This window comes from Deefgea rivuli DSM 18356 (assembly GCF_000620145.1).
Lineage (GTDB): Bacteria > Pseudomonadota > Gammaproteobacteria > Burkholderiales > Chitinibacteraceae > Deefgea > Deefgea rivuli.
In genome coordinates this window covers 1-99,404 of sequence record NZ_KK211084.1, presented here as the reverse complement: position 1 = coordinate 99,404, position 99,404 = coordinate 1, and the positions used below count along the sequence as shown (strand labels likewise).

The 99,404-nt window shown below is 49.2% G+C and carries 93 protein-coding genes and 2 tRNA genes; 60 read left to right on the top strand and 35 right to left on the bottom strand.

Annotated features, from left to right (window positions below; translation table 11 throughout):
• Nucleotides 1-367: 367 nt before the first annotated feature.
• A complete protein-coding gene (locus tag Q320_RS0117395) occupies nt 368-2,143 on the bottom strand; it encodes a GmrSD restriction endonuclease domain-containing protein (RefSeq protein WP_027470059.1) in 1,776 nt (591 codons plus the stop codon).
• Nucleotides 2,144-2,761: 618 nt separating this feature from the next.
• Entirely contained in the window at nt 2,762-3,577 is an 816-nt protein-coding gene (locus Q320_RS0117390; protein WP_051534864.1) for a lysophospholipid acyltransferase family protein, read from the bottom strand.
• Nucleotides 3,578-3,766: 189 nt separating this feature from the next.
• Between Q320_RS0117390 and speG the strand changes: the two genes are divergently transcribed.
• Together speG and Q320_RS21680 are read left to right on the top strand one after the other, a co-directional pair.
• A complete protein-coding gene (speG, locus tag Q320_RS0117385) occupies nt 3,767-4,360 on the top strand; it encodes a spermidine N1-acetyltransferase (RefSeq protein WP_211251256.1) in 594 nt (197 codons plus the stop codon).
• 109 nt (nt 4,361-4,469) lie between these two features.
• The gene (locus tag Q320_RS21680) at nt 4,470-4,736 is read left to right on the top strand and encodes a hypothetical protein (RefSeq protein ID WP_156939105.1); all 267 of its coding nucleotides are present in this window, start codon (nt 4,470-4,472) and stop codon (nt 4,734-4,736) included.
• A gap of 33 nt (nt 4,737-4,769) precedes the next feature.
• Here the strand turns inward: Q320_RS21680 and Q320_RS0117380 are convergent, their stop codons facing one another.
• Entirely contained in the window at nt 4,770-5,948 is a 1,179-nt protein-coding gene (locus Q320_RS0117380) for a class I SAM-dependent methyltransferase (RefSeq protein ID WP_027470056.1), read from the bottom strand.
• 29 nt (nt 5,949-5,977) lie between these two features.
• Between Q320_RS0117380 and Q320_RS0117375 the strand changes: the two genes are divergently transcribed.
• Entirely contained in the window at nt 5,978-6,949 is a 972-nt protein-coding gene (locus Q320_RS0117375; protein WP_027470055.1) for an FAD-dependent oxidoreductase, read from the top strand.
• 244 nt (nt 6,950-7,193) lie between these two features.
• Here the strand turns inward: Q320_RS0117375 and Q320_RS0117370 are convergent, their stop codons facing one another.
• Nucleotides 7,194-9,005: an Ig-like domain-containing protein gene (locus Q320_RS0117370; RefSeq protein ID WP_027470054.1), complete on the bottom strand. Its 1,812-nt coding sequence runs from the start codon at nt 9,003-9,005 to the stop codon at nt 7,194-7,196.
• A gap of 325 nt (nt 9,006-9,330) precedes the next feature.
• Between Q320_RS0117370 and ttcA the strand changes: the two genes are divergently transcribed.
• The 6 genes from ttcA to phnD all read left to right on the top strand — a co-directional run bounded on the left by ttcA (nt 9,331) and on the right by phnD (nt 16,006).
• The gene (gene ttcA / locus Q320_RS0117365) at nt 9,331-10,284 is read left to right on the top strand and encodes a tRNA 2-thiocytidine(32) synthetase TtcA (RefSeq protein ID WP_051534863.1); all 954 of its coding nucleotides are present in this window, start codon (nt 9,331-9,333) and stop codon (nt 10,282-10,284) included.
• The gene (locus Q320_RS0117360; protein WP_051534862.1) at nt 10,284-11,072 is read left to right on the top strand and encodes a fused MFS/spermidine synthase; all 789 of its coding nucleotides are present in this window, start codon (nt 10,284-10,286) and stop codon (nt 11,070-11,072) included. The genes ttcA and Q320_RS0117360 overlap by 1 nt, the downstream gene beginning before the upstream one ends.
• Nucleotides 11,073-11,203: 131 nt before the next feature.
• Nucleotides 11,204-11,698, top strand: coding sequence for an RNA pyrophosphohydrolase (locus Q320_RS0117355; RefSeq protein ID WP_027470051.1), 495 nt, complete (start codon nt 11,204-11,206; stop codon nt 11,696-11,698).
• A 137-nt stretch (nt 11,699-11,835) separates the two neighbouring features.
• Nucleotides 11,836-13,422, top strand: a complete 1,587-nt coding sequence (locus tag Q320_RS20440) for a sensor histidine kinase (protein ID WP_051534861.1) — start codon at nt 11,836-11,838, stop codon at nt 13,420-13,422.
• Nucleotides 13,406-14,785 (top strand): sigma-54-dependent transcriptional regulator, encoded by a 1,380-nt coding sequence (locus Q320_RS0117340; protein ID WP_027470050.1) that lies wholly within the window; start codon nt 13,406-13,408, stop codon nt 14,783-14,785. The genes Q320_RS20440 and Q320_RS0117340 overlap by 17 nt, the downstream gene beginning before the upstream one ends.
• Nucleotides 14,786-15,031: 246 nt before the next feature.
• Nucleotides 15,032-16,006: a phosphate/phosphite/phosphonate ABC transporter substrate-binding protein gene (gene phnD, locus Q320_RS20435; protein ID WP_051534860.1), complete on the top strand. Its 975-nt coding sequence runs from the start codon at nt 15,032-15,034 to the stop codon at nt 16,004-16,006.
• A gap of 27 nt (nt 16,007-16,033) precedes the next feature.
• Here the strand turns inward: phnD and Q320_RS0117330 are convergent, their stop codons facing one another.
• Genes Q320_RS0117330 through Q320_RS0117315 form a run of 4 tightly spaced genes read right to left on the bottom strand, consistent with a single transcriptional unit; the run spans nt 16,034 to nt 20,450 of the window.
• Complete coding sequence (locus Q320_RS0117330; RefSeq protein ID WP_027470049.1) at nt 16,034-16,906, bottom strand: DUF6999 family protein; 873 nt, start codon at nt 16,904-16,906, stop codon at nt 16,034-16,036.
• Nucleotides 16,903-18,810 carry a StlD/DarB family beta-ketosynthase gene (locus Q320_RS0117325; RefSeq protein WP_027470048.1) on the bottom strand — a complete coding sequence of 636 codons (1,908 nt, stop codon included), beginning with the start codon at nt 18,808-18,810 and terminating at the stop codon, nt 16,903-16,905. The genes Q320_RS0117330 and Q320_RS0117325 overlap by 4 nt, the downstream gene beginning before the upstream one ends.
• Nucleotides 18,794-19,684: a fatty acid desaturase gene (locus tag Q320_RS0117320; RefSeq protein ID WP_051534859.1), complete on the bottom strand. Its 891-nt coding sequence runs from the start codon at nt 19,682-19,684 to the stop codon at nt 18,794-18,796. The genes Q320_RS0117325 and Q320_RS0117320 overlap by 17 nt, the downstream gene beginning before the upstream one ends.
• The gene (locus Q320_RS0117315) at nt 19,674-20,450 is read right to left on the bottom strand and encodes a sterol desaturase family protein (RefSeq protein WP_035854207.1); all 777 of its coding nucleotides are present in this window, start codon (nt 20,448-20,450) and stop codon (nt 19,674-19,676) included. The genes Q320_RS0117320 and Q320_RS0117315 overlap by 11 nt, the downstream gene beginning before the upstream one ends.
• A gap of 135 nt (nt 20,451-20,585) precedes the next feature.
• On the opposite strand from Q320_RS0117315, the gene ampD reads away from it, so the two are divergent.
• Both ampD and Q320_RS0117305 read left to right on the top strand, forming a co-directional pair.
• Nucleotides 20,586-21,188: a 1,6-anhydro-N-acetylmuramyl-L-alanine amidase AmpD gene (gene ampD / locus Q320_RS0117310; RefSeq protein ID WP_084282765.1), complete on the top strand. Its 603-nt coding sequence runs from the start codon at nt 20,586-20,588 to the stop codon at nt 21,186-21,188.
• 100 nt (nt 21,189-21,288) lie between these two features.
• Nucleotides 21,289-23,181, top strand: coding sequence for a potassium transporter Kup (locus Q320_RS0117305; RefSeq protein ID WP_051534858.1), 1,893 nt, complete (start codon nt 21,289-21,291; stop codon nt 23,179-23,181).
• Between the two features lie 132 nt (nt 23,182-23,313).
• Here Q320_RS0117305 and Q320_RS0117300 read toward each other — a convergent pair whose 3' ends face one another.
• The 3 genes from Q320_RS0117300 to argB form a co-directional block, all read right to left on the bottom strand.
• Nucleotides 23,314-24,000 (bottom strand): pyrimidine 5'-nucleotidase, encoded by a 687-nt coding sequence (locus Q320_RS0117300; protein WP_245591040.1) that lies wholly within the window; start codon nt 23,998-24,000, stop codon nt 23,314-23,316.
• Nucleotides 24,001-24,005: 5 nt separating this feature from the next.
• On the bottom strand, nt 24,006-24,458 hold the full coding sequence (locus Q320_RS0117295; protein WP_027470042.1) for a CBS domain-containing protein: 453 nt from the start codon (nt 24,456-24,458) through the stop codon (nt 24,006-24,008).
• Nucleotides 24,459-24,569: 111 nt separating this feature from the next.
• Nucleotides 24,570-25,448, bottom strand: a complete 879-nt coding sequence (gene argB, locus Q320_RS0117290) for an acetylglutamate kinase (RefSeq protein ID WP_027470041.1) — start codon at nt 25,446-25,448, stop codon at nt 24,570-24,572.
• Between the two features lie 175 nt (nt 25,449-25,623).
• Between argB and Q320_RS20430 the strand changes: the two genes are divergently transcribed.
• From Q320_RS20430 to Q320_RS0117220, 12 genes are all read left to right on the top strand, one after another.
• Nucleotides 25,624-26,271: a TetR/AcrR family transcriptional regulator gene (locus Q320_RS20430; protein ID WP_035854205.1), complete on the top strand. Its 648-nt coding sequence runs from the start codon at nt 25,624-25,626 to the stop codon at nt 26,269-26,271.
• Entirely contained in the window at nt 26,261-27,352 is a 1,092-nt protein-coding gene (locus tag Q320_RS20425; protein WP_051534856.1) for an efflux RND transporter periplasmic adaptor subunit, read from the top strand. The genes Q320_RS20430 and Q320_RS20425 overlap by 11 nt, the downstream gene beginning before the upstream one ends.
• Nucleotide 27,353: 1 nt before the next feature.
• Nucleotides 27,354-30,434 carry an efflux RND transporter permease subunit gene (locus Q320_RS0117270; protein ID WP_027470040.1) on the top strand — a complete coding sequence of 1,027 codons (3,081 nt, stop codon included), beginning with the start codon at nt 27,354-27,356 and terminating at the stop codon, nt 30,432-30,434.
• Nucleotides 30,431-31,756: a TolC family outer membrane protein gene (locus tag Q320_RS0117265; protein ID WP_027470039.1), complete on the top strand. Its 1,326-nt coding sequence runs from the start codon at nt 30,431-30,433 to the stop codon at nt 31,754-31,756. The genes Q320_RS0117270 and Q320_RS0117265 overlap by 4 nt, the downstream gene beginning before the upstream one ends.
• A 92-nt stretch (nt 31,757-31,848) precedes the next feature.
• Complete coding sequence (locus Q320_RS0117260; protein WP_027470038.1) at nt 31,849-32,166, top strand: H-NS histone family protein; 318 nt, start codon at nt 31,849-31,851, stop codon at nt 32,164-32,166.
• 85 nt (nt 32,167-32,251) lie between these two features.
• Complete coding sequence (locus Q320_RS0117255) at nt 32,252-34,387, top strand: UvrD-helicase domain-containing protein (RefSeq protein ID WP_027470037.1); 2,136 nt, start codon at nt 32,252-32,254, stop codon at nt 34,385-34,387.
• Between the two features lie 74 nt (nt 34,388-34,461).
• Nucleotides 34,462-36,147, top strand: coding sequence for a tetratricopeptide repeat protein (locus Q320_RS0117250; protein ID WP_027470036.1), 1,686 nt, complete (start codon nt 34,462-34,464; stop codon nt 36,145-36,147).
• A 315-nt stretch (nt 36,148-36,462) separates the two neighbouring features.
• Nucleotides 36,463-37,803, top strand: coding sequence for a hypothetical protein (locus tag Q320_RS0117245; protein ID WP_027470035.1), 1,341 nt, complete (start codon nt 36,463-36,465; stop codon nt 37,801-37,803).
• A 358-nt stretch (nt 37,804-38,161) separates the two neighbouring features.
• Nucleotides 38,162-38,878, top strand: coding sequence for a metal ABC transporter ATP-binding protein (locus tag Q320_RS0117235; RefSeq protein WP_027470034.1), 717 nt, complete (start codon nt 38,162-38,164; stop codon nt 38,876-38,878).
• A complete protein-coding gene (locus Q320_RS0117230; RefSeq protein ID WP_035854201.1) occupies nt 38,872-39,747 on the top strand; it encodes a metal ABC transporter permease in 876 nt (291 codons plus the stop codon). The genes Q320_RS0117235 and Q320_RS0117230 overlap by 7 nt, the downstream gene beginning before the upstream one ends.
• Nucleotides 39,748-39,791: 44 nt before the next feature.
• The gene (locus tag Q320_RS0117225) at nt 39,792-40,295 is read left to right on the top strand and encodes a DUF2938 domain-containing protein (protein ID WP_027470032.1); all 504 of its coding nucleotides are present in this window, start codon (nt 39,792-39,794) and stop codon (nt 40,293-40,295) included.
• 44 nt (nt 40,296-40,339) lie between these two features.
• The gene (locus Q320_RS0117220; protein ID WP_027470031.1) at nt 40,340-41,239 is read left to right on the top strand and encodes a metal ABC transporter solute-binding protein, Zn/Mn family; all 900 of its coding nucleotides are present in this window, start codon (nt 40,340-40,342) and stop codon (nt 41,237-41,239) included.
• Between the two features lie 98 nt (nt 41,240-41,337).
• Here the strand turns inward: Q320_RS0117220 and Q320_RS0117215 are convergent, their stop codons facing one another.
• Nucleotides 41,338-41,640, bottom strand: coding sequence for a hypothetical protein (locus Q320_RS0117215; RefSeq protein WP_027470030.1), 303 nt, complete (start codon nt 41,638-41,640; stop codon nt 41,338-41,340).
• Nucleotides 41,641-41,871: 231 nt separating this feature from the next.
• On the opposite strand from Q320_RS0117215, the gene Q320_RS20420 reads away from it, so the two are divergent.
• The 3 genes from Q320_RS20420 to Q320_RS0117200 all read left to right on the top strand — a co-directional run bounded on the left by Q320_RS20420 (nt 41,872) and on the right by Q320_RS0117200 (nt 44,699).
• Nucleotides 41,872-43,077: an MFS transporter gene (locus Q320_RS20420; protein WP_156939104.1), complete on the top strand. Its 1,206-nt coding sequence runs from the start codon at nt 41,872-41,874 to the stop codon at nt 43,075-43,077.
• 102 nt (nt 43,078-43,179) lie between these two features.
• A complete protein-coding gene (locus Q320_RS0117205; protein ID WP_027470029.1) occupies nt 43,180-44,256 on the top strand; it encodes an acyltransferase family protein in 1,077 nt (358 codons plus the stop codon).
• A gap of 242 nt (nt 44,257-44,498) precedes the next feature.
• Nucleotides 44,499-44,699, top strand: coding sequence for a hypothetical protein (locus Q320_RS0117200; RefSeq protein ID WP_156939103.1), 201 nt, complete (start codon nt 44,499-44,501; stop codon nt 44,697-44,699).
• A 78-nt stretch (nt 44,700-44,777) separates the two neighbouring features.
• On the opposite strand, the gene yaaA is transcribed toward Q320_RS0117200, so the two are convergent.
• The 6 genes from yaaA to Q320_RS20415 form a co-directional block, all read right to left on the bottom strand.
• Nucleotides 44,778-45,545, bottom strand: a complete 768-nt coding sequence (gene yaaA, locus Q320_RS0117195; RefSeq protein WP_027470027.1) for a peroxide stress protein YaaA — start codon at nt 45,543-45,545, stop codon at nt 44,778-44,780.
• Nucleotides 45,546-45,607: 62 nt separating this feature from the next.
• On the bottom strand, nt 45,608-46,237 hold the full coding sequence (locus tag Q320_RS0117190; protein WP_027470026.1) for a response regulator transcription factor: 630 nt from the start codon (nt 46,235-46,237) through the stop codon (nt 45,608-45,610).
• 170 nt (nt 46,238-46,407) lie between these two features.
• Nucleotides 46,408-48,711: a PAS domain-containing sensor histidine kinase gene (locus Q320_RS0117185; protein WP_027470025.1), complete on the bottom strand. Its 2,304-nt coding sequence runs from the start codon at nt 48,709-48,711 to the stop codon at nt 46,408-46,410.
• Nucleotides 48,704-49,699: a 2-hydroxyacid dehydrogenase gene (locus Q320_RS0117180; RefSeq protein WP_027470024.1), complete on the bottom strand. Its 996-nt coding sequence runs from the start codon at nt 49,697-49,699 to the stop codon at nt 48,704-48,706. Before Q320_RS0117180 ends, Q320_RS0117185 begins: the two co-directional genes overlap by 8 nt.
• Nucleotides 49,700-49,705: 6 nt before the next feature.
• The gene (locus Q320_RS0117175) at nt 49,706-49,963 is read right to left on the bottom strand and encodes an RNA-binding protein (RefSeq protein WP_027470023.1); all 258 of its coding nucleotides are present in this window, start codon (nt 49,961-49,963) and stop codon (nt 49,706-49,708) included.
• Nucleotides 49,964-50,025: 62 nt separating this feature from the next.
• Entirely contained in the window at nt 50,026-51,918 is a 1,893-nt protein-coding gene (locus Q320_RS20415; protein WP_051534855.1) for a lytic transglycosylase domain-containing protein, read from the bottom strand.
• Nucleotides 51,919-52,294: 376 nt separating this feature from the next.
• On the opposite strand from Q320_RS20415, the gene glyQ reads away from it, so the two are divergent.
• The 6 genes from glyQ (at nt 52,295) to Q320_RS20410 (ending at nt 58,202) form a co-directional block, all read left to right on the top strand.
• Nucleotides 52,295-53,188: a glycine--tRNA ligase subunit alpha gene (glyQ, locus tag Q320_RS0117165; protein ID WP_027470022.1), complete on the top strand. Its 894-nt coding sequence runs from the start codon at nt 52,295-52,297 to the stop codon at nt 53,186-53,188.
• Nucleotides 53,189-53,202: 14 nt separating this feature from the next.
• The gene (locus Q320_RS0117160; RefSeq protein WP_027470021.1) at nt 53,203-53,694 is read left to right on the top strand and encodes a hypothetical protein; all 492 of its coding nucleotides are present in this window, start codon (nt 53,203-53,205) and stop codon (nt 53,692-53,694) included.
• A 217-nt stretch (nt 53,695-53,911) separates the two neighbouring features.
• The gene (gene glyS / locus Q320_RS0117155) at nt 53,912-55,981 is read left to right on the top strand and encodes a glycine--tRNA ligase subunit beta (protein ID WP_027470020.1); all 2,070 of its coding nucleotides are present in this window, start codon (nt 53,912-53,914) and stop codon (nt 55,979-55,981) included.
• 96 nt (nt 55,982-56,077) lie between these two features.
• Complete coding sequence (gene gmhB / locus Q320_RS0117150; RefSeq protein WP_027470019.1) at nt 56,078-56,626, top strand: D-glycero-beta-D-manno-heptose 1,7-bisphosphate 7-phosphatase; 549 nt, start codon at nt 56,078-56,080, stop codon at nt 56,624-56,626.
• A 61-nt stretch (nt 56,627-56,687) separates the two neighbouring features.
• Nucleotides 56,688-57,419: a lysophospholipid acyltransferase family protein gene (locus tag Q320_RS0117145; RefSeq protein ID WP_035854200.1), complete on the top strand. Its 732-nt coding sequence runs from the start codon at nt 56,688-56,690 to the stop codon at nt 57,417-57,419.
• Nucleotides 57,420-57,509: 90 nt separating this feature from the next.
• Nucleotides 57,510-58,202 (top strand): M48 family metallopeptidase, encoded by a 693-nt coding sequence (locus Q320_RS20410; protein WP_035854197.1) that lies wholly within the window; start codon nt 57,510-57,512, stop codon nt 58,200-58,202.
• 107 nt (nt 58,203-58,309) lie between these two features.
• On the opposite strand, the gene Q320_RS0117135 is transcribed toward Q320_RS20410, so the two are convergent.
• Nucleotides 58,310-58,600, bottom strand: coding sequence for a hypothetical protein (locus Q320_RS0117135; RefSeq protein WP_027470017.1), 291 nt, complete (start codon nt 58,598-58,600; stop codon nt 58,310-58,312).
• A 90-nt stretch (nt 58,601-58,690) separates the two neighbouring features.
• On the opposite strand from Q320_RS0117135, the gene waaC reads away from it, so the two are divergent.
• Entirely contained in the window at nt 58,691-59,635 is a 945-nt protein-coding gene (waaC, locus tag Q320_RS0117130; protein WP_027470016.1) for a lipopolysaccharide heptosyltransferase I, read from the top strand.
• A gap of 81 nt (nt 59,636-59,716) precedes the next feature.
• Here waaC and Q320_RS0117125 read toward each other — a convergent pair whose 3' ends face one another.
• The 3 genes from Q320_RS0117125 to Q320_RS0117115 all read right to left on the bottom strand — a co-directional run bounded on the left by Q320_RS0117125 (nt 59,717) and on the right by Q320_RS0117115 (nt 64,043).
• Nucleotides 59,717-61,036 carry a deoxyguanosinetriphosphate triphosphohydrolase gene (locus Q320_RS0117125; RefSeq protein WP_035854195.1) on the bottom strand — a complete coding sequence of 440 codons (1,320 nt, stop codon included), beginning with the start codon at nt 61,034-61,036 and terminating at the stop codon, nt 59,717-59,719.
• Nucleotides 61,036-62,289 (bottom strand): putative bifunctional diguanylate cyclase/phosphodiesterase, encoded by a 1,254-nt coding sequence (locus tag Q320_RS20405; RefSeq protein WP_027470014.1) that lies wholly within the window; start codon nt 62,287-62,289, stop codon nt 61,036-61,038. The genes Q320_RS0117125 and Q320_RS20405 overlap by 1 nt, the downstream gene beginning before the upstream one ends.
• A 386-nt stretch (nt 62,290-62,675) precedes the next feature.
• The gene (locus Q320_RS0117115; RefSeq protein WP_084282749.1) at nt 62,676-64,043 is read right to left on the bottom strand and encodes a cyclic di-GMP phosphodiesterase; all 1,368 of its coding nucleotides are present in this window, start codon (nt 64,041-64,043) and stop codon (nt 62,676-62,678) included.
• Between the two features lie 235 nt (nt 64,044-64,278).
• Between Q320_RS0117115 and Q320_RS0117110 the strand changes: the two genes are divergently transcribed.
• From Q320_RS0117110 to Q320_RS0117075, 8 genes are all read left to right on the top strand, one after another.
• Nucleotides 64,279-65,367, top strand: a complete 1,089-nt coding sequence (locus Q320_RS0117110; protein ID WP_035854193.1) for an ABC transporter ATP-binding protein — start codon at nt 64,279-64,281, stop codon at nt 65,365-65,367.
• A gap of 3 nt (nt 65,368-65,370) precedes the next feature.
• Nucleotides 65,371-66,300 (top strand): ABC transporter permease, encoded by a 930-nt coding sequence (locus Q320_RS0117105; RefSeq protein WP_027470011.1) that lies wholly within the window; start codon nt 65,371-65,373, stop codon nt 66,298-66,300.
• Nucleotides 66,290-67,066, top strand: a complete 777-nt coding sequence (locus Q320_RS0117100) for an ABC transporter permease (protein WP_027470010.1) — start codon at nt 66,290-66,292, stop codon at nt 67,064-67,066. Before Q320_RS0117105 ends, Q320_RS0117100 begins: the two co-directional genes overlap by 11 nt.
• Before the next feature lie 107 nt (nt 67,067-67,173).
• A complete protein-coding gene (locus Q320_RS0117095; RefSeq protein WP_027470009.1) occupies nt 67,174-68,232 on the top strand; it encodes an ABC transporter substrate-binding protein in 1,059 nt (352 codons plus the stop codon).
• A 94-nt stretch (nt 68,233-68,326) separates the two neighbouring features.
• The gene (locus Q320_RS0117090; protein WP_035854191.1) at nt 68,327-69,382 is read left to right on the top strand and encodes a VanZ family protein; all 1,056 of its coding nucleotides are present in this window, start codon (nt 68,327-68,329) and stop codon (nt 69,380-69,382) included.
• A gap of 70 nt (nt 69,383-69,452) precedes the next feature.
• Nucleotides 69,453-69,938 carry a 2-C-methyl-D-erythritol 2,4-cyclodiphosphate synthase gene (gene ispF, locus Q320_RS0117085; protein ID WP_027470007.1) on the top strand — a complete coding sequence of 162 codons (486 nt, stop codon included), beginning with the start codon at nt 69,453-69,455 and terminating at the stop codon, nt 69,936-69,938.
• 145 nt (nt 69,939-70,083) lie between these two features.
• Nucleotides 70,084-70,641, top strand: coding sequence for a hypothetical protein (locus Q320_RS21100; protein ID WP_027470006.1), 558 nt, complete (start codon nt 70,084-70,086; stop codon nt 70,639-70,641).
• 153 nt (nt 70,642-70,794) lie between these two features.
• Nucleotides 70,795-71,601 carry a hypothetical protein gene (locus tag Q320_RS0117075; RefSeq protein WP_027470005.1) on the top strand — a complete coding sequence of 269 codons (807 nt, stop codon included), beginning with the start codon at nt 70,795-70,797 and terminating at the stop codon, nt 71,599-71,601.
• On the opposite strand, the gene Q320_RS20395 is transcribed toward Q320_RS0117075, so the two are convergent.
• The 5 genes from Q320_RS20395 to Q320_RS0117050 all read right to left on the bottom strand — a co-directional run bounded on the left by Q320_RS20395 (nt 71,598) and on the right by Q320_RS0117050 (nt 74,923).
• Complete coding sequence (locus Q320_RS20395; protein ID WP_211251255.1) at nt 71,598-72,611, bottom strand: extracellular solute-binding protein; 1,014 nt, start codon at nt 72,609-72,611, stop codon at nt 71,598-71,600. The two genes, Q320_RS0117075 and Q320_RS20395, sit on opposite strands and share 4 nt — an antisense overlap.
• A gap of 125 nt (nt 72,612-72,736) precedes the next feature.
• A complete protein-coding gene (locus tag Q320_RS20390) occupies nt 72,737-73,468 on the bottom strand; it encodes a UDP-2,3-diacylglucosamine diphosphatase (protein ID WP_035854188.1) in 732 nt (243 codons plus the stop codon).
• A gap of 20 nt (nt 73,469-73,488) precedes the next feature.
• Entirely contained in the window at nt 73,489-73,728 is a 240-nt protein-coding gene (locus Q320_RS0117060; RefSeq protein ID WP_027470004.1) for a Pathogenicity locus, read from the bottom strand.
• A gap of 68 nt (nt 73,729-73,796) precedes the next feature.
• Nucleotides 73,797-74,300: a peptidylprolyl isomerase gene (locus Q320_RS0117055; protein ID WP_027470003.1), complete on the bottom strand. Its 504-nt coding sequence runs from the start codon at nt 74,298-74,300 to the stop codon at nt 73,797-73,799.
• Nucleotides 74,301-74,320: 20 nt separating this feature from the next.
• A complete protein-coding gene (locus Q320_RS0117050) occupies nt 74,321-74,923 on the bottom strand; it encodes a peptidylprolyl isomerase (RefSeq protein WP_027470002.1) in 603 nt (200 codons plus the stop codon).
• A gap of 90 nt (nt 74,924-75,013) precedes the next feature.
• On the opposite strand from Q320_RS0117050, the gene coq7 reads away from it, so the two are divergent.
• Nucleotides 75,014-75,649 carry a 2-polyprenyl-3-methyl-6-methoxy-1,4-benzoquinone monooxygenase gene (gene coq7 / locus Q320_RS0117045; RefSeq protein WP_027470001.1) on the top strand — a complete coding sequence of 212 codons (636 nt, stop codon included), beginning with the start codon at nt 75,014-75,016 and terminating at the stop codon, nt 75,647-75,649.
• A 272-nt stretch (nt 75,650-75,921) separates the two neighbouring features.
• A complete protein-coding gene (locus tag Q320_RS0117040; RefSeq protein WP_211251254.1) occupies nt 75,922-76,734 on the top strand; it encodes a formate/nitrite transporter family protein in 813 nt (270 codons plus the stop codon).
• A 77-nt stretch (nt 76,735-76,811) separates the two neighbouring features.
• Here Q320_RS0117040 and Q320_RS0117035 read toward each other — a convergent pair whose 3' ends face one another.
• The gene (locus Q320_RS0117035; RefSeq protein ID WP_027469999.1) at nt 76,812-77,231 is read right to left on the bottom strand and encodes an OsmC family protein; all 420 of its coding nucleotides are present in this window, start codon (nt 77,229-77,231) and stop codon (nt 76,812-76,814) included.
• A gap of 367 nt (nt 77,232-77,598) precedes the next feature.
• On the opposite strand from Q320_RS0117035, the gene rplM reads away from it, so the two are divergent.
• The 9 genes from rplM to Q320_RS0116990 all read left to right on the top strand — a co-directional run bounded on the left by rplM (nt 77,599) and on the right by Q320_RS0116990 (nt 84,758).
• Nucleotides 77,599-78,027 (top strand): 50S ribosomal protein L13, encoded by a 429-nt coding sequence (rplM, locus tag Q320_RS0117030; RefSeq protein WP_027469998.1) that lies wholly within the window; start codon nt 77,599-77,601, stop codon nt 78,025-78,027.
• Nucleotides 78,028-78,056: 29 nt separating this feature from the next.
• Nucleotides 78,057-78,449: a 30S ribosomal protein S9 gene (rpsI, locus tag Q320_RS0117025; protein ID WP_027469997.1), complete on the top strand. Its 393-nt coding sequence runs from the start codon at nt 78,057-78,059 to the stop codon at nt 78,447-78,449.
• A 221-nt stretch (nt 78,450-78,670) separates the two neighbouring features.
• The gene (argC, locus tag Q320_RS0117020) at nt 78,671-79,723 is read left to right on the top strand and encodes an N-acetyl-gamma-glutamyl-phosphate reductase (protein ID WP_245591043.1); all 1,053 of its coding nucleotides are present in this window, start codon (nt 78,671-78,673) and stop codon (nt 79,721-79,723) included.
• A gap of 3 nt (nt 79,724-79,726) precedes the next feature.
• A complete protein-coding gene (locus tag Q320_RS0117015) occupies nt 79,727-80,446 on the top strand; it encodes a DUF6776 family protein (protein ID WP_027469995.1) in 720 nt (239 codons plus the stop codon).
• Between the two features lie 15 nt (nt 80,447-80,461).
• Nucleotides 80,462-80,878, top strand: coding sequence for a bactofilin family protein (locus Q320_RS0117010; RefSeq protein WP_027469994.1), 417 nt, complete (start codon nt 80,462-80,464; stop codon nt 80,876-80,878).
• 88 nt (nt 80,879-80,966) lie between these two features.
• Nucleotides 80,967-81,299, top strand: a complete 333-nt coding sequence (gene erpA / locus Q320_RS0117005) for an iron-sulfur cluster insertion protein ErpA (protein WP_373277237.1) — start codon at nt 80,967-80,969, stop codon at nt 81,297-81,299.
• A 225-nt stretch (nt 81,300-81,524) separates the two neighbouring features.
• Nucleotides 81,525-83,027, top strand: a complete 1,503-nt coding sequence (gene pap / locus Q320_RS0117000) for a polyphosphate:AMP phosphotransferase (RefSeq protein ID WP_027469992.1) — start codon at nt 81,525-81,527, stop codon at nt 83,025-83,027.
• Nucleotides 83,027-83,620 (top strand): malonic semialdehyde reductase, encoded by a 594-nt coding sequence (locus Q320_RS0116995; RefSeq protein WP_035854186.1) that lies wholly within the window; start codon nt 83,027-83,029, stop codon nt 83,618-83,620. The genes pap and Q320_RS0116995 overlap by 1 nt, the downstream gene beginning before the upstream one ends.
• 58 nt (nt 83,621-83,678) lie before the next feature.
• Nucleotides 83,679-84,758, top strand: a complete 1,080-nt coding sequence (locus Q320_RS0116990) for a hypothetical protein (protein WP_027469990.1) — start codon at nt 83,679-83,681, stop codon at nt 84,756-84,758.
• Between the two features lie 36 nt (nt 84,759-84,794).
• Here Q320_RS0116990 and Q320_RS0116985 read toward each other — a convergent pair whose 3' ends face one another.
• On the bottom strand, nt 84,795-85,571 hold the full coding sequence (locus Q320_RS0116985) for a class II glutamine amidotransferase (RefSeq protein ID WP_027469989.1): 777 nt from the start codon (nt 85,569-85,571) through the stop codon (nt 84,795-84,797).
• Between the two features lie 107 nt (nt 85,572-85,678).
• Between Q320_RS0116985 and Q320_RS0116980 the strand changes: the two genes are divergently transcribed.
• Nucleotides 85,679-87,076: a flagellar filament capping protein FliD gene (locus Q320_RS0116980; protein ID WP_027469988.1), complete on the top strand. Its 1,398-nt coding sequence runs from the start codon at nt 85,679-85,681 to the stop codon at nt 87,074-87,076.
• Nucleotides 87,077-87,142: 66 nt separating this feature from the next.
• Here the strand turns inward: Q320_RS0116980 and Q320_RS0116975 are convergent, their stop codons facing one another.
• The 3 genes from Q320_RS0116975 to Q320_RS0116965 form a co-directional block, all read right to left on the bottom strand.
• The gene (locus tag Q320_RS0116975; protein WP_027469987.1) at nt 87,143-87,928 is read right to left on the bottom strand and encodes an enoyl-ACP reductase FabI; all 786 of its coding nucleotides are present in this window, start codon (nt 87,926-87,928) and stop codon (nt 87,143-87,145) included.
• 202 nt (nt 87,929-88,130) lie between these two features.
• Complete coding sequence (gene ygfZ, locus Q320_RS0116970; RefSeq protein WP_035854184.1) at nt 88,131-89,150, bottom strand: CAF17-like 4Fe-4S cluster assembly/insertion protein YgfZ; 1,020 nt, start codon at nt 89,148-89,150, stop codon at nt 88,131-88,133.
• Nucleotides 89,151-89,304: 154 nt separating this feature from the next.
• Nucleotides 89,305-90,582, bottom strand: coding sequence for an AsmA family protein (locus Q320_RS0116965; RefSeq protein ID WP_027469985.1), 1,278 nt, complete (start codon nt 90,580-90,582; stop codon nt 89,305-89,307).
• 73 nt (nt 90,583-90,655) lie between these two features.
• Here Q320_RS0116965 and Q320_RS0116960 point away from each other — a divergent pair.
• The 3 genes from Q320_RS0116960 (at nt 90,656) to Q320_RS0116950 (ending at nt 91,557) form a co-directional block, all read left to right on the top strand.
• Nucleotides 90,656-90,731: transfer RNA gene (locus tag Q320_RS0116960), tRNA-Asn, on the top strand.
• A gap of 63 nt (nt 90,732-90,794) precedes the next feature.
• Nucleotides 90,795-90,870: transfer RNA gene (locus Q320_RS0116955), tRNA-Asn, on the top strand.
• A gap of 120 nt (nt 90,871-90,990) precedes the next feature.
• Nucleotides 90,991-91,557 (top strand): hypothetical protein, encoded by a 567-nt coding sequence (locus Q320_RS0116950; RefSeq protein ID WP_027469984.1) that lies wholly within the window; start codon nt 90,991-90,993, stop codon nt 91,555-91,557.
• Nucleotides 91,558-91,776: 219 nt separating this feature from the next.
• Here Q320_RS0116950 and Q320_RS0116945 read toward each other — a convergent pair whose 3' ends face one another.
• Nucleotides 91,777-92,931 (bottom strand): ABC transporter substrate-binding protein, encoded by a 1,155-nt coding sequence (locus Q320_RS0116945; RefSeq protein WP_027469983.1) that lies wholly within the window; start codon nt 92,929-92,931, stop codon nt 91,777-91,779.
• A gap of 250 nt (nt 92,932-93,181) precedes the next feature.
• Here Q320_RS0116945 and coaD point away from each other — a divergent pair, with 250 nt between their 5' ends.
• From coaD to Q320_RS0116925, 4 genes are all read left to right on the top strand, one after another.
• Nucleotides 93,182-93,667: a pantetheine-phosphate adenylyltransferase gene (gene coaD, locus Q320_RS0116940; RefSeq protein ID WP_027469982.1), complete on the top strand. Its 486-nt coding sequence runs from the start codon at nt 93,182-93,184 to the stop codon at nt 93,665-93,667.
• Between the two features lie 217 nt (nt 93,668-93,884).
• Entirely contained in the window at nt 93,885-94,823 is a 939-nt protein-coding gene (locus Q320_RS0116935) for a class I SAM-dependent methyltransferase (protein WP_027469981.1), read from the top strand.
• Nucleotides 94,824-95,036: 213 nt separating this feature from the next.
• Nucleotides 95,037-96,476 carry an exonuclease domain-containing protein gene (locus Q320_RS0116930; RefSeq protein ID WP_035854182.1) on the top strand — a complete coding sequence of 480 codons (1,440 nt, stop codon included), beginning with the start codon at nt 95,037-95,039 and terminating at the stop codon, nt 96,474-96,476.
• A 29-nt stretch (nt 96,477-96,505) separates the two neighbouring features.
• A complete protein-coding gene (locus Q320_RS0116925; protein WP_027469979.1) occupies nt 96,506-97,579 on the top strand; it encodes a hypothetical protein in 1,074 nt (357 codons plus the stop codon).
• A gap of 101 nt (nt 97,580-97,680) precedes the next feature.
• Here the strand turns inward: Q320_RS0116925 and Q320_RS0116920 are convergent, their stop codons facing one another.
• Nucleotides 97,681-98,556 carry an ATP-binding protein gene (locus Q320_RS0116920; protein ID WP_027469978.1) on the bottom strand — a complete coding sequence of 292 codons (876 nt, stop codon included), beginning with the start codon at nt 98,554-98,556 and terminating at the stop codon, nt 97,681-97,683.
• A 67-nt stretch (nt 98,557-98,623) separates the two neighbouring features.
• Nucleotides 98,624-98,977 (bottom strand): DUF1622 domain-containing protein, encoded by a 354-nt coding sequence (locus Q320_RS20385; protein WP_035854179.1) that lies wholly within the window; start codon nt 98,975-98,977, stop codon nt 98,624-98,626.
• Between the last annotated feature and the right edge of the window lie 427 nt (nt 98,978-99,404).

Here is a 99,404-nt window from a genome sequence, read left to right as displayed (position 1 = left end):
CTGACTTTTCTTGAACGGCCAAGAAAAGTAAGCAAAAGAAGGCCGCCCTAGTATCTGCGTCCGACTTCGTCGGATTCCCTCGCTGCGGACAATCGGCAAGGCGGCGGGTTTTAACAAAACAGAACCCGCCGACCCCTCCTTGCCGCTTGTTCCTCGCTCGGCGCGACACAAGGGGTCTCGCGCATATCAACGAGGTTTGTTCTTAAGTCGATGTATTGCCAGCTAGGCCTTGTAGGTAAAGGGCTATAATCAAATACATTGATGCCTTAGGGCGGGTTAGCCGAAGGCGTAACCCGCCAATCTGATTTCGATCTCACACACTCAGATCAGCGCGGGTTGATAAACCTAACCCGCCCTACATGGCTGTTTATACAAAAAGTTTGAAAATTTCTTTTTGTTTTGAGCCTTTAACTTCAACACAATTTGCCCCGTCTCGTTGATATAGTTTGTCATCGAAATAAACAGGTTCTACTCCGCATACCACTTTAATCATTAATACGGTGTTCCCATGGTATGTTATTGGGGTCAAATCTTTGGTCACTCTAGTTTTTAAGCCCGCATCTAATTCAGAAACGCTAAGTCTTCGTGTTATTTCCGCAATATAGCTATCCAATGTTACTTTTTTTATTTTTGCTTCTCTCTCTAATCCAACAATACCAAACTCATGATAACTAGGTATGTCATTAATAGAATCTAATTGAGCTACACGTTTAGTATCTGCAAGTTTATCGGTTACGCCAATAAATAAAAATCCAGTTTTACCCTTACCAAGGTTTGCCATGGCAGAAATATTACAGAGTATTTTATAAAAGCTATCTTCATCAAATGATCTGTTTTCTTGATCAAGCTTATAAAATCCCTGCTTGAAATCATAAATCGCAGCCTCAGTCTTTGATTTCATTAAGTATGCTTGAAAGTCCATAATATAAGATGTGGCACTTCTAAAGGTAGAGTCAGAGTTTTTGAAATAATCCTGTATCAATCCTTTGCAAATATTTATATTATTTACGCGGTCAGCGGTTGTGGTGTAGTTGCTCGACTTTACTAGTTTTGAGCTAATGTCAGTAATTGATTTTTTAATTTGTTCGTGGTTGAACGGTTTTTTATTATTGTTAATAATTAAGTCGTAGAATGCCATAAATAAAGTATAGAATGGTTCTTTTACTGGGTTGCTTCCCGAAGACGGATTTAGAACATTCTTTAGACGGACTCCTTTTAAATGATGATCTACAAAGTTAGATATTTCAGAGAATACAGTAAGTAAGTTTGTTCTAATGTTTTCTTGACCAATGGCATTGATTTTTACTTCGATTTCTTTCGATTTATCATTTGTTCCGCTACCATAGTAATTGTCGAAGGCAACTTTACTTGCAGGAAATGGAGTCCCTAATGAGCAAGATAAAATTAAATCAGAAATTAATTGCTCATCGGCACTTTCTTTTAGGTCAGAAACATTCATAATGCCATGCTTGCACCAGAATGTTTCTTCAGCCAATATCCCATATTGGTGCTTAGAAATATTTGAGTCGATACTGATTTCTGGCATGTCTTGTAAAGGAAGAATGTCTCTTGAGGCATCACCACGGATTTCAGATGCAATAGTTCTAACTAATGTTGAAAACTTTGATACATTCCCTGCTTGTCTAACTTCTTGGGGTGATAGTTTAATTCCTGTTGAATTTATTCTTCTAAATGTTTCATTGATTTCATCAGTACTTCCTGTTTTAAATATGGTAACAGGAAAGGGGTACTGAATAAATGCGGATACTTGTTCTTGAAGAAGAAAGTCAACATCAATTTTTTTTGATATGATTTCTTTGTTAACTTGTGTCTGTGCAAATGGATAGTCTGAAATATTAAACCATACTTCAATACCATTAATTTCAATTGGGAAGTGGTTTTCTATGAATCCAAAAATTGCATTTAGTCTTTGCATTCCATCAATGATTTCATAGTTATCTTGGGATGCGGCAAGTAATACTAATGGTATCGGGTACTGCTGCATAATTGAATCAATTAAATCTTTTTTCTCTTTTTTACTCCATACAAGTTTTCTTTGATACCTGCGGTTTATGAATAGTTTATTGTTTCTATACAATTCATAAGCCTCCATTACTGTCATACCTCGTGGAGATTCAATCATTTTTAGCTCTTTTTGAAAAGTGGGATAAAAGGCGCATATGCAGAATTATTTCTGTGCAGTGGGTTATTGTGGATAAACTTTATCACACATGCTTTCTTGGCGCTCAGGCAATAATCCAGTAAGCTGGTTTGAGCTTATTGATTCCTGTTTATGCGGCAGAATATTCAAATGAATTGGCGTTATGCCTTCGGCGTAGATGTATTTTCTACACGCCTTTATCTGTAATGTTCAGCCATCAATACATCGACTTAATAGTAAACCTCGTCGAGCTGCACAAGATTCCTTGTATCGCGCCGAGCGAGGAACAAGCGGCAAGGAGGGGTCGGCGGGTTCTGTTTTGTTAAAACCCGCCGCCTTGCCGATTGTCCGCAGCGAGGGCATCCGACGAAGTCGGACGCAGATACTAGGGCGGCCTTCTTTTGCTTACTTTTCTTGGCCGTTCAAGAAAAGTCAGTGCCGCGCGGCATTAGCGCGACTCAGCGTGAAAAGAACGCCAACGTATGAGTTGAAGATGCTCTGCAGAGTGAATTGTTGGGTTAAAGCCCAATCTACGATGATATGTATTTGATTGCAGCCTTTTATATAAAAAGCCTAGCAAGCAATACCCAATACAAACTCTCAACCTGCCGAGGCGACCGCCTCATCCACACCCAGCGCTCCCGCCTGCCGCTGCAACTCCGCAATCCCCATTAAACTCTCATGCTTCGCCCGAATCATCGCTTCCACTTCTTTATTCAAGGTGCGTCTATCGTGCCCCTCGGGCGTTAATTGCTCTAAAAAGTGGATTTCGATACACAGCTGCCGCGAGCCGGTGATGAGCCAGAGCGAATCGGTGATGCTCATATCGTCGATATACGCCGCATCAAGCGAATAGTCGCCTGCGCCATTGGTGTAACGCAGATAAATCGGCTGGATCGTGGCATTGGTTTCAAACGCGCTTTGGATTAGCGAGGCTTTAAACGGGCGCAATTCTTGCCCATTGGTCGTCGTGCCCTCAGGAAAAAACGCGATGCATTCCTGATTATTGAGCGCGGTGCTGATGCTGGCATTCACGCGCTGCGCGTCGCGCACTTTTTCGCGGTCGATAAACACCGTGCCTGCGCCTTTGCACAGCATGCCAACGACCGGCCAATGCTGCACATCGGCACGCGCGACAAAGCGGGCGACGGTGACGCTATTGATCGCAAAAATATCAAACCATGAAATGTGATTTGAAATCAGCATGCAATTGGCCGGATGCAGTGGCGTCGCTCGGCCGAAGACTTTGACGCGAATGCCGAGTTTTTTAGCCAATTGCTGCGACCAGCGCTGGGTTTTCAGCAGCCGCGCTTGTTCACTCATATGGGAAAAGCGAAAGCGCACCACCGCCATGCCGTAAATCACATGCAGCACAAATAGCAGCAGCCGATTGATTCTCACCCAAGTCGTACCCACAGTTGATCCTTGTTCAATGTTCTGGCGTGTGCGCCGCGAAGCGTAATTTTACGTAATTAATGTGACGCCTAACAGCTCGCGCACCAAAATACAGTAATTGGATGACACTACTGAGTGTGGGGTGAGATTTGTGTTGGGCGGGGCTCTGGGTAGTATTTACATCTGGCCGTTTGCTTGGAACTTGGCGGCTTGGCGCGTAGTCCATCTTTAATTCAATACCCGAGTTTGATGATGTCGCAATTGCAATTACGCCCTTTAGAGCGCGAAGATTTACGTTTTGTTCACGTGCTGGATAACAATGAATCGGTGATGCATTACTGGTTTACCGAGCCGTACGAGGCCTTTGTTGAGCTGGTCGATCTGTACGATAAGCACATTCACGATCAGACCGAGCGGCGCTTTATTTTAGAAATGGCAGGGCAGTGCGTGGGTTTGGTCGAGCTGGTGGGCATTAACCACATTCATCGCCGCGCCGATTTTCAAATCATTATCGCGCCCGAATTTCAAGGTCTAGGTTACGCATCCATCGCGACGGCGCTGGCGCAAAATTATGCGTTTACGACGCTGAATTTATACAAACTGGCGCTGATCGTCGATACCGAAAATGCGGCGGCGATTCATATTTATAAGAAGCAAGGTTTTCACGAAGAAGGGATTTTGCGCAGTGAATTTTTCGTCAACGGCGAATACCGCGACGTGATCCGCATGTGCATTTTTCAGCCGGAGTTTTTGGCGAAACGAAAATTGTTGATGGCAGTGAAGGCGGAGTGTGTTGCGGCTTAAGGCTTCGCGCTGGCTCGTTAACGATTCTGTATCAAAAAATCAAAGTCCACGAAATACATGCCCCGCAGGAAATACCCTTGGGGTGCGAAAGGCACGAAAGAAAGGCAAAATGTCAGAAGTGCTTTTGGTTTTAGATTTTTTCGTGGTTTTTCTGGTGATGCTCAGATTTGGTGTTAATGCTGTGCCGCGCTCGTTGAGCTGGGGCTTAAAATCCCGTCCAAGCGCACCGAGTGAGGAGAGAGACAAACAGTTTTATCGTTTGGCTCACGATCGATCGAGGGCACAGCGGAGCTGGGCGCGCCCGGGTCGCCTTTCTTTGCTTACTTTCTTTGGCGAAGCAAAGAAAGTAAGTCCCCGTCGCGGATTGCGACTGTAAAACACCGTGCCGAAGGCACTTTAATTAGTTCCTTCACAATTCCCCAGATCGATCCCGCCCGCGTAAACCTGGTGCTGTGTCGCCGGTCAGGCCTTTAGAAAACGCGATGACTTTGAAAATCTCGCCCATTTCGGCATGTGTGGTGAGTTTTTGGATCGCCGCAGCGGTTTTCATGTAATCGATACTTTCGGTTGGCAGTTGCTCGGCCAAATTCAAGATACCTGCATCCAGCAAAAAGCTAGCCTGTGAGGTATAGCCTTCTAGGCTAAGTTGGTTTTGCTCTGCAGCCGTATACATCGCAGTAAAATCCACATGGCACGTTAGGTCAGTGAGGCCGGGGTAAAAGAACGGGTCGTGAATCGTATGATGGCGATAGTGGCCGATCAGTGTGCCCATACTGCGTTCGGGGTGGTAATACTCGCGCAGCGGGAAGCCGTAATCGATGAGCAAAATCAGGCCGCGTTGCAGGCTGGCGGCGAGCGCGGCGATAAAGCCTTGCGCTTCCAGGTGGATTTCGCTGGTGTAGAGCGGGATTTGCGGTAGCGGCGTGCAGGCGGCAAGCAGTTTGGCATCTGAAATTGGGCGATTTTGCATCGCAAAACCATCTTGGCTGACTGTTACGCCGCGTTGCTGCCATTCGCTATTTCCACTCTCCTCATCAGCAAATTGCACCAGCTCGCATGGCATCGCGTCGAGCACTTCATTGCCGAGTATGACGCCGACAAAATCAGTCGGCAGCGCATCCAACCACTGCACTTTCGCGACCAAATGCGGCACTAAAGTGTGCAAAGTCTGGCGTTGGCGCTCGCGCAGTTGGCCGGAAAGCTCCAAAATGGCATAGTGTTCCGGCAGCGCGTTGCGCCGCTCGAGTTCAGCTAAAATCTGTGCCGCGAGTTGCCCCGTTCCTGCGCCAATTTCCAGCACGCCACCGCCAGTTTCAGCGAGAATATGCGCTACGGTGGCGGCGACGCTGCCGCCAAATAGCGGCGAGATTTCAGGGGCGGTAATAAAATCGCCCGCACCGCCAAACTTGGTCGCGCCGCCGCTGTAATAACCCAGCCCCGGCGTGTACATCGCGTGGCGCATAAAATCGGCAAAGCTAATCCAGCCGTCCGCAGCATCAATCTGCTCGGCAATGTGTTGGCATAGCGTTTGGCTGGCGATGAGTGCTTCGGCGGAAGGGGCGGGCAGTTGTGCCTGTTGTGGATTCATAGGGCTGGCTTTATGGCGGGGATAGTCGTGTGGGCGATTTTAGCATTGTTGCGCGCGCTGGCAGCGCAGTTGCCGCAGATCAATTCGGGCAAAATTTAATGAATGGCATCAATGATGGTGAAGTCACTATGTTAGAACGCAATGTGGATGTACTGATTATCGGCGGCGGCGTGGGCGGGCTGACGCTGGCGCAATGGCTGACTGGGCTGGGTCGCACATGGCGCATCGTCGAGCGCGAAGCAGCGCTGGGCGGGCCTTTGGCGAGTAGCCAATATATTTTGAAATGGATACCGGGGCAGGCCGCGATGTCGGGGCGCGATTATTTGGCGGCGATGGCCGCGCAGATTGATACGGAACATTGCTCACTGGCGACGCAATTGGATATGGTGCAAGTGGGGACTGATTTGAGTCAGGGTAATTTTGTTTGCAGCTTGAGCAACGGCGAATTGATTCACGCCAAAAAGCTGGTGTTTGCTTGCGGAGCTACACCATTTTCACCATTTCCAGAATCTGAGCGAGTGATTGTCGGCGCTGGCCTGCAAAAAATCGCCCATATTGCAGCCGGGCAACGCGTTGCGGTGCTGGGTGGTGGCGATAATGCCGCCGATCATGCGCTGATTTTGGCTGAAATGGGCGTGGCGGTGACGATGCTGGTGCGTGGCAAACTGCGCGCATCGGCGGCGCTGCTGCAACAATTGCAACAGCAGCCGACGATTGTGCTCAAAACCGATTACCAAGAATTTGCACTCGCAGCGACCGCAGAAGGTGTGGTCGTGCAAGGCGAGCATTACGATTACGCCGCCGTGTATTTTGGCTATCAAGTCTCACCGCAACTCAAAGCCTTTCCCACGCTAAAAACCGCCGCAGGCGCGCTATTGGATGGTGTGTTTGCGATTGGCGATATGACGCAACCTGCGTTCCCGAATATTTTGCTCACCCAAGGTCAAGCGGCAGTGATCGCTAAGCAAATCGATTTTGAGTTGTCGCACAGTGCGGCTTAGGGTTTGAGCACTTGTTTAGTGCTGATGCATAAGATATATGATTTGTAGTTTCCCCTCCTTGAGGACATAAGTAGGTCGTTACGAATAACTGATTTAAATTTATGGGAGCAAACTTATTTGCTTCCATGAAAATCAAAGTAAGTTTTCTTTCATACTTATGGATCAATGTTACTTACTAGGTAATCGTTGAATTAAAACGTAAAAAACCGCCACATTGAGTGGCGATTTTTGGTTTTGAATCTGATTAGTTAATTGTATAAGAACGAGATGGGAAAATAAATGGTGTTGATGATGTAGGGAATGTCACACTAATCTCAAATGTGCCTGTGGTTGCTGTTGGACAAGGCACTGCTGAGGCGCCGAATTTTAATGTGAATTGGAATGAGTTTTTCTGATCGACAATAGCGCCTGATGCAGGAATTGAACCTGAACTCACTGTTTGAGTGCCACCTGATGCAATTGTGCCTGCACCGCTAGTGGTCGCGAATGTAATTTTTGTACCTGCTGGAAGTGGGTTACCAAATTCATCTTTAATCACTGCTGTAATCTGGCTTGTGGAGCCGCACACGCCGGCAGTTGATCCAGTTACGCTTCCAAGTTGTGGGTTTTGGTCACTTGAGAAGGTAAATACAGCATTTCTAAATATGTTTACGCGTTTTTTGACTTGCTTGCCTAGGCTGTTGAGTTGTGATGAGTCGTCTTTGGCGCATTTGGCAAATGTTGAGCTATTGCATAGCGTGCCATTAAAGTACCCATCAGGACCATCGTATGCTTTGTTATCGTTGAAGTCGATGAGCATATCTTGGCCATTGAAAGTATTGTTTTCATCTGTGTCGAGGTAAGCTTCACCAATATCCGTAGACACAATGGTGCTTCTATAATTCAGCTCTGAATCTTGGTCTGCGACATTATTCGCATTCTTATCTGTATAAGTTTCTTCGCCAAGCGCGTGTGCGAGGACGTGTACACGGCCATTGCTTGGTTTACGGCCTTGTGATGTGAGCTGCACTGTGCATGCATTTGCTTTGGTAGTGCAACTGCCTGTTTGTTGGATTCCATTGCCAATTACACCGTAATCAGTAATGAAGGTGACCGGAGTACCGTCTGGAATTGGATTACCAAAGTGATCGGCTAGACGAACAGTAACATTCGCAACTTCACCGTCATGATGTGCTCCGTTGAGGTTGAATTTGTCGGCAGAAATTGACATCGACGCATCATCGGGAACGCCGGAACTAATAGATAATTTGTTTGATGCACTAACTAGACTGCCTGAGGTTGCAGTTACAACGACGGTCGTCGGTTGAGAGCCTGCAATAACCGTCGCTGTGGCCATGCCGTTAGCGTCCGTGGTTACTGGATTGCTACCTGATAATGTAATTCCACCAGCCTGCGAGTCTAGGGCAAAAGAGACTTGACGCCCTGCAATTGGATTGTTTGCAGCATCTACAATCTTGAAAGTAACTTGCGCGCTATCTGGTCTTGCATTTGAGCCATAGCCTTTAAGAGTAATTAGGCCGTCCGCTGGTGTTGTTGCTCCAAATTGTAAAGAGGTTGCTACTGGTGCGGCAATCGCGATATCAATATTTTTGAATTGACCGTTTGATGTGGTGGCGGTCACTGTGTCGGTAGTCGCGCAACCTTTGTCTGTGTAAGACGCGACAGCTTTACCAGTTGAGTCGGCTGCAACTTTAGCATCAATGGTTGCTTTGCCTGCAGTTGCGCATTTTGATGTGAACGAAACGGCTTCACCTGCCGCAGCCTTGCCGTTGTTACTAAGCATTACTGAGATGGTCGTATTCGCATTGGCACTAATGCTTGCTAAGCTTGCCGAAATACTGTCGATTTTTACTGTCGCTGAAGCGCCGCCCGGAATAGCAGATGGTGCAGGTGTTGCTGTTCCACCACCGCCAGTGCCGCTACTACCCCCCGCAATCAGATCCGCACCGCCTGGCCCGCCGCCGCCGCAAGCGACTAGTGTTGTGCTAAGTGCGCCAACGATTAGCGCGCGAATTAGGGTTTGGCGCGATGGGAAATTATTTGTAGCTGCGTGCATTTGTCACCTCAGGTGTTTAGATGCCATTATTTAAGTAGGACGAGTATCGACTTTGCATAAATAATGGCGTGATTCCGATATATTTTAGGCAATATTTGTATTGCAAGATAATACATTTAATGAAGGTGATGTCAAAGTGATACGTTCTTGTAATTTATTGCTTTGGTGTTTGCAGTTTTTTGCATTTTCTTTGTAAGAATTTATGGTACGGGTGCCCTTGTTTGCATAGCAATAGTTTGTGAAACGTTAGGTTGTTTTTAAGGTAAAATTCAGCCAATTCAATTACCTATAGCGGGGCGCCTTGAGGCGTCCCGTACTCATTCTTATGAACGCAATATCTGATTTACCTCAAGAAAAGCCGCAATTGTCTGAGGCGGAACAAAAACAAAAATACAATTTTAATAAGCTCGTGAAACGCCTGCGCCATAACGTGGGCGATGCGATTAATGACTTTAATATGATTGAGGAAGGCGACCGCGTGATGGTTTGCTTGTCGGGTGGCAAAGACAGCTACACGATGCTGGATATTTTGCTGAGCTTGCAAAAATCCGCGCCGATTGATTTTTCGATTGTGGCGGTCAATCTCGATCAAAAACAACCGGGCTTTCCCGAGCATATTTTGCCAACGTATTTGGCGGAATTAGGCGTTGAATACAAGATTATCGAAGAAGATACCTATTCGATCGTCACGCGCGTGATCGAAGAAGGCAAAACCACCTGTGGTTTGTGTTCACGCCTGCGCCGTGGGATTTTGTACCGTGTAGCGGATGAATTGGGCGCGACTAAAATTGCGCTGGGTCATCATCGTGACGACATTCTTGAAACGCTGTTTTTGAATATGTTTTACGGCGGCAAGCTCAAAGGCATGCCACCCAAATTGGTGTCGGATGACGGCAAGCATATGGTGATTCGCCCGCTGGCCTATTGTCGCGAGAAAGACATTGAGAAATACACAGCCGCGCGTGGCTTTCCGATTATTCCGTGTAATTTATGTGGTTCGCAGCCTAATTTACAGCGCCAAGTGATTGGCGATATGTTACGCGATTGGGATAAGCGCTTCCCTGGCCGTTTGGAAACGATGTTTACCGCGATGTGTAATGTTGTGCCTTCGCATTTGGCTGATCCGAAGCGCTACGATTTTGTGAATGCGAAAGCCGATGGCACGGCGCGTGCTGATGGCGACAAAGCGTTTGATCGCGAAACGTTTAACGATCCGAGCCGGATTTCGATTCTCGCTAGCAAACCCGCCGGTGTGAGTGCTTGCGGGGGCGATGAATAATGCTGTTTCGCTCGAAACGTTTTTCGAAAAGTAATGACGACGATATTGTGATTGACGTGTCGGAAGAGGGCGGTGTTCGCAAGCTGCATTTTGGTAATGACGACACGCAAAGTGCGATGAAAATCAATTCGCCGAATGAGCTGCTACTGGCTTATTCGCGTTGTGTGTTTGGTAGCTTGCTGTTTTTAGAGCCGCCGCAAAAAATGTTGCTGATTGGCTTAGGAGGCGGATCGATTGCGAAATGGGTGCATGAATATCTGCCGAATACGCATCTGACTTGCGTCGAGTTATTTCAGCAGGTGGTGAATGTTGCGCGTTCGATGTTTTTCTTGCCGCAGGATGATGAACGGCTTGAGGTGATGACCGGGGACGGTGCGGCGCATGTTTACAATATGGCGGACGAATCGGTCGATATGATTATGATGGACGCGTACTCGGCTACCGGTATTGCTGCGCCATTGGCGAGTACTGATTTTTTTACCGCATGTAAAAATAAACTGACCGATAACGGTGTTTTAGCGGTGAATTTGTGGAGTATTGATCGTCGCTTTGAGCAATATTGCACGCAATTATCCGAAGTCTTCGAAGGTCGCTTAATTTGCTTACCGGCACGGCAAAAAGGCAATGTGATTGCATTTGCGTTTATGCGCGGCCAGAACAGCCCGCAATGGGATCGTTTGGCTGACAAAGCTAAGAAATTAGAAGCTGAGTACGGTCTGGAATTCTCTGAGTTTGTCAGTGATTTGGCACGAATGAATCCTCATAATGACCGCCGTTTGTTTATTTAGTTGTACCGAGAAGCGAAGAGGGACGCAGGCTTTTGCTTCTACTCTCTTGTCGCCCGCAGATAAAGGTTTTCAAGAACCCGCGAATGTGAAAAAATCAGGGTAATCAACGAAATTTAACATAGGTCGTATATATGCTCGATCGTGATGGCTATCGGCCAAACGTCGGCATCATTATCATTAATCAGCAGAATCAGGTTTTCTGGGGAAAGCGCGTGCGTGAGCACTCGTGGCAGTTTCCGCAGGGCGGCATCAAGCAGGGTGAAACTCCCGAGCAGGCCATGTTTCGGGAGTTGGCTGAAGAAGTCGGCTTATTACCGCAACATGTAGAAATTGTGGGCCGCACGCGAGACTGGATGAAATATGATGTGCCGACCAATTGGGTGCGCCGTGAATGGCGCGGTACTTACAAAGGGCAAAAACAAATTTGGTTTATGCTCAGGCTAACGGGGAAAGATTCCGATGTTTGCCTGCGTAAAACCACGCATCCCGAGTTTGATGCATGGCGCTGGAATGAATATTGGTCGCCACTGGAAGCGGTGATTGATTTCAAACGTGGTGTGTATGAAGCGGCTTTGGGTGAATTGGCGCGATTGATTGGGCAACAACCACCTTCAATCGTTAACTAAGTTCTTAAGTAAAAATGTTCTTGCTGTCTTGCCCCGCCGTACTTTATGTACTGCGTGTCGCGCGCCTTGCCATAACATTTTTGCACAATATGATTTAAACGGGTGGCTTGGGCCGCCCGTTTTTTTATCTGGAATTTATGTCTGATCATTATCGTTTGTCGAACGAGCATCTTTGGCAATCCTTATCCTTATTTAATATTTTCCGTCTGCTGATTGTGATTGGCTTGATGGCGGGTGCGTTTTTGCTCACCAGTAGTAGCTGGTTCGAAAACGGCAATTTCTGGGCCGCGATTTGGATTTTGGGTAGCTATACGCTGTGCGGGATTGTGTTTGCTTTTAGTATCGCGCAGCGCTGGCCGCGCTTTGATATTCAGCTATCGATGCATGTGAGTGTCGATGTGATGTTTATTGTCGCGCTGATGCATTTGGGCGGAGGGATTAAAAGCGGTTTTGGGATTTTATTACTGCCGTATTTGGCCGCAGCCGGTTTAATTGCGCGCGGCCGGATGACAATGTTTCACGCCGCAGTGGCAAGTTTGGCGTTACTGGCCGAGTTGGTGTGGACAGTACTGAATGGCGATGTGAATGACACCATTCCAATATCGACAGTATTTCTCTGTATCGCTTCATTTGCGGTGGCTTGGCTCGCATACCGCCTCTCTTTGTATGCCGAAGAGAATCGAGAGCTGGCCGAGCAGCGCGGTGTGGATATTGCTAATTTGGGGCAATTAAATGCGCGGATTTTGCAGGATGTATCCGATGGCGTGCTGGTGGTCGATGCAAAAGATTTAATTCAGCAGTTTAATGAACAAGCGGTGCGTTTTACTGGTGTGCGGCCTGATCTGGCCAGCCCCTTGGCGGCGGATTTACCCGAGTTGGCTTCTCCTTTAGCGCGTTGGCGCGAGTTTCCAGAAATGGGTAGTAGCGAGTTGATTCAAACTGCGGACGGGCGCAATACATTGCGCGCTCGCTTTGTGTCGCTGTCTAGTGATTCTAATGGCAATGTGCTGATTTATCTGGAAGATATGGCGCGTTTACGCCGCGAATCGCAGCAGCTCAAATTAGCCGCACTGGGGCGATTAACCGCTAATTTGGCGCATGAAATCCGCAATCCGCTCGGCGCAATTAGCCATGCAGCCGAATTAATGCGTGAAGAAGCGGCTGATGATCCTTTGCTGCAAAAGCTCACGCGAATTATCAATGACAATAGTCAGCGCTTAGAGCGGATGGTGAAAGATGTGCTGGAGCTCAATCGCCGTGATCGGGTTGAGCGCATCGATATTCGCTTGGCGGAATGGTTGCATAACTTTGCTGAAGAGTTTGTGCTGCAAGAGAAAATTCCGATGAAATTGGCAATTTCATGCGCTCCTGAAGTCATCGTGCGCTTTGATGCGGGGCATTTGCATCAAGTGCTATGGAATTTAGCGCGTAATGGTTGGCGCTATTGCACGCAGCGTGATGGTAGTTTGCAAATCACGGTGCAGGCGTATCGCGATGGCTGGATGCTCAGCGTGATTAATGATGGCCCTCCCGTACCCAATGATGCACAAAGCCAGTTGTTTGAACCTTTTTTTACGACCGAAAGTAAAGGCACCGGCTTAGGCTTGTATATTGCGCGTGAAATCTGCGCGGCCAATGCCGCTCTACTTGAATACCAATCGCCCCCTCACGGCGGTGCCTGCTTCCGCATTCTATTTGGATATACCGATGGCGAAAAAATCTAAAACCCTGCCCCGCGTTTTGGTCGTTGATGATGAAGTCGATTTGGCTGAGTTGTTGGAACTGACTTTATTGAAAATGGGTTTAGACGTTGAAAAAGCCAATGGTGTCGTTGCCGCTAAAGCGCTCATCGATAGCCAGTATTTTGATTTGTGCTTGTCGGATATGCGGATGCCTGATGGTGAAGGCCTCGATTTGGTACGCCATATTCAGGCCAAAGGATTGGATTTACCGATTGCGGTGATCACTGCCTACGGTAGCACCGAAAATGCCGTTGCTGCATTGAAGGCGGGCGCGTTTGATTACTTGGCTAAACCCGTCGCGCTGGAGCAATTGCGCGCGCTGGTGAAATCGGCGCTCAAAATTGAGGCAACACCTGCAGTGAAAGCGGCGCGCAGTGATCGTCCTTTATTGGGTGAGTCACCGGCTTTGCAGCAAGTGCTGGTGCTGATCGAAAAACTGGCACGCAATCAAGCGCCCGTCTATGTGACGGGTGAGTCGGGCTCGGGCAAAGAGCGTGCTGCGCGCGCGATCCATGCTAGCTCAAACCGTGCCGAAAAACCGTTTGTTGCCGTGAATTGCGGTGCGATCCCAGAAAACCTAATGGAAAGCGAATTTTTTGGTTATCGCAAAGGTGCGTTTACTGGCGCGATGGAAGATAGGGACGGCTTTTTCCAAGCGGCGCATGGCGGAACTTTATTTTTGGATGAAGTGGCCGATTTGCCATTGCCGATGCAGGTGAAATTACTGCGTGCGATTCAAGAACGCAAAGTGCGCAAAGTCGGCGGTGTGCATGAAGAAGACGTTGATGTGCGGATTATTTCAGCCACGCATCAAAACCTTGCGCGCTGCGTCGAAGGTGGGCGTTTCCGGCAGGATTTGTATTATCGCTTAAACGTGATTGAGCTAAAAATGCCTGCGCTGCGTGAAATGGGTAAAGACGTGCTCACGATTGCGCAGTTCTTAGTCGAGGATATCGCGGCACGTCATGGCATGCCGACTATGATTTTTACGGTTGCTGCCAAGCAAGCGCTGTGCCGTTATGATTTCCCCGGTAATGTACGCGAGTTGGAAAACTTACTGGAACGCGCTGTGGCCTTGGCCGATGGTGATCAGATCGATGCCGAAGCCTTGCAACTGCACCATTGCCATAGCCCCAGCGATAAAGCCGAAGCCGTCGCCGCGAATTTGGGCGATACCTATCCGCTGCAAGATTATCTGGATCGAGTAGAAAAAGCCGCCATTTTAGCTGCGCTGGATAAAACAGGATTTAATCGCACGCAAGCCGCCAAACTGCTCGGCGTGACGTTCCGCAGTTTGCGTTATCGTTTAGAGCGGCTGTCGATCACACCAGAAAGCGAGGCGTAGTTTCTTTTTATCTGCATCTACTGAGTGACGCCTGCATGGGTGTCGCTCAATGTCGGTTTTTCTTCGCCGATCTACGCATTATTCATGCTTGATTTCTATGGTTTATTCATTACTTTCAGCCTGTACGAAACTTAAATTTGACGTGCGACCATCGTTAATTTGTAAGCTTAGTTACATTTAAGTTTAATATTTGCTGCTACTCTCCCGTCTTTGTAAGAAAATACTTCTTAAAAGGCGGATAAATAGATGTGGCGTAAGCTAGTGCTGGTCGGTGTGATGGCCGTGATTGCAAAAATGAGCATGGCGAAAGAAACGATCACAGTGGGTTTAGTCGCTCACGGCGAGGCACAAGAGGCGATCGCAGCTTGGCAGCCGATTTTGGATGATTTGGCCAAAGCCACTGGCGCGAATGTGAAAGCGGTGGCGGCAAAAAGCTATGCCGAGATTTTGAATGGCTTGAAATCAGGAGAGATTCAAGTCGCGCGCTTAGGCAATAAAGTGGCGCTTGAGGCGGTTGAAACTGCGCAGTGCGATGTGTTTGGCCAATTGGTGCTCAAAGGCGGCGTTGATACGTATTCATCGGTGCTGATTAGCCGCAAAGATTCGGGCTTAAATAATCTAGAGCAGGTGTTGCAGCAAAAAGGCCGTTATCGTTATGGCAGTGGCGATCTGAAATCGACCTCTGGTTTTTTGATTCCGCAGTATTACGCGTTTTTAAAAAACAATATCATTATGGAACAGCACTTTAAGAGCGTTCGTTTTGGGAATCATCAGGATAATTTCCTTGCGCTTGCTAAAGGCGAAGTGGATATCGCTGCAAATAATACCGATGACTTGGCCAAATTTGCGAAGAAATTCCCCACTGAATTTAAAAATGTCAAAGTCATTTGGCAGTCGGATGCATTTAATTTTGATCCCTTGGTGATGCGTAAAAACATGCCTGCGGATTTAAAAAAATCAGTCGCGCAATTCTTTTTAACGTATGCCAGCAATAAGCAATTTCCTGACTCAGCCGCCAAATTACTCGCTGCCGATAATTTGGCGGGATTTAAGACCATGAGCAATCGGGAATTAAAACGGATTGCCGAGGTTGAGTTATTTTATGCGCAATTTCGCACCATGCTCGATAGCTCTTTAAGCTTGGCCGAAAAGCAAAAACAAGAAAAAGCCTATTATCGTCGGCATGAATTGTTGATTGGCTTGCTTGGTGGCCCGCGCTAAAACAGAGAATCTAATGCGGGCGTGGCTTTAAGCGTCTTCGCTTGCTGCGCTGGCTTTCATTTGGCTGAGTAGGCTGTGCAGCATTTCGGTTGATAAGCCATGCAAGACCAGACGGTGCCCCGCGCGCAATGTGGAAAGTGGCACCAGCGGATGCTTATTATTGAGCAGCAATAAATGTTGCGGCGTATTGAGCAGCGTCGCGACATAAACGCCCATCGTTTCATCCAGTTGCAGCGAATTAGCGGCGCGCCAAAAATCGTTGTCGGTCAGAAACAGCTGATAGACCGGTGTAAAAATCTCAATCGCGGTTTGCAAATCAATAAAGTTCAGCCTACCTTGCGGTATCGTCGCCAGCGCCAATGGCGGCTCGACTATCATGCTGAAATCGATGTTCTCGACGTGGCTGAGCTTTTTCCCTTCGTTCTGTAGCGCTTGGTTGAGCCGAATCACGAAGTTAAATAAATTCAAATCGTGTTTTAAAAACAATTCGTCTTTCAGCGCATCCAGATCGGCCGGTTTGAGTGACGACAGTGGCACGCTCACCGGCGCGTTGCGTTCAATAAATTCGATGATTTGCGCGCCCAAATGAAAGTGCCGCAAGATCAGCCAATTGGCTTGTGGTGACACAAAGCCTTTTAGTCCCCAAACTAAAATATGGTGCAATAGCTTGGATGCTGACCAGCGTTTGGGTAGCACGATCTTGAAAACCTGAATGACAATAATCATCAATCTGGCGAGAGGGCGCACCAAGGGCAGCAAATATTGCCGCGAACTGGACGCCGAATCAGTTAACCACGCGTGTTTGACGTGATCGCACAGCGGCGTACTTTGGTCGAGATAGAGCGCCAGCCAAGGATTCGGGTCACGCGGATCGTGCGGGTCTTTGAGAAAGTCGCTCATGATGCGGTGTCACTTTCTTGAATATGTTCAAACTGCATTAAGTACAGCTGCGCAGTGCGTTTGGCAGTGCGATAAATTGCATCAGCCGCTGTTGGGTCGATGGCGAGCGTGATTTCAACGGCGGTGAGCCAGCGCGCCAAATGATGCTCGTCATTCGCGCCGTGATATTCCAAAAAGCGAAACGCCGCAGCAGGTAAGTTCACTTGCTGGCGCAGCAGCGGCAGCAAGGCTGGAACGATGCGCTGTCCCGTGCCTTCAATAATATAAATCGCACCCAAAAGACCGATTGGATTGGGCGTTGCGGCCAAGGCGTGCAAATAGCTATTAAGCGCTTCGCCGCCGGGATTGCGCTTTAAATCGGCCAACGCCGCTGTGCCCCCTGTGGCTTGATAATCTTGATACAAAATCTGGAAATCATTTTGCTCGTCCCCGGCGTGCATTTCGATCAAAGCACCGAGCGCGGCAAAATCGCCAGTGAGCGACGCCACGGCATTCCTCATCCACTTACTGCCTTCATGCACTTGCGGCACCCATTGCGCGGTCCAGTTGCGATAAGCCGCCACATCAAATTGCCCGCTTACCAAATGATGAATCACCGGCGTGCGCCACACATTTGAGCGGTAATCTTGCCACAGGCTGGCAAGTCGCGTGAGTAGCGGCTGCAAAGGCTCAGGTGCGTCTTTCGCTTGATGTGGTGCTGTGATGCTATTTTCTAGGGTATTAGCTTGTAGCGCTTGTTGATTAATTTCTGGCGGCGTATACCCACGATGTGTTCCATCCTGCTCCGCTTCCACTTCAAATAGCATAAACGCCGCCGTCATCCGGCCTGATTCGGGAATAAAGCAGAAAATCTTCTCACCTGCTGTCAGGGTTTTTTGCTGCAGAAATTCGGCCAGCATAATAAAAATCGACGCCGATCCGGTATTGCCGCATGTCGCCAGATTGCTATACCACTTCTCGGGCGGAATCGTTAAGCCGGCTTTTGCGAGCAAATCTTCAACAACGGGCATAAATTTAGCCGACGAGTAATGGCAGAGAAAATGATCAATCTCGCTCGATTTAATCCAGCCCGCATCGACCAACTTCACGTATTCGTGAATGCAAATATCAAATAAATGCGGCAATAAACGAATGTCTTGGCGTAAAGACAGCGCACCTGCGGCTTCGGCTTCCGATGACGAGGCAAAATCAAGAAATGACTGGCTGCGATCCGCTGTGAGGCCAAGCTGCATGCAAACCGGATAATCGCCGGAAAAACTCTTTTGGTGTATCCATTTGAGTTTGATTTGCAGTCCGTTTTTGACCAGAGGCTGGCGGCTTAACTGCATCGCACCAGCGCCGTCGGACAGCATCCAGCGCAGAAAATGCGCGTCAAAATCACTTTCATAACCACGCGGCGCAAAGCGGGAACGCTTAAACATCCGCGACGGCATTTCTGCGGTGACGACCAGCGCGTGCTGATGCGCGCCTAATTCAATTGCTTGCGCAGCAAACTCAATCGCGCTGACGCCTGCCGCGCAAACACCTTGGCTGGACAAGGTTTGCATCGGCGGCGCACCCAGCTCGCCCTGAATCATATTGGCAAAACCGGGCATCAGCGCATCGCCGCCTGACGAGCCGACGCTCAGCAGCGAAATTTGCTCTAACGGCGTTTGCGTTTGGTCTAAGCAGGCATGAATCGCTTTCACCGCCAATTGAGCGTGGCTTTCCACCGTTTGGCCTTCCTCATCAATCGCGTAATGCCGCGTTTGAATGCCGTTTTCATCCAAAATTCGTTTTTTAATCCGCGCTGAAATGCGATTGATGGGCGCGATATAGTCGTCCATTGCGTCGTTGTTAATGGGCTTGCCCGGCAAGTACAGGCTGGCTGCGGCGAGGTAAACATTCTTAAACTGAATCGGCATGATGAGTTCCTGAACTTTGAGGCGGCATCAAGCTTTGGCTACGATAAGGCAGTAGCAGCAGGCTGAGGATAAAGGTACGAAACATATAAGGAATCAAAGGCCCAGCATTGAGTGTCGGGTCAATCTGCTGGCGATAGTGCAAATCTAATTGTGATAATTCCGACCAATGCGCGCGCGGATGGTGATGGTGGGCGGTATGCAGGCCGATATTAAATAGCAGCGGATTGACCCAACCAGAAAAATTGCGCGCGTAATTGATCGGCGAATTGCCGTCGGCATGCGCGTGCTGCAAATAATTTGTCGCCAATAACCAATGCAGGCCGTGCAATTGGGGAATGAGCACAAACAGCAAAAACTTTTGCCAGTCGAGCCACGCTAAAACACTCCACAGCAATAGCACGGCCAGATATTGGCGCAAGCAATAATAAAACACGCCGGAATGTTGTTCGCGTAAACGCCGTAGCCAATCGATAAACAGCGGATAAAGCACAAATCCCGCTTGAAACGGATGCAAGAGATAGCCGAGCAGATGATTGTGATCGCCGCCAAAACGATAGGTGCGCGCTGCATCGTGCTCGCCGTGATGGTAGCGATGATGATTGGCGATATGCGAGGGATAAAACACAAAAGTTGGATGGCCTTGCAGCAGCGTGATCCAAAAATCAGTCAACCGATTCAGGCGTTTGTTGCGCCATATGCGTAGATGCGTGTGATTGTGATGAATGACGCCAATCCCTAGGCTCAGGAAAAACACCAAGCCATAAATCAGCCAACTCGCCACTGATGACAAACCTACTTGCCATAAATAGATCATCAGCAAGGGCTGCAAGATTAAATACAGCAGGCTTTGCAGATCGCGCCGATTACGCAGCATCGCGTGCCGATCCAGCTAAATCACGCTTAATTCTGGCTTGTGCTGCGTCGGGCGGCAGCGCAGTGCCAAAGAGTCTATCCATAAACGGGAACATAAAGCCGAAATTGCCGGTGTAACAGGCATGATGCAAATGATGGCGGCGTGCGCCGTTGAGCCACCAACGGTCATGATGCGCGTCGGGTAAAAAATCGTAATTGGAATGACCGATATTATTAAAAATAATGCTAAACACCGGCACGGCAGCCAGCGCATCGAGGCTGAAATCGTGTACCAACATCGGCAGCAAAATCACATTGCCGAGCATAATCGCTTCAAGCGGATGAAAGCTATACGAAGCCCAAGGCGTCGTGACAATCGAGCGATGATGCGGCAGGTGAAAGCGCTTCAACCAGCGCGTATGTAGTAGCCAGTGAGTGCAATAAAAATGGATTTCATTCCAAATCACCAAGAGGAAAATTTCAACTGCAATTTGCCAGTTTGAGGGTGCAATCGCCAGCCGTGCCCAGCCTAGTTGCAGCAAGCCCCAAGGGAAAATCATTCCGGTACCAAAAATAAAAATCGAGGATGCAGAAAGCAGCCATTCGCGGCGCAATTGCCCCCGTGCGAGTGGGCGAGGATCGAGAATGTGGCCGTAGCCAATGGCGGGTAGCAAGAAGCGGCTTAAAACCCAATTCAGCGCGCCAACGCCGACATAGAGGCTGGCAAAAAAGACCAGTCCCAGCAGCATGATTTCGTACCACTGACTATTGAGAATAAGTTCGCGCACTGGCTGACAGCTCCAAGAAAGTGTGACGATTGTATGTCATTTCACTGTAGGCGTCATAGAGCGTGCGGATGCGGGATGAAAACGCTAGCATAGCGAATTTGGCGGACGAACTAAGGAGCAATGATGGTAGCGGCGATGTCGGACAAAAACGCTTTAGTGATTGATGCACAAGGTGTGTGCAGCGCTGTGCGGCAAGTGCCTAGCCCCAATTGTGATGTGCGCCCCAATGAGAACGTGCCGGATATGGTGGTCATACATAATATCCACCTGCCACCGGGCGAGCCGGGAACGATGGCATTTTCTGGCGATGCGATTGAGCGCCTGTTTACCAATTGCCTCGATATCGACGCGCATGAATGCTTTGCAGAATTATCCAATTTACGCGTATCGGCGCATTTTCTAATTCGTCGTGATGGCGAGATCGTGCAATTTGTACCGTGCAATCTACGCGCTTGGCATGCGGGTGTGTCGAGCTGGCAAGGTCGGGAGCGTTGCAATGATTTTTCGATAGGTATTGAGTTGGAAGGCTCAGATTTCGTGCCGTTCGAGGCAATACAGTATGTGCAGTTAAATTTACTACTGAATGCACTGCAAGCACGCTATCCAATTGCGCATGTGGTGGGGCATAGCGAGATTGCGCCGGGGCGAAAAACCGACCCAGGGCCGTTTTTTGTATGGGAAAACCTCATGTCTTCTGTTTTGGAATTACGCCAAACTGGCTACATCAGCCGCAGCTGATTTGTCTGCTGCGTTGTCGCAACGTTTCGCTTTAAAACGTGCCCTAAGCCATTGACGCAGGACTATAATCCGCTTCCCGTACTCGGTTTGAAGAATCTTAATGTCGACCTCTCAAGTGAAAGACCCCAAAAAACTCGCTGGCCTCGTCGTTGGCGCGATTGGCGTGGTTTATGGCGATATCGGTACTAGCCCTTTATATACATTAAAAGAATGCTTTAACGGCCATGTGGCGCTGGATTTGAATGCGTTCAATGTGCTGGGTATTTTGTCGCTGATTTTCTGGGGCTTGATGCTGGTGGTGACGGTGAAATACGTCTCTATCGTGCTGCGTGCTGATAATCGGGGTGAGGGCGGTATTTTGGCGCTGATGGCGCTGGCGATGCGGGTGGTTAGCAGCAGTCCACGCAAAGCGTTTTGGGTCGCCGCAATGGGGATTTTTGGCGCGGCTTTGTTTGCAGGTGAAAGTATTATTACGCCAGCGATTTCGGTGCTGTCGGCGTTAGAAGGGATCAGTATTATTTCGCATACGCTGGATCCGTATATTTTACCGATTGCAATTGTTGTGATGGTGGCTTTGTTTGCGATGCAATCGCGCGGCACGGCGCTGGTGGGCAAGTTGTTTGGCCCCGTCATGGTGACGTGGTTTATTGTGATTGGCCTACTGGGCGTGATCAATATTATTAAAGCGCCGCAGGTCTTAGCGGCGGTCAATCCAATGTTTGCGGTGAATTTCTTTTTTGCCCATCCTTGGGTGGCCTTTGTGCTGCTCGGCGCGGTCGTGCTGTGTTTGACTGGGGTTGAGGCGCTGTATGCCGATATGGGGCATTTTGGTCGCCCTGCGATTCGCTATGCGTGGTTTTTGCTGGTGCTGCCTGCGCTGTTGTTGAATTATTACGGTCAAGGCGCGCTGCTGTTAACGACGCCAGAAGCGATTAAAAACCCATTTTATTTCCTCGCGCCGACTTGGGCGCATCCGCCTTTGGTGATTTTGGCGACGATGGCGACGGTGATTGCGTCGCAAGCGGTGATTTCTGGCGCGTTTTCAGTCGCCAATCAAGCGATTCAATTGGGCTTTTGCCCCCGCATGGACATTCAGCACACCTCAGAGCAAGAGCGTGGGCAGATTTATATTCCCGGCATTAACTGGTTCTTATTGCTCTCGGTGATTCTGCTGATTTTAGCCTTCCGTACCTCAAGCAATTTGGCCGCCGCCTATGGTTTTGCGGTAACGTGTACGATGGTGATGACGACTTTGCTCGCGTTTGTTGTCGCAAGCCGGCATTTTAAAGGCGGCAAAAAAATCGGTATGTTTGCTTTGCTGGGCGTGCTGTTGATTGTTGATTTGGCATTCTTCTCGTCGAATATTCTGAAATTACATCAAGGCGGTTGGTTCCCGCTGTTGATCGGCATGATTGCGTTTACGATGATGATGACGTGGAAGCGCGGGCGTAAATTGCTGGCCGCCAAATTGCGCGAAGGTGAAATGCCACTGGCGGGTTTTGTCGAAAGTCTAGAAGCGCACCCGCCGCAACGCGTCGAAGGCTTGTCGATTTTTATGACCGCCAGCACTGATTCGGTGCCGCATGCGCTATTGCATAATTTGAAACACAATAAAGTGCTGCATGAGCAAGTGGTGTTTTTGACGCTGCAAACCAGCGATATTCCATTTGTACCGCTGAAAGAGCGCGTTACCGTGCGCCGCATGGGTGAAACTTTCTATCAGGTGATTGCCACTTATGGCTTTAAAGAAGAGCCTGGCGTGCCCGCAGTGCTAGAGCAAGTAACGCATTTGCAGCCTGAATTGGTGTTTGACGATATGAATACGTCGTTCTTCTTATCGCGTGAAACCATCGTCGAGGCGAAATATCCATCGATGAGCTGGTGGCGTCGTCGTTTGTTTAGTTTAATGAGCCGCAACGCAACGCGCGTGACGAACTTCTTCAAAATCCCACCGAACCGCGTCGTAGAAATGGGGATGCAGGTCGAGTTGTAATTATTTATGGGTATATTGCTGTGGCTTTCTATTTATAAGGCTTGCATTAATATACCCATTATCCATGCTGGATGCCTCACAGCTCACAGCTCACAGCTCACAGCTCACAGCTCACAGCTCACAGCTCACAGCTCACACCTGACTCAATTGCGAAATGCAGCGATCCGCCGCAGGATGGCCACGCATGCCAGCGCGTAGCCACACGGTTTGCATGCCGAGTTTCTTGGCGGTGATCAGATTGCCAATACTGTCCTCGACCATAATGCACTGGCGAGCCTGTAATTTGAATTGTCGTAATATCTGATAGTAAGCAGTGGGTATCGGCTTGGGCGTTAGATTCACTGTGTCGATAGCGGCAATACCTATGAAGTAACGCTCAATATCCAGCGCAGCCAGCATCGCGCGAGCGTAACTAATCGGCCCGTTGGTAAAGAGAATTTTATTGCCAGTTAGTCGTTGTAACGTTGATTTGAGCTGCGGCATCGGGTGGACTTCGCGGAGCAATTGTTCAAGTGGATGACATGCGGCGAGAAAATGATGTGGGTTCAAGTGTCCGTGGTGGCGAATCAGGCCGAGCATCGTTGCGCCATAGCGACGCCAATAATCTTGGCGTAAATGATTTGCTTCGTTGTAATTCAATTGAAGATGCACTTGCAGCCATGCCGTCATTGCCGAGTCAATAATGGGAAACGCATGGCGACTGGCTTGGTGCAAGGTATTGTCGAGGTCGAAAATCCACGTGGGCTGAAGCATAGGCGTTAAAAATGGCCGGAAAGAATATCCGACCATTTTACCGTAGGTCGAGCTTTCGCCCGACATCAGATTTAATGCGCAGAAGGTAGGCGTTGGTCGTAAATATAATGCGCCATTTGATCGATAGTGAATTCTTGATCGGCCATTTTTTCATGCACTAAATCACCAATCGATAAAATCCCTAGTACTTTGTCTCCATCCAACACCGGCAAATGGCGAATGCGTTTTTCTGTCATTAAGCCCATACATTCATCGGTCGTTGCATTGGGCGGCACACAGAGTAATTTATGAGTCATGATGTCGGAAACTGGCGTTCCGGCAGAGGTTTTACCCATCAAAACCACTTTGCGGGCGTAATCTCGTTCAGAGAAAATACCGACCAGTTTTTCGCCTTCCATGACTAAAATCGCGCCAATATTGGCATCGGCCATCATTTGCAATGCTTGGTAAACGGAGGCAGTCGGCGTTACTGAAATCGTCTCGTGTTTGGCCTTGGCGGCAAGAAGTTGGCGGGCGGTTTTCATTGTGGGGTTCTCAAGGCAACAAGGTATCTTTACTGTAGTTGTCCCCACCCAAGTTGCAAGCAAAAAGGGCAACCGAAGTCGCCCTTTTTTGTGATTTTATGTTGCTTTGGTTTATTTAGCGCGAATCATCGTACCTACACCTTGCTCGGTCAATACTTCAAGCAAAAGCGCGTGTTTTACGCGGCCATCAATGATGTGAACTGCATTCACACCGCTCTTTGCTGCATCGAGTGCCGATGCAATTTTTGGCAGCATGCCGCCCGAAATCGTGCCATCGGCAAACAATTCATCAATGCGGCGCGCCGTGAGTTTGGTCAGCAATACGCCTTCCTTATCCAAAACACCGGGTGTATTGGTCATCATAATGAGCTTTTCGGCTTTTAAAACTTCAGCTAATTTGCCGGCGACCAAATCGGCATTGATATTCAAACTTTCACCTGTAGCATCGACGCCAATTGGTGCAATGACGGGGATAAAGTCGGCTGCATCCAAATGCAGCACGATGGATGGGTCGATACTTTCGATTTCGCCGACTTGGCCGATATCGATATTGTTTTCGCCCATATTGTCTTTGAGCATCATTTTGCGTGCGCGGATAAAGTGGCCGTCTTGACCCGTTAAACCAACGGCTTTGCCGCCGTGTTTATTAATCAAAGACACGATTTCTTTATTCACATGGCCGCCCAAGACCATTTCCACCACGTCCATGGTTTCGGCATCGGTAACGCGCATGCCTTGGATGAATTCGCCTTTTTTACCGATGCGATCGAGCAAATCATTAATTTGTGGGCCGCCACCGTGCACGATGACTGGGTTCATGCCGACTAATTTAAGCAAAACCACATCGGATGCAAAACCATCTTTAAGTTCTTCATCAATCATTGCGTTACCACCGTATTTAATCACGATGGTTTTGTCGAAAAAACGCTGAATATAAGGTAGCGCTTCGGACAGAATTTCGGCTTTGATTTGCGGGGTGATTTCAGGCATGACGGGCTCCATAAATAGGCTGGACGAATTGCCCGCGATTGTACCGTATTCATTTGAAATGAGTGCTGTGGATTGCATTGAAAAAAATGCAAAATGAACCGTTTCTACGGATTGACGCTGCTTTTTTAAAGGCAGATAATAAATGAACGTTCATTTATTAGTTAGGCATCATAGTATGTGTCCCATCAAATGTTGGACTCGCCGCAAAGAGGCGAGGCCACAAGAAATCCTTGAAGCTGCGCTGGGCTTGTTTGTTGAAAAAGGCTTTGCTGCAACCAAAATCGAAGACATCGCCCGCGCCGCAGGCGTAACGCGCGGTACGCCGTATTTGTACTTTGCCAATAAAGAAGAAATCTTTAAATCAGTGATCCGCTCCTTGCTGGTGCCGCAGCTTGCGGTCGGCGAGAGCCTGCTCAAGGATTGGCAGGGCAGTGCGCGCGACTTATTGATTCAGCTATTTCAAATGTGGTGGCGCACCGTTGGCGAAACTTCATTTTCGGCTTTGCCCAAATTGATGATGGCCGAAGGCGGTAATTTTCCTGACGTGATGGCTTTGTATAACGAAGAATTTATCGTGCCAGGGCAAGGCATGATTCGACACGTTTTACAGATGGGCGTTGCCAGCGGTGAGCTGGTCGTGACTGACTTGGACTATGCCGTGCACGTGGTTTCCGCACCGATTGTGATGGCGATGATGCTTAAAAATACGCCGCTATCTTGTTTGCCCGCCGATTTTGCTGCCGAGCGTTATGTGCAATGTACGCTCGATTTATTTCTTAATGGGTTGATGACCCGCCCCGTGGATGTTTCTCATGCTCAATAAATATAGTGTTGCAGCTGCTTTATTATTACTGCTCGGCGCTTGCGCGCCGGAAGTGAAACCCGTTGCCGAAGTTCGCCCTGTGCGAACGATGGTCGTCGGTGGCGCGTTGCCTGCTGCCGCTGAAGTGTATAGCGGTGAGGTACGGGCGCGGCATGAAGTGCCGCTGGGCTTTCGGATTCCGGGCAAGCTGATTAGCCGCTCGGTGGATGTGGGCGCAAGCGTGAAACAAGGCCAAGTTTTGGCCAAGCTCGATGCTGGCGATGTGGCGCTCAATGCCAGTGCCGCCCGCGCCGGTTTGGCGTCGGCACAAGCGCAATTGTCGCAAGCGGCGATTGATTACAAGCGCTCGCAAGAATTACGCGCGCAAAATTTTGTCAGCCAAGCCGAAGTCGATAAGCGGCAAACCGCGTTGATTTCAGCGCAAAAGCAGACCGAACAAGCCAAAGCGCAGCTGGATTTAGCCAATAACCAAGCCAGTTATACGCAGCTCTTGGCCGATAGTGATGGCGTAGTGACCAAAACCTTGGCCGAACCCGGTTCGGTGCTGTCTGCTGGGCAATCAGTGCTCTTGGTCGCCAAAGCGGGCGCGTATGAAGCAGTGATTGATGTGCCAGAAAATCGTGTGCAAGCATGGCAAGCGGGGCAAAAAGTGAAAGTCGTATTGTGGGCGGATGAGTCAACGTCTTTAGATGGCGTCGTGAATGAAGTGTCTCCAGCCGCCGATCCACAAACGCGTACTTACCGCGTCAAAGTGACTTTGCCAGAAAATAGTGGCGCATCACTGGGTATGACGATACAGGTCAAGCAGGTATTCGCTGTGAGCGATACACCTGCCGAGGTATCAGTGCCGATGTCAGCGGTGTACGGTAAAGAGAACGCAATGCGTGTTTGGATTGTCGATGCCAAAAATACCGTGCATAGCCGTGAAGTGACGGTGCTAGGACATCAGGGGCAACTGGTGCGAATTAAAGGCGTTCCCGCAGGTGCGGTGGTGGTGACGGCGGGCGTGCATTTATTGCGCGAAGGCCAAACTGTAAAAATCCTAGCACGACAGTCTGATTCAGAAGCGCGGGGAGCCTAAAATGAGCGAGTCACGCGATTCATTTAATCTATCGGCATGGGCGCTAAAACATCAGTCTTTAGTGCTGTATCTGATGGTAGTCCTCTCCCTTGCTGGCGTGCTGGCCTATACCCAGCTAGGTCAAAAAGAAGATCCAGAGTTTACTTTTAAAGCGATGGTGGTGCGTAGCTTCTGGCCGGGCGCATCGGCAGCTGAGGTTGAGCGCCAAGTAACGGATCGCTTAGAGGAAGCGCTGCAAGGCATTCCTGAGATTGACTACACCAAAAGCTATTCGCGCTCGGGCGAAGCGCTGATCACTGTGATGCTGCACGAAAGCATCCGTGGCGACAAAGTGAATAACGCTTGGTATCAAGTGCGTAAACGGATTAACGATGCGAAAGGCAAATTACCGCCAGGCGTCGTCGGGCCATTTTTTAACGATGAGTTTGGCGAAACCTACGGCAGTTTGTATGCGTTTACGCGCGATGGTTTTAACGATGCCGAGCTGAAAAAATACGTCGAAAGCGTGCGCACTGAATTACTGCGGATTCCTGATATTAATAAAGTCACGCTGATCGCGCCGCAAGATGAAAAAATCTATGTCGAATATCGCAGCGCGAAATTGGCAACGCTGGGCATTACGCCGCTGCAAATTAATCAAGTGTTGGCCGCAACCAATACCGTCACGCCTGCGGGTGTGGTGGAAGGCGGTGAGGAGCGCGTATTTTTGCGCGTTAGCGGTGGTTTTGATGCGGTGGAAACTTTAAAAGCGACGCCGATTACCGTCAATGGCAAAACGTTCCGCGTGAGTGATGTGGCTGAGGTATTTCGCGCGACCTTAACACCCGCCGAAACACGGATGTATTTCCAAGGAGAACCTGCTATCGGCCTTGGTATTTCGATGCGTCAAGGCGGCAATGTGCTCAAAATGGGCGAGCAGATTGAAGCCGTTTTGGCTCAAGCCAAGGCCAGCCTGCCAGTCGGCGTTGAAATCCATGCGGTGTCCGATCAGCCTGCAGTGGTGAAATCGGCAGTGCATATCTTTATGAAATCACTGCTAGAAGCGGTGGCGATTGTGCTGGCGGTGAGCTTTTTGGCGTTGGGGTTTCGGATGGGCATTGTCGTGGCCTTGTCGATTCCGCTGGTGCTGGCGCTGACTTTCTTATGCATGAAAATCTTCAATCTGGAATTGCAGCGGATTTCGCTGGGCGCACTGGTGATTGCGCTGGGTTTGATGGTCGATGACGCGATTATTGCCGTTGAAATGATGGCGTTGAAACTAGAGCAAGGTTGGGATCGCTTTAGCGCCGCGACCTTTGCTTATCGCTCCACCGCGTTTCCGATGCTCACCGGGACTTTAATTACTGCAGCGGGGTTTCTGCCTGTAGGCCTTGCTAAATCAAATGCTGGTGAATATACCTTCTCTATTTTTGCGGTTGTCGGTTTGGCTTTGATTTTGTCGTGGGTCGTTGCGGTGCTGTTTACGCCGTATATGGGCTATCACTTGCTGCCGGAAAACCTAAAAGAGCACGAGCATGATGCACATGGCGGTAAATTTTACACGGCGTTTCGGCGCTGGGTAACGTGGTGCATTACATGGCGTAAAACAACCATCGCGCTGACGGTAGCGGCGTTTGCTGCATCGGTCGTTTTATTTGCCGTTGCCGTACCAAAACAATTTTTCCCCGCTTCCAGCCGTCCGGAATTAATGGTCGATTTATGGCTGCCGTATACCGCGTCGTTTGAAGCGACCGAGCGCGAAGTCAAAAAGATCGAGGCGATTTTGATGAAAGATCCAGATGTGGCAAGCGTCACCAGCTATGTTGGCGTGGGCTCGCCGCGTTATTACATGCCGCTCGATGAGCAAATGCCGAACTTAAACTTTGGCCAGCTCACTGTGATGACCAAAGACGAGCATGTACGCGAAAACGTCTATCAACGCGTCAAAACGCTATTTGATAACGATTTCCCGAATGTGCGTGGCCGTGTAACTCGTTTAGAAAATGGCCCGCCAGTCGGTTATCCGGTGCAATTTCGCGTCATTGGTCCAGATCAAAAGCAATTGAAAACTATTGCCAATGACGTCGCCAATGTGATGCGGCAGAATCCACACCTGCGCCAAGTGCATACCGATTGGGGCGAGCAGGTGAAAGTGCTGCACTTGGATGTGGATCAAGATAAATTACGCGTTGCTGGTTTGACGTCGCAGCAGCTGGCGCAATCTTTGCAAATGGCGGTGACGGGCGTCACGGCGACGGCATTGCGTGAGGATAATTTGCAGATTGAAGTGGTGAGTCGATTGGCGGCAGACGAGCGAACGCGGCTTGATTTCTTGGCGAATTTACCGATTCCCTTGCCATCAGGGCGTAGCGTGCCTTTATCGCAATTGGCCAAAATTAGCTTGGTGAGCGAAGAAAGTATTATTTGGCATCGCAACCGTGTTCCTGCGCTGACTGTGCGTGCCGATGTGCGTGGTAATGCGCAAGCGCCGGATATTTCCAATGCGCTGTGGCCAAAAATGCTGGAAATCAAAGCGAAACTACCGGTCGGTTACCATATTGAGGCGGGCGGTACTTTGGAATCGTCCAAGATTTCGCAAGAATCTATTGCAGCGGTGATGCCTTTGATGTTGTTGGTGGTGATGACTTTGCTGATGCTGCAACTGCAAAGCATACAGCGGATGATTATGGTGCTGTTGACCGCGCCGCTGGGCATGATAGGCGTGACGATTGCCTTGCTGCTGTTCCAAGCACCATTTGGTTTTGTCGCGACCTTGGGCGTGATTGCGCTGTCGGGCATGATTATGCGTAACTCGGTGATTTTGATGGATCAAATCGAGCAAGACATTGCTGGCGGCAGTGCGCCATGGAATGCGGTGATTGATTCGGCAGTGCGGCGTTTCCGCCCGATTATGCTGACCGCATTAGCGGCGATTTTGGCGATGATTCCATTGACGCGTGACACGTTCTGGGGCCCGATGGCGATTGCGATTATGGGCGGCTTGTTTGTCGCAACGATTTTAACGTTGCTGTTTTTGCCGGCGCTGTATGCTGCTTGGTTTAAATTAAAACCCGCATCGAATGACGTATTGGAAACAAAATGAAAAAAACAATTTTAGTTTTGGCTTTGCTCAGCAGTCCGAGTTTTTCTGCTGATTTATTAGCGTCTTGGCGCGCGGCGCAGCAATACGATGCCAGCTTTTTAGCCGCGCGCTATGCACAAGTCGCAGGCAGTGAAAAAACCAATCAAGGGCAAGCCCTGCTGCTGCCGTCGGTGACTTTAGGCGGCAATACGACGTATTCTAATACCGAGTTTTCGCCCGGCAAAAGCAGCGCATTAATTGGCGATACGCAAAGCAATGGCCAAACTTATGGTTACTCGGTTACTGCGACCCAGCCGATTTACCGCGTGGATGCATTTGCGTCGGCCGATCAATTAAAGCAACAAGCAAAATTAGCCGATGTGCAATTTCGTGTGGCTGAGCAAGATCTTATTTTGCGTGTCGCAAAAGCGTATTTTGAAGTGCTGGCTGCTGATGAAAAAGTGGTATTAGCCGATGCGGAAAGAAAAGCGGTGGGCGAGCAATTGGCTTTTGCGAAAAAGGCGTTTGAAGTTGGCGTAGCAACGATTGCCGATACTGACGAAGCGCAAGCCGGTTATGACAGCATTATTGCATTTGAGATTCAGGCAAAAAATGATCTGCAAGTAAAACGTAATATTTTTACCTTATTGACAGGCATTGATGCGAAATCAATTGCTCGTCTGAGTGAAACAATCGAGCCAACTGAAGTTGAGCCGAATGACATTTCGGTTTGGCTAAAAAAATCGAGTGACACCAGTTTAAATATCAGTAGCCAATTGCTGCAATTAGATATTGCAACGCGTGAAGTGGATAAATTTCGCTTTGAAAGCTCACCTAAAGTCGATTTAGTCGCGAATTTTGGTCAAAACTGGGATACCAGTGGTATTTCGCGTTCTGGCGGTTTGGATGAAACGCGCAAAGGCACAATTGCATTGCAATTATCGATACCGCTGTATACCGGTGGACGACGTTCATCTGAGTTACGCGAAGCAGCGGCAAAACAATCCGAACAAAGAGAAACTGTAGAAGCGACGCGTAGAAATACTGAACAATCAACGACGCAAGCTTTTTTGGGAGTCAATGCGGGCGCAGCGCAAATTAGCGCTTTAGAGCAGGTATTAAAATCGAGTAAAAGCTTATTGGCCTCCAGTAAATTGGGCCGCGATGTAGGGGTTCGTACCACCGTCGATGTACTCAATGCCGAACAAAAGCTTTTTAATACACGCTATGATTTAACCGTTGCACGTTACACGTATCTTTACACTAGATTGCAGCTAGCTGCCATTGTGGGTGATTTAGATGAAAAAGATCTACGCGCAGTGAATCGCTGGTTAGTCAATTAATTTAATAATTGAATATTGACCTTGAATTATTAGAAAGCTAGCCGCATAATCATTTGGTAATCAACACACAGTATTTATTTGAGGAGTCAGTAATGGATTTATCTACTTTAGGTTACCAAGAATTAGTTGAACTGCGCGCACAGTTAGATGGCGAATTAGTTCGTCGTAAAGAACAAGAAAAAAGCCGTATTTTGAGCCAATTGCAAAGCGCTGCTGCGGCTAGCGGTTTCACAATTGCTGAATTGTTGGGTGAAGTATCAGGCAAAAAAGGCGCGAAAAAAGCACCTGCAGCCGCTGCTTATATCAACCCAGCAGATGCTAGCCAAACTTGGTCTGGCCGTGGCCGTAAACCACAATGGGTTCACGATGCAATCGCTAATGGCGCTACGCTAGACGCATTGAAAATCTAATTCACATTTTATCGTGAATCAGTAACAGGGCGCTTTGTCGCCCTGTTTGTATTTGTAGTGTTCGTTATTGTTGATCGAGTTGATTATGTTCCATGCATTAAGCGCTAAATTAAATCCCCAGCAAGCGGCAGCGGTTGAATTACCCGCCGAACACGCCTTGATTTTAGCGGGGGCGGGTAGTGGTAAAACCAGCGTTTTAACCACAAGAATTGCATGGCTATTATCAACGGGCCAAATCAGTCCATCAGGCTTATTGGCGGTGACATTTACTAATAAATCTGCCAAAGAAATGCTATCCCGAATTACCGCAATGCTACCGCTCAATCCGCGTGGCTTATGGGTCGGCACTTTTCACGGCCTATGCAATCGAATGCTGCGTTTACATCATCGCGATGCGGGATTACCCGAGGCGTTTGCGATTTTGGATCAATCCGAGCAATTAGGCGCGATCAAACGCGTATTAAAATATCTCGGTTTGGATGACGATAAATATCCGCCGCGCGCCGTACAAAATTTTATTAATGGTCATAAAGAGAATGGTCGCCGCGCCTCTGATGTGGATGCATTTGACGATTATTCACGGCAATTACGCTTGGCGTATGAAGAATACGAAAAACAATGTAATCGCGAAGGCGTAGCGGATTTCTCTGAATTATTACTGCGCTGTTACGAATTGCTGTCGCACAAGCCTGAAATTAGAAAACATTATCAAGAACGATTTGCACATGTATTAGTCGATGAGTTTCAAGATACCAATCGCTTGCAATATGCGTGGTTGAAATTATTGGCGGGGAACAATAGCGCTATTTTTGCCGTGGGTGATGACGATCAATCGATTTATGCATTTCGCGGTGCGAATGTCGGCAATATGATTGATTTTCAAAGTGATTTCGCCGTTAAACATATTATCCGGCTCGAGCAAAATTATCGCAGCCACGGCAATATTCTGGATGCCGCCAATGCGGTGATTAGCCATAACACGCAGCGCCTCGGTAAAGAATTGTGGACACAAGCCAGCGCGGGCGAGTTGATCCGCGTATTTGAAGGCGCATCCGATTTTGAAGAAGCGCAATTTATCGTTGAAGAAGCGCAAACGCTGATTCGCGATGGCATGGCCTCCAGCGAAATCGCCATTCTGTACCGCAGCAACGCGCAATCGCGCATTATTGAACACGCGCTATTTTCAGCTGGCGTGCCGTACCGCGTGTATGGCGGTTTGCGCTTTTTCGAGCGCCAAGAAATCAAACACGCACTGGCCTACTTGCGTTTGATCGCCAATCCATCGGACGACAATGCTTTGCTGCGCGTGATTAATTTTCCAACGCGCGGTATCGGTCTTAAAAGCGTCGAAGCGATTGTCGACCGTGCGCGACTCGAAGGCTGCTCTTTGTGGCAAGCGGCGTGTACTGGCGCGAGTGGCCGTGGCGCGGTGGCGCTGGGTAAATTTGTGCATATTATTGAAGCGATGCGCAATCAAGTTGACGGCCTACCGATGACTGAAGTCATCGATATGATGCTCGATTTGTCGGGTTTGCTGACGCATTATAAAAACGACAAAGAAGGCGAAGAACGTGTCGCCAACTTGGAAGAGTTGATTAACGCCGCAGCGACGTTTACTAGCGAAGATGAAAATAACCTCATCGCCTTCCTCTCGCACGCCAGCCTTGAAGCCGGGGATCATCAAGCGGGCGCGCATGAAGAGGCGCTGCAATTGATGACGGTGCACGCGGCGAAAGGTTTGGAATTTCACGCGGTGTTTTTATCAGGGCTCGAAGAAGGCCTTTTCCCGCATGAAAATAGCGCTAAGGAACAGCAGGGCGTCGAAGAAGAGCGGCGCTTGATGTATGTGGCGATTACGCGCGCGCGGCAGCGTTTGTATATTAGTTTGGCGCAAAGCCGGATGCTGCATGGGCAAACGCGCTATGGCGTCGCTAGTCGCTTCTTAGACGAAGTTCCTACTGCCTTACTCAAATACTTAAATCGCGGCTATGCTCCAAGTAGTTACAGCGCCGCAGCCGCTTATGTGCCGCCCGTTGCATCGCCCAAAAAATCAACACCTGAGCATGGCTTTGCGATTGGCATGAAAGTCGAGCACCCTAAATTTGGTGTCGGGATTGTGACCGATCATGAAGGCGGCGCAACCGGCAATGTACAAGTGAATTTCGCGCAATTAGGTAGCAAATGGTTGGCTGTGGCGTATGCCAAGTTAAAGGTCGTTTAGATGGGTATTGACCTGTAGCCATTTTTTATATTGATCTACAGTCAGATACCCACATTAAGTGTGATGAGCCATGAATGAATAAAGTTCGCCCCTATTCTTTTGCTGACCGCGCTGCCGTTGATGAACCGCTAGAAGTCGCGGATGTTAGCGATTTTGCCGCGTATAAAGTGCTCGTCATCGATCATGTTGCCGAAATGCGCATGACGATGGGGATGATGCTTGGCCAGTTTGGCGCGACTCAGGTGGAATACGCCAATCGCAGCGGCGAAGCTTTGGGGCAAATGCGGCGTTTTTCCTACGATATTATTCTGTGCGCTTTCGATCTGGGCACGGGTTTTGATGGCTTGTATCTGTTTGAAGAAGCGCGCCGCCACAGTTTACTCAAAGCCAGTTGTGTATTTATTGTGCTGACAGGCGAGCGGCAGAGCACCAAAGTCATCGGCGCTGCCGAGCTGGGGCCCGATGCGATTATTTTGAAGCCTTTCACGGGCGATATTTTGTACACGCGCATTGTGCGTGCACTACGCAAAAAGAACCGTTTCAAGCCGATTGATGATGCCTGCATTGCGCATGATTTTTTACGTGCGATTCAGTTGTGCGACCGCGCTTTGAGCGAGGGTGGTGAGGATGCAATTGAATTTTTGCGGATGAAAGTGCATTTAATGCTGCGCGTGGCCGATTGGAAAGGCACGCGAGATTTAACGCGTGAAATTCTCGCTAAGGCCGATTTCCCTTGGGCAAAAATGGCGCTGGGCAAAGCACTGTTTCAACTTAAAGAATATGAAGAAGCGCAACTGATCTTCCGCCAAGTGATTGCCGAGCATGAATTAATTTTGGCCGCTTACGATGGTTTGGCCAAAACACAGGCTGCGCAGCACGATATTGAAGGTGCAAAACATACGCTGCAAGACGCGTGTCGGCGCTCGCCGTACGTCGTGGCGCGAATGCGCGAGCTAGGCGAAGTGGCGGTGATTGCTGGCGATTTGCCGCTGGCTGAGCAATCTTTGGCAGAAACCGTACGCATGGCGCGATTTTCATTCTGGCCGCAAGTCAGCGATTACGCGGCCTTGGGCGAAGTCCAGTTGCAGCGCGGCGATGTGGGCGGAGCTAGAAAAACCGCTGATAGTATTCGTAAAGATTTTCGCGCCAGCAATGACCGTGTGTTGGCCGATGTGATGGAATCGAATGTCTTACTGAAATTAGGCGATAAGGTCAAAGCGCGAAATATGCTGGATGCCGCTTTGCAGTCATTACCATTGAACATCGATCCGCCATCGCCATGCGTCGCTTTGGCATTGGCGCAAACCTGCTTAAGCCACAATCGGCTGGCAGAGGCCGAAGCGCTAACGCGCACGGTACTAAAAAATCGCCACGATGATCCTAAACTCGCCGCCAGCATTACGCGGCTGTATAAAATGCAAGGACGTGAAGACGAAGCGCTGCGCCTCATCGAAACGACTGCGGCCGACATTGTGGCGCTGAATAATGAGGCGGTCGGTTTGGCGCAAGCCGGCAATCTAAAAGCCGCCGCCGAGCGCTTTTTGGCGGCCGGTAAAGACATGCCCAATAATCTGCAAATGCTGCTCAACACAGTGAATGCGCTGCTGGCTTTGGTGAATCAAGAAGGTTGGCACGCGACGTATATGCAGCATGCGAACGATTTGCTCAATCGCATCAATACGCTAGATCCCACCTCGGGGCGCGGCTTGCAAATGGCAGAAATTTATCGCAAAACCAAGCGCCGCTATGGGGTTGCCTAGTTAATTTTTGCTTTTTTTGTCAAGAAATTGCTGGCATTGTCGATCTATGGCTTACGCATTTATTAAAGCTAAGCCATGCCTCTTATTCCTAATCTCACTCAGCTTCGTAGTTATAGCCCGTTCGATACGTTATTGAGCGGGCTAGCTAGTCAACGCAATGCCTCTTCAACCAACACACCTGCACCATTGCCGTCGGCCATTGTTCAGTTGTCTCAAGGCGAGATAAGTGATCAGAGCTATACGCTTAGGCAGCTAAGTGCTACGCAGCGTACTGAAAAATGGGAATCTACAGCAAACGATGCCGTTAGCAATCTAATGGCGCGCAATTTTGCCGGGGAAAGTAATGCCAACCGTTTTCTTGGTTTGGGGCAAGCGCTACTGGAACATTTGAAATCATCGGCAACGAACTTCAAGCAATCTGTCAGCGTACAGGCCGAGGAGCAATCTGCCGCGGTGCAGCAGGGGGAGATTGCGCTGAGTATTCAAACCCATTCGGGCGCCCGAGTTGCGCTGACGCTCAATAATCAGGGCGATAGCTTGGGCGTGGCGCTCAATATTGACGGCGAGCTGAGCACGGATGAGCAAACGGCAGTCAGTGCTTTGGCCGAAAGCTTCGAACTGACGGTGCGAGGTTTGCTGACGGTGCCGCCGCGGCTCAATATCGCCGGCATCACTCAGGTTGATAGCAATCAGATTAAGGCGCTGGATTTGAAAGCCAGTTTTACGGATCAAGCCAGTGAAGTCATTAAGTTTGATTTTCATAGCGATGCCAGCCAGCGCCAAGTAAAACTGGCGACGCCACAGGGAAAATTGAGCGTTAATGTGGATTTGCAGCAAACTGCAATCTTGGGTAATGCCACGCAAAGAGAAAAAGCTGTGGGTCGTTATTTGCAGCAAATGGAGCAAGCGAATCAGCGTGGCAAGCCCGATGCCGCAATGCAGACTTTATTTCAGGATGCATTTACCAATCTGCATCGGTATTACCCAGGTGATGCTGGCGCTTTGCAAGGCGTGCGTGCGGCCAATGTGGAGAGTTTGAAAGATTACAATCAGGCTTTATTGACGGGATTGGGCGATTTTCAAGCTGATTTGGCGATGAGTGCTGCGTCCTCCAACCCGATGCGCCCCAATGAAAGAGACCATTTTAATTTTCAAATGGCGCAAAGCAGTCGCATAGTGGGCCGCCAGTCGATTCAGCAAAAGCAAGATTCAAGCTTAAGCGCCAGTTATCATGAATCCTTGCAGGCCGATTTGCCTTTGCGCTTAACGATGGATAAAAAATCGCAGAATTACAATTTCGTTGAAATTAAAGATCAAGCTAGCAGCCAGATAGATCTGGCTTTTGATGGCAAGCATCAGTTGATTAGCGCAACTCTAGAAAAATCCGCGCAGCAATCGACCAAAATAAGCCGCTATGAAATGGGGAAGCTGGTTAAGGAATCGCAAATTCCTGCGCAATACCAAGTACTGCAAGATTTGCTCAGCACTTTGCAATCATTAGAAAAACAAAAGATAAAACACATCGATGATGAAACGTTGCGCCAGCAAAAACTCAGCGAATTAAATAATGTGATTTTTCTTGAGGGCCGCCCTGATGAGCTGGCCAAAACAAATCGTATTCAGGCTTTAGTCGACCCAGAGCAGAGGAAAGTTTGATCTTTACTGATGAGTTAGCTAGCTTAGCGCATCAGGTATTTTTTGTACTCAGGGAGAGTGATTCTGGCGATGGTTGCCAGAATTTTTTATTCCTTAATGCAACTGGCTTGCACAAAGAGGTGGTTTTTGTATATCCTTAGCCGCTTAATGAGATTTACTCTCAGTTGTTCGGCTTGATTGGGGCGTAGTTTGAAATATTTTACTGTGTTTGGTTTCTTTGCGATGGCCGGTTGGCAGCGCGTGCTGTGCGTGTTGCCTTTGCTCGCCGCGCTGTGGGCGCTGACTTTTTGGGCGCTGCAATCGTGATCTTGGTCGATGATTTGAACCGCTCGCACCAAAACGCAGCTTGGAGCGCTTTATGATTGAAGTTCATCATTTAACGCTGTGCTACCGCGACCGCGCGGCGGTGCATGCGCTGTCGGGGCAATTTGCCGAGGGCAGCCATACTGCCGTTGTTGGCCCGAATGGCGCAGGGAAATCAACGCTGCTGGCTGCGTTAGCGGGCGTCAAACAGCCCGACGAAGGCCATGTACATCGCCATGGCCGCGTTGCGTATTTGGCGCAACTCTCAACGCTGGATAAACAATTTCCGCTCACGGTACGTGAACTGGCTTTGGCGGGGGCATGGCAGCGCTGCGGCGCTTGGCGCGGCTTATCTAAAGACGATTGCCTGCGCGCTGATGCGGCGCTGGAGCGGGTTGGCCTCGCCGATTTTAGCAAATCACCGATTAGCAATCTCTCCGGCGGCCAATTGCAGCGCGCACGCTTTGCGCGGCTGATTGTTGAAGATGCCGACGTGATGCTGCTCGACGAGCCGTTTGCCAATGTCGACAGTGCGACGATAGAAAACCTACTCGACGTGCAAGACCATTGGTATCAAGCAGGCAAAACGCAAATTACCGTGCTGCACGATATGAGCCAAGTGCGCGCGCATTACCCGCAAACCTTGTTGCTCGCGCAATCTGCGTTGGCGTGGGGCGAAACGGCGGAAGTATTGACGACTGAAAATCTACAAGAAGCGAATCGCCGAGCGCAGCATTGGCGCAATGATGCGACGTGGTGCCAAGAATGTTAATCCCCGATATTGAATTATTTAACGCCCTGGGCGAATTTGCTTTTATGCGCCGAGCTTTGGTCGGTAGTTTGGCTTTGGCCGTGGGTTGCGCGCCGGTGGGGGTATTGCTCTTGCTGCGGCGGATGTCCTTGTTTGGCGACGCACTCTCCCATGCGGTATTGCCCGGTGCGGCGATTGGCTTTTTGCTCGGCGGTTTGTCTTTGCCGTGGCTGGCGGGCGGTGGCTTGATCGCAGGCTTGCTGGTGGCGCTCGCTGCTGGCTTTGCCGCGCGCAAAACGCGGCTCAATGAAGATGCGAGTTTTGCTGGATTTTACCTGCTGGCTTTGGCGATTGGCGTGTTGATCGTGTCCAAATGGGGCAGCAGCGTCGATTTGATTCACCTGCTGTTTGGCTCGGTGCTGGCAATTGATGATCCATCTTTACTGATTGTCAGCTCCGTCGCATCGATAACCTTGATTTGGTTGGCGCTGGAATATCGCGGCATCGTGCTCGAATGCGCCGACTCCGGTTTTATCGCCGCAACGACGGGTAACGGCGCGCGTTTTCATATTGGCTTTATCGTGATTGCCGTGCTCAATTTCGTTGCAGCGTTTCAAGCGATGGGCACGCTGATGGCGGTTGGTTTGATGATGTTGCCCGCCGCCACGGCGCGGCTGTGGGCGGAGCGCTTGTCGATGCTATTTGTCGCCGCATGGATTGTTGCGCTGGCATCGTGCCTGCTTGGATTGGTTGCGTCCTACCAATGGGATTTACCGTCAGGCCCTGCGATTGTGTTGGTGGCAGGTACTTTGTACTGCATCTCGCTCATCATCGCGCCGTTTGGCTTGTGGGCGCAGCGCCGCAAAGCCCGCCGCCATCATGCAATTTGATGGTTGAGCAATTGCTCGCCAGCGCCATATTTTGAGGAGTAGGTATGTCAATTGAATTGGAGTTTATTGTCTACGCTATTTTGATTGGGATTGGCGCTACGCTAGTCATTGACTTATGGGCGCAATTTTTGCAGCGTGTTTTTGCGATCCCAGCGCTCAATTGGGGTTTGGTTGGACGTTGGTTGGGTCATTTTCGTAATGGAAAGTTGAGCCATGAATCTATCGTTAAAGCGTCACCCGTGAAAGGTGAAAACATCATCGGTTGGATTGCACATTATTTAATTGGGATTGTGTTTGCTGCTAGCTTTCTTGCTATTGAAGGTTTCGATTGGGCGCGTAATCCAAGTTTGATCCCTGCATTGATTTTCGGTGCTGCTACGGTGATATTTCCATTTTTTGTTATGCAACCCTGCATGGGACTCGGTATTGCAGCAGCAAAAACGCCTAATCCATTGCAAGCTCGCATTCGTAGCCTGCTCACGCATACGATTTTTGGCTTCGGGATGTTCTGTACTGCCTTGCTCGCGGCTAAATTAATCGCATTTTAAGCCGACGCGCTTTTTATTATTCATTTCGCTTACAAGAAGATCCTATGCACCTCGTTCGCCAAATTCTCGCCGTCATTTGTTTATTATTCAGCTCGATCGCCGCAGCTGCGCCGCTTAAAGTCGTCGCCAGTTTTAGTATTCTGGGCAACTTAGTCCAAGAAGTCGGTGGGGATCGCGTCCAGGTGAATACCTTGGTGAGTGCGGGTGAGGACGCGCATGTTTGGCAGGCTAAACCGGCTGATTTGAAAAAACTCTCGGGTGCGCCGCTGTTTTTCGTCAATGGTTTGGGCTTTGAAGGTTGGCTCAAGCGCGTTGAGCAAGCCGCTGCGTACAAAGGCAAAGTCATTACCGTGACCCAAGGCGTAAAGCCGCTGACTTTAAAAGAAGACGGTCATCATGATCACGATGGTCACGATCATGGTAAAACCGATCCGCACGCTTGGCACGATCCGCGCGCAGTGCTGCTGATGGTGGCGCAAATTAGCGCCGCGCTGCAAGCGGCTGATCCGGCAGGTGCGGAGCAATATCGTAAAAATGCGGCGGCGTTTAGCGCCAAAGTGAGCCAGCTCGATCAAAGCACTGCGGCGGCGTTTTCGGCTATTCCGGCAGCGAGCCGCAAGGTGGTCACATCGCACGATGCTTTGGGTTATTTAGGGGCACGTTATACGATTCAATTTTTGCCGCTGCAAGGCATTTCGACCGAAGCCGAGCCTAGCGCCAAAGAAATGGCGGCGTTGATTCGTGAAATTCGCAAAAGCAAAATCAAAGCGGTGTTTGCTGAAAACATCAGCAATCCAAAACTAATCGACCAAATCGCCCGCGAAACCGGCGCTAAAGTTGGCCCACCGATTTATTCTGATGCGCTAGATAAAAAAGCACCTGCCAATACGTGGATCGGCATGTTTACGCACAATACACAGGCGATTTTGGCTGCGTTGAAATAAAAGTACTGTAGCTTGGGCTAAGCTTGCGCAGCCTAACAATCGCGGAAAATGTTGGGCTTCGTGCCTCAGCAGCAACCTATCTAGCCCAACTTACCGTGCTATTTTTTCAGTTTAAGCAGAACGTCATTGATGTTGATTTCATCCTCTGAAAAGCAATAAGCCGTATTTTGTTTGGTTCTGATGTGTAGATATTTTTTTGTTGGTGATGGCTTCTTTTTCCATTTGAGATATTGGCTGAATAGGCCAGCAATCAGTAAAGAAAACCAGCCCCCAATATAGTTGTTTTCTTGGTAGTAATTTCTGATCGCCTTTTCTTTGGATGACTCAGAATCTACCCAGTATTTTTTTATGTCTAGATAACTCAATTTGATGCCGCCTATTTCTATACTATGTTCATTCATTTTGGCGCCTCTTATTTCGTTGTTAGATTTAGCTTCTAGTTGACCATCAGCTATGTGAATTTAGGTGAATAACAATAGAGTAAAAATCAACTTTTCTCGAAGGAATCATCAGTTTTTTTATTTACTGTATTGTAACCAAGCAGTAAACCAGTTAGTCGCTGGTTCATTCGTTACTTGGGGCGTGTTTTCTTGAAAACGAAGTAATATACAGCGACTGTGATGAACTAGCCGATGACTTCGCCCCTGATTCCCCTTCCCAAATCAATCCGCGTGTTGGCGCTGTGCCAAGCGCTGTATACGATTGCGATTTCAATTCAGCTCACCTTGACGGGTTTGGCGGGTTTGCAGTTGGCGAGCAATAAAGCGCTCGCTACCTTGCCGTTTTCTTTGATTATTTTAAGCGCCGCATTTTCAGCGCTGGCCGCTGCGCATTGGTTGCAACGCGTTGGCCGCCGCAAAGGGTTTTTAACCGGTGCGGCTTTGGGTGCGATGGGTGGTGGCGTGGCTTTTTGGGCGATGCAACAGCAAAGTTTTGCGCTGCTTTGTGTCGCGGCGCTATTGAGCGGTGGTTTTCAGGCATTTGCGCAATATTATCGGCTGGTCGCCGCCGATAGCGTACAGGGCGCGAACAAAGGCCGTGCGATTTCGCTGGTGTTAACTGGTGGCGTATTGGCTGCGTTACTCGGGCCGTGGCTAGCGAAAACCTCGCAAGCGTGGTTGCCGACCATCTTGTTTGGTGGCGCGTATTTATTAGCCAGTTTGATGGGTATTGCCACCGCAGCATTAATCTATTTTGCCTACAAGCCAATACCTATGGTATTGGCGGCGAGTGAGAATTCCGAAGTCGCACGCCCTTTAGCGCAAATTATCCGCAATCCAATTTTTATCGCCGCGCTGAGTAATAATGTCGTCGCTTACACCATCATGGCTGGGCTGATGACGGCGACGCCGTTGGCGATGCAGGGTTGCGGCTTTAGCATTGGCGACAGCGCGGGCGTGATTCAGTGGCATATGCTGGGTATGTTTGCGCCGGCGCTGATCGCTGGCAAGCTGGTGCAACGCTTTGGGGCGATTACGCTGGCCTTCACGGGCATGGCGCTGCTGCTCGTTGCCAGCCTGCTGGCGCAGCAATCGACTGCCTTGATGATTTTTTATACTGCGCTGTTGCTGCTGGGCATTGGTTGGAATTTTCTGTTTGTCGCTGGATCAACCTTGCTGACGCTGAGTTATCAGCCCAATGAGCGCAGTAAAACGCAGGCATGCAGCGAATTTACCACCAGCTTTTTTGCCGCAGGCGCATCGTTATTTGCCGCGCCGCTGTTGCAATCTTGGGGCTGGACGAAGCTCAATACCTTCGCGCCGTGGCTGCTGATTATTCCCTTGTTGGCGACGCTGTATTTTTGGCGTAGCCAGCGGCGCGAACTGATTTCAGTCTGAAATCGATAGGCGTTGACGTGTATTGCGTCGCCTTACTGTAAGATTGCCCGCTCGTCGAAACCAAAGACGCCTTGTGCGTCTTTTATATTTTAAGTCATCTCCATGAATTCATCCCATCCCAGCCCACGGCATAAACACCGTTTTATCGTGCTCGATAGTTTTCGTGGTCTGTGCGCGCTCAGTGTCGTCGTGTTTCATTTGCACCTGCTGCAAGGCTTTAGCGAATGGGATTTCTTTCGCTCGGCCGGATTGATGGTGGAGTTCTTTTTTACGCTCAGTGGCTTTGTGCTGGCTTATCGTTACGGCGAAGAGCCTATTGATGGCGATGGATTTCGCCGCTATATGATCAGCCGCTTTTTTCGGATTTATCCGCTGCATTTAGTGATGTTGCTGCTGTTTAGCGGGGCGATGTTTTGGGGCGGATTTACAGCTTCGCAGTGGCAGCAATGGCTGTATCAAATCCTCTTACTGCAAGCATGGTTGCCATCGGCTGATCCGTTTGGTTTTAATGGCCCCGCATGGAGTATTAGCGTGGAGTTCTATCTCTACGTACTGTTTGGGGCAATACTCTGGGCAACGCTGCGCTGGCGGCAAGTGGCATTTGCGCTGGTGGTCGCGGCGTGTACGCTGTGCGCTTTGCTCGCGTTCAACTTTTCGCAAAGCGGCGGTTTTCGCGGGATTACCTGTTTTTTCTTAGGCGCGCTGGCGTATCGCGGTTTTGATGCAATTCATCAACAGCGGATTAGCTTTAAATGGGCAACGCTCATCGAGGTATTGCTGCTAGGCGCTTTATATATCGTGATTACAGCGCAATACCCAATGAAAAGCTTTTGGGCGGCTTGGGCTTTTGCGTTGGTCATTGTGCTATTCGCGTTTGAGCAAGGCGGTATTTCCAAGCTGCTGCGCCATCCGTGGTGCGTGAGCATGGGCAAATGGTCATTCTCGATTTACCTGACGCATTACGCGCTGCTGCATCTGATTCAAGCGGGGCTCACCGCCTTTGCGCCACAAGCTTTGCAGCCAAAAGACGGGCTGAATTTTATTAGTTTTGGCAGTGCGCTGGCGGATAACGCCGCTGGCTTAGCGATTTTGGCGCTGGTGCTGTTGATTTCGCGATTTAGCTATCAGCAAATCGAATTGCGCGGCGTGCGCTGGGGCAAGAAGTTGCTGAGTGCATAAATCGCCAACGGCGGCGTAATGACCGTTGGGTAATCTAAAGCATGTGATTTATCGGAAAAGCGGGGTGGTGTGTGACTTTGTAACGTGTGTTTTGTATTGCTCAATTGTACATTCAGTATCGCATTGCGCATTTGATAGCGCGAACGCGATTAACTACTCGTGTAAAAGTTTGATGGCAAGGCGAGACAACGATGCAAGAAAACTTTTGCTTAAGGACTTATGAAATTCAATTGGAGATCATATTGAGTTACCCAGCTTATCGAAAAAAACGCATCGAATATCGTTTACAACATATTACTGATTCTACCGAGTTAAAACGTAGCTATGCCGAGTTATCTTTGCTGCAAACTGTTATTCAGCAAGACAATCCATTCTGTAATGAGTGCATTTTTGATTGTGCGCAATGCAGCTGGGTTGCTAATACTGAATATCAAGTTGCCTAGAGTAAATGGTGCGTAGTTACAGTACCAAATCATGCAGAACATTGAGTCATTTAGAAAATGCCCTTTAGAGGGCATTTTTTATTCCGCCAACATCCGCCGAAATACCCAGCGTGATGCTGTGGATTCATCGCTCGCAAGTTGGTAGCCGTCGAGATCGAAATGCTTTAAATCATTCGCTGCCGTAATGCCATTGAGCGCGGCGTAGCGCACCATCAGACCACGGGCGCGTTTGGCGTAGAAGCTGATGATTTTGTAACGGCCCCCTTTGAAATCTTCAAACACCGGCGTGATGATATTGGCGCTGAGGATTTTAGGACGAATCACTTTGAAATATTCTTCGCTAGCCAGATTAACGACGGTGTCTTTGTTCAGCGAATTGACGGCGTTGGTAACGGTATCGTTCCAGAAATCATACAAATGATGGCCATCCGGATGCGCCAAGCGCGTGCCCATTTCCAAGCGATACGGCTGCATCAAATCGTGCGGACGCAATATGCCGTACAGCCCGGATAAAATCCGCAAATGCTGGCTTAAATACGCGTGTTGCGCGGCATTGAGGCTACTCGCGCCAAGGCCGGTATACACATCACCCATAAATGCCAGCACCGCCGGTTTGGCATTTTCCAGCGTAAAGTCAGGCTGCCAAGCGTGGTAACGGCCAACATTGAGTACCGATAATTCATCGGATAACTTCATCAATTGCGCGATATCGGCGGGTGTCTTTTGCCGCAATACATCGATGAGTTGCTGCGATTGCGCGAGAAAATCAGGCTGGGAATGCGGTAATTCGGCAGGAATGGGGGTGGTGTAATCCAGCGTTTTGGCTGGGGAAATCAGCATCAGCACTACAAAATCCTTATGGGTATTTGATTGCAGCCATTTATTTTAAATGGCTGCATCGATATACCTTATTGTGGTTCAACACCTGCGTCGCGTAGGCGGGCGGCGAGTTCCATGGCGGTTTTGACTTGCATTTTCTCTAAAATCCGCGCGCGGTGGACTTCGACGGTTTTCATTGAGATCGACAAATCATCAGCAATTTGTTTATTCAAACGACCGGTCAAAATCAATTTCATCACTTCACGTTCACGCGGCGTCAGGCAGGCGAGGCGTTGATCGACGGCGGTGCGGGTTTGCCATTCTTCGCGGCTGAGTTGATCTTGCGACAAGCAGCTTTCGACCAGATCGACGATGTCATTATCCGAAAATGGTTTTTCGATAAAGTCTGCCGCGCCTTGTTTCAGCGCCGCCACTGCCATCGGCACATCGCCATGGCCAGTGAGGAAAATCACTGGTGGGCAGTAGGAATAATCCTGCAACTTATTGAATAATTCCAAGCCGCCCATGCCGGGCATCCGCACGTCGAGCACGAGACTGCCGTAGTCTTCGGGGCGGTAGGTAGCGAGCAGATCTTCAGCGCTGGCAAAAGTGCTGACTTGATGATTGCGCGTCGAGAATAACCAAGAGAGCGCATCGCGGATCGCATCGTCGTCGTCCACAATGGCGATTTTGCGAGTATTAGGTGGCTTAAGGCTCATAAGCTGGATGCTCCGGTGCGAGTATTCAAAATGTTGAAAAACATTGGATCACGAAAGGCACGAACAAAATTCAAAAAAACACGAAAAAAATATAATGATTTGTTCGTGTCTTTTGCTGTTATTTCGTGTTGTTCGTGATCCTTTTGTCCTTATTCCGTGACCCTCTTGTTTCAAGGTTCGTATGATTCTTGCGGTAAGGGTAGCGTGAAAATGAATCGGCTGCCGCCGCCCGGATTGGCTTCAACCCATAGGCGGCCTTGGTGGTGTTCGATGATTGAGCGGCAAATATTCAAACCCATGCCCATACCGGTATTTTTAGTCGTATAAAACGGTTTAAACAATTGTTCCATTTGCTCGGGTGGAATTCCCGGGCCACGATCCGCGATGACCACCGACAAAATATCGTCGCTCGGCGTAATCAGCAAATCTAAAGCGCGTTCGGCCTGCGGCGTATTATGCATGGCTTCGATGGCATTTTTCATTAGGTTAAACATCACCTGTTCCAGCATTACTGCATCGGCGTAAATCACCGGCAGCGTGCTAACGTCACTAATCGTCAGTTTGACTTGTTGTTTGGCGACTTCAGCGGCGAGCAGTGTGCGCACGGTATCGACCAAATCGGCAATTTCACAGGGTTTTCGGTGTGGTGCGCGGCGTTGCACGAATTCACGAATCCCCGAAATAATCTTGCCCGCCCGTTTGGCTTGCGCGGCCATTTTTTCGATGGCTTGATCGAGCTGGCTGATATTCGGTTCAGCTTGCGACAGTACATTGCGGCAACCCGTTGCATAGCTGGCAATCGCCGCCAACGGTTGATTCAGCTCATGTGCGAGGCTGGAGGCCATTTCACCCATGCTAATCAAACGCGTGGTTTGCTGCAGTTGCTCGTTTTGCTGGCGCTCGCGCTCTTGTGCGTTTTTCAGTGCGGTAATGTCGGTGGCGATTTCCAGCCAGACTTCCGAGCCATCGACCCAAACGCTGCTACGACTTTTGACTTGATACCAATGGCCGCGATAGCTATCAAACCATTCGGTATCAATTGGTGCGCCCTTGCGCCTTGCCACATAGGGCAGCGCGCAATATCGGCCATGCCAATCGGGAATATTAAACGCGCGATCAAATTGTCGATTGGTCAGTAGCATTTCACAACTGGCCGAATCGCTCACTGACACGGCGGCATCGAGGCCATTCAATACCGTGACGAAGCGTTCGTGCGACGCTTGCAGTGCATCGCGTTCGCGTTGTAGCTCGGTAATGTCGTAAATCGAGCTAATCCAGCCGGTGTGTTGGCCTTCGCCGTCGATCAATTTGGCGGCGTAAAGCCGCACATCAAAGCGCTCGCCATTGGCGCGCATAAAGCGCATTTGGTAGCCCGAAGGCTCGGCGCGTCCCGATAAAATCGCCCGATACACTGCCATACAGCGGTCCAGATCTTCGGGTGGCCAGTAGGGCATGATTTGGCTTTTGCCAATCAGCGTTTCTGCGCTATAGCCGACCATTTCACAGAAGGCGCGGTTGATGTAAATCAGATGGCCGTCTTTATCCATCGCGCGTATGCCAGTGACGAGCGAGTTTTCCATCGCTTCGCGCATCGCGGTTTCTTGGCGCAACTGGCCTTCGACTTTTTGCCGCTCTTTGATGTGGCGGCGCAGTGCCCACGTCGAGCCCAGCATCAGGATCGATAGTGCGGCCACCGTGAGAGTTAGCAAATGTTGTTGCCAACTTTGTTTTTGCTGATAAACCGTGGCGCGCAGCTCAAATTGATTGGGGGGCAAATCAAAACCAATACCACGAGAAAGCTGAGTGGCATCGAGGTTGCGATCAAATTTACTGGCGATTTGTTGGCCGTTTTGATTGAGCGTGACTTGATAGCGCTGCGCAATCCACCATGGCACTTGCTGCTGCAACAGCGTGTTCAGATTAATCATCGCCAGTAAGGTATGGCGACCGTTATAGGGCAGACGAACGGGAACGACTTGCGCCAGTAGTGGGACACTTTGTTTGCCTAGCACCAAGGTGCTGAAATGTGATTCATTGCTGGCAAGTACAGCACTGCGGGCGGCAACCAAGTTGCGATGTTTTTGTTCGGGCAAAAAATCGGGGCGGTATTGCGGATAACGCCAGCGCTCTTGCCCCGTTTCATCGACGTATTCCAGCGACATCACTTCGGGTGAGTCTTGCAAGAGTGAGAGCGAGCGGCCAGTAAATTCGGCCGAGTTAAAGCCCTCCGTTGCAATCACTTCGGCCAGCCCACTGAGCTGGGTATTTAGATTATCCAGCCGATTTTTGAGTGCTTGTTTTTGCCACAGCAAATCTTGCTCTAGCGTACTGGTAATGGCTTGATCTTCTTTGTGTGCCGTCTGAATCAGAAACAGCGCGAAAGCCAGTGCAAATAGCGCGGCTGCAAAAGGCGTAATCGTGAGCAGCCAGCGCGATAATGCTTGTTCTTCGTGACGGTACAGCGATTTAGCCACTCGCTTTTACCTCGTTTTTGAGTGGCTGTTGTTGGATAAAGTCGGTGATACTTTCCAGCACAGAGGCTGCGATATTATCGAGTGCTTCTGTGGTTAAAAAGCCTTGATGTGAGGTAATCACAACATTAGGAAACGTGGTGAGCCGTGCCAGAATATCGTCTTTGAGCATGCTGGCCGATAGATCTTCAAAGAAAACGCCTTCTTCGTATTCATAGACATCCAAGCCCACACCGCCGACGTGGCCTGATTTCAGCGATTTAATGAGCGCTAATGTGTTAATTAAGCCGCCACGACTGGTATTGAGTAGCACCACGCCACGCTTCATTTTGGCAAGCGTTGTGGCATTAATCATGTGCTGCGTGGTTGGAAATAACGGCGAATGCAGTGAGATGATGTCTGATTGAGCAAATAGCGTATCGAGCGGCACAAACTCACAGCCTATATCGCAAGTTTGCGGTGGGTATGGATCATAAGCCAAAACTTTACAGCCAAATCCACGTGCAATTCGCGCGGTAGCTAGACCTATTTTTCCCGCGCCGACAATGCCGAAGGTGCGGCCGTGAAGGTTAAATCCCTCCAGTCCATCGAGCGTAAAGTTGCCATCGCGTACCCGATTGAATGCGCGGTGCGTTTTGCGAACGAGGGTGAGCAGTAAAGCAAAGGCATGCTCGGCAACGGCTTCTGGCGAGTAAGCGGGAACGCGCGTCACCGGAATGCCGTGCTTCGCTGCGGCGACTAGATCAACGCTATTAAATCCAGAGCAACGTAAGGCGATCAGTTTGACCCCCAGCTTGGCGAGTTTCGCAATCGTTGGCGCATCGAGTTTATCGTTTACAAACGGACATACAACGTCAAATCCTTCGGCCAATGGCACCGTTTTAGCATTGAGTCTATCGTCAAAAAATACCAAGTCGTGCTGCGGCTCTGTATTAGCAGCGTTCAGCGCGGCTCGGTCATATTGTTTGCTATCAAAAACAGCGATCCGCATGATTAATTACTCTTTAAAGCTGTGCGTAACTGTCGCTTTTAAATCAAAGCCTTTGTAATGATGACCATCGAGTTTTTTCACTAAGGCGTCGCCCAATGCTTGTGGTGCATCAGCGGGATATTGAATCAGCGCGATGGTATTGATACCGAGTCCTTCGTTCAGCGTGATCTCAGTCGGTTGTGGCGCGCCGATTTGATTGACGAGTAATTCAGTGACATCTGCAATTTGAGTCGCAGGAGGGAAATTACCAATGATGATTTGCATGACAAAACTCCTAGTTAAAAAGGCCGTTCTATGTAATGGAATTGCACGGTTAATTTCAGATGTTATTGCGGTGCTGGTGGTACATTTTGCAAGCGCTGATTCAATTGCGTCGGGCTATTTTTAAAGTAATGTGCGTAATGACTGGCATTGGTTAGCACTTTTTTGACGTAGTCACGCGTTTCGCTAAATGGAATCGTTTCGATATAAATCGTTGGATCCAGTTCGCGATCTGCACGCCATTTTCTCGCATTACCTGGTCCTGCGTTATAGCCTGCGGTCGTCAGGATTGCGTTGCCATTAAAGCTATTGGCCCAGTACGCAAGGTAAAACGTGCCCATTTGGACATTGGTTTCCACATCGGTAATATCTTGCGGTTTGAAATCAGAGATTTTCATTTTCCCTGCCACCCACTTGGCGGTATCGGGCATTAATTGCATCAGCCCTGCGGCATTGGCGCTAGAGCGAATATCGCTGATAAAGCGGCTTTCTTGGCGAATCAGTCCATACACCCATGCAGGATCCAAATCTTGCGCGCGAGCTGCGGCTTCCGTTTCGGTTTGATACGGCAATGGATAGCGCAGCGTGAAGTCATGCGTGGTTTTCGTGCGCTCTGCACTGTAAATACTTCGGTCATACATTTTGTTTTTTCGTGCCAATTCGGATGCCGCCAAAAGCTGCGTATCACTTAAACCTTGCATCGCAAAATTCCATTCCCGATTGGCTTCTACACGCCAATTTTGCTGATTTAGGCGCAAGGCACGGTTAACACCGGGTAAGGCGGCGATTTGCTTGAGATCTTCGCTATTGAGCGTGTAGGGCGCGCGTGATTCTTGCAAAATCGTACCGATTTTTTCTTGTGCGAGTAGGCCGTAATAATCAAAACCATCGCTGAGTGCGAGATAAATCGCTTTGGCCTCAGCCGGTTTGTTTTGCGTTTCATAAGCGCGAGCCAGCCAGTAGCGGTAAGTGCGTTTTTCTTGGCTGTCTTTCGGTAGCGCGTTAATGCGTTGCTCTACGGCAGTCCAGTCGTTCGCGCGCAAGGCAGAGCGCAGGAACCAAGCTTGATCTTCCTCTTCCAGATTACTCATATCGGCATTATTGAGCCACAGCGAAGCGCTTGGATGATGGCGACGTGCAGCGGTCAAGCCCAGCTGTTGCCAAGCAAAGCGTTGATCGGCGGCGGAAAACTGCTCGGCCATTTCTTCAATCAGGCGCGCTGCTTGTTCGGGATTTTTCCGGCCGATCAGTTCCAAAGCATAAAGTTGCAATTCACGATTGGCGCGGCCGCTGCCGAGTCTAGCGAGTTGTTTTTCGGGCGCGCTATTGATTGCCGCGAAATTTTTAGCTGAAAACTCAGCCGGAGCGCCAACGCGTGAACTCAGTTGACGCGCAAAATCAGCGCGATTGGCAGCGAGTGCTTGGCGAATTCGCCACCATGCGTCGTCCGTTGTGAGGCTGCCATTCTCAAACAGCGCATCAAATACTGGGTTACATGACGAAGGCGCTGGCTTGCCAGTAAACCACAGTGATTTATTGCCACTGAGCGTACTGCTGTCGTTGCGCGCGAGTGCGGCTTGGGTTTTAAAGCATTGCAATTCAACAGAGGGCGAATCGAGTTTACTGAATTCGCGCTCGAACGAGGTCCAGTTTTGGCGACTTGCTAGCTCTTTGAGCCAATCTTCGCGAAATCGATTGGCTAGTGGCGTATTGGGATAGCGGTTAAGAAACCAGTTGGCGTCTTCTTCGCTGATTTGTTTGAGTTGCAAATTAAGCCAGTAATAGCGCGGATACATTTCCAGCGGCTCGCCCACGCTAGCATCGCTCATTTGCGCGATACGCGGCAAATCGCGCGCGCGAACTGCTTCGCGCAGCAGGTCTAAATCGATACTGGCAAAAGCGCTGGCAGAAAGCAGCAAATTACTACTGAGGAAAACAAGAGACAAAAGCGAGCGCATTAGATTTAACCTAAACCGTGATAAGTATTTGTGCAAAAGTTTTATGGCAAGGCGTAAAAGCCGCAGGCAGTACATCGCAGTACGACGCGGGAAACTACAACGCAAGACTGGGTGGCATTAGGCCAAAACTTTTGATTGCCGATTTATAAGTGGCGGTGAATTCACACCAATAGAAGCACAAGCATAACAAGAACCTCTGCCTTTGCGGTGTTGTAAAAAACATATTTCTGATTAAAAACGTAAGTTGCGTACATTTTCACGTTTTTATGGTGGATTGGTGGCGAATCGGACGACTCAATTGAAGGCCGCGCCACGATGCCAGCAAAAACAGGTAGAATTATCGGGTTCAAGAACTGTGCCGTGTGCCAAAAAACCTATGCTGACTTTTCAGGAAATTCTTCTTAAGCTCCAAACCTACTGGGCTGGACATGGCTGTGCCTTGTTGCAGCCGTACGACATCGAAGTAGGTGCGGGTACTTTTCATACGGGCACGTTTTTGCGCTCTTTAGGCCCAGAGCCTTGGAATGCCGCCTACGTGCAACCTTGCCGCCGCCCCAAAGATGGCCGCTACGGTGAAAATCCAAATCGTTGCCAGCATTATTATCAATACCAAGTCGTGCTCAAACCGTCGCCCGATAATATCCAAGAGTTGTACTTAGGGTCACTGCAAGAGCTGGGGATTGATACGTCGGTGCATGATGTTCGCTTTGTGGAAGACGACTGGGAAAGCCCAACCTTGGGCGCTTGGGGTTTGGGCTGGGAAGTCTGGCTCAATGGTATGGAAGTGACGCAATTCACGTACTTCCAGCAAGTCGGTGGTATCGATTGCAAGCCGGTATTGGGTGAGATCACTTATGGTGTCGAGCGTCTAGCGATGTACCTCCAGGGGGTAGATAGCATTTACGACATCGTTTGGACTGAATATCCAAATGGCCAAAAAGTCACTTATGGCGATATTTATCACCAAAACGAAGTCGAGCAATCGATTTACAACTTCGAGCAATCGAACGTATCGTTTTTGTTTGAGCAATTTAATAACTTCGAATCCGAAGCCAAACGCTTGATTGAAGCGGGTCTGGCGCTGCCAGGATTTGAGATGGTGATGAAATGCTCACACATGTTCAATTTGCTCGATGCACGCGGTGCGATTTCAGTCACTGAGCGTGCCGCCTACATTGGCCGCGTCCGCACATTGGCGCGTTTGGTCGCTCAGGCGTATTACGATAGTCGTGAAGCATTGGGTTTCCCAATGTGCCAACTGCCCGCATAGGAGCTAGGGTTTTCATGCTGAATCGAATCGGTTTTTTGGTGCTGGCAACGCTTTTTCTGAGCGGCTGCGGCAAAAAAATGGACGATGGCATGAAAGGCCCTGCGCCGATTCCGTTTAAAAATACCGATTGGCGGCATTACGGCACGATGCCCGAGTTTGAAACTTGGGTGGATGCCAATTCGGTCAAGCATGAAGCGGAATACGCCGAGTCGAATTACACCTTTGTGTGGATGGTGCAGCGCTTTAAAGAAGACCAAATCGATGCCGATTCCAAAGGCAAATACCGCTTGAAATACGTGCGCTCGGCCATTCATTGTGATTCCGCCCGAATGGCTGGGGTGGCGGTGTCCTTAAGCGATAGCGAAGATAATGAAATCGCGCGTTACGATGTGCCAGGTTTTCAATGGGAATTTACCGACGCTGCCAAAGACAGTTATGGCGCTGATTTTATGCGGCAAGTTTGCCAAATCATGGCAGAGAAAGACGCCGCTAATAAAGATAAATAAGGATGCGGTTCGAAATAAGCTTGTCTGAATACAGATCGCTGGCGTAGCTTGGGTTAGCTGGTTTGTTGGCCGTTTTGGGCTGACAAACTTGTGTAACTCAACATGCTTCGGCGGGAGAAAACGTTGGGTTACGCGATGAAGCTGCTAACCCAAGCTACGAATTGCGCCATTTCGCCAAGACAATTGAGCAGCTTCTTTGCACTTAAAGAGAAAAAGCATGAATCCAACACTATTGATTGAATTGTTTACCGAAGAGTTGCCACCGAAAGCATTGCCTAAATTAGGCGCGGTGTTTGCTGAATCGATTTTTGCGGAATTGGTGAAGCTCGGTTTTGTGCCTGAAGGCACTGAGTTTGTACCCTTTGCCAGCCCACGCCGTTTGGCGGTGAGTATTCCCAATGTCGCTGCGGTGCAGCCTGAGCAAAATATTGAAAAACGCGGCCCAGCGGTCGCTTCGGGTTTTAAAGATGGTAATCCAACGCCAGCCTTGCTCGGTTTTGCCCGCTCTTGTGGCCTTGCGCCTGAAGCTGTCGCTAGCTTAGAGACGGTGAACGATGGCAAACAAGATGTGTTTGTGTTCCGTTCAAGTAAGGCGGGTGAAGCGATGAGCGCGGTATTGAGCACTGTCGTTGCCGCTGCTCTGAAAAAACTGCCTGCGCCAAAAATGATGCGTTGGGGCGAGCGTGAAGGGCAATTTATTCGCCCTGTGCATGGCTTGGTGATGCTGCACGGCGATGATGTGATTGCTGGGCAAGTGTTGCATTTGACTGCGGGCCGCACCACGCAAGGCCATCGTTTCCTATCGAGCGGTGAGCTGGTGCTGAATAACGCGTCTGAGTTCGCGCGAGTGCTGCACGATGAAGGCCGCGTGATTGCCAGCTTTGCAGCGCGCCGCGCCTTGATTGGCGAAAAATTGAAAGAAGCCGCCGCCACAATTAACGCGACGATTGCTGCGGACGATGCCTTGTTTGACGAAGTGACCGCCTTGGTTGAATGGCCGGTGATTTTGCAAGCGACATTCGAAGCCGAATTCTTGAATGTGCCGCAAGAGTGCTTGATTTTGACGATGCAACAAAATCAAAAATACTTCCCGCTGCTCGATGCCAACGGCAAGTTAATGAATCAATTCTTGCTGGTGTCGAATCTGCAAGCTGCGGACCCTAGCCACATCATCAACGGCAACGAGCGCGTATTGCGTGCGCGTCTGTCGGATGCGAAATTCTTCTTCGAGCAAGATAAAAAACAAAAATTGGAAGCGCGTGTACCGCGTTTGGCTGATGTGGTTTACCACAATAAAATCGGTAATCAGCTCGCTCGCGTTGAGCGTCTGCAAAGCATTGCAGGCCAGATTGCGGGTTTGTTGGGCGCAGATGTAGCAAAAGCGCAGCGCGCTGCTTACTTGGCAAAAGCCGATTTGCTCAGCGATATGGTCGGTGAATTCCCTGAGTTGCAAGGGATTATGGGTCAGTATTACGCTGAGCACGATAACGAAGGCGCTGATGTGGCGTATGCGATTGCAGCCCATTACAAGCCTAAGTTTGCAGGCGATACCCTGCCAGAAGGCGCAATTGCGCAAGCGGTCTCTTTGGCTGACAAACTCGAAACGCTGGTAGGAATTTACGGCATTGGTTTGATCCCAACGGGCGATAAAGATCCATTTGCACTGCGCCGTGCGGCGCTGGGTGTATTACGCGTACTGTTGGTGCAGCCACTGGATCTGAAAGGCTTACTCAATGCCGCAGCGAACAGCTTCCCCGCTGGCCTGATTAAAGATGGCACGGTCGATGGCTTGTATGGCTTTATGCTCGAACGCCTGAAAAACTTGCTCGCTGCTGATCATCCAGCGGCTGACATCGATGCGGTATTGGCGATGCAGCCAACGCGTTTGGACGATATTACGGTGCGTTTGGCGGCGGTCGCTGAATTTAAAGCCTTGCCAGAAAGCGCAGCACTGGCGGCAGCGAATAAGCGGATTCGCAATATTCTGAAGAAAGTCGAAGGTGCATTGCCTGCGCTCAATCCGGCGTTGGTTGGCGATGGCGCAGAACAAGCGTTGTATGCACAATTACTCGCTTTACAGCCTGCGGTCGAAAGCGCATTGGCGAGCAATGACTTTACATCCGCCTTGAAACAACTCGCGGCACTCAAAGCACCAGTCGATGCGTTCTTTGATGGCGTTATGGTAATGGCCGACGATTTGGCAGTGCGTGGTAATCGTTTGGCGTTGCTCGCCAGCTTGGCCGATTTGATGAACCGCGTCGCGGAATTGTCGCTGCTCGCGGATTAGTTTGAGCTTCGGGCGTAGGGTGGGCTTTAGCCCACCAGTGTCGCCTATTTTTAGACTGACGCGGTGGGCTAAAGCCCACCCTACATGGACGATGCAATGAAACTGCTGATTTTAGATCGTGATGGCGTTATCAATGAAGATCGTCCTGATTTCATTAAATCGCCCGAAGAATGGCTGCCGATTGCGGGGAGTTTGAACGCAATTGGTGAGCTGACTCGCGCGGGCTGGACTTTAGTCGTCGCGACCAATCAAAGCTGCATTGGCCGGGGCATTATTGATGTGGCGATGCTGAACCGCATTCACGCCAAAATGCACAAAGCGATTCACCACGTGGGCGGGCATATTGATGCGGTATTTTTTTGCCCGCATGCACCCGATATGGGCTGTGCTTGCCGTAAACCCGCACCGGGTTTGGTGCTGGATATTGCTAAGCGCTTTCGTGTTGAGCCCAAAGATTGCTATATGGTCGGCGATTCATTGCGCGATTTAGCTGCGGTGAATTCTGCCGGTGGTCGCGCTTTGCTGGTGCGCACGGGCAATGGCGCGAAAGCGGAATTGAGTGCTGATCTTCCCGCTGGGACTCCCGTATTTGATGATTTGGCCGCTGTTGCGGATTATTTATTGTATGGAATACGTGAAGAGTGACGTGTGAGGGATGAATCTTTTCCCCTTCATGCCTTATTTCTAACGCCTCACAGGTTCTCAAATGATTTGGTTTCGCTCGATTTTGTATTGGCTGCTCGTGGTTTTGATTACGCCGTTGTTCACTTTAATCGCGATTGCGATCTTGCCTTTGCCACCCATTACGCGAAATCGAATTATCCGGCTGTGGTCGGTGATTTTATTGAAATGGCTGCACATTACCTGCGGCCTGAAATTTAAAGTTGAAGGCGCGGAAAATATCCCCGCTGAGCCCATGATGATTATGTGCAAACATCAATCAGCGTGGGAAACGATGGCGCTGCAATTGATTTTCCCACCGCAAGTGTGGGTCATGAAACGCGAGTTGCTTAAAATGCCGTTTTTTGGCTGGGCGCTAGCGACCACATCACCGATTGCGATTGATCGCGGCCAACGTGCACAGGCGCAGCGGCAATTGATGGAGCAGGGTAAAGACCGGCTTGCTAAAGGTTTGTGGATTGTCATTTTCCCCGAAGGCACACGGATTAAACCGGGCGAACGCGGCCAGTACAAGCAAGGCGGCGCGCGTTTGGCCAAAGATTTGAATGTGCCGATTGTGCCGGTGGCGATGAATTCGGGCGAGTTTTGGCCGAAAAATTCCTTCTTAAAATGGCCCGGTGAAATCACCGTTCGCATCGGCGCACCGATTCGCCCCGAAGATAAAAACTCCCTCGCTTTAATGCAAGAAGTAGAAGGCTGGATCGAAGGGCAAATGGAAGAAATCACTGGCCGCGGGCCGTGCTATAAGAAGGCTTAGGGTGCCAGAGCTGCGCGATTGCACCGTTCTATACGTCAAAGTAAATAGCGCTGCAATTCCTTAGCTCTAATACACTACGGCAGTATATCTATGCAGGCATTGTTTAAATTCGCTTCTGGCGATATACCCTATACGCTTCAGCGCAGCCCGCGTCGGCGTAGCATTGGTTTAAAAATCGATGCTGCAGGGCTGACGATTATTTTGCCGCAACGCGCGCCGCTGGCTGAAGCTGAGCGCGTGATTCAACTCAAATTGGCGTGGATACGCGCCAAACTCCTTGAACGTGAAACCCGTCCTACACCAATTGAATCGCCCATTCTGCAATGGGGCGCAAGCGCCTTGTGGCTGGGCGAGCCGCGTCTGTTGCAAGCGGCGTTACGAGTCAAACTCACCGAAGACACGCTTTACCTTTGCGCTGCCAACGAGCAAAAAATCGCCCCTGCGCTGATTCGTTTTTACCAACGTTCAGCCAAACCCTATTTTGCTGAGCGGCTCGCGCTGTGGGCTGAACGCATGGCTTTGCAGCCACGGCAGTTGATTTTGTCATCGGCCAAAACGCGTTGGGGCAGTTGCACGTCAAACGGCGACATTCGACTCAGTTGGCGGCTGATGCAAGCGCCTGCCAGTGTGATTGACTATGTGGTGATTCATGAGTTGGCGCATTTGCTCGAAATGAACCATTCCGCGCGATTCTGGGCGATTGTTGAGCGCGCCTGCCCAGACTGGAAAACCGAGCGTGCTTGGCTGAAACAGCACGGCCATACTTTGTTGGCGTGGGAATGAATAAGTAGATAAGCAAAAGTCTTCTAGCATCGTTGGCTCGCCTTGTCGTACGTGTGTACTGCCTGCGGCTTGCCCGCCGTGTTATAAAATTTTTGCACGATTACTTTTTATTCGCTGACGCGATGGATTTCAACTTCATGCTGCTGATGATCGGGCGCGGTGCTGCTGCTTGGCGCTGCTGGGCTTGGTGAAGCCGTCGGGCTCGACATCGCATCCACCGCCATTTCACCTACCGCATAAGTTCCTGTCGCCATCGCTTTGGTCGCATCGTAAGTCAACCCGACGGCGGTTGTGGTGACACTCACCGCGGCCGAGCCAACGACTGCTGCGGTGGTGACAACGGCACAGCCGTTTAAAAGTAGTGCGCCGCCGCAATAGAGGAGAGTGGTATATTTCATGGTTCGTCGTTTATTTCTGTGTGCTGGAGCCCGATTGTCTGTGAAAGCCACGCTGGCGTCGAGCGATAGGTCAATTTACTAGGTCGCTTCATGAAGAGAATTTTGATTAGCAAGCTCACATCGTTAGGGGACATTTTATTTGTATTGCCTATGATTAGTGATATTCGCCGCCAATATCCAAAGTTGCAAATTGACTGGTTGGTTGATAGCAGTTTTGCCGAATTGCCTGCGCTGCATCCAGCGATTGATCGCGTGATTGCAATTCCATTGCGCGGGTTTAAAAAACAATCTCGTCGTACTTTGTTGCGCGGTGTTTTAAATGCGATCAAAACGCTGCGACTTGCAAAATATGATCTCGTCCTCGATTGCCATGGCATGATTAAAAGCGCCTTACTGAGCAAAATAGCGCGGGCGGATCGGATTATTGGCCCGCCGACTTATCGTTTGGGTGAGTTGGAGGCGCGCTTCGCCTACACAAGCCAAGTGTCGCCCGATCCAAAGCTGCCCGCTATTGAGTGGTATCGAGAATACGCGGCTCAGGCGCTTAATTATCGTCCTAGCGGCACGCCAGAATTTAATTTGCAGGTGTCACTGCCCGCCTTGAATTTGCAGAAAGGGCGCTATGTGATGGCGTTTTTTGCGACTTCTGGCGAGGGGAAATACTGGCCGATGGCGCATTGGTTGAGCTTGCTGCAGGCTTTGGAGCAACACGGTTTGGCGGCCATCTTGCCTTGGGGGAATGCCGCTGAACAAGCTTTTGCTGAGCATTTGGCGGCACAATTAAAGCAAGCGGTGGTAGCTCCCAAATTGACGATTGCCCAGGTTGCCAGCCTGATTTCAGGTGCCGAATGGAGTATCGGGGTGGATACCGGTATGACGCATTTGGCGGAAAGCCTTGAGCGGGCTACCGTGGCGCTGTATACCGTTACCGATTCGACAACTTACCATCCGTATTGGAAGCAAAACGCCCATTCCTTGGGTGGCAATGGCGTGATTCCTGAGCCAGTACAAGTACTTGCCGCGATGGGATTGTAGGGGTATTTGTGTGTAGATTTTATTTGATAGGCTCTATAGCAAGATACCCCTATGTAAGCCAGTGATGTACCCGCTAGATTCTTAGCGCCCCATACCACCAACCTGTTGCGCAAGATACGTCGCATAATTGTCGGTCATGCCACCGATGAAATCGAGTACGCGGCGGTAGGTATCATACAGCGGCCATTCTTTTTTCGGCGCGTTGTAGTCCATTAAATCCAGCACACGGCGCATTCTGAATGGCATTTCAGCACTAACGTGTTGCTCATAGGCCGCTTTACAAAACGCATTCAACAAAATCTCTAAGCAAGTGAACGAGCCAACTTCAATTTCGATTTTTCGGCGTTCGTTAAAAATCTTATCGCGCGCGAGTTGCTTGGCTTCTTGCAGGCCGAGCCGCATGCCGGATGGGCAATCGTTGAGCAAATCGCCTTGATACGTGCCTTCCATAATGCGCTCGTAATGCGTCATAAAAGTTTCGGCGACATCGCGGATGCAGCGATCAATCGCTTTACCGCGTAGTAGTGAAATTTTGCGCCGCGTTGATGGCGCTGCGGCGACTTCGAGTTGCAAGAGGCTGGTTTCGCCGCCACAAATTTTCAGTAATAGCGGCTCGACCGTTTCAAACGGCAGCGTGCCGATTTCAATGCCGTCTTCTAAATCCAAAATCGCGTAGCAAATATCATCCGAAGCTTCCATCAAGTAGGACAGCGGATGCCGCGCCCATTTGTTTTCGCCGATGAGTGGCAGCCCCAGCTCATTGGCGACGGTTTCGAGGATGTTGAGCTCAGATTCGTAGCAACTAAATTTCCCTTTGCTACCTGCGTATTCGCTGCTCCACGGGTACTTCAGTGTTGTGCCTAGCGTGGCATAGGTGAGGCGTAGGCCGCCTTCGAAGCGATGATTTTCGAGTTGCGTAATGATGCGAAAACCTTGCGCGTTACCTTCATAGGTCATTAAGTCGCGTCGTTCGGCCGCAGTGAGCGTTTGCATTAAATAGGCTTGTTCGGGGCGGCGAAACCAATCGCGAATTGCATATTCACCAGCGTGGCCAAAGGGCGGATTGCCAATGTCGTGTGCGAGGCACGCCGCTTGCACAATGCCGCCTAAATCGTAGGCGCTGACGTGGCTGGGTAGGCGGCCTTTGAGTTGCTCGCCAATTAAGACGCCCAAGCTGCGACCTACGCAGGCGACTTCGATGCTGTGCGTAAGGCGCGTGTGGACGTGATCGTTCTCGGTCATCGGGTGAACTTGTGTTTTGCGCCCCATGCGGCGAAACGGCGAGCAAAACACAATGCGGTCGTGATCTTTATGGTAGTTGCTGCGACCGGCTTCGATATCGGGCAGTAGGCGATCGGCGACGCCGAGACGGTTGGCTGATAGGAGGTCTTGCCAATTCATTAAGCGGATTCCGATTGTTGGTAGAACGTTTTAAACGCGTCAAACGTCAGAGGGCGGCTGTAAAAAAAGCCTTGAATGGTGTCGCAATGATGTTGTTGCAGAAATTCAACGCCGGCAATGTCTTCCACGCCTTCGGCGGTCACACTGAGGTCGAGCCGGTGCGCTAGCTCAATAATACTTTGCACAATGGCGGCGTCTTTGCTGGAATCTTCAATGGTTTTGATAAAACTCCGGTCGATTTTGAGTTCATCAATGGGCAGGCGTTTAAGGTAAGACAAGGACGAATAACCGGTGCCAAAGTCGTCGAGCGCCAACAGGCAGCCCATTGCTTTAAGCTGGTAAAGTTGTTTTAGCGCGGCCTCGAGGTCTTCAATGAGCGCCGATTCGGTGATCTCTAGTATTAGGGTATTGGCTGGTATACGCCATAAATCAAGGGCGTTGGCGATATACTCCGCTAAGCTGGTGTCGGATAGATTACTAGGGCACAGGTTTAAGCTCATATTGCCGCTAAATCCTGCATCTCTTAGCTGGGCAAATTGCCGCAGCCCAGATTGAATCACCCAGCGTGTGAGCGTATCCATCAGGCCAAGGTGTTCAGCCACGCTGACGATTTGATCGGGTGGCACGCTGCCCAGCAGTTCATCATCCCAGCGCAATAAAATCTCAGCACCAGTGACCTTTTGCGTGCTGCAACTCACTTTGGGCTGGAAGGCGAGGTGGAAGCGGTTTTGTGCCAATGCTTCGCGCAGCGGCGTTTCTAAGCGCGCCATTTGTGTGCCTAGCCAGTCTCTTTCGCTGTCGTAGATGCCAATATTTTCCTGACCGAATTCCCTTGCTGCAATACTGGCAGCATTGAGTAAATCGGGCATGTTTTCACCATGCTCGGGATAAATCGCAATGCCAATGTGCGGGTGCAAACGCACTGGCGCATCAGGCGTATCGCCTAGCAAAACCTGAGCGCGATTCGCGGCCAATATGGCGTGGCTGATCCCCGCAATATTAGGCAGTAGTAAACCCAAGGTTTGATTATCAATCTGAAACAGTTGATCGCGTTCGCGCAGCATCGGCTGCAACGTTTGCGCCATTAATTTGAGCGCCGATGTCCGCTGTGGCATGTGTGGACGGTGGCGTAATTCAAGGTGTAAAAGGCCGCAATGCCGTTCCTGCTGCGTGGCGGCAAGTGCAATATCGAAAAGTCGCGCTTGCTGAGTTTCAATTTCGGCGAGGTCGCTAGCTTGGCTGAATCTCGGCATGGTTTACTCCCAAATAAGTACTCGTGCAAAAATTTTCCAGCGAGGCGTAGCGCCCGCAGATACTATATTTATTACGGCAAGCAGCTACAACGATGCTGGAGAACTTTTGCTTTACTAGGGTCTGTTGACGTTTGGTTTACGATCGCGCTGGAGCGATTTTCGCGGCAGATCAAGGCAATTCGTGCGAAGCATAGCCAGCTATTCGAGCACGGATTAACGCAGAGATTCCGCGAAAAGCGCCCAGCCCTTCGGGTTTGGCTGCTTTTGGCCTGACACTGCGTTACAAAACGCTGGAATAGAATGACCATGCTTCGCGTTTTGTGCCTTGTTTCAGGCCAAAATAAGCACAAACGCGATTCGCAAACCGAACGTCAACAGACCCTAAGTTACTCCAAAAAAAACTCTCGCGGATCGATATTATGTGAGCCCCGTGGCAGTTCACAGCGGATACTGATTGGCAATCCACTGGGTAGGCTAGGGTTACTAATTAAATCCAGTGTGTGCGGCCGAGCATAGGGGTGTTTGTCGGGGCCGAGGATAATCAGTAATTTGGGCTTGAGGCGACGTACGCGATTTTGCCCAATCACAATACCGACTTCGCCGGTCGACAGTTCGACCAATGTGCCGACATGAAAAATCCCCACGCATTGCGAAAATTGTTCAATTAAAGCCGGATGAAAGTAGCGCTCACTCCATTTGTACATCAGTTGCAGCGCTTCGTGCGCCGATTTGGCGTTGGAATAACTGCGATCACTGGTCAGCGCGGTAAAGCAATCCACAATCCCCGCCATACTGCCAAAAATGCCGATGCGCTCGGCTTTCAAGCCCAGTGGATAACCGCTGCCGTCGTAGCGTTCGTGATGGCGCGCGACCATATCAAACACATCAATTGGAATACCATCCATTTGCCCTAAAATATCGAGGCTATGATTGACATGCGTTTTCATCAGCATGAATTCACCCGGCGTATAGCGCCCAGTGCGCGTCAGTAGTTCAGGTGGTAATTTCATTTTTCCGACATCGAGCATCAAGCCCGCCATGCCGAGTTTTTGTAGCTCTTCACGTGGGTAGCCCAGATGTCGACCAAAGGCCAGCATATACACGGCTGAATCAATCGAATGCGCGTAGGTGTATTGATCGCGATCTTTGAGCTGGGTGAGCCAGAGCAGTGCATTCGGATTGCGAATAATTGAGCTAACCAGATCAGAAACGACCTCGTTGACTTCTTCGACTTTGGGCTGCAAATCTTGCCGCACCGATTCCATGAGGCTCAGTACAAAGCGTTGCGCGCCTTGGTGCGAGCTAGTGGCAGCTTTGATTTCTTGTTCTACGGCCGCAGTGTCGTCGTAGAGAATGATTTTGGCTTCATGCTTACGTGTAATGCCACTGGGGCTGCTGCTATTGGGTTGCTGCCGCCATGCAGAAAAAAGACGGCGTAATTCACGCAAAATATTCAGGCGTTCGTTTTTTTGTTCGGCGCTAAGTGATTGTTCAATTTGTGGATTACGCCTGAGTTTGGCGTTGTGCTGTGCTTTTTTCGTTTCCGCCAGCAACGCAGTCCACTGCGCGATGCCGCCATTTGAGCGCGCTAAGTCGAGGGTGACGTATTCGCAATGCTCAAGCAGTAGCTCGATTTGTTGCTGGGTTTCGAGCAAAAAACCTTGCATCAGAAAGGGCGTATCAAGCCAAGGCCGATCGAGTTCACAGACGAACTGGCCGAGTTGCAACTTGAGAACGTGTATGCGGATTTCCACTGGCGCGCTAAAACCTAAGAGTGTTTGGATGCGTGTTTAGGTATGGATTATATGCTGTCTTTAATGAAATCTTCTTTGATTCAGCTGAAACGATGTACTTTTACTGAAATCAGGCTGTTTTTATTTGAAAGTTGTAATGCAAGAATGACTGAAATCAGCGCGTATTCGAGTGATTGAACCCCTTAGGCGACATTATCTTGTTAAAATATCGGCAAAATTAGATCGAGGATGATTCATGGCATTGCTGGAAATTCGTGATGTAGTAAAGCGTTTTGGCGATTTTACTGCGGTGAATCACGTCAGTTTGTCGGTTGAAGCAGGGGAGTTTTTTACCTTACTAGGGCCATCGGGCTGCGGTAAAACAACTTTATTGCGAATGTTGGCAGGCTTTGAACAACCGGATTCCGGAGAAATTGTACTGGATGGCGTCAATGTGGCTGCTGTGCCACCAGAAAAACGCCCAGTACATACGGTGTTTCAAAATTACGCATTATTTCCGCATATGACCGTTGCGCAGAATATCGCTTTTCCGCTCAAAATGGCCAAGGTGCCACCGGAAGAGCTCAAACAACGTGTTGCAGAAGTACTGGAAGACGTGCAATTGACGCCTTTTGCGCAGCGCTATCCACATGAAATGTCGGGTGGACAACGCCAGCGCGTCGCGATTGCCCGCGCTTTGGTGAATCGTCCACGTCTTTTGCTGCTGGATGAGCCGCTATCCGCGCTCGATGCCAAATTGCGCGAAGAAATGCAAATTGAGCTGATTCAGTTGCAAAAAGAAGTGGGTATTACCTTTGTGTATGTGACGCACGATCAAGGCGAGGCGCTGGCTTTGTCACATCGTATTGCCGTGATGAACAAAGGCGAAGTGGCGCAACTGGATGTACCTGAAGTGATTTACAGCCACCCGAAAAACCGCTTTGTGGCGGACTTTATCGGTCAGTGTAATTTGCTCGATGGCACGATTGTGTCGATTGGTGCGGATCGAATGCAGCTGGAAATTCCGGGCGTTGGGATGGCCGAAACTTTGCTCGTCGCAGGCGCACAAGTCGGGCAAAAAGGCACGCTGACTTTGCGGCCAGAAAAAATCAAGCTCGCCGCGACATTGCCACAAGACGTTGTGGATGAAGTGCATTTCAGCGGCAAAGTACACGATTGCCTGTATTTGGGTGATGTGACGATTTATGTGATTGAACTAGAAAACGGTGTACTGGTTGAAACAATGTTGCCTAATTCTGCACCGGGCCGCGCGAAATTCTTTGATGATAATGATTTAGTTGAATTGGCGTGGCGTTTCGATGCTGGCCATTTTATTTTGGGTTAAGCAATGGCGACCAATAAATCTTTAAGCCGTTGGCTGCTATCCGGCCCGCCATTGCTGTACTTACTGGTATTTTTTGCGATTCCGACGCTGATTATGGCGGCGGCGGCGTTTCGTTTTCCGGGGGATTATGGCGGCCTGTTACCGCTCATTGACATCAATCCCGCAACTGGAAAAACCGAGCTGCTGATTAATGCGCAAAATTGGCGAGATTTTCTAACCTTTGAGAATTTTGGCCGATTTTTTGAAGATACGATTTATCTTGAGCTATTTATCAAATCATTTTGGTACGCAGGGATTACGACATTTGCGTGTCTCGTGATGGCGTATCCCTTGGCTTGGTTGATTGCACGTAGCCCCAAAAAATACCGCGATGTATTGATCTTGCTGGTGATTTTGCCGTTCTGGAGTAATTTTCTGATCCGTGTCTATGCGTGGATGATTATCCTTGGGCCGCAAGGTTATTTTGCGATGACGATCAATCAAGTGTTGTCATGGGTGGGCATTGGCCCAGTGCAATTAATGTACAGCCATTTTGCGGTGATTGTCGTGCTGGTGTATGTGCATCTGCCATTTATGGTGTTGCCGCTGTATGCCAATTTAGAAAAACACGATATGGCTTTGCTGGATGCGGCGCAAGACCTAGGGGCATCGGGCTGGCAGCGTTTCTGGAAGATCACTTGGCCGCTATCCCTACCTGGGGTATGGGCGGGGGCGGCCTTGGTGTTTATTCCTACGCTAGGTATGTTTGCAGTGCCTGATTTATTAGGCGGAACCGACGGCATGATGATTGGTAATTTAATTAAGCAGCAATTTTTGGATAGCCGCGATTGGCCGTTTGGCTCGGTATTATCGATTATGCTGACCTTAGCGGTGCTGATGATGGCGGGTTTGGCTATGTTGGTTGGGCGTGGAGGCAAGCGTAATGCACTCTAAGCAATCGAAGTGGCTCTGGGCCGCAGCACTATTTGTGTATGGATTTCTCTACGTTCCCTTGATTATCGTTGTCGCGTATTCGTTTAACGATTCTAAGCTCAATGCCGAATGGGTGGGTTTTACGTTTAAGTGGTACGAGCTATTGTTCCAGAATGAGCAAATGCTGGTCGCGGCGCGTAATTCACTGTTGATTGCCGTGGTATCGAGTTTTTTCGCGACGGTATTGGGCACGCTGGCGGGCTTGGCGATGCACAAGTACAAATTGCGTTTGCTGCCCGTGCTGGTGCTGACACCGATTGCGATCCCAGAGATTTTGATGGGCGTTGCACTGCTGATTTTCTTTGTGATGCTGAATATGACCTTGGGTTTGGTGTCGGTCGCTTTGGCGCATATTGCATTTTGTATTGGTTTTGTCGCGATTGTGGTGCGTTCGCGCCTGCAAGGAATGGATGAGTCTTTGGTTGAAGCGGCGCGTGATTTGGGCGCTAGCCCTGTGCAGGCGTTTCGTTTAGTGACGATGCCGCAGATTTCGCCAGGCATTATTGCCGGTGCATTGATGGCCTTTACCTTGTCGATTGATGACTTTGTGATTACCTTCTTTACCGCTGGTGCTGGTGCAACGACGTTGCCGCTGCAAATTTATTCGATGATTCGGATTGCCGTAACGCCAGAAGTAAATGCAATTTCAACGCTGTTGATGCTGTTGACGCTAGGCTTGATTTTGATCGCGAGTAAAGTGGCGCCGAGTGCAATTCGGGCGAGCTAAGTGTTGTAGTTAAAGTTTGCGCCTTCAGTGAATCTGGGCGCATCTGAGTTTTATGCCATAATTTATTGATTGAATTTTCCAAAAAACATCACCGATTTGGAGTTACTATGAAAAAACTATTGCTTGCATTGATGATGGCAGCGGGCGTTACCCAAGCTGAAGATGTATTACACGTTTACAACTGGAACAATTACATTGCGCCAGAAACCGTGAAGCGCTTTGAGCAAAGCTGCAAGTGTCGCGTGGTGCAAGACTATTACGGTGCAATGGAAGAAATGCTCGCTAAATTATCGGCGGGCGCAAAAGGTTATGACGTTGTTGTGCCAACCGGCTTTGCGATGCCGCCGCTGATTAAGCAAAACTTGGTACAGCCTTTGGATTTAGCTAAATTGCCGAATGCAAAAAATATCAATCCCGCTTTTATGAATAGCACTTTTGATCCGGGCAATAAATTCTCCTTGCCGTATTCATTTACGACGACCTTATTGGGTTACAACGAAACGAAATTGAAAGAATTGGGGATTAATCCTAATTCATGGGCTGTGATTTTTGACCCTGTGATTTTGGCTAAATTGAAAGGCAAAATTACCGTACTCGATGATAGCCGCGAAGTATTCGCTGCTGCGCTGATGTATAACGGTTTTTCGGCTAATTCGGTTAATCCAGATGAATTGAAAAAAGCGCAAGACACTATTATTAAAGCTAAACCATTCTGGGCTGCATTTAATGGCCAGAGTTATATCAAAGAATTGACTGTCGGTAATATCTGGGTTGCGCACGGTTATTCGAGCGATATGTTCCAAGCGGTGGCTGATGCCAAAGCGGCAAAGCGAACATTTAGTATTAATTTTGGTCTGCAAAAAGAAGGCAATACGCTCTCAGTCGACAATATGATGTTGCTTAAAAATGCGCCACGTCCTGATTTGGCGTATAAATTTATGAACTTCATGCTGGAAGGGAAAAATGCGGCTGATTTGACCAATATGATTGGTGCTGGCAATCCAAATTTAGCCGCCGTACCTTTTGTGAAGCCAGAAATTAAAGCTCTGCCATCGGTATTTCCTGATGCAGCAACAATGAAACGCTTGCAGCAATTAAATGCCTTAGAAGGCAAACAATTGCGTGAATTGAACAAATTGTGGACCAAGGTGAAAACGGCGAAATAAGGTTTGATTAGCCCAAAGCTTAGGCTTTGGGCTTGCTTACTCAATGAATCGTTACTCTTCTATCAGTTTTCTCGCCAGAAAAGCGAAGCCGACCATGGTTTCGCCTTTTTTCTTTGCGGTTTCTCTGCTCGTTATCCTGATTGTGAGCTGGTATCCATTTACCGGCTGGCGCTTCACGGGCGAGCCCGTGCTGTCGTTTTATACTTATCCACTACCGTATTACTTCACGCTATTTGATAACGCCATCAATATTTTGGCCTACATTCCGCTGGGGCTGAGCTTGGCTTTGCTTTGGCGTCGCTCGCGCTGGGCGCTGCTTTATGCCACGCTGCTTGGCTTATTGGTCTCGATGGGCGTTGAATTTGTGCAGCAATTTTTGCCTACGCGTATTGCATCGAATATGGATATTTTGAGCAATGCGTTTGGTGCTTTGCTTGGCGCAGTTGCGGGTATTGTGCTTAGTCATCGCGCTGTGCTACGGCGCTGGCAGCATTTTCGCCATGATTATCTCGCGCCAGGCGCCGTGGTGGAGTGGGGAGGGATTTGGCTTTTATTGTGGTTTACGACGCAATTTGATCCTAGCCTACCGTTTCTTGGTGTGGTGGTGGTGCCTCAGGGCTTGCCGCAGCCGTTTATTTCTCCGCTCAGTAATCCCGCTTTATTTTTAAGGTTGCTCGAAGGCGGCGGCATGATGTTGCATTTGATGGGCGTAGCGCTGTTTGTTTCGGTATTGGTGCGTTACAGCCGACAAATTCCTCGGGCTATTTTGGGCGTTTTATTTTGCGCGCTGATGATTAAAATGGGCTTTGCGGGCATGCTCTTGCAGCCGGGGCAGTTCTTTGCATGGTTGAATTTGAATGTTGTAATCGGCGGCGCAGTTGGCGGAATTTTGCTATGGATTTTATGGCAGCTTAATCGTCGCTTGAGGGCGTTGGCGGGATTTTTGGCCTTGTTTGCGGCGAGCATGGTCAGTTATTTATGGCCTTTGTCTGCTGAGTTGAATCCTAGGCTGTCGATTTTTAAGTGGAATTATGGGCATTTGCAGCATTTTAATGGCTTGTCGCATGCAATTGGCGATGTGTGGCCTTTGGGCGCGATGCTGTTTTTGTTTTATTTTATTGTCGTGCCGCCACAAGAGCAAAATTGGTAGTCAACTTAGGTTTGCTGATCATGGCTGGTATTTGACGTAGCAAGCGCTATTAAATTAAGGATTTGAGTTTATGGCATTACCTTTTCGTATCGGCCAAGGTTGGGATGTGCACCGTATGGTCTTGGAACGCCCATTAATATTGGGTGGTGTGCATATACCTTATGAGAAAGGTCTACTTGGTCATTCGGATGCCGATGCGCTATTGCATGCGATCACTGATGCGGTGCTCGGTGGGGCAGGTTTGGGTGATATTGGCCGGCACTTCCCTGATACTGCGCTGGAATTTAAAGGTGTAGATAGTCGAGTGCTGTTGCGAGAGGCGGTGCGCCGCGTTGCTGCTGCAGGTTGGATTGTCGGGAATGTGGATGCATCGATCTTGATTCAACAGCCGAAAATGGCGCCGCATATTCCGGCGATGGTCGCCAATATCGCGGCTGACTTAGGTGTTGATCCTACATGCGTGAATGTAAAAGCCAAAACGTATGAAAAGTTGGGTGCGGTGGGCGCGGGTGATGCGGTTGAAGCGCAAGCGGTGGCGTTACTTTTTCCGTTGTGAGCGATCAAACGAAGTGTTGGATTTTTTTGTTTTAAATGACGCTGGGCTTGATTGATTCTGGTTTACGCTGACGCGCTGTGTTAGCCTTGTTGAACGGATTATTGCGCCACGCAATAGCCTTTTTCAACATCACGGGAGATGAAGAATGCGTAAAAATTTATTAGGTTCATTGTTATTGGCAGCGGGCTTGATGCTAGGTCAAGTTGCACATGCTCAAGAAGCAGCGACTGATGAAGTTATCATGAGCGCGGCTGAATTCCAAAAAGAACAGGCTGCGGTGGTATCGATTGATCTGGCAACTCGGAGTGTGGTTTTGGCCATGCAAAACGGTCGCTTGCTTGAATTCAATCAGATTGATGCCGGTGTGACGGCATTAAATCAGTTAAAAGTGGGTGATCTAGTCAATGTTGCGGGTTCACAAGCGATTGTGTTGGCTCTGCAAAAAGGTGGCGCTGGCGTACGTAGCGTCGTGGAAACTTCGGGTCGTGATGTGACTGCGAATGGCGTAGGTACTGTGATTACCCGTACTGTTCGCAATGACATTGTGCGTGTAGATTTGAAAAAAGGCGAAGCACTTGTTCGCAATGTTCCCGGTGAGTTCATCACGATTTCTGTGCCAAATAAAGAGTTACTAGCGAGAGCGGCAGATGGTGATCAGCTCTTGGTGATTACTCGAGTTAAAGCGGTTGTTTGGGGCCAATAACTCCTTCAATCGTAGTAAAGCCAAAAGCCTGCCGCTGAGCAGGCTTTTTTTATTGCTCTGTATTTTGCTGCGGCAGCGACGGCGTAATCACTGGGCTATAAAGGCAGTCGTGCTGGTGTTTTCTATGTAGGATTGATCTTTAGGGGTATTGCCATGTGGAATATAAAAAATAATGTTTATGTAGCAATACTGGCATGGTGTATATCTGGCAATGGCTTTGCTGAAATTGTTGAGACAGTGACGTTGCGCCATCAGTTGGCCGATCAGGTGGTGCCGGTATTACAAGGCGCGTTTCCGCAAGCACGGATTCAAGCTTTTCATGGCACGCTGATTATTGCTGCACCGGATGAGGCTAGCTATGCACAGATTTTGGCTTTGCTACAGCGGTTGGATACGCCGATGCAAAATCTAGTGGTAACGGTGGAGCAGCGTAGCCTGCAGAAAGGCTCAAACGTTGGTGTGAGCACGCAAGGCGGTATTGCGGTCAGCAACCGAGGCGTGGGTTTTGGGATCACATTGAGGGGGCAGGATAGGCAATCGCAATCGACTGGCTTGAGTCGGCAAACATTGCGTATTTTGGAGGGGGCTGAGGGTCGAATTCATTTAGGGCAGCAGCGGTTTGTACCGCAAATTAGTTTTTGGTTTCGCCCTGGTTTCACCATTACGCATGTCGGTGGGCAGTGGCAAAGTGCGGGCACAGGGTTTTATGTTGCGCCACGTCGAATTGGCGAGAATGATATTGCATTGAGATTATTGCCGAGTCAGCGCGAATTCACACGCGGTGGCGGTACGCAAGGGCATGAGATTTATAGTGAAGTGCAAGGGCGGATCGGTGAGTGGCTGCCTGTCGGTGAAACGCAGCAAATGCAAAGCAGTCAGGAGCGCGGTCTGCTATCGGGCTTGAATGGTAATCAGACGCAAAGTTTTTCAGTTTGGGTGAAAGTTGACGTGCCCAATTAGGCGGTCGGTTTGACAGGACGTTTATTGCTTGTGCGGGCTTTTCCAGCACGAATTCGATCCCAGTATTGAGTTCTAAGCGCGAAATTTTCCGAGGGCTCTAGCCAGATAATCTTGTCTTTATCTTGTAAATTGCTGGGGTTTAAGGTGTTTGGCAGGCCTTGGCGGCGCGTTAACGCAGTGCTAATGCTCTTTTCCAGTGTGAAATTAATCCATTTTTCAGCCAAAGTTTTGTTTTTAGCCCCCACAGTAATTGCCCAGCAATCAAGCCAAGCCAGAGCGCCTTCTTTTGGAATGATGTAGCCAATATCGGCATCCAGCGATTGCAATTGCTTGAGCTGTTGATTGCCATAATTGGCAAACATCAGCGCGGCTTTATTTTTTAGGAAAGTGCGTACGCTTTCTTCTGGACTGGTGTAAAACAGCGGCGCTTGTTCGCGCAGTGCCAGTAATTTGGCAACGGTTTTATTCATTTGCTCGCGTGAGAGCTGAAATGGATTTTCGATATTGAGCGTGAGAGCCGTTAGGCTGAAATTATGATTGCTGCCATCGTAAAGGATGATTTTGCCTTTGTATTGTGGCAGCCACAGCGCATCCATTGAGGTGGGAGGCGATTTGAATTGCTTCTTATCGTAAATCAAACCCATTTCTGAATAAGTAAATGGAATTGCATATAGATTGCCATTTCGATTGATGCCTGGGATTTCATCGGTATCACGAAAGCGTGGGAGCTGATTTTTGGTGTTTGGAATTTGGTTTTTTTTCAGCACAGCGACTATATTTTGCCCGATATAGCGCTGTAACTCGGCGGTGTTGGCGGCAAAAATATCGTAGTTTTCACCGTGGTTTTTACTGAGTTTTTCCCATAGCTCGTCGTCGCTTTCAACGAAGCTAACTTCGACGCTCACATCGTGTTCACGCTCGAATTCAGCGACCCAATCGGGATCCGCATAACCATGCCAAGTTAAAATCCGTAACACTTCGCCCGCCCACAGCGGTGGGGCAAACATCATGGCGATGATCAAAAGTACACTGGCTCGGCTTATCACTTTCATGGCGGGCTTTTCGCAAAGGATTAGCTTTTATCATATAGGTAAAAATGTTAATAAATCAAATGCTTACTGGCTGTATTTCAGATTTATGACTGAATGCTTGGGTAACCATGCAGGCTGAGTTGGCCGTCGATGCAACTTAAATAACCACCTTGTCCTTCTTTCCAGTCCGGAATCACCCAGCGAACGCCGTTCTCATGCTGATGATGCGCTGGGCGATGGGTGTGGCCGTGAATTAGAATTTTCGCAGGGCTACGTTTTAATTCGGTTTCAATCGCCTGCCAGTTCACATCCATCACCGCGCGATCTTTCATTTTATTCGCGCTTTGTGATTTGGCGCGTAGCTTGTTGATTTGCTGGTCGCGAAATTTTTTGGGTAAATTTAACCAAATAAATTGCACAATTGGATTGTGCGCCACGCGGCGATAGCGCTGATAAGCCAGATCATCGGTGCAATACAAATCGCCATGCGCCAAGATAATCGCTTGGCCTTGCAAGGTGATGACACTCGGATCGGGCAAGACGGTGAGTTGTGCGGCGCGGGCAAAGCGTTTGCCGACCAGTAAATCGCGATTGCCGCCCATGAAATAAACGTTGACGCCGCTTTTTGCTACCGCAGCAATGCAGGCAACTTGTTCGGCATAAAACGGATCATCGAGCTGATCGTCACCAAACCAATATTCAAATAAATCACCCAAAATGTAGAGATTTTCTGCTTCTAAGGCGATGCTGGCCATAAATTGCTGATAGGCATTGACCGTAGTCGCATCGCTGGGCGAGAGATGAAGGTCGGAAATAAAAAGGCTGGGATGAGTCATAGATTTTATGTGTTTGCGCGTTAAGCTTGGCGTGACTGTGCAAGCGTGATGGCAGATTGAATCGCTGCGCGAGCTTGAGGGCTATTTTTCCAGCATGTTGAACCCAACATATCCGATGCCATCTCTACAATCTCGAGTGCGTTGGCTTGGCTCAGTTGGGTCAATGACGAAAAGCCGAGTTGCTCAAGACGGGTAATGACCGTAGATCCTACGCCCTTGATTGCCAGCAATAAGGCGTGCTCTTCTGCGGAAAATGGCATAGCGTTGTCTTTTTCGTGGGCATCACAATAAAAAAAGCGCAGCGAAAGCTGCGCTTTGGTGGGGATGATTAAGCGAGCACTTCCGCGCTTAAAATCACGACATCCGTTTTTGGTACATCTTGGTGAAAACCATTGCTGCCGGTTTTTACTTTTTCGATTTTATCCACAACATCTTGGCCTTCAACTACCGCGCCGAATACCGCATAGCCCCAGCCTTGCGATGTTTTGTTGCGATGGTTCAGGAAGTCATTGTCAGCCGCGTTGATAAAAAATTGCGATGAGGCTGAATGTGGCTCTGGCGTGCGCGCCATGGCGACAGTGTAAATGTCGTTTTTCAAGCCATTGTCGGCTTCGTTTTGGATTGTTGGGTGTTTGTCTTTCTTTTCTTTCATGCCTGGTTCAAAACCACCGCCTTGCACCATAAAACCATCGATTACACGGTGAAAAATCGTGCCATCGTAGTGCCCACCCGTCGCGTATTGCACGAAGTTAGCGACGCTAATTGGCGCTTTTTCGTCGTTCAATTCTAAAACGATGTCGCCCATGCTGGTTACGAGTTTTACTTTAGTCATGTCTGTTCCTTGGTCAGTAATTATTTTGATTTTGTCGTTGCTTTGCTGGCGCTGGCTTTTTCGGCTTTCGCAGGCAGTTCTTTGGCGCTGATCAAGACAATCGGCTCGGCAGGGGCGTCGCCCGGCAGGATGGTCACTTTGGCCATTTGATCAGCCGCTTCCATGCCGCTGATGACTTTACCAAACACGGTATAGCCGTAGCCGTCTTGGCCAGGGTAATCCAAAAAGCTGTTGTCTTTATAGTTGATGAAAAACTGGCTGGTCGCCGAGTGTGGCTGGCCAGTACGCGCCATGGCGATGGTGCCACGGTCATTTTTCAGACCTTTTTCGATGGCGATTTTCGCTTCGTTTTGGATTGAGGCCTTAGTTGGTTTTTGTTCCATTTGGGCGTTAAATCCGCCACCTTGGGTCATAAAACCTGGAATTACACGGTGAAAAATCGTGCCATCGTAATGTTTGCTTTTAACGTATTGCAAGAAATTAGCCACCGTGAGCGGGGCGGCTTCTGGGTACAATTCGACAACGATTTTGCCTTTGCTAGTCAATAGCTCGACTTGGGGATTGGCAGCCAGCGCCGCCAGACTAGAAAGAGCCAAAGTGGCTGCGACAAGGAAGCGTTTCATGGTTGTTCCTGCAAAAAAGGGTGAGTTAAGACAATCTGCTAATCATATCATGCGTGCAGTGTAGAATTGTCACCTTAAGGAGAACCAATGATGCTGAAATTACCTTCTTTTGATCAGTTTATTGCCGAGTTTGATACGGTATTACGTACTTTGGCCGCACCGGCCACCAGCGCTCGTCCGCATCCCGATGCGAAGCTGGACGAGGCTGAAATGAGCGACGCAGAAAAAACACACGCTGCCGGTTTAATGCGCGTGAATCATTGCGGCGAAGTCTGCGCGCAAGCGCTGTATCAAGGTCAGGCGTTGACGGCACGCGACCCCGCAGCGCGTGATGCTTTACGCCACGCGGCGCAAGAGGAAGTTGAGCATTTGGCGTGGACGCAGCGGCGTTTGGGCGAATTAGGCAGCCACCGCAGTGTATTTAATCCGTTGTGGTACGCGGGTTCATTTGTGATGGGCGTTACTGCTGGTGCGATTGGGGATAAATGGAATTTAGGCTTCTTGGCCGAAACAGAGCGCCAAGTGGCGGCGCATCTGCAAAGCCATTTGAGCCAATTGCCTGAGCAAGATGAAAAAAGCCGTGCCATTGTTGCGCAAATGGAAGTCGATGAAATGAGCCATGCTGAGCTGGCTGACAGTATGGGCGCCGCCACATTACCATTGCCCATACAGGCGGCGATGAAACTAAGCTCTAAAGTGATGACGGGTTTGAGTTATCGCTTCTAAGTTCGGTTTAGATTGATTTTAGTGGGTATATCGATAAGGCCATTTATATAAAATATCCACATCGACATACCCATGTTATCCGTTAAGTTCCGACTGAGTTCTTATAGCACGGCTTACTTGAACTTGGCGCTTGTATCGATATTGTAGAAAAAAATTGCGCCAAATCAGCATTGTGTGGATTGAGCTGCATGCCAAGGTAATAGTTGCGCTTTTTGCTGCAGTGCACGTTATAAAATAGTTCATCTTATTTACGTTAAATGCAGGCTTTAAATATGACTGGAATGTTAGCGCCTTCGGCTATCGTTGATTACATTGAGCACAGTGCAGTTGAGAAATCGGCACTGCCGTTTTCTCGCTTGGCGGTGATGGCCATGATCGGTGGGATGTTTATTTCTCTGGGTGGCTTGCTGGCAGTGGTGGTCGCAGGTGGCTCGCCAGAGCTGATGACGAGCAATCCAGGTTTGGGGAAATTTCTCTTTGGCGCGGTATTTCCCTTGGGTTTTATTGCGGTCGTGCTGACGGGCGTGGATCTGTTTACCAGTAATTGCGCGACGCAAATGGTGCCTTGGCAACGCAAACAACTGTCTAGCGCTGATGTCGGGCGTGTTTGGCTGCTCTCGTATTCAGGCAATTTTATCGGCGCAGTGTTTACCGCGTGGGCGTTCGCTTATATGACGGGTATTTTTAAGCCCAATGATCCGGCAACGCTGTATTTATTATCGGTGGCGCATCACAAGTTAGAAAATCCGTTTCTGATGACTTTTTTCAAAGGGATTTTAGCGAACATCCTTGTCTGTGTTGCGGCATGGCAAGCGTATTCGGCGAAAGATACTTTGGGCAAAATGATGGGGATTTGGTTGCCCGTGATGGCGTTCGTCGCGCTGGGTATGGAGCATAGTATTGCGAATATGTTTTTTATCCCTGCGGCGATGCTGTTGGGCTTGGATGCAAGCTGGGGTGATTTCTTGTTGAATAATCTATTGCCCGCCACTCTGGGCAATATTGTCGGCGGCGCTCTATTTATCGGCTTGCCCTATGCGTGGATTTTTCATCAGCAAAAAATCAGCGAACTCACGCACGATTAAGTTGTAATCTCAGATATAAAAAACGGCGAGCATTGCGGCTCGCCGTTTTTGTTTCTGCCTAAATAATATCTAACGATTTAATCGGCTTCTTTCACTTCAAAGTCATGCGTAATCGGTACGACTTGCCCCAGCATGATAGACGCAGAGCAATATTTTTCTGCCGAAAGCTTAATCGCACGCTCAACAGCTTCTGCTTTGAGGGTACGGCCGGTCACAATGAAGTGCAGATGGATTTTGGTGAATACTTTGGGATCAGTATCCGCGCGATCCGCATCGACCTCAACCACGCAGTCGCGCACGTCCGCACGGCCTTTCTTTAGAATATGGATCACATCATAGGTTGAGCAGCCCGCCATGCCCATTAAGAGCATTTCCATTGGACGTGGGCCTAGGTTGCGGCCACCGCCTTCGGGCGGGCCGTCCATCAAAACGGCATGACCCGATTCGGATTGCGCCAAGAAACTGACCTCTTCGACCCATTTCACTCGTACTTTCATTTGACTGTCCTTGCTGGCGCGATATTGATTGGAGAATAGATAAAACTATTTTAACGGGGAATTGCAGTGGCGGCGAATTTGTAAGTCAATCTGTACGCGCCAAAAGCGTGCTGCCACTTGTCGCGCTGCACCAAAGTAGGTTGCCTTACACATAGTTGTCTGTGATAATCGGAGGTGACATTGGGCTTGCTCAATGTCGTCTCCTCCATCCTCCATTAATTTGGTGGAATTTCGCGCAATCCTGGTTCGCCTCGATTGCGTTTTTTTTGTCTCGGATACGGTCAATTTGCAAATGCATTTGACAGAGTGGCATTTGACCCGCTACAATCCGCGACTTTCTCAAATTCAAAAACGTGGACTAGCAGTCATGAAAACCTTTTCTGCCAAGCCGCACGAGGTGAAGCGCGAGTGGTTCGTTGTGGACGCCACAGACTTAGTGCTGGGCCGTCTCGCTGCCGAGATCGCCAAACGCCTGCGTGGCAAACATAAAGCTGAATACACTCCGCACGTCGATACCGGCGACTACATCGTTGTGGTAAACGCAGATAAGATCCGCGTTACTGGCGATAAAGCAACGGCAAAGATCTATTACCGTCACACTGGTCACCCAGGCGGTATTTACGAGCGTACCTTCACTGAAATGCAAACTAAATTTCCTGGCCGCGCGTTGGAATTTGCTGTTAAAGGCATGTTACCAAAAGGCCCATTGGGCTACGCAATGATCAAGAAAATGAAAGTTTATGCCGGTGGCGATCATCCGCACACTGCGCAAGAACCTAAAACTCTTGCTCTCTAAGCGATCGCAAAACTTAAAGGAATTGCATCATGGTAGGTAAATACAATTATGGTACTGGCCGTCGCAAGAGCTCTGTAGCTCGTGTGTTCTTGGCAAAAGGTACTGGCCAGATCATCGTTAACGGCAAGGCATTAGACCAATACTTTGCTCGTGAAACTGGCCGTATGATCGTTCGTCAACCACTCGTGTTGACTAGCAACTTAGACGCTTTCGACATCATGGTAAATGTTGTTGGTGGCGGCGAATCAGGCCAAGCTGGCGCGGTTCGTCACGGTATCACTCGTGCTTTGATCCAGTATGATGCAGCGTTGAAACCAACGTTGAAAGCAGCTGGTCTGGTTACTCGTGACGCTCGTGAAGTTGAACGTAAGAAAGTCGGTCTACGCGGCGCACGTCGTCGTAAACAATTCTCTAAACGTTAATTCGTTTACAGATTGTTTGGATCAAAGAGCCATCCTTCGGGGTGGCTTTTTTACGTCTATTCAAAGGGTATTTCACGCTAAGTCTTTTCAATCAAGGCTTGCATTGAAATACACACTACTCGTATGTCAAGCTCGACTCATACTTTACGTTGAATGCAACGTTTGCAAGCTCACACTTTGTCAGCATTTTGCTTTATTATCGCTTTGACCATTTGAACAGGATAAAGAGCATGATTAAGGTTGGGATTGTTGGCGGTACTGGATACACTGGGGTTGAATTATTGCGCCTATTGTCGCGCCATCCCGATGTTGAACTGAAAGCCGTGACTTCGCGTAAAGAAGCCGGCATGAAAGTGTCTGAAATGTTCCCTAGTCTGCGTGGTCATGTTGATATTGCGTTCTCAACGCCGGAAGACGCCAAGCTCACCGAATGCGATGTCGTATTTTTTGCAACGCCGCACGGCGTGGCGATGGCGCAAGCGCGCGAACTGCTCGACGCTGGCGTCAAAGTTATCGATTTGGCTGCTGATTTCCGCCTGAAAGATCCTGCTGAATTTACGCAGTGGTACGCAATGGAGCATAGCTGTACCGATTTGCTGGCTGAGGCGGTGTATGGTTTGCCGGAAGTGAATCGTGAAGCAATCCAAAAAGCACGTTTGATTGGTATGGCAGGTTGCTATCCAACTTCAGTTCAGCTCGGCTTATTGCCATTGATTGAGAATGGCCTGCAACTGATTGAAACGACGGGCATCATTGCCGATTGCAAATCGGGTGTTTCCGGTGCGGGGCGTAAAGCCGAAGTCGGTACTTTGTTTGCCGAAAGTGCGGATAATTTCAAAGCGTATGCGGTGAAAGGTCATCGCCATTCGCCAGAAATCATGCAAGGTCTGTCGGCGATTCACGGCGCGCCGGTGCAACTCACGTTTGTGCCGCATTTAACGCCAATGATACGCGGGATTCACTCAACGATTTATGCGCGCTTAACCGATGCGGGTAAAGCCGCTGATGTGCAAAAATTGTTTGAAGATCGCTTTGCTGGTGAGCCATTTGTGGATGTGATGCCTGCTGGTTCTTGCCCAGAAACGCGCTCGGTGCGCGGCAGCAATACAGCACGGATGGCGGTGCATCGCCCAGGTAATGGTGATTTGCTGGTGATTTTGGTCGTTGAAGACAATTTGGTTAAAGGCGCTTCGGGCCAATCGGTGCAAGTGATGAACTTGATGTTCGGCTTGCCAGAGCAACATGGCCTCGATGTTGTGCCTTTACTGCCTTAATCAATGCCAATCAAACGTCTCTATCGTTTGCAAAGGGCGCGGCTCACCGCCACGCCCTTGGCACTGCGCCCGCAGCTTGGCCTGAAAGCTAGACTATTTCGTTATGTATTGCTAATCGGGGTATTGCTCTGTGCCGCTTATGCAGGAATGCGTTACGGGCAATACCAGCAAGAAGTCGTGTTGGCACAGCGCTCGCAGCAAAGCCAGAGTCAGATGCAAACTAGTCAGCAACAAATCGATGCTTTGCAAAAAGAAAAAACCTTGTTGTCGCAGCAGCTCACCGTCGTCGGCGCTGAGCGCGATGCGCTCAAAGGTGATTTGACGACCTTGCAGCAAGATACTGCGGCGACGCGCGAAACTTTATCGTTTTTTGAATCTTTATTGCAAAGCAATGATCGTAGCCGTTCGGCGAATTTTGTCGCCTGTGATTTGCAAAGTTTGACACCTGATCGCGTAGCGTATCGCCTGCTCTTGGTGCAAGGAACGGATAAAACCACGGAATTATCAGGGCGTATGTTGCTGAGTTTGCAGTTTATGGTCGCGGGCAAAAAACAGAGTTTGGCTTTGGGCAATGACTCCGCAGCAATTAGTGTGAAGCATTATCACCGCGCCGCAGGCGAATTTAAATTACCCGAAAATGCCGTTGGTCCAATGTGGTTAGAAGCGCGCTTTGTCGAGCCACAAGGTAGTAAAGTCATCGCCAGTTGCCAGAAAAAAATCTAAGAGGGGACGTACTCAATGTTTAATAAGAAAAAAGGCAGTACCAAGATTGATAGTCTGATTGGTCAAGGCACGACCGTCACCGGCAATGTGAAATTTGCCGGTGGCTTGCGCGTTGACGGCGTGATTATTGGCGATGTGAGTATGGCTGATGATAAAACGGGCACTTTGGTCGTGAGTGAGAAGGCGCGCATTGAAGGCAAAGTTGCGTGTTCACATTTGATTTTGAATGGCGAAATTCGTGGTCCGATTGAAGTCAGCCATTATGTGGAGCTGCAAGGCAAGTCGCGGATTGTCGGTGATTTGGCGTACAAAACCTTGGAAATGCACCCTGGCGCGATCATTGAAGGCCATTTAGTGCACGTGCTTAACGGTAAGCGTGAGGAAGTCGCTGCAGCCGACGTTCCCCGCGTCGATCCCAAGGCCGCGCAGTGATTGACCCCGCTTGATGGTAGGCGGATAATAAACCCTATCAATTTAGTCAACTATTATTTGCGGAGCTGCTATGAGCACTGAAACTGAGATGCCACTACCTTTTGTCTTTTCTGATAATGCCGCGAGCAAGGTCAACGAATTGATTCTGGAAGAAGGCAACCCTGATCTAAAACTGCGTGTGTTCGTGACAGGCGGCGGTTGCTCGGGTTTTCAATACGGCTTCACCTTTGATGAAATCATCAATGAAGACGATACCCCTATCACCAAAAACGGCGTGACTTTGCTGGTTGATCCAATGAGCTACCAATATTTGGTCGGCGCAGAAATCGATTACGTAGAAAGCCTAGAAGGCTCGCAATTCACGATCAAAAACCCAAATGCACAATCAACGTGCGGCTGTGGTTCATCGTTCTCGGTGTAATTTCACCTTGAATCGATAGAAAAAGAGGCGAAAGCCTCTTTTTTTTCGCCTGCTGAATTGTGATTGTCAGTGGATGAATAGAATGTCACATTTATTGCTTTAGGTATATGGCTGTAGCCATTGCTTAACAAGTTCTAGATTGATATACCTAGCTTGGTACTTAGTAAAGCTTTCGTAATTTTGACGCTGGCTTAATAATGGGAGATTACTTTGTGGAGTGGCATCATGTTTGAATCAGCAGAGCTAGGGCATAAGATTGATAAAGCGGCGTATCAGACTTTTGAAACTGAATTGCGGCAGAGTTTATTGTCGATTCAATATGATTTGCTACAGCGTGGTGTATCGCCTGTCGTCATTTTGCTCGGTGGTGTGCCCACCGCAGGCAAGGGCGAAACAGCGAATTTATTGCTCGAATGGCTAGATCCTCGGCATATCGCGACGCACGCATTTGCCGAGCCAACCGATGAAGAGGCCGCTCGGCCACCGTTTTGGCGCTATTGGCGTGTGTTGCCGCCGAAAGGCAAGATGGCAATCCTATTTGGCGGCTGGTATAGCGGCCCGATGTGGGATCAAATGCAAGATCAGGACAATCCGGTGGCGTATGAGCGTGAATTGGCCAAGATTGTGCGCTTGGAAAAAATGCTGGCCGATGAGGGCGTGTTGGTCTTGAAATTCTGGCTGCATTTGCCCAAAGATCAGCTGAAGAAAAATATCAAGAAACTCAGCGCCGATCCGCTTACCGCGTGGCGAATTGAGAAATCAGATGAATGGTTCCTCAAAAATTACGATCAAATGATAGAGCGTTATCGCGATTTATTGCTGCGAACCAATTTGGCCGATGCGCCATGGCGAGTGATTGAAGGCTCGAATGCCAATTACCGGAATATCTCGGTGGGTCGCCAAATTGAAGAGGCGATTCGCCATCATTTAGAACGCGCTTCAGTAAAGCAAAATCGAGTCGATGCTGCGCCGTTGGTGCCCTCGATTGATGGCGTGCGTTTGCTGGATAAATTGCCACTCGATCACGATTTAAGCAAAGAAGAATACAAAATACGGTTGGAAGAATTACAAGGCCGTTTGAATGGCCTGACGCGGCATCCGAAGTTTAAAAATCATTCGGTGGTGTGTGTGTTTGAAGGGATGGACGCGGCGGGCAAGGGCGGCGCGATCAGGCGGATTACGGCGGCGCTGGATGCACGGCAGTACCGCACGATCCCGATTGCCGCACCGACGGAAGAAGAGCGCGCTCAGCCTTATTTGTGGCGCTTCTGGCGGCATTTGCCACCGCATGGGCAGATCACACTGTTTGATCGCTCATGGTATGGCCGCGTGCTGGTGGAGCGCGTTGAGGGTTTTGCCAGCCGCGCGGATTGGATGCGTGCGTATGGTGAGATTAACGATTTTGAAGCGCAAATCGGCATGGCCAATGTGATTGTCGTGAAATTCTGGTTGGCGATCAGTAATGAAGAGCAACTCAAGCGCTTTAAAGGCCGTGAAGCGATTGAATACAAGCGCTTTAAGATTACCGACGAAGATTGGCGCAATCGCGAGAAATGGGATGAATACATCACCGCCGGTAGCGATTTGATTGAACGCACCAGTACACCTGCATCGCCGTGGCATTTGATTGGCGCGAACAATAAATATTATGCGCGCTTGGAAGTTTTGCGCCGCTTGTGCGAGCAAATTGAAGCCGCGCTGGATGTAAACGTAAAAGAGAAAAAATAATGAGGATGCCCTTACCTGATGCCGCATTAGCACAGTTATTTTCCAGCGCACGAACACATCATCATTGGTTGCCGCAAGCCGTGCCCGATGAATTACTGCTCAATTTGTACGAGCAACTGAAATACGGCCCGACTTCGGCGAATGCTTGCCCCGCGCGCTTTGTGTTTGTGAAATCAGCGCAAGCCAAAGCGCGCTTGCTGCCGTGTTTATCGGCTAGCAATATCGAGCAAACGATGGCGGCGCCAGTGACGGTGATTGTGGCGCATGACTTAGCTTTTTTTGACGCGCTGCCTGAGCTGTATCCCCGTGCCGATGCGCGCAGTTGGTTTGCGAATGCCAGCGCTGAAAAGATCGAACGCACCGCTTTGCAAAGCGCCACGCTACAGGCTGCATATTTAATCATCGCGGCGCGCGGCTTGGGTTTGGATTGTGGGCCGATGGGTGGATTTAATCCGACCTTGGTCGATGCTGAGTTTTTTAAGGGCAGCACTTGGAAAAGCAATCTGCTCATCAATTTAGGTTATGGCGATGCACAGCAATTGCTACCGCGCGACCCTCGATTTCCCTTTGCTGACGTATGCCGGATAGAATAGCAAGTGTCCCAGTACACATGGGCTGTTAGCGTCGATTTCTCAGGGAATACAATAAAGCATGGCGGATTGGAGTATTTGGCAAGCGCTGGAAGAGTGGCGGAATAAGCGGCACGAGCTAGATCCGGTTTTCGCGCGCGCTGGGGTTGCGCCTGAGTTAGATAGTATGGCGAACCGAATTGGTCTTGATTTACGCCGCAGCCCGCCGACACGTCCTTTGTTGTCGGGCGATAAGGCGCGTGATGAAGAAGAGGTTGGTCGTTATAACGAAGCGTATTTCCGCCACTACGACGAGCCGTTGGATCAAGTCGAAGGATTATTGCGGCGGCCTTGGGTGCCGGAAGCCGGGCCGATTGCCGATTTGGTGCGCCAAGAAGTGGTGCGCTTGCGCGGATTGATGCGCGAGCAGCCTGGGACGCATCCTAAATTTGATGAGCTTGATACTTTGCTGCAGCATTACTTGCGGCTAGATCATCCGGCTGTGACGCTTGATTCAGATGTATTGAGCGCTAGGCGTCGTGCACTAATGGATGTAGCTGGATACCCATTGCAAGTTCAGAACGCACTGAAAGATCCGTATAACGATAGCGTGCCGCCACTATCGAGCAGCCTATTTCGTGATCAATTGCACGAAAAAATGGCCGCGTATTTAGCTGAGACATGGCTACATTCTCGCGTGATTACACATTGGTATATCAGCTTGGCGCTTGATGGTGCGCTGGCGCGCAAGAAGCGCGATGCGACGGATGACACGCGAATTGCATCGATGATGAAGCGGCGCTGGCCGGCACTGTCGGTTATTACGCCCGGTTTTGATCAGGCCGATCAGATTTGGTATTTATTGCTGACGCTGATTGCGATTTGCTGTTTGTTCTTTGAGTTTTGGTGGGTTGCTGGCGGCTTGATTTTCTGGCTGTATTTATCCGTCGGTGGGCATCAGCGCGAGCGAAAAGAAATCGAAGCGCGGCGCGGGCAACTGGCTGCGCGTGCTACCAGTATGAAAAATACCCGTGATCGATTCGCGCAAAACCAAATTACATTAGAGCGCCTCGCTTCTCAATTGCGCCAACTCGATGAGCAGGGCGAATATTTTGATGAAACCGTATTTTCATTGCTGCATTTGCATCAGCATGAGGCATAGTATATGGCTCTAGGCTTTTTATTTTAATGTTTAGAGCTATATACCTAGGTTTTGTTGAATTTCCCCGTCGACAAACATCAATAATTCCCCAGCCTGCATTTTCGTCCAATTTTCATTGTCTGTGAGGGGTTGGGTGGCAATCATTGCCACTCTATCGTTGGGCGTGGTTTCGGCTGAAAAATCGACTGCCATATCCATATCGGATAAATGCGCGATCGTAAATGGCGCTTGCCGCACGATGTAATGCAGCGCCGTGCTGCAATGGGCAAACAGCGTATCACCATCTGAGAGTAGGAAATTGCACGTACCATGTTGGGCGAGTTGTCGTGCAAGGCGCGTCATTGCCGCATGGAGTTGTATCCGGCTTGGCATCTTCGCAAATTGCAAAGCCAGTTGATCAAGAATCCAGCAAAAAGCATGCTCGCTATCGGTTGTGCCGACGACCTGAAAGCGCGAGCTGGCCAGTTCAGGCAAATCGGTGAGATTGCCATTGTGCGCAAAAATCCAGTAGCGTCCCCATAGTTCGCGTTGAAACGGATGCGTATTGGCGAGATTAATCTGGCCCTGGGTGGCTTTACGAATATGCGCGATGACGTTTTTGCTTTTGATTGGATAGCTACGCACCAAATCGGCGACGGGACTGCTGATTGACGGTAAATAATCTAAAAACAGTCGGCAACCTTGATCTTCAAAAAAGGCAATTCCCCAGCCATCACCGTGTTGATCGGTGAGTCCGCCTCGGCAGCGAAAGCCTTCGAAGGAAAAAACGATGTCCGTTGGCGTATTGCAATTCATACCTAGTAGCTGGCACATCGTCGGCAACCTCTTGATTCTATAAATAAAAAGCGTAGACTGGAATGATAGCGTCATAGTGCAACACAGGCTTGAACAAAAGCCGTGAGTTTGCAAAGGTGGTCATCATGCTCGACCGCATCAATCGCAGCGCGGATTTATCATCTATCGCTAATTATGCCCGTTCTTCACCCGCCCGTGGCGGCGGGGGCGGTTTGAGTGCGGCAGAAATCTATCAAATCAGCCAACTCAATGCGGTACGGAAGGTCGGTGCTTTAGGTTTCTCTGCATCGGCGAGCGATTTTAGCGCGAACTTTACCCAGCGCTTGGGTAGTAGTAGCGAAGTAAAAATCTCGACGGCGGGGCGGATTCAATCGAGTTTGGCTGAGCTTAGGAGCAAGTTACAAGATTTAAATCGTAGCAAAGATCCGCTCACGACGGCCAATACTCAGCCCAGCGTGCTGAGTGCGAAAGCACTGCAAGGCGGTAAAGTACAGACGCCTGTGGCGATTAATGTGCAGCAGCTGGCGCAAAGCCAGCAAATTCAGAGCCGAAATTTCTCTCCAGCTGAAGCGGCGATTGGTACTGGAAAACTGATCATTCAGCGTGCAGATCTAAGCAGTGGCTTGCAGACAGGCGCTGCTGTCAGCATCAATATTAGCAGTAGCAATAATACTTTAGCCGGAATCGCCCAAGCGATTAACGGCAGCGGCGCCAGCATTCGTGCTACGGTGCTGCGAGATGCTGAAGGTAGCCGTTTGGCTCTGACGGGGGATTTGACCGGACAGGCGCAGGGCTTTACGATTCGTAGCCAAGATAGTGATGGAAATGACAGCGATGCCACCGGTTTATCGGCGCTCAATTTCAGCGGCGTGGACGGGGAGAATGCGATTCGTCAGGCGCAAGACGCGAAGTTAACCATCAATTCACGGGAAGTGAGTAGCAGCTCGAATACTTTGGCAGATCAGGCCAGTCAATTGCAGCTGCAATTGCAACAGCAAGGCAGCGCTCAGGTGGGCTTGCAGCGCGATGGCGCGGTGGTGAGCCAGAAAATCAGTGATCTGCTTGGATTTTATAATCAAACACGTAGCCAGCTTGGGGCGATTGGAGATGTGACGGCTAGCAAGCTGAGCCGAAAATTGGATGAAAGCTTGGCCAATCTCAGTGTCGGGACGGGCTTGTCGCAGCTGGTGAGCGCGGATATTGGCTTGAGTCGAGATAGTTCGGGCAAACTATTTATTAATGAAACGCGTCTGAGTCAGCAAGCTTTAGCTCAACCTGAGGCGTTGAATGATTTTTATAATTTGCTCAGTGGCAAGCTGGAAACGCAGCTAAAAACCAGTCTACAGCAGCAAGGTGGCGTAGCGAGCCTCTGGCAAGGTTTTCGTAGTGTGAGTGCAGGGCCATCGGCCAGTCAGAGCGTGTCGAGTTTGTTGTCGTCATCGGGGGCTAATTTTAGTTTGCCACTCAATACACGTGCAGCGGCTGGCGTATTGCAATATGTGTCGATTGCACAGTTGCAGTAATTGCAAGCGTAAAAAAGCCCACTTTGATTTTCAGAGTGGGCTTTTGGGGTTTTTGGTCTTTTAACCTTAACCCGCTAAAGCACCCGCGCCGATACTGAAACCCATATCAACGTGCAAGATTTCACCTGTCATGCCTGAGCACAGATCAGAGAGTAAGAATGCCGTCACATTGCCCACTTCTTCTTTGGTCACATTGCGTTTTGACGGCGTTGCTTCTGCCGCGCCTTTAAGCAATTTACCAAAATCAGAAATACCTGCCGCAGCCAAAGTCTTGATTGGACCAGCAGAAACACCGTTAACACGGATTTCTTTACTCGTACCTAGCGCTGCTGCCATATAGCGAACGTTGGCTTCTAAGCTCGCTTTTGCCAAACCCATCACATTGTAGTTCGGGATTGCGCGTTCAGCACCGAGGTAGGACATCGTCACCAAAGATGATTTTTCATTCAACATTGGGCGAGCTGCTTTGGCCAGCGCTGCAAAACTGTATGAACTAATGTCATGGGCAATTTTGAAGTTTTCACGCGTCACGGCATCAAGGTAATCACCTTTCAACGCATCGCGTGGCGCAAAGCCAATTGAGTGAACCAAGCCGTCAAACGTTGGCCAAAATTCAGCTAAAGCTGGGAATAGGGCTTCGATTTGCTCGTCGCTACCCACATCACAGGGTAAGACGATGGTCGAGTCAAAATCAGCGGCCAAACGAGCAACGCGTTCTTTGAGTTCTTCACCGACATAAGTAAATGCCAATTCAGCACCTTCACGGCGACAGGCTTGGGCAATACCATAGGCAATAGAGCGATCTGATAATAGACCGCAAATTAAGATTTTTTTATTAGCGAGAAACCCCATGGGGCGACATCCTTGCTTGTGCGAATTGCGCGATTATATGATGAAATTGCTTTTTTGGGTTTAGTTCAGTGCATGGCTTAGACTTAATCGAGTCAATTGCGGCCCTTGGATGATGAAATGGCTTGTGTGAGTTTAGTTCAGTGCATCGGCTGGGCTTAATCGAGTCAATTGTGGCTCTTGGATGATGAAATGGCTTGTGAGTTTAGTTCAGTGAATAAGGCAAGCTTAATGGAGTTAATTGCGGCCCATTACTGTCTTGCAAATGCAGGCCATGTTCGACGCTGGCAATTTGCGCAACAACAAGCACTTCGCTCCCGCCTTGTGGTGCAGGCGCGGCGAGCATGATTTTACCGCTGGCTTGGCCATTCATTTCTGGGCTGTAGACGTCTTGCCCTGCTTGCACATCAAGGCTGTCGACGTGCATACGATAGGTGCGACGTTTCAATTTACCTAGATATTGTGTTCGTGCGACGATTTCTTGGCCTGGGTAGCAGCCTTTGGTAAAGCTCACGCCGCCAATGAGTTCCATATTGGCCATTTGCGGTACGAAGTCCTCTTGGGTGGCGGCAGTAATCCACGGCGCACCAGCACGGATTTCCGTGAGTTGCCATGCCGCAGTACCAGCAGGAATCGCACCATTTTCAAGCAACTGGGCCCAAAGTGATGGCATCACAGCTGGGCTGGCAATAATTTGAAAGCGTGCGCCTTCCAAGCCAATCACACTGGCATTGGCGTGGTGTTGCACTTCAAATGCAGCGGGTGCAGTGCCAAATAGCGTTATGATTAATGCGTTGGCGGTAGGGCCGGCGACGCCGACTTGCACCAGTTCAGCATTCGCATCGCTCGCTTTGGTTTTGCTACGCATGACAAACATAGCCAAACGTTTTTGGATTGCAGCTTGCAGCTCGGCCGCGATTTGCAATAAATAGTCATCACCTTGGCGTGAAACTAAAAAGCTCGCTTGCATTCGGCCTTTGGGTGTGGAATAGCTGGAATATTGCGCTGAATTAAGCGTAAGTGCGCGTACATCGCTAGAGAGTTGGCCTTGCAGGAAAACTTGGCTTTCTTCACCTTGAAAGCGAATCAAGCCGTATTGCAGCAGTGGGCAGCAAATGGCTTTGGTTTCTAATGCTGCTAGTTCAGTTTCTGCTGTGCCAAAGAGAACGCTGTGTTCGTTTTCAATTTGAGCGCCAGCTTGAAGTAGAAATTGGTTCCAATCCATTGCAATCATTCCTTGTCATCAAAAGTGGGTACGCCCCGTAAACGGGGCGCATCAAGTAATAAAGCAAAAATTTTGGTCTAAGGTCACCCAGTCTTACTGCGTTGTCTCGCCTTACCATAAAAATTTTGCACAGATTTAAGCTAAGTTTAACGGATTATTCGGCGATGGCTTCTTCTTTGCTTTGTTCCGTATTGTTCACGACGTCACTTTGTGGGCGGCTTGAGCCTGCGCTGCGTAATTCTGGCGCTGAAAGTAGGCCCGTAATACTAAGCTGATTACTCACCGTGACGGCACCCGCAGCGAGCTGCGAGGCGGCAGAGCCGGAAATTTTGCCATCCCGAATGACAACATCGGCACGGGAACGGAATTTTCCTGATTCAAGTACCAATCCGCTGAGCGCGACAGCGTTGGTATTTATGGCAATACCCCCAGCAAGGGTACTAAAGTTGGTTTGTCCACCACGGCGCAGTACTGTCGGGCTTTGTGATTTAAGTGGTGTGATCAAATCAAAGTTATGCAGCGTACCATCCTGAATAATAAATCGCCCTTGAATTTGTGGTTGTTTAAATAGCTGATTGTATGAAGTGCTTTGATATTTAAAGGTCACGTCGCTATTCATGCGGCCCGTGCTGCGCGTGATGGGGCTAAATAAAGTAATGAGCGGCTCAACACTAATATTTTTACTAAAGACCTGCCCAGTGAGCACCCAGTCTTTCCCCCAAACGAGTTGGGCGCTGCCGGTAATTAGGCCGCCATACACATCGCCGCGAATATCAGAGACTTGCAAGCCTTCGGCGTTGGCTGTGCCCATCAGTTTGAGGAAATCAAATTTGACTGGGTGGCCAAAAGGCAATTCCCAGCCTTTGGCATTAAATTGAACTTTGAATTGCCCTGCTTCTGCAGGTTGAACTTGAATTTCAGCGCGGCCCTGATCGGCACGAATCACTAAGTCGCCAATGCTGCCATTGGGATTGAAATGTAACTCTCCATCAATTGGGCCCACGGTGCTTGATTCGAGTTTGACAGAGGCTTGCTCGATATTCAGGCGATCAATTCTTAAGCCTTCAGTTGCATCTGCTTTAATCCGATTTGGGAGATCTAATGCAAAGGCGCGAGAAAACGTCGCGTTGCGAATCACCACATCGCGCATTGATTTGCCCCAGTTGAGCAGGTTGTAACTAGTCACGGGGATAATCACTTCAGCTAATTGAGCGGTTTCTGGGTTATCAATGACCACGTTATGCAGTGTAAACACCGGCGCAGGCTGATAACTGAAATCAATATTGCCGATGTTGGTCTTGCCGCCATGCATTTGCGATAGCTTGTTTTCCAGTTCATTTTTGAAAGAATTATAAGGAAAAACAAGGGGCAAAGCCGCAGCAAGGCCAATGAATACAACGCTGCCGATAAGTAGATTTTTTGGATTAGGCATCTTTGGTCGATAAAATTATTAGGTTATTCTTGACTAAGCTGTCGAGTATGACTATTATACGCCCCATACCAATTCCTCGATAGCTCAGTTGGTAGAGCAACGGACTGTTAATCCGTGTGTCCCTGGTTCGAGCCCAGGTCGAGGAGCCAAGAATTTCGGTGTTGTTGAACGTGTATTAGCAACTCAAAACAAACTTGATCGTCTAGATCAATTCCTCGATAGCTCAGTTGGTAGAGCAACGGACTGTTAATCCGTGTGTCCCTGGTTCGAGCCCAGGTCGAGGAGCCAAATTAAAGGGCTAGCTGCAAAGCTAGCCCTTTTTTTATTGTTTCGCAATCCTATTCTTTTTTGTACTTCTTTCTTTTGCGCGGTTATGCTTGTTGTATATTCGTTACGAAGGGGGCAAAAATGTCTGAAGAAGTACCCGTTTCCGAGCCGCATTCCGAGTCTATTGTTGGTCATTCTCCCGTGAGTTTTTTCGCCCAGCATCGTTTGGCCATTGTTGGCGCGGGTGTGTTTGTCTTGGTATTGATCTTTTTGTTGGTGGGGATCGCGATTGGGATGGCAAAGAAAAACTTCGAGAAAAAATTCTATCTCACGCAAATTGAAAAGCTTAAAGTGGCTTTATCAGATTCCTTAGAGAAGCGTTCCGAGCAAGAAAAAGACATGACGGCGTTGAAAGTCGAGCTGCGTGCTAAAAAAGATCATCTTGCAGAGCTGGAAGATAAAGTCGAAACGCTAGAGCGAGCAAGTCAGCGCGGTGAGACTGCAACGGGCGAGCCTCAGGCAAAATCGGCAGAGTCTGCACCGACTAGCGGCGCTGTGCCTGATCCGAGCGAGGCTTATTTGCGTTTGAAAGCTGGGGATTGTTTGATTGAAGGTAGTACGAGTAATACCGCTGCGAATTGGCGTGAATGCTTGAAGAAAGGCAAGAAAACGGCGACATCAGCAAATCCAGCCGCTTCGGGGCATTGAAATATGGACTTGGTCCGCTCCCTGCCTATCTTGCTCAATCTTGCTTAGCGCGGCTAATTTGTACGTCTTAAATTGCAAAGTATAAAAAAACTGCCATGAAAATCATTGGCAGTTTTTTTATGGTCTATTTTAAAATAGGCTGGGTATTGCTTTGTAGATCTTATTTATAGAGCTCTAGCTGGCAATACTCATGTCTATTAATCTCTAAGGCAATGACAATTAGCGTGTTAAGGCACCTGTTGGTGACATCATCGTGATTTCGCCAAAGTTCGAGCCGTCGCGCTTCTTATCGGAGTAATCAATAACGAAGCCGCCCATATCGTATTTTTTCAATGTGGTCAGTGCGTTGTAAATGGCCGAGCGCGTTGGGTTTTTGCCTGCGCGTTTAATGGCTTCAACCAACAAACGTGCCGAAATATAACCTTCCAGCATGGCGTAGCTAGGGTAATTGGCAATCGCGGATAGAGAATCTTCTTTACCTGAACCCGTGCCCATCTCATTGAAGACGGCAGCTTGGAATTCTTGGATTAGTTTTTCGCGCGAATTGTAAGGATATGGATAAACTTGGCTGATACCGAGGCCATGACCGCCTTTCTTGCCGATGGTTCTGGCAACCTCTTCAAATTGCACCGATGAGAGTGCATACAGCTGTGAGGTGCCGCCTTTTTCTTTAAACTGCTGTACGAAAGTGGCTGTTGGTTTTGAAAGACCGATGATGATGACGGCTTCAGGATTGAGCTTGGCAAGGTCTTGGGCTGCTTTGCTGGTGTCGCCAGTGCGTGGGTCATACCAGACTTCGCTGACTAATTTGAGTTGCTTTTTGGCCAAAGAGGCTTTTAGTGCAGCAACGCCTGAATCACCCAGCTCGCCTTTTTCGGCGATGACGGCGATTTTCGTTACGCCCAAATTACCTGCTAGCAGTTTGACTAATCGGTCGGTTTCTTGATTGACGCTGCCACGGGTATTAAAGACAAACAGATTCCCACTGCTGCGAAGTGACTCTGCGCCACTATGTACGCCGACCAAAGGAATTCCGGCATTATCCAGTGTTTTGGATTTAATCAGCTCAGACACGCCAGCAGTACCAAAGTAAGAAATTAGTGCGACAGCGTTGTCTTTCTCGATGAAATCGATGGTGTTTTTTACCGTGCGTTTTGCATCATAGCCATCATCGCGCACGATGTGGTTGATGAGTTCGCCATTAATTCCGCCACGGCCATTCACACTATTAAAGTAAAGTGAGGCACCCAGTGCGATAGCTTTGCCGGTTTCTGCCGCAATGCCGGTGGTGGGGACAGATTGCCCAATCACGATCTCTGCGTGGGCGAATGTCGAGACGGCCAGACTGGCGCCAATGATGAATTTTTTTAACACGTTTTATTCCCCTCCGAGTGTCATTCTCAGCCAAGCATCTTAAATTATTGTCTGCCGGTGGTATAGTGTTCAGCGCTTACGAGGTGGTAATACGACGATAATCGACCAGTTTGCATGAATAAGCGGTGGTGAATCGGCGAAAAATACCGCATCATGCCGATGCTAGGCTTACATTTTCTTGTGTAACTGATGTCTGCGTTTGTTAGATCCCATGGGTTTTTGATCGACGCATTTTATTTGGAGTTTGGGTATGCGGCGCGCTGTTTACGCGGGGAGTTTTGATCCCGTGACCAAGGGACATTTATGGATGATCGAACATGGCGTCAGTTTGTTTGACGAAATGATCGTGGCCATCGGTGAAAACCCAGATAAACGTTATACCTTTAGCGTGGCCGATCGCGTGGCTATGCTGCGTGAAACCACCTCGCATTGGCCGAATTTACGCGTAGAAACCTTTGAAAATCGATTCTTGGTCGATTATGCCCGCGAACAAGGCGCGCAATTTATTCTGCGTGGGATTCGTGAAGCGGCCGATTACGAATTCGAGCGCAAAATGCGCTATGTGAATGCCGATTTAGCGCCGCATATCGATACGATTTTTCTAATGCCACCGCGTGAAATCGCTGAAATCAGTTCAACCATGGTCAAAGGCCTCGTCGGCCCGACTGGCTGGGAAAATGTCGTCAAACAGTACGTTCCCGATCCGGTTTTTTTGCGCTTACTCGCAGGGCGTTAAACAAGCCATTTTTCCACGAAAGACACGAACAAAATACGAAAAAGCCCGTCCCCTTTACTGAATTTTACAGACGCTATATTTTTCGTGTTTTTTTGCTTTATTTTCGTGCCTTTCGTGATCCAAGCTTTTTGCCCTTTCAAAATCTGCGTAACATCAGGAATTCAAAAGCAAATCGCCGCAAACTGGTAAACTACGCTTTTGCTTTTCAGTAGCCATCATGTCTGATCTCTCCAGTTACAAAAACCGCCTCACCAAAAATATGCGCCATTGGGGTAAATGGGCGCGCCGTCAGGGGCTGACGTGCTACCGCATTTACGACCGCGATGTGCCTGAATTTCCAATGATTGTGGATGTGTACGGCGACCGCGTGCATTTGCAAGAGTACGACACGGGCTGGATGGAAACTGATGAAGCGTATTCGGTCTGGGTTGATGAAGTGCATGCCGCGACTGCTGAAGTGTTCGGCATTCCGCTGGAACATGTCGCACTGAAAATCCGCAAACGCATGAAAGGCCTGACGCAATACGAGAAAACCGAAGGTGCGGGCGAGTTTTTTGTTGTCGAAGAAAACGGCCTAAAATTCGAAGTCAATCTCGAAGCGTATCTCGATACCGGCCTATTCCTCGATCACCGCAACACGCGCAAACGCGTGATGATGGAAGCCAACGGCAAACGATTCCTGAATCTATTTAGCTACACCGGCGCGTTCAGCGTGTACGCCGCAGCGGGTGGCGCGGTTTCGACGATGACCGTCGATTTATCTAATACCTATTTGGATTGGGCGGGGCGCAATTTCGCACTCAATGGCATGGACAATGGCAATCACCAATGGGTGCGCGCCGATGTATTTGAGTTCTTGCGCGAAGCGACATGTAGTCCGCAAAAATACGATTTAATCGTCATGGATCCGCCGAGTTTTTCCAATTCGAAAAAAATGCTCGGCGTGCTCGACGTGCAGCGCGACCATGCCTACTTGATTGAATCGTGCATGGCGATGCTCGCGCCTGGTGGCGTGCTGTATTTCTCGAACAATCTGCGCAGCTTTGAGCTGGATCCGATGTTTGTCGGTATGTCCGAAGATTTGACCGCGTCGTCGATCCCTGAAGATTTCCGCAACAAGCGAATCCATCAGTGCTTCCGCTTTGTGAAAAAATAAAATCAAAAAACTGGATCACGAAAGGCACGAAAAACACGAAAATTAAAGCAAGTTCAGTTTATTTTGATGTGCTCGTTTTGCTTTATGCTGCGGTGAGATTGAGATGGTTTCTTTTGTTCGTGCCTTTTGTACCCCAAGGGTATTTCCTGCGGGGCATGTTTTTCGTGGACTATTGCCTTGTTGTTTTCTTTTGAATTCCCCTTGAGTTGACGTATGCCGCTGCCAATTTATCCTGCACCGCTGGTGCTGCTGGATCTGGAAACCACGGGCGCGAATCCGTCGCTTGATCGCATTACTGAAGTGGGTCTGATTCAAATCAATCCTCAGCAAGTGAGTGCAGAGGGTATTGTCTCGTGGTCATCACTAGTTAATCCTTGTCAGCCTATACCTCCATTTATTCAGCGTTTAACCGGCATTGATGATGCGATGGTGGCTGGTGCGCTGCTGTTTGCTGATTTAGCGCCTGCGATACTAGAAAAACTCAAAAATCGTATCTTCGTCGCGCACAATGCCCGTTTTGATTACACCTTTTTGCGTAATGAATTTAAACGCCTTGGTCTGACGTTTCGCGCCAAAGTGCTGTGCACCGTGCAGCTCTCGCGCAAGCTTTATCCCGATGAATTTAAGCACAGCCTTGATGCGCTGATTGCGCGTCACGGCTTGGAATATCACGGCGAGCGTCATCGCGCTTTGACCGATGCCGAGCTGATTTACCAATTCTTGCAAGCGGCGGTCAAAGATTTGGGCGCAGCGCGCGTGCAGCAAGCGATTGATGAATTAATTCGTCCGCCCGCATTGCCGCCGCAAATCGACGAATCGGTGATTGATGATTTGCCCGATACGGCGGGCGTGTATGTGTTTTATGGCGAGAATGATGAGGCTTTGTGGATAGGCAGCAACCCGAATATTCGCCGTCGCGTATTGCAGCATTTTGGTAAAAAAGCCAATGAAGGCCCTGCTGCGTATTTAGCGCGCGATTTGCGCCGCATTGCGTGGATTGAAACCTCTGGGGATTTGGGTAGCGCATTGCTCGAGCGAAAATTGATTCAGGAATTGCGCCCAAGAATGAATCCGGTGGTGCGGCAAAAAGTCGATCAAACGCAATCGGTATGGGAAATTTTGTTGCCCAAGGCCGTACGTGGTGAGGAAATTGCGGCGCTACAGCCTAAATTATTGCCTTTAAGTGAGCTGGCTAGCGCACGCGGTGAATTATTTGGCCCTTTCCGTGGTGCGCGCGAAGCGCAAAATATTATGAATCGGGTCATCAAAGGGCAGGGCTTGTGCCGCCAAGTGTTGGGCTTAGAAGCACCGCGCAAAGACGGCGGCCCGTGCACCGCGCATCTGCAAGGCGATTGCCGTGGTGCTTGTGTTGGCCGCGAACCGATGGGTTTACACAATGGCCGCTTGCTCGCCGCGCTGGCTAAACATCAACTCGCACCATGGCCGTATGCGGGCGCAGTTGCAATCACTGAAGGCCCAGAATGGTCGCCCGTGCTGCATGTGATCGACAACTGGTGCTATCTCGGCCAAATTCGCGATTTGAGTGAATTGCCAGAATTATGCGCCAGCAGTAAGCCCGCGTATGACGTGGATATGGCGAAGTTGATTCGCAGTGAGTTGAAGAAACTCGTTACACGATTGGTTGTTTTGTAATTAGTTTATTTAAGAGTTGAGAGAGAACGATGCCCGATATAATTTTATTTGATACTGAATACAGCTCAAAAGCGCTAGAGCTCGCATTAAATAATATTGGCTCGCTAAGACCTTCAGGTGACTTTGAAATTTCTCGGAACCAACTTATTTGTACAATACTAAAGCGCATGAGGCGTGATTCAGATAGCTGGGATTTAAACTGCCAAGGTAACATTCAATCAATTGGAAAACAGTTATTCAATTATTTGCAGACGCCCATTAATGAACTAGACAAAGAAAATTTGGACATGATTTTCTCATCTTGTTTCCGATTTTTTTTGGAGTATGAGTTAACGCATGGAATTGATGAGTTTGAATCACAAGAGCTCTTGAAGTTTGCATTGTCAAATAGCGATGGTTTTTCCCATCACGCAGCTGTTCAAATTGATTTTGCAACAAAAAGTATGCCTCTAGTTTTCGTTAAAAAATTGGCTAAGAATGCAGAATTGGTAAATGCTAGTAAATTAGAAAGTACTTTGCAACGAACAGAAGATGCCATTCAAAAGTCAAACGATTCTCTGTCTCAAAGAGAGGAGCGAATTGAAGCGCTCAGTGTGAAGCTAGAAAAATATGAGACAGCATTTAACTTTGTTGGCTTGTATCAAGGCTTTGATAATCTAGCAAAAGAAAAGCACAAAGAAAGGACATCCTTAGTCAATTGGTTGATTGTTTTTGGCGTCTTGCTTTTTAGTGTTTTGGGTTTAGAGTTATTTGTAATTTATCATAATGTTGCTGATATAGAGAAGGCAAAGTCTGCATTATGGATGGCGATGATCCCTAGCATTTCTTTGACCGTTGTTTTGGTGTATTTTTTTCGATTGATTCTAGTTAATCACAAAGCAGTTAAGTCACAATTGATGCAAATTGAGCTGAGAAAAACACTTTGCCAGTTTATTCAAAATTATGCTGAAACAACATCTGATCTAAAAGGAAAAAATTTAGAGGCTTGGTCGAAGTTTGAGGCGATTATTTTCTCTAGAATTGTTTCTGATGATGAGAAATTACCGTCGGCTTATGATGGAATGGATCAATTAAGTAGTTTAATTACAAAATTTAAAAAGTGATGGTTTTGTAAAGATTGTTGTCGGTCTAAATTAGCATTTAATTTTTAAGCATTAAACCAGCCGAATGTGGCTGGTTTTTTATTTTAAGCGCTGTTCAGATATTAATCCGCATGTTTCCCCGCCCAATCTCTAGCAAATTGCCAAGCAATTCGGCCACTGCGTGCGCCGCGGGTTTGCGCCCATTGCAGTGCGGCGCGCTCGGTGTGTTCGTCGTAATCGGTGATGCCAAATTGTCGCAACCAATGCTGCGCAATATTTAGATATTCATTTTGGTCAAAGCTGTACAGCGTCAACCACAGGCCAAAACGCTCCGATAGCGAGATTTTTTCTTCGACTGCTTCGCCCGCATGGATTTCGCCGCCGCGCGCTTGCGCCATCGCGTTTTCGCTATAGTATTCCGGCACTAAATGGCGGCGATTCGAGGTCGCGTAAATCAAAATATTGTCGCTGGTGCTGGCAATCGAGCCATCAAGCGCGGTTTTGAGCGCTTGGTAGGCGTAATCGCCTTCTTCAAAACTCAGATCATCGCAAAAAATAATAAAGCGTTCAGGCCGCTCGCTGAGCAGATCGACGATATCGGGCAGGTCGACCAAATGCGCTTTTTCGACTTCAATCAGCCGCAAATCCGCAGCGCGAAACTCGTGCCACACCGCTTTAATCAGCGAGCTTTTACCCGTGCCGCGCGCGCCGGTCAGCAGTACATTGTTCGCCAAACGCCCAGCGACAAATTGCGCAGTATTGGCCAGCAGCACTTGCTTTTGCCGATCGACATTTTGAATATCACTGAGCTGCAACGCTTGCGGATGGCGCACGGTTTGTAGAAAACCGCTGTGTTGTTGCTTGCGCCAGCGATACGCCGCCGCTTGCCAATCGGTTGCCGGTGGTATGGCAGGAAGTTGCGCTTCGATTTTCTCCATCAGCGCCTCAGCGCGCGTGATGAATTGCAGCAAGTGCGGCGTGAGTTGATTTGAGTCCATCTCAGTTCATCCTTAATCTTGGGTATGTGTCGGTAACGCTTGTCTAAAATTGCCTACAAGCTAATACCTATGGTTTATTCTCATTCGCTTCTTTCTGCCAAGGCCAGCGCCCAGTGAGTTCGAGTTCCATCGTAAAACTTAAAAAGGTACGGATTAGCACGACAAGGCCGAGTTTGAGCAGATTATCCAGCGTCAGCTCAATGGCGATGGTGTAGATAATGTCGCTGATAATCAGAAATTCTAAACTCAGCAAAATCCCGCGCCCAAGCTGTTGGCGTAGCGCGTGATAGGCCGGTTCAAGCTGCCGAGTTTGCAGTAGATCGCGTGCAAACAGCACTAGGCCGATTAGTACCGAGAGCAGCAAAATGCCAATGCCGAGGTATTCAATGCCGTTGGCTAGCTCGTGGAGTGTGATGGGCATATTGTGACTTCCTTAGTTCATGTTTAGATTAGGTGTTGATAAAAATCGCTTCACTTAAGATGAACGCATCCATTTTCTACTCGCCATGGTCGCGCTCATGCCGCGCGGCACTTTGTATCTTGTTCAATGTGATGCTTAGCTAGTATCACATGAGGTGAAGTGAGCTTGAGCGGCACTTTAAGGCACAGACCTTGCAAGGTAGATTGAACCCTTCACCTTACTCCTTTCGCCAGTCAAGACACTGAACGGTAGCCAAGGGCTTTGACCCTGCATGTACAAGGCAAATGGGCGAATTGGGCATTTTAAAGGAGATTCTCATCATGTTTTACCTCGGTATTGATGTGGCTAAATCCAAACTCGATTGCTATTTATTACTCGACGAAACAGGCAGTAAGGGCAAAGCAAAAGTGGTGCCCAACTCAAATGA

Excerpts from the sequence above, each read along its gene's own strand:
- Q320_RS0117395 (WP_027470059.1), bottom strand. The coding sequence starts at position 2,143 with ATGATTGAATCTCCACGAGGTATGACAGTAATGGAGGCTTATGAATTG.
- Q320_RS21680 (WP_156939105.1), top strand. The coding sequence starts at position 4,470 with ATGTCAGAAGTGCTTTTGGTTTTAGATTTTTTCGTGGTTTTTCTGGTG.
- Q320_RS0117380 (WP_027470056.1), bottom strand. The coding sequence starts at position 5,948 with ATGAATCCACAACAGGCACAACTGCCCGCCCCTTCCGCCGAAGCACTC.
- Q320_RS0117370 (WP_027470054.1), bottom strand. The coding sequence starts at position 9,005 with ATGCACGCAGCTACAAATAATTTCCCATCGCGCCAAACCCTAATTCGC.
- ttcA (WP_051534863.1), top strand. The coding sequence starts at position 9,331 with ATGAACGCAATATCTGATTTACCTCAAGAAAAGCCGCAATTGTCTGAG.
- Q320_RS0117360 (WP_051534862.1), top strand. The coding sequence starts at position 10,284 with ATGCTGTTTCGCTCGAAACGTTTTTCGAAAAGTAATGACGACGATATT.
- Q320_RS0117355 (WP_027470051.1), top strand. The coding sequence starts at position 11,204 with ATGCTCGATCGTGATGGCTATCGGCCAAACGTCGGCATCATTATCATT.
- Q320_RS20440 (WP_051534861.1), top strand. The coding sequence starts at position 11,836 with ATGTCTGATCATTATCGTTTGTCGAACGAGCATCTTTGGCAATCCTTA.
- Q320_RS0117340 (WP_027470050.1), top strand. The coding sequence starts at position 13,406 with ATGGCGAAAAAATCTAAAACCCTGCCCCGCGTTTTGGTCGTTGATGAT.
- phnD (WP_051534860.1), top strand. The coding sequence starts at position 15,032 with ATGTGGCGTAAGCTAGTGCTGGTCGGTGTGATGGCCGTGATTGCAAAA.
- Q320_RS0117330 (WP_027470049.1), bottom strand. The coding sequence starts at position 16,906 with ATGAGCGACTTTCTCAAAGACCCGCACGATCCGCGTGACCCGAATCCT.
- Q320_RS0117325 (WP_027470048.1), bottom strand. The coding sequence starts at position 18,810 with ATGCCGATTCAGTTTAAGAATGTTTACCTCGCCGCAGCCAGCCTGTAC.
- Q320_RS0117320 (WP_051534859.1), bottom strand. The coding sequence starts at position 19,684 with ATGCTGCGTAATCGGCGCGATCTGCAAAGCCTGCTGTATTTAATCTTG.
- ampD (WP_084282765.1), top strand. The coding sequence starts at position 20,586 with ATGTCGGACAAAAACGCTTTAGTGATTGATGCACAAGGTGTGTGCAGC.
- Q320_RS0117305 (WP_051534858.1), top strand. The coding sequence starts at position 21,289 with ATGTCGACCTCTCAAGTGAAAGACCCCAAAAAACTCGCTGGCCTCGTC.
- Q320_RS0117300 (WP_245591040.1), bottom strand. The coding sequence starts at position 24,000 with ATGTCGGGCGAAAGCTCGACCTACGGTAAAATGGTCGGATATTCTTTC.
- Q320_RS0117295 (WP_027470042.1), bottom strand. The coding sequence starts at position 24,458 with ATGAAAACCGCCCGCCAACTTCTTGCCGCCAAGGCCAAACACGAGACG.
- argB (WP_027470041.1), bottom strand. The coding sequence starts at position 25,448 with ATGCCTGAAATCACCCCGCAAATCAAAGCCGAAATTCTGTCCGAAGCG.
- Q320_RS20430 (WP_035854205.1), top strand. The coding sequence starts at position 25,624 with ATGTGTCCCATCAAATGTTGGACTCGCCGCAAAGAGGCGAGGCCACAA.
- Q320_RS20425 (WP_051534856.1), top strand. The coding sequence starts at position 26,261 with ATGCTCAATAAATATAGTGTTGCAGCTGCTTTATTATTACTGCTCGGC.
- Q320_RS0117270 (WP_027470040.1), top strand. The coding sequence starts at position 27,354 with ATGAGCGAGTCACGCGATTCATTTAATCTATCGGCATGGGCGCTAAAA.
- Q320_RS0117265 (WP_027470039.1), top strand. The coding sequence starts at position 30,431 with ATGAAAAAAACAATTTTAGTTTTGGCTTTGCTCAGCAGTCCGAGTTTT.
- Q320_RS0117260 (WP_027470038.1), top strand. The coding sequence starts at position 31,849 with ATGGATTTATCTACTTTAGGTTACCAAGAATTAGTTGAACTGCGCGCA.
- Q320_RS0117255 (WP_027470037.1), top strand. The coding sequence starts at position 32,252 with ATGTTCCATGCATTAAGCGCTAAATTAAATCCCCAGCAAGCGGCAGCG.
- Q320_RS0117250 (WP_027470036.1), top strand. The coding sequence starts at position 34,462 with ATGAATAAAGTTCGCCCCTATTCTTTTGCTGACCGCGCTGCCGTTGAT.
- Q320_RS0117245 (WP_027470035.1), top strand. The coding sequence starts at position 36,463 with ATGGCGCGCAATTTTGCCGGGGAAAGTAATGCCAACCGTTTTCTTGGT.
- Q320_RS0117235 (WP_027470034.1), top strand. The coding sequence starts at position 38,162 with ATGATTGAAGTTCATCATTTAACGCTGTGCTACCGCGACCGCGCGGCG.
- Q320_RS0117230 (WP_035854201.1), top strand. The coding sequence starts at position 38,872 with ATGTTAATCCCCGATATTGAATTATTTAACGCCCTGGGCGAATTTGCT.
- Q320_RS0117225 (WP_027470032.1), top strand. The coding sequence starts at position 39,792 with ATGTCAATTGAATTGGAGTTTATTGTCTACGCTATTTTGATTGGGATT.
- Q320_RS0117220 (WP_027470031.1), top strand. The coding sequence starts at position 40,340 with ATGCACCTCGTTCGCCAAATTCTCGCCGTCATTTGTTTATTATTCAGC.
- Q320_RS0117215 (WP_027470030.1), bottom strand. The coding sequence starts at position 41,640 with ATGAATGAACATAGTATAGAAATAGGCGGCATCAAATTGAGTTATCTA.
- Q320_RS20420 (WP_156939104.1), top strand. The coding sequence starts at position 41,872 with ATGACTTCGCCCCTGATTCCCCTTCCCAAATCAATCCGCGTGTTGGCG.
- Q320_RS0117205 (WP_027470029.1), top strand. The coding sequence starts at position 43,180 with ATGAATTCATCCCATCCCAGCCCACGGCATAAACACCGTTTTATCGTG.
- Q320_RS0117190 (WP_027470026.1), bottom strand. The coding sequence starts at position 46,237 with ATGAGCCTTAAGCCACCTAATACTCGCAAAATCGCCATTGTGGACGAC.
- Q320_RS0117180 (WP_027470024.1), bottom strand. The coding sequence starts at position 49,699 with ATGCGGATCGCTGTTTTTGATAGCAAACAATATGACCGAGCCGCGCTG.
- Q320_RS0117175 (WP_027470023.1), bottom strand. The coding sequence starts at position 49,963 with ATGCAAATCATCATTGGTAATTTCCCTCCTGCGACTCAAATTGCAGAT.
- Q320_RS20415 (WP_051534855.1), bottom strand. The coding sequence starts at position 51,918 with ATGCGCTCGCTTTTGTCTCTTGTTTTCCTCAGTAGTAATTTGCTGCTT.
- glyQ (WP_027470022.1), top strand. The coding sequence starts at position 52,295 with ATGCTGACTTTTCAGGAAATTCTTCTTAAGCTCCAAACCTACTGGGCT.
- Q320_RS0117160 (WP_027470021.1), top strand. The coding sequence starts at position 53,203 with ATGCTGAATCGAATCGGTTTTTTGGTGCTGGCAACGCTTTTTCTGAGC.
- glyS (WP_027470020.1), top strand. The coding sequence starts at position 53,912 with ATGAATCCAACACTATTGATTGAATTGTTTACCGAAGAGTTGCCACCG.
- gmhB (WP_027470019.1), top strand. The coding sequence starts at position 56,078 with ATGAAACTGCTGATTTTAGATCGTGATGGCGTTATCAATGAAGATCGT.
- Q320_RS0117145 (WP_035854200.1), top strand. The coding sequence starts at position 56,688 with ATGATTTGGTTTCGCTCGATTTTGTATTGGCTGCTCGTGGTTTTGATT.
- Q320_RS20410 (WP_035854197.1), top strand. The coding sequence starts at position 57,510 with ATGCAGGCATTGTTTAAATTCGCTTCTGGCGATATACCCTATACGCTT.
- Q320_RS0117135 (WP_027470017.1), bottom strand. The coding sequence starts at position 58,600 with ATGAAATATACCACTCTCCTCTATTGCGGCGGCGCACTACTTTTAAAC.
- waaC (WP_027470016.1), top strand. The coding sequence starts at position 58,691 with ATGAAGAGAATTTTGATTAGCAAGCTCACATCGTTAGGGGACATTTTA.
- Q320_RS0117125 (WP_035854195.1), bottom strand. The coding sequence starts at position 61,036 with ATGAATTGGCAAGACCTCCTATCAGCCAACCGTCTCGGCGTCGCCGAT.
- Q320_RS20405 (WP_027470014.1), bottom strand. The coding sequence starts at position 62,289 with ATGCCGAGATTCAGCCAAGCTAGCGACCTCGCCGAAATTGAAACTCAG.
- Q320_RS0117110 (WP_035854193.1), top strand. The coding sequence starts at position 64,279 with ATGGCATTGCTGGAAATTCGTGATGTAGTAAAGCGTTTTGGCGATTTT.
- Q320_RS0117105 (WP_027470011.1), top strand. The coding sequence starts at position 65,371 with ATGGCGACCAATAAATCTTTAAGCCGTTGGCTGCTATCCGGCCCGCCA.
- Q320_RS0117100 (WP_027470010.1), top strand. The coding sequence starts at position 66,290 with ATGCACTCTAAGCAATCGAAGTGGCTCTGGGCCGCAGCACTATTTGTG.
- Q320_RS0117095 (WP_027470009.1), top strand. The coding sequence starts at position 67,174 with ATGAAAAAACTATTGCTTGCATTGATGATGGCAGCGGGCGTTACCCAA.
- Q320_RS0117090 (WP_035854191.1), top strand. The coding sequence starts at position 68,327 with ATGGTTTCGCCTTTTTTCTTTGCGGTTTCTCTGCTCGTTATCCTGATT.
- ispF (WP_027470007.1), top strand. The coding sequence starts at position 69,453 with ATGGCATTACCTTTTCGTATCGGCCAAGGTTGGGATGTGCACCGTATG.
- Q320_RS21100 (WP_027470006.1), top strand. The coding sequence starts at position 70,084 with ATGCGTAAAAATTTATTAGGTTCATTGTTATTGGCAGCGGGCTTGATG.
- Q320_RS0117075 (WP_027470005.1), top strand. The coding sequence starts at position 70,795 with ATGTGGAATATAAAAAATAATGTTTATGTAGCAATACTGGCATGGTGT.
- Q320_RS20395 (WP_211251255.1), bottom strand. The coding sequence starts at position 72,611 with ATGATGTTTGCCCCACCGCTGTGGGCGGGCGAAGTGTTACGGATTTTA.
- Q320_RS20390 (WP_035854188.1), bottom strand. The coding sequence starts at position 73,468 with ATGACTCATCCCAGCCTTTTTATTTCCGACCTTCATCTCTCGCCCAGC.
- Q320_RS0117060 (WP_027470004.1), bottom strand. The coding sequence starts at position 73,728 with ATGCCATTTTCCGCAGAAGAGCACGCCTTATTGCTGGCAATCAAGGGC.
- Q320_RS0117055 (WP_027470003.1), bottom strand. The coding sequence starts at position 74,300 with ATGACTAAAGTAAAACTCGTAACCAGCATGGGCGACATCGTTTTAGAA.
- Q320_RS0117050 (WP_027470002.1), bottom strand. The coding sequence starts at position 74,923 with ATGAAACGCTTCCTTGTCGCAGCCACTTTGGCTCTTTCTAGTCTGGCG.
- coq7 (WP_027470001.1), top strand. The coding sequence starts at position 75,014 with ATGCTGAAATTACCTTCTTTTGATCAGTTTATTGCCGAGTTTGATACG.
- Q320_RS0117040 (WP_211251254.1), top strand. The coding sequence starts at position 75,922 with ATGACTGGAATGTTAGCGCCTTCGGCTATCGTTGATTACATTGAGCAC.
- Q320_RS0117035 (WP_027469999.1), bottom strand. The coding sequence starts at position 77,231 with ATGAAAGTACGAGTGAAATGGGTCGAAGAGGTCAGTTTCTTGGCGCAA.
- rplM (WP_027469998.1), top strand. The coding sequence starts at position 77,599 with ATGAAAACCTTTTCTGCCAAGCCGCACGAGGTGAAGCGCGAGTGGTTC.
- rpsI (WP_027469997.1), top strand. The coding sequence starts at position 78,057 with ATGGTAGGTAAATACAATTATGGTACTGGCCGTCGCAAGAGCTCTGTA.
- Q320_RS0117015 (WP_027469995.1), top strand. The coding sequence starts at position 79,727 with ATGCCAATCAAACGTCTCTATCGTTTGCAAAGGGCGCGGCTCACCGCC.
- Q320_RS0117010 (WP_027469994.1), top strand. The coding sequence starts at position 80,462 with ATGTTTAATAAGAAAAAAGGCAGTACCAAGATTGATAGTCTGATTGGT.
- erpA (WP_373277237.1), top strand. The coding sequence starts at position 80,967 with ATGCCACTACCTTTTGTCTTTTCTGATAATGCCGCGAGCAAGGTCAAC.
- pap (WP_027469992.1), top strand. The coding sequence starts at position 81,525 with ATGTTTGAATCAGCAGAGCTAGGGCATAAGATTGATAAAGCGGCGTAT.
- Q320_RS0116995 (WP_035854186.1), top strand. The coding sequence starts at position 83,027 with ATGAGGATGCCCTTACCTGATGCCGCATTAGCACAGTTATTTTCCAGC.
- Q320_RS0116990 (WP_027469990.1), top strand. The coding sequence starts at position 83,679 with ATGGCGGATTGGAGTATTTGGCAAGCGCTGGAAGAGTGGCGGAATAAG.
- Q320_RS0116985 (WP_027469989.1), bottom strand. The coding sequence starts at position 85,571 with ATGTGCCAGCTACTAGGTATGAATTGCAATACGCCAACGGACATCGTT.
- Q320_RS0116980 (WP_027469988.1), top strand. The coding sequence starts at position 85,679 with ATGCTCGACCGCATCAATCGCAGCGCGGATTTATCATCTATCGCTAAT.
- Q320_RS0116975 (WP_027469987.1), bottom strand. The coding sequence starts at position 87,928 with ATGGGGTTTCTCGCTAATAAAAAAATCTTAATTTGCGGTCTATTATCA.
- ygfZ (WP_035854184.1), bottom strand. The coding sequence starts at position 89,150 with ATGGATTGGAACCAATTTCTACTTCAAGCTGGCGCTCAAATTGAAAAC.
- Q320_RS0116965 (WP_027469985.1), bottom strand. The coding sequence starts at position 90,582 with ATGCCTAATCCAAAAAATCTACTTATCGGCAGCGTTGTATTCATTGGC.
- Q320_RS0116950 (WP_027469984.1), top strand. The coding sequence starts at position 90,991 with ATGTCTGAAGAAGTACCCGTTTCCGAGCCGCATTCCGAGTCTATTGTT.
- coaD (WP_027469982.1), top strand. The coding sequence starts at position 93,182 with ATGCGGCGCGCTGTTTACGCGGGGAGTTTTGATCCCGTGACCAAGGGA.
- Q320_RS0116935 (WP_027469981.1), top strand. The coding sequence starts at position 93,885 with ATGTCTGATCTCTCCAGTTACAAAAACCGCCTCACCAAAAATATGCGC.
- Q320_RS0116930 (WP_035854182.1), top strand. The coding sequence starts at position 95,037 with ATGCCGCTGCCAATTTATCCTGCACCGCTGGTGCTGCTGGATCTGGAA.
- Q320_RS0116925 (WP_027469979.1), top strand. The coding sequence starts at position 96,506 with ATGCCCGATATAATTTTATTTGATACTGAATACAGCTCAAAAGCGCTA.
- Q320_RS0116920 (WP_027469978.1), bottom strand. The coding sequence starts at position 98,556 with ATGGACTCAAATCAACTCACGCCGCACTTGCTGCAATTCATCACGCGC.
- Q320_RS20385 (WP_035854179.1), bottom strand. The coding sequence starts at position 98,977 with ATGCCCATCACACTCCACGAGCTAGCCAACGGCATTGAATACCTCGGC.